The sequence below is a fragment of the Pseudomonas sp. NFACC45 genome (genome assembly GCF_900113505.1).
Taxonomy (GTDB): domain Bacteria; phylum Pseudomonadota; class Gammaproteobacteria; order Pseudomonadales; family Pseudomonadaceae; genus Aquipseudomonas; species Aquipseudomonas tehranensis.
Genome location: NZ_FOPO01000010.1, coordinates 191413 through 304684, shown reverse-complemented (window position 1 = coordinate 304684; position 113272 = coordinate 191413). Strand labels below are relative to the sequence as shown.

At 59.9% G+C, this 113272-nt stretch carries 113 protein-coding genes (1 of these 113 cut by a window edge); 65 read left to right on the top strand and 48 right to left on the bottom strand.

The window, feature by feature from the left end; translation table 11 throughout:
• Positions 1–404, top strand: the final stretch of a protein-coding gene (locus tag BM132_RS19945; RefSeq protein ID WP_092458121.1) for a DUF7844 domain-containing protein. The gene continues 1558 nt to the left of window position 1, outside the view; the window shows 404 of its 1962 coding nt (coding positions 1559–1962); its start codon lies off the left edge, out of view; its stop codon occupies positions 402–404.
• Between the two features lie 65 nt (positions 405–469).
• On the opposite strand, the gene trpA is transcribed toward BM132_RS19945, so the two are convergent.
• Both trpA and trpB read right to left on the bottom strand, forming a co-directional pair.
• A complete protein-coding gene (gene trpA / locus BM132_RS19940) occupies positions 470–1282 on the bottom strand; it encodes a tryptophan synthase subunit alpha (protein ID WP_092458117.1) in 813 nt (270 codons plus the stop codon).
• Complete coding sequence (trpB, locus tag BM132_RS19935; RefSeq protein ID WP_092458114.1) at positions 1282–2514, bottom strand: tryptophan synthase subunit beta; 1233 nt, start codon at positions 2512–2514, stop codon at positions 1282–1284. Before trpB ends, trpA begins: the two co-directional genes overlap by 1 nt.
• 112 nt (positions 2515–2626) lie before the next feature.
• Here trpB and BM132_RS19930 point away from each other — a divergent pair, with 112 nt between their 5' ends.
• Positions 2627–3544, top strand: coding sequence for a LysR family transcriptional regulator (locus BM132_RS19930; protein ID WP_092458111.1), 918 nt, complete (start codon positions 2627–2629; stop codon positions 3542–3544).
• On the opposite strand, the gene BM132_RS19925 is transcribed toward BM132_RS19930, so the two are convergent.
• Positions 3517–3843: an ElaB/YgaM/YqjD family protein gene (locus BM132_RS19925; RefSeq protein WP_003196426.1), complete on the bottom strand. Its 327-nt coding sequence runs from the start codon at positions 3841–3843 to the stop codon at positions 3517–3519. The genes BM132_RS19930 and BM132_RS19925 overlap by 28 nt on opposite strands.
• Positions 3844–3999: 156 nt before the next feature.
• Here BM132_RS19925 and BM132_RS19920 point away from each other — a divergent pair, with 156 nt between their 5' ends.
• Complete coding sequence (locus BM132_RS19920) at positions 4000–4215, top strand: dodecin (RefSeq protein WP_003177209.1); 216 nt, start codon at positions 4000–4002, stop codon at positions 4213–4215.
• Between the two features lie 116 nt (positions 4216–4331).
• Positions 4332–4556, top strand: coding sequence for a DUF1161 domain-containing protein (locus BM132_RS19915; protein ID WP_092458108.1), 225 nt, complete (start codon positions 4332–4334; stop codon positions 4554–4556).
• A 52-nt stretch (positions 4557–4608) separates the two neighbouring features.
• Here BM132_RS19915 and BM132_RS19910 read toward each other — a convergent pair whose 3' ends face one another.
• Entirely contained in the window at positions 4609–5610 is a 1002-nt protein-coding gene (locus BM132_RS19910) for an LLM class flavin-dependent oxidoreductase (RefSeq protein ID WP_092458105.1), read from the bottom strand.
• 238 nt (positions 5611–5848) lie between these two features.
• Here BM132_RS19910 and BM132_RS19905 point away from each other — a divergent pair, with 238 nt between their 5' ends.
• Complete coding sequence (locus BM132_RS19905) at positions 5849–6280, top strand: OsmC family protein (protein ID WP_092399799.1); 432 nt, start codon at positions 5849–5851, stop codon at positions 6278–6280.
• 129 nt (positions 6281–6409) lie between these two features.
• Entirely contained in the window at positions 6410–6643 is a 234-nt protein-coding gene (locus BM132_RS19900) for a DUF1161 domain-containing protein (protein WP_092399797.1), read from the top strand.
• Between the two features lie 6 nt (positions 6644–6649).
• Here BM132_RS19900 and BM132_RS19895 read toward each other — a convergent pair whose 3' ends face one another.
• Positions 6650–7075: a PA0061/PA0062 family lipoprotein gene (locus BM132_RS19895; RefSeq protein ID WP_092399795.1), complete on the bottom strand. Its 426-nt coding sequence runs from the start codon at positions 7073–7075 to the stop codon at positions 6650–6652.
• 38 nt (positions 7076–7113) lie between these two features.
• On the bottom strand, positions 7114–7527 hold the full coding sequence (locus BM132_RS19890) for a PA0061/PA0062 family lipoprotein (protein WP_092399793.1): 414 nt from the start codon (positions 7525–7527) through the stop codon (positions 7114–7116).
• A 59-nt stretch (positions 7528–7586) separates the two neighbouring features.
• Here BM132_RS19890 and BM132_RS19885 point away from each other — a divergent pair, with 59 nt between their 5' ends.
• Positions 7587–8678, top strand: coding sequence for an aminopeptidase (locus BM132_RS19885; RefSeq protein ID WP_092458102.1), 1092 nt, complete (start codon positions 7587–7589; stop codon positions 8676–8678).
• 89 nt (positions 8679–8767) lie between these two features.
• On the opposite strand, the gene BM132_RS19880 is transcribed toward BM132_RS19885, so the two are convergent.
• The 3 genes from BM132_RS19880 to BM132_RS19870 all read right to left on the bottom strand — a co-directional run bounded on the left by BM132_RS19880 (position 8768) and on the right by BM132_RS19870 (position 10473).
• A complete protein-coding gene (locus BM132_RS19880) occupies positions 8768–9094 on the bottom strand; it encodes a hypothetical protein (RefSeq protein ID WP_092458099.1) in 327 nt (108 codons plus the stop codon).
• Positions 9095–9248: 154 nt separating this feature from the next.
• Complete coding sequence (locus BM132_RS19875) at positions 9249–9899, bottom strand: HAD family hydrolase (protein WP_092458096.1); 651 nt, start codon at positions 9897–9899, stop codon at positions 9249–9251.
• Between the two features lie 28 nt (positions 9900–9927).
• Positions 9928–10473, bottom strand: coding sequence for a gamma carbonic anhydrase family protein (locus BM132_RS19870; protein WP_092399785.1), 546 nt, complete (start codon positions 10471–10473; stop codon positions 9928–9930).
• Positions 10474–10545: 72 nt separating this feature from the next.
• On the opposite strand from BM132_RS19870, the gene prlC reads away from it, so the two are divergent.
• From prlC to BM132_RS19855, 3 genes are all read left to right on the top strand, one after another.
• Positions 10546–12624, top strand: coding sequence for an oligopeptidase A (prlC, locus tag BM132_RS19865; RefSeq protein WP_177193362.1), 2079 nt, complete (start codon positions 10546–10548; stop codon positions 12622–12624).
• On the top strand, positions 12621–12899 hold the full coding sequence (locus BM132_RS19860) for a YheV family putative zinc ribbon protein (protein ID WP_047230061.1): 279 nt from the start codon (positions 12621–12623) through the stop codon (positions 12897–12899). Before prlC ends, BM132_RS19860 begins: the two co-directional genes overlap by 4 nt.
• 113 nt (positions 12900–13012) lie before the next feature.
• On the top strand, positions 13013–15025 hold the full coding sequence (locus BM132_RS19855; RefSeq protein ID WP_092458093.1) for a M3 family metallopeptidase: 2013 nt from the start codon (positions 13013–13015) through the stop codon (positions 15023–15025).
• Here the strand turns inward: BM132_RS19855 and BM132_RS19850 are convergent.
• Positions 15012–15686: a phosphatase domain-containing protein gene (locus BM132_RS19850; protein WP_092458091.1), complete on the bottom strand. Its 675-nt coding sequence runs from the start codon at positions 15684–15686 to the stop codon at positions 15012–15014. The genes BM132_RS19855 and BM132_RS19850 overlap by 14 nt on opposite strands.
• 180 nt (positions 15687–15866) lie before the next feature.
• On the opposite strand from BM132_RS19850, the gene BM132_RS19845 reads away from it, so the two are divergent.
• The 3 genes from BM132_RS19845 (at position 15867) to BM132_RS19835 (ending at position 19474) form a co-directional block, all read left to right on the top strand.
• On the top strand, positions 15867–16925 hold the full coding sequence (locus BM132_RS19845) for a PA0069 family radical SAM protein (RefSeq protein WP_092458088.1): 1059 nt from the start codon (positions 15867–15869) through the stop codon (positions 16923–16925).
• Between the two features lie 195 nt (positions 16926–17120).
• Positions 17121–17852: a carbonic anhydrase gene (locus BM132_RS19840; protein ID WP_092458085.1), complete on the top strand. Its 732-nt coding sequence runs from the start codon at positions 17121–17123 to the stop codon at positions 17850–17852.
• Positions 17853–17944: 92 nt separating this feature from the next.
• Positions 17945–19474, top strand: a complete 1530-nt coding sequence (locus BM132_RS19835; RefSeq protein WP_092458083.1) for a SulP family inorganic anion transporter — start codon at positions 17945–17947, stop codon at positions 19472–19474.
• 158 nt (positions 19475–19632) lie between these two features.
• Here the strand turns inward: BM132_RS19835 and BM132_RS19830 are convergent, their stop codons facing one another.
• Positions 19633–20283 carry a hypothetical protein gene (locus BM132_RS19830; protein ID WP_092458080.1) on the bottom strand — a complete coding sequence of 217 codons (651 nt, stop codon included), beginning with the start codon at positions 20281–20283 and terminating at the stop codon, positions 19633–19635.
• Positions 20284–20656: 373 nt separating this feature from the next.
• Here BM132_RS19830 and coxB point away from each other — a divergent pair, with 373 nt between their 5' ends.
• The 4 genes from coxB to BM132_RS19810 all read left to right on the top strand — a co-directional run bounded on the left by coxB (position 20657) and on the right by BM132_RS19810 (position 25034).
• Positions 20657–21784, top strand: coding sequence for a cytochrome c oxidase subunit II (gene coxB / locus BM132_RS19825; RefSeq protein WP_092458077.1), 1128 nt, complete (start codon positions 20657–20659; stop codon positions 21782–21784).
• An 82-nt stretch (positions 21785–21866) separates the two neighbouring features.
• Positions 21867–23453: a cytochrome c oxidase subunit I gene (gene ctaD / locus BM132_RS19820; protein WP_092399773.1), complete on the top strand. Its 1587-nt coding sequence runs from the start codon at positions 21867–21869 to the stop codon at positions 23451–23453.
• Positions 23454–23570: 117 nt separating this feature from the next.
• Positions 23571–24122 (top strand): cytochrome c oxidase assembly protein, encoded by a 552-nt coding sequence (locus tag BM132_RS19815; RefSeq protein WP_092399771.1) that lies wholly within the window; start codon positions 23571–23573, stop codon positions 24120–24122.
• A 24-nt stretch (positions 24123–24146) separates the two neighbouring features.
• On the top strand, positions 24147–25034 hold the full coding sequence (locus BM132_RS19810; protein WP_092399769.1) for a cytochrome c oxidase subunit 3: 888 nt from the start codon (positions 24147–24149) through the stop codon (positions 25032–25034).
• Positions 25035–25038: 4 nt separating this feature from the next.
• On the opposite strand, the gene BM132_RS19805 is transcribed toward BM132_RS19810, so the two are convergent.
• Positions 25039–25242 carry a twin transmembrane helix small protein gene (locus BM132_RS19805; protein ID WP_092458074.1) on the bottom strand — a complete coding sequence of 68 codons (204 nt, stop codon included), beginning with the start codon at positions 25240–25242 and terminating at the stop codon, positions 25039–25041.
• A 70-nt stretch (positions 25243–25312) separates the two neighbouring features.
• On the opposite strand from BM132_RS19805, the gene BM132_RS19800 reads away from it, so the two are divergent.
• The 6 genes from BM132_RS19800 (at position 25313) to BM132_RS19775 (ending at position 30382) form a co-directional block, all read left to right on the top strand.
• Positions 25313–26050, top strand: a complete 738-nt coding sequence (locus tag BM132_RS19800) for an SURF1 family protein (protein WP_092399765.1) — start codon at positions 25313–25315, stop codon at positions 26048–26050.
• Positions 26016–26609, top strand: a complete 594-nt coding sequence (locus BM132_RS19795; protein ID WP_092458071.1) for a hypothetical protein — start codon at positions 26016–26018, stop codon at positions 26607–26609. Before BM132_RS19800 ends, BM132_RS19795 begins: the two co-directional genes overlap by 35 nt.
• Positions 26610–26619: 10 nt before the next feature.
• Positions 26620–27699 carry a COX15/CtaA family protein gene (locus BM132_RS19790; RefSeq protein WP_092458068.1) on the top strand — a complete coding sequence of 360 codons (1080 nt, stop codon included), beginning with the start codon at positions 26620–26622 and terminating at the stop codon, positions 27697–27699.
• A complete protein-coding gene (gene cyoE, locus BM132_RS19785; protein ID WP_092458066.1) occupies positions 27687–28586 on the top strand; it encodes a heme o synthase in 900 nt (299 codons plus the stop codon). The genes BM132_RS19790 and cyoE overlap by 13 nt, the downstream gene beginning before the upstream one ends.
• A complete protein-coding gene (locus tag BM132_RS19780; RefSeq protein ID WP_092399757.1) occupies positions 28583–29218 on the top strand; it encodes an SCO family protein in 636 nt (211 codons plus the stop codon). Before cyoE ends, BM132_RS19780 begins: the two co-directional genes overlap by 4 nt.
• An 804-nt stretch (positions 29219–30022) precedes the next feature.
• Positions 30023–30382 carry a DUF6124 family protein gene (locus BM132_RS19775; RefSeq protein WP_092458063.1) on the top strand — a complete coding sequence of 120 codons (360 nt, stop codon included), beginning with the start codon at positions 30023–30025 and terminating at the stop codon, positions 30380–30382.
• Positions 30383–30442: 60 nt separating this feature from the next.
• Here the strand turns inward: BM132_RS19775 and BM132_RS19770 are convergent, their stop codons facing one another.
• Entirely contained in the window at positions 30443–31606 is a 1164-nt protein-coding gene (locus BM132_RS19770) for an ATP-binding protein (protein WP_092458060.1), read from the bottom strand.
• 381 nt (positions 31607–31987) lie between these two features.
• Complete coding sequence (locus tag BM132_RS19765) at positions 31988–32872, bottom strand: alpha/beta fold hydrolase (protein ID WP_092458057.1); 885 nt, start codon at positions 32870–32872, stop codon at positions 31988–31990.
• 88 nt (positions 32873–32960) lie between these two features.
• Here BM132_RS19765 and BM132_RS19760 point away from each other — a divergent pair, with 88 nt between their 5' ends.
• The 3 genes from BM132_RS19760 to BM132_RS19750 all read left to right on the top strand — a co-directional run bounded on the left by BM132_RS19760 (position 32961) and on the right by BM132_RS19750 (position 35521).
• The gene (locus tag BM132_RS19760) at positions 32961–33734 is read left to right on the top strand and encodes a helix-turn-helix domain-containing protein (RefSeq protein WP_092458054.1); all 774 of its coding nucleotides are present in this window, start codon (positions 32961–32963) and stop codon (positions 33732–33734) included.
• A gap of 688 nt (positions 33735–34422) precedes the next feature.
• Complete coding sequence (locus BM132_RS19755; RefSeq protein ID WP_092458051.1) at positions 34423–34785, top strand: DUF6124 family protein; 363 nt, start codon at positions 34423–34425, stop codon at positions 34783–34785.
• Between the two features lie 187 nt (positions 34786–34972).
• Positions 34973–35521, top strand: coding sequence for a GNAT family N-acetyltransferase (locus BM132_RS19750; RefSeq protein WP_256244287.1), 549 nt, complete (start codon positions 34973–34975; stop codon positions 35519–35521).
• Positions 35522–35661: 140 nt separating this feature from the next.
• On the opposite strand, the gene BM132_RS19745 is transcribed toward BM132_RS19750, so the two are convergent.
• The gene (locus tag BM132_RS19745) at positions 35662–36312 is read right to left on the bottom strand and encodes a DUF2459 domain-containing protein (protein ID WP_092458048.1); all 651 of its coding nucleotides are present in this window, start codon (positions 36310–36312) and stop codon (positions 35662–35664) included.
• A gap of 537 nt (positions 36313–36849) precedes the next feature.
• On the opposite strand from BM132_RS19745, the gene BM132_RS19740 reads away from it, so the two are divergent.
• Both BM132_RS19740 and BM132_RS19735 read left to right on the top strand, forming a co-directional pair.
• Positions 36850–37998 carry a helix-turn-helix domain-containing protein gene (locus BM132_RS19740; protein ID WP_092458045.1) on the top strand — a complete coding sequence of 383 codons (1149 nt, stop codon included), beginning with the start codon at positions 36850–36852 and terminating at the stop codon, positions 37996–37998.
• Positions 37985–38464, top strand: coding sequence for a DUF4411 family protein (locus tag BM132_RS19735; protein WP_092458042.1), 480 nt, complete (start codon positions 37985–37987; stop codon positions 38462–38464). The genes BM132_RS19740 and BM132_RS19735 overlap by 14 nt, the downstream gene beginning before the upstream one ends.
• 75 nt (positions 38465–38539) lie before the next feature.
• On the opposite strand, the gene BM132_RS19730 is transcribed toward BM132_RS19735, so the two are convergent.
• Entirely contained in the window at positions 38540–38773 is a 234-nt protein-coding gene (locus BM132_RS19730; protein WP_092458039.1) for a hypothetical protein, read from the bottom strand.
• Positions 38774–38785: 12 nt separating this feature from the next.
• Positions 38786–39265: a hypothetical protein gene (locus BM132_RS19725; protein WP_092458036.1), complete on the bottom strand. Its 480-nt coding sequence runs from the start codon at positions 39263–39265 to the stop codon at positions 38786–38788.
• Positions 39266–39763: 498 nt separating this feature from the next.
• Between BM132_RS19725 and BM132_RS19720 the strand changes: the two genes are divergently transcribed.
• From BM132_RS19720 to BM132_RS19705, 4 genes are read left to right on the top strand one after another with little or no spacing between them, the layout of a single operon-like run.
• Positions 39764–40885 carry an AAA family ATPase gene (locus tag BM132_RS19720; protein ID WP_092458033.1) on the top strand — a complete coding sequence of 374 codons (1122 nt, stop codon included), beginning with the start codon at positions 39764–39766 and terminating at the stop codon, positions 40883–40885.
• On the top strand, positions 40882–41328 hold the full coding sequence (locus BM132_RS19715) for a bpX5 domain-containing protein (protein WP_092458029.1): 447 nt from the start codon (positions 40882–40884) through the stop codon (positions 41326–41328). The genes BM132_RS19720 and BM132_RS19715 overlap by 4 nt, the downstream gene beginning before the upstream one ends.
• Positions 41328–43163, top strand: coding sequence for a hypothetical protein (locus BM132_RS19710; RefSeq protein WP_092458025.1), 1836 nt, complete (start codon positions 41328–41330; stop codon positions 43161–43163). The genes BM132_RS19715 and BM132_RS19710 overlap by 1 nt, the downstream gene beginning before the upstream one ends.
• On the top strand, positions 43150–46098 hold the full coding sequence (locus BM132_RS19705) for a bpX6 domain-containing protein (RefSeq protein WP_092458022.1): 2949 nt from the start codon (positions 43150–43152) through the stop codon (positions 46096–46098). The genes BM132_RS19710 and BM132_RS19705 overlap by 14 nt, the downstream gene beginning before the upstream one ends.
• Positions 46099–46329: 231 nt before the next feature.
• Here BM132_RS19705 and BM132_RS19700 read toward each other — a convergent pair whose 3' ends face one another.
• Positions 46330–46956, bottom strand: a complete 627-nt coding sequence (locus tag BM132_RS19700) for a hydrolase (protein ID WP_092458019.1) — start codon at positions 46954–46956, stop codon at positions 46330–46332.
• A gap of 225 nt (positions 46957–47181) precedes the next feature.
• Here BM132_RS19700 and BM132_RS19695 point away from each other — a divergent pair, with 225 nt between their 5' ends.
• Entirely contained in the window at positions 47182–48081 is a 900-nt protein-coding gene (locus tag BM132_RS19695; RefSeq protein ID WP_092458016.1) for a LysR family transcriptional regulator, read from the top strand.
• A 121-nt stretch (positions 48082–48202) separates the two neighbouring features.
• Here BM132_RS19695 and BM132_RS19690 read toward each other — a convergent pair whose 3' ends face one another.
• The 7 genes from BM132_RS19690 to def all read right to left on the bottom strand — a co-directional run bounded on the left by BM132_RS19690 (position 48203) and on the right by def (position 54137).
• Positions 48203–48817: an alpha/beta fold hydrolase gene (locus BM132_RS19690; protein WP_092458014.1), complete on the bottom strand. Its 615-nt coding sequence runs from the start codon at positions 48815–48817 to the stop codon at positions 48203–48205.
• A 146-nt stretch (positions 48818–48963) separates the two neighbouring features.
• On the bottom strand, positions 48964–49227 hold the full coding sequence (locus BM132_RS19685) for a hypothetical protein (RefSeq protein ID WP_256244286.1): 264 nt from the start codon (positions 49225–49227) through the stop codon (positions 48964–48966).
• A 187-nt stretch (positions 49228–49414) separates the two neighbouring features.
• Positions 49415–49726, bottom strand: coding sequence for a tetratricopeptide repeat protein (locus tag BM132_RS19680; RefSeq protein ID WP_092399745.1), 312 nt, complete (start codon positions 49724–49726; stop codon positions 49415–49417).
• 168 nt (positions 49727–49894) lie between these two features.
• The gene (gene trkA / locus BM132_RS19675) at positions 49895–51268 is read right to left on the bottom strand and encodes a Trk system potassium transporter TrkA (RefSeq protein ID WP_092399743.1); all 1374 of its coding nucleotides are present in this window, start codon (positions 51266–51268) and stop codon (positions 49895–49897) included.
• Between the two features lie 24 nt (positions 51269–51292).
• The gene (rsmB, locus tag BM132_RS19670) at positions 51293–52603 is read right to left on the bottom strand and encodes a 16S rRNA (cytosine(967)-C(5))-methyltransferase RsmB (protein ID WP_092458011.1); all 1311 of its coding nucleotides are present in this window, start codon (positions 52601–52603) and stop codon (positions 51293–51295) included.
• The gene (fmt, locus tag BM132_RS19665; protein ID WP_092458008.1) at positions 52600–53559 is read right to left on the bottom strand and encodes a methionyl-tRNA formyltransferase; all 960 of its coding nucleotides are present in this window, start codon (positions 53557–53559) and stop codon (positions 52600–52602) included. Before fmt ends, rsmB begins: the two co-directional genes overlap by 4 nt.
• 71 nt (positions 53560–53630) lie before the next feature.
• The gene (gene def, locus BM132_RS19660) at positions 53631–54137 is read right to left on the bottom strand and encodes a peptide deformylase (RefSeq protein WP_092458005.1); all 507 of its coding nucleotides are present in this window, start codon (positions 54135–54137) and stop codon (positions 53631–53633) included.
• A gap of 158 nt (positions 54138–54295) precedes the next feature.
• On the opposite strand from def, the gene BM132_RS19655 reads away from it, so the two are divergent.
• The 3 genes from BM132_RS19655 to BM132_RS19645 all read left to right on the top strand — a co-directional run bounded on the left by BM132_RS19655 (position 54296) and on the right by BM132_RS19645 (position 57113).
• Positions 54296–55321: a LysM peptidoglycan-binding domain-containing protein gene (locus BM132_RS19655; protein WP_092458003.1), complete on the top strand. Its 1026-nt coding sequence runs from the start codon at positions 54296–54298 to the stop codon at positions 55319–55321.
• Positions 55322–55400: 79 nt separating this feature from the next.
• Entirely contained in the window at positions 55401–56495 is a 1095-nt protein-coding gene (gene dprA / locus BM132_RS19650; protein ID WP_092458000.1) for a DNA-processing protein DprA, read from the top strand.
• Between the two features lie 60 nt (positions 56496–56555).
• The gene (locus tag BM132_RS19645; protein WP_092399731.1) at positions 56556–57113 is read left to right on the top strand and encodes an L-threonylcarbamoyladenylate synthase type 1 TsaC; all 558 of its coding nucleotides are present in this window, start codon (positions 56556–56558) and stop codon (positions 57111–57113) included.
• 155 nt (positions 57114–57268) lie between these two features.
• Here BM132_RS19645 and BM132_RS19640 read toward each other — a convergent pair whose 3' ends face one another.
• Positions 57269–58246, bottom strand: a complete 978-nt coding sequence (locus BM132_RS19640; RefSeq protein ID WP_092457997.1) for an NADPH:quinone reductase — start codon at positions 58244–58246, stop codon at positions 57269–57271.
• Positions 58247–58409: 163 nt separating this feature from the next.
• Between BM132_RS19640 and hemF the strand changes: the two genes are divergently transcribed.
• Both hemF and aroE read left to right on the top strand, forming a co-directional pair.
• Complete coding sequence (gene hemF, locus BM132_RS19635; protein ID WP_092457994.1) at positions 58410–59324, top strand: oxygen-dependent coproporphyrinogen oxidase; 915 nt, start codon at positions 58410–58412, stop codon at positions 59322–59324.
• A gap of 12 nt (positions 59325–59336) precedes the next feature.
• Positions 59337–60158 (top strand): shikimate dehydrogenase, encoded by an 822-nt coding sequence (gene aroE, locus BM132_RS19630; RefSeq protein WP_092457991.1) that lies wholly within the window; start codon positions 59337–59339, stop codon positions 60156–60158.
• A gap of 127 nt (positions 60159–60285) precedes the next feature.
• Here the strand turns inward: aroE and BM132_RS19625 are convergent, their stop codons facing one another.
• From BM132_RS19625 to betC, 3 genes are all read right to left on the bottom strand, one after another.
• Positions 60286–61854: a SulP family inorganic anion transporter gene (locus BM132_RS19625; RefSeq protein WP_092457988.1), complete on the bottom strand. Its 1569-nt coding sequence runs from the start codon at positions 61852–61854 to the stop codon at positions 60286–60288.
• Positions 61855–62058: 204 nt separating this feature from the next.
• Entirely contained in the window at positions 62059–62976 is a 918-nt protein-coding gene (gene choX, locus BM132_RS19620) for a choline ABC transporter substrate-binding protein (RefSeq protein WP_092457982.1), read from the bottom strand.
• Between the two features lie 15 nt (positions 62977–62991).
• Entirely contained in the window at positions 62992–64506 is a 1515-nt protein-coding gene (gene betC, locus BM132_RS19615; protein WP_092457979.1) for a choline-sulfatase, read from the bottom strand.
• A 114-nt stretch (positions 64507–64620) separates the two neighbouring features.
• Here betC and BM132_RS19610 point away from each other — a divergent pair, with 114 nt between their 5' ends.
• Positions 64621–65571 (top strand): choline sulfate utilization transcriptional regulator, encoded by a 951-nt coding sequence (locus BM132_RS19610; protein WP_092457976.1) that lies wholly within the window; start codon positions 64621–64623, stop codon positions 65569–65571.
• 24 nt (positions 65572–65595) lie between these two features.
• Here BM132_RS19610 and BM132_RS19605 read toward each other — a convergent pair whose 3' ends face one another.
• Positions 65596–66255, bottom strand: coding sequence for an NAD(P)-dependent oxidoreductase (locus tag BM132_RS19605; protein ID WP_092457973.1), 660 nt, complete (start codon positions 66253–66255; stop codon positions 65596–65598).
• 86 nt (positions 66256–66341) lie between these two features.
• On the opposite strand from BM132_RS19605, the gene BM132_RS19600 reads away from it, so the two are divergent.
• Complete coding sequence (locus tag BM132_RS19600; protein ID WP_092457971.1) at positions 66342–66674, top strand: DOPA 4,5-dioxygenase family protein; 333 nt, start codon at positions 66342–66344, stop codon at positions 66672–66674.
• 31 nt (positions 66675–66705) lie between these two features.
• Here BM132_RS19600 and BM132_RS19595 read toward each other — a convergent pair whose 3' ends face one another.
• Together BM132_RS19595 and BM132_RS19590 are read right to left on the bottom strand one after the other, a co-directional pair.
• Positions 66706–67212: a hypothetical protein gene (locus BM132_RS19595; protein WP_092457968.1), complete on the bottom strand. Its 507-nt coding sequence runs from the start codon at positions 67210–67212 to the stop codon at positions 66706–66708.
• Positions 67209–68222 carry an AAA family ATPase gene (locus BM132_RS19590; RefSeq protein ID WP_092457965.1) on the bottom strand — a complete coding sequence of 338 codons (1014 nt, stop codon included), beginning with the start codon at positions 68220–68222 and terminating at the stop codon, positions 67209–67211. The genes BM132_RS19595 and BM132_RS19590 overlap by 4 nt, the downstream gene beginning before the upstream one ends.
• 411 nt (positions 68223–68633) lie before the next feature.
• On the opposite strand from BM132_RS19590, the gene BM132_RS19585 reads away from it, so the two are divergent.
• From BM132_RS19585 to BM132_RS19540, 9 genes are all read left to right on the top strand, one after another.
• Positions 68634–69941: a CitMHS family transporter gene (locus BM132_RS19585; protein ID WP_092399713.1), complete on the top strand. Its 1308-nt coding sequence runs from the start codon at positions 68634–68636 to the stop codon at positions 69939–69941.
• A 76-nt stretch (positions 69942–70017) separates the two neighbouring features.
• A complete protein-coding gene (locus BM132_RS19580) occupies positions 70018–70785 on the top strand; it encodes a TerC family protein (RefSeq protein WP_092399711.1) in 768 nt (255 codons plus the stop codon).
• A 337-nt stretch (positions 70786–71122) separates the two neighbouring features.
• Complete coding sequence (locus BM132_RS19570) at positions 71123–72781, top strand: Na/Pi cotransporter family protein (RefSeq protein ID WP_092399709.1); 1659 nt, start codon at positions 71123–71125, stop codon at positions 72779–72781.
• 172 nt (positions 72782–72953) lie between these two features.
• Positions 72954–74336 carry a M16 family metallopeptidase gene (locus tag BM132_RS19565; RefSeq protein ID WP_092457960.1) on the top strand — a complete coding sequence of 461 codons (1383 nt, stop codon included), beginning with the start codon at positions 72954–72956 and terminating at the stop codon, positions 74334–74336.
• Positions 74337–74545: 209 nt separating this feature from the next.
• On the top strand, positions 74546–75574 hold the full coding sequence (locus BM132_RS19560) for a DUF5924 family protein (protein WP_092457957.1): 1029 nt from the start codon (positions 74546–74548) through the stop codon (positions 75572–75574).
• A gap of 52 nt (positions 75575–75626) precedes the next feature.
• Complete coding sequence (locus BM132_RS19555; RefSeq protein ID WP_092457954.1) at positions 75627–76775, top strand: ABC transporter permease; 1149 nt, start codon at positions 75627–75629, stop codon at positions 76773–76775.
• Positions 76769–77575 (top strand): ABC transporter ATP-binding protein, encoded by an 807-nt coding sequence (locus BM132_RS19550; protein WP_177193361.1) that lies wholly within the window; start codon positions 76769–76771, stop codon positions 77573–77575. Before BM132_RS19555 ends, BM132_RS19550 begins: the two co-directional genes overlap by 7 nt.
• 1 nt (position 77576) lies before the next feature.
• Positions 77577–78515, top strand: coding sequence for an MlaD family protein (locus tag BM132_RS19545; RefSeq protein ID WP_092399701.1), 939 nt, complete (start codon positions 77577–77579; stop codon positions 78513–78515).
• Entirely contained in the window at positions 78512–79147 is a 636-nt protein-coding gene (locus tag BM132_RS19540; RefSeq protein WP_092399699.1) for an ABC-type transport auxiliary lipoprotein family protein, read from the top strand. Before BM132_RS19545 ends, BM132_RS19540 begins: the two co-directional genes overlap by 4 nt.
• A gap of 43 nt (positions 79148–79190) precedes the next feature.
• On the opposite strand, the gene BM132_RS19535 is transcribed toward BM132_RS19540, so the two are convergent.
• The 5 genes from BM132_RS19535 to BM132_RS19515 all read right to left on the bottom strand — a co-directional run bounded on the left by BM132_RS19535 (position 79191) and on the right by BM132_RS19515 (position 83570).
• A complete protein-coding gene (locus tag BM132_RS19535; protein WP_092457951.1) occupies positions 79191–80420 on the bottom strand; it encodes a nucleoside recognition domain-containing protein in 1230 nt (409 codons plus the stop codon).
• Between the two features lie 115 nt (positions 80421–80535).
• Positions 80536–81867, bottom strand: a complete 1332-nt coding sequence (gene gltP / locus BM132_RS19530; RefSeq protein WP_092457948.1) for a glutamate/aspartate:proton symporter GltP — start codon at positions 81865–81867, stop codon at positions 80536–80538.
• A gap of 706 nt (positions 81868–82573) precedes the next feature.
• Complete coding sequence (locus BM132_RS19525) at positions 82574–83035, bottom strand: inhibitor of vertebrate lysozyme family protein (protein WP_092399693.1); 462 nt, start codon at positions 83033–83035, stop codon at positions 82574–82576.
• Positions 83036–83037: 2 nt separating this feature from the next.
• Positions 83038–83202: a DUF1328 domain-containing protein gene (locus BM132_RS19520; RefSeq protein WP_003177151.1), complete on the bottom strand. Its 165-nt coding sequence runs from the start codon at positions 83200–83202 to the stop codon at positions 83038–83040.
• 80 nt (positions 83203–83282) lie between these two features.
• Positions 83283–83570: a hypothetical protein gene (locus tag BM132_RS19515; RefSeq protein WP_092399691.1), complete on the bottom strand. Its 288-nt coding sequence runs from the start codon at positions 83568–83570 to the stop codon at positions 83283–83285.
• Between the two features lie 437 nt (positions 83571–84007).
• On the opposite strand from BM132_RS19515, the gene algB reads away from it, so the two are divergent.
• Both algB and BM132_RS19505 read left to right on the top strand, forming a co-directional pair.
• On the top strand, positions 84008–85354 hold the full coding sequence (gene algB / locus BM132_RS19510) for a sigma-54-dependent response regulator transcription factor AlgB (RefSeq protein ID WP_047229793.1): 1347 nt from the start codon (positions 84008–84010) through the stop codon (positions 85352–85354).
• A 10-nt stretch (positions 85355–85364) separates the two neighbouring features.
• On the top strand, positions 85365–87155 hold the full coding sequence (locus BM132_RS19505; RefSeq protein WP_092457946.1) for an ATP-binding protein: 1791 nt from the start codon (positions 85365–85367) through the stop codon (positions 87153–87155).
• 6 nt (positions 87156–87161) lie between these two features.
• Here BM132_RS19505 and BM132_RS19500 read toward each other — a convergent pair whose 3' ends face one another.
• From BM132_RS19500 to BM132_RS19470, 7 genes are all read right to left on the bottom strand, one after another.
• Complete coding sequence (locus BM132_RS19500) at positions 87162–88775, bottom strand: EAL domain-containing protein (RefSeq protein WP_092399843.1); 1614 nt, start codon at positions 88773–88775, stop codon at positions 87162–87164.
• 75 nt (positions 88776–88850) lie between these two features.
• Positions 88851–89630, bottom strand: coding sequence for an N-acetylmuramoyl-L-alanine amidase (locus BM132_RS19495; RefSeq protein WP_092457943.1), 780 nt, complete (start codon positions 89628–89630; stop codon positions 88851–88853).
• Positions 89631–89729: 99 nt separating this feature from the next.
• Positions 89730–91805, bottom strand: coding sequence for a GGDEF domain-containing protein (locus BM132_RS19490; RefSeq protein WP_092457940.1), 2076 nt, complete (start codon positions 91803–91805; stop codon positions 89730–89732).
• A complete protein-coding gene (locus tag BM132_RS19485; RefSeq protein ID WP_092457937.1) occupies positions 91802–92680 on the bottom strand; it encodes an endonuclease/exonuclease/phosphatase family protein in 879 nt (292 codons plus the stop codon). The genes BM132_RS19490 and BM132_RS19485 overlap by 4 nt, the downstream gene beginning before the upstream one ends.
• Positions 92681–92694: 14 nt before the next feature.
• Positions 92695–93339 carry a thiol:disulfide interchange protein DsbA/DsbL gene (locus BM132_RS19480; RefSeq protein ID WP_092399681.1) on the bottom strand — a complete coding sequence of 215 codons (645 nt, stop codon included), beginning with the start codon at positions 93337–93339 and terminating at the stop codon, positions 92695–92697.
• Between the two features lie 197 nt (positions 93340–93536).
• On the bottom strand, positions 93537–94145 hold the full coding sequence (locus tag BM132_RS19475; RefSeq protein ID WP_092399679.1) for a c-type cytochrome: 609 nt from the start codon (positions 94143–94145) through the stop codon (positions 93537–93539).
• Between the two features lie 46 nt (positions 94146–94191).
• Entirely contained in the window at positions 94192–94482 is a 291-nt protein-coding gene (locus BM132_RS19470) for a c-type cytochrome (RefSeq protein WP_003196231.1), read from the bottom strand.
• A 190-nt stretch (positions 94483–94672) separates the two neighbouring features.
• Here BM132_RS19470 and yihA point away from each other — a divergent pair, with 190 nt between their 5' ends.
• Entirely contained in the window at positions 94673–95314 is a 642-nt protein-coding gene (gene yihA, locus BM132_RS19465) for a ribosome biogenesis GTP-binding protein YihA/YsxC (protein ID WP_092399677.1), read from the top strand.
• A 311-nt stretch (positions 95315–95625) separates the two neighbouring features.
• Here yihA and polA read toward each other — a convergent pair whose 3' ends face one another.
• Entirely contained in the window at positions 95626–98394 is a 2769-nt protein-coding gene (polA, locus tag BM132_RS19460) for a DNA polymerase I (protein WP_092399675.1), read from the bottom strand.
• Between the two features lie 74 nt (positions 98395–98468).
• Between polA and BM132_RS19455 the strand changes: the two genes are divergently transcribed.
• Entirely contained in the window at positions 98469–98756 is a 288-nt protein-coding gene (locus tag BM132_RS19455) for a DUF2782 domain-containing protein (RefSeq protein ID WP_047229784.1), read from the top strand.
• A gap of 60 nt (positions 98757–98816) precedes the next feature.
• Positions 98817–99767 carry a homoserine kinase gene (locus BM132_RS19450; protein ID WP_092457934.1) on the top strand — a complete coding sequence of 317 codons (951 nt, stop codon included), beginning with the start codon at positions 98817–98819 and terminating at the stop codon, positions 99765–99767.
• 157 nt (positions 99768–99924) lie between these two features.
• On the opposite strand, the gene BM132_RS19445 is transcribed toward BM132_RS19450, so the two are convergent.
• Positions 99925–100854, bottom strand: coding sequence for a zinc ABC transporter substrate-binding protein ZnuA (locus BM132_RS19445; protein WP_092458152.1), 930 nt, complete (start codon positions 100852–100854; stop codon positions 99925–99927).
• 66 nt (positions 100855–100920) lie between these two features.
• On the opposite strand from BM132_RS19445, the gene zur reads away from it, so the two are divergent.
• The 4 genes from zur to BM132_RS19425 are packed head-to-tail and all read left to right on the top strand — an operon-like array spanning position 100921 to position 103717.
• Entirely contained in the window at positions 100921–101403 is a 483-nt protein-coding gene (gene zur, locus BM132_RS19440; RefSeq protein WP_047229782.1) for a zinc uptake transcriptional repressor Zur, read from the top strand.
• Entirely contained in the window at positions 101403–102185 is a 783-nt protein-coding gene (gene znuC, locus BM132_RS19435; RefSeq protein ID WP_092399671.1) for a zinc ABC transporter ATP-binding protein ZnuC, read from the top strand. The genes zur and znuC overlap by 1 nt, the downstream gene beginning before the upstream one ends.
• Positions 102178–102966 carry a zinc ABC transporter permease subunit ZnuB gene (znuB, locus tag BM132_RS19430; protein ID WP_047229780.1) on the top strand — a complete coding sequence of 263 codons (789 nt, stop codon included), beginning with the start codon at positions 102178–102180 and terminating at the stop codon, positions 102964–102966. Before znuC ends, znuB begins: the two co-directional genes overlap by 8 nt.
• A gap of 37 nt (positions 102967–103003) precedes the next feature.
• The gene (locus BM132_RS19425; protein WP_092457931.1) at positions 103004–103717 is read left to right on the top strand and encodes a PA5502 family lipoprotein; all 714 of its coding nucleotides are present in this window, start codon (positions 103004–103006) and stop codon (positions 103715–103717) included.
• 117 nt (positions 103718–103834) lie between these two features.
• On the opposite strand, the gene katE is transcribed toward BM132_RS19425, so the two are convergent.
• Complete coding sequence (gene katE / locus BM132_RS19420; RefSeq protein WP_092457928.1) at positions 103835–105973, bottom strand: catalase HPII; 2139 nt, start codon at positions 105971–105973, stop codon at positions 103835–103837.
• 262 nt (positions 105974–106235) lie between these two features.
• On the opposite strand from katE, the gene BM132_RS19415 reads away from it, so the two are divergent.
• The 4 genes from BM132_RS19415 (at position 106236) to BM132_RS19400 (ending at position 109294) form a co-directional block, all read left to right on the top strand.
• Positions 106236–107243 carry a methionine ABC transporter ATP-binding protein gene (locus tag BM132_RS19415; protein WP_092399665.1) on the top strand — a complete coding sequence of 336 codons (1008 nt, stop codon included), beginning with the start codon at positions 106236–106238 and terminating at the stop codon, positions 107241–107243.
• Positions 107243–107917 carry a methionine ABC transporter permease gene (locus BM132_RS19410; RefSeq protein ID WP_092399663.1) on the top strand — a complete coding sequence of 225 codons (675 nt, stop codon included), beginning with the start codon at positions 107243–107245 and terminating at the stop codon, positions 107915–107917. The genes BM132_RS19415 and BM132_RS19410 overlap by 1 nt, the downstream gene beginning before the upstream one ends.
• A 79-nt stretch (positions 107918–107996) precedes the next feature.
• Positions 107997–108770, top strand: coding sequence for a MetQ/NlpA family ABC transporter substrate-binding protein (locus BM132_RS19405; protein WP_092457925.1), 774 nt, complete (start codon positions 107997–107999; stop codon positions 108768–108770).
• A 149-nt stretch (positions 108771–108919) separates the two neighbouring features.
• Positions 108920–109294: a lysozyme inhibitor LprI family protein gene (locus BM132_RS19400; protein WP_092399657.1), complete on the top strand. Its 375-nt coding sequence runs from the start codon at positions 108920–108922 to the stop codon at positions 109292–109294.
• Between the two features lie 223 nt (positions 109295–109517).
• Here the strand turns inward: BM132_RS19400 and BM132_RS19395 are convergent, their stop codons facing one another.
• Positions 109518–110219 carry a glutathione S-transferase gene (locus BM132_RS19395; protein WP_092457922.1) on the bottom strand — a complete coding sequence of 234 codons (702 nt, stop codon included), beginning with the start codon at positions 110217–110219 and terminating at the stop codon, positions 109518–109520.
• Positions 110220–110370: 151 nt separating this feature from the next.
• Between BM132_RS19395 and BM132_RS19390 the strand changes: the two genes are divergently transcribed.
• From BM132_RS19390 to BM132_RS19380, 3 genes are all read left to right on the top strand, one after another.
• Complete coding sequence (locus tag BM132_RS19390) at positions 110371–110934, top strand: TetR/AcrR family transcriptional regulator (RefSeq protein ID WP_092457919.1); 564 nt, start codon at positions 110371–110373, stop codon at positions 110932–110934.
• A gap of 185 nt (positions 110935–111119) precedes the next feature.
• Entirely contained in the window at positions 111120–112244 is a 1125-nt protein-coding gene (locus tag BM132_RS19385; RefSeq protein ID WP_092457916.1) for a GGDEF domain-containing protein, read from the top strand.
• A 396-nt stretch (positions 112245–112640) separates the two neighbouring features.
• Positions 112641–113060 carry an organic hydroperoxide resistance protein gene (locus BM132_RS19380; protein WP_092457913.1) on the top strand — a complete coding sequence of 140 codons (420 nt, stop codon included), beginning with the start codon at positions 112641–112643 and terminating at the stop codon, positions 113058–113060.
• Positions 113061–113272 lie beyond the last annotated feature (212 nt).

The window sequence follows — 113272 nt, the reverse complement described above, 5'->3', positions numbered from 1 at the left end:
TGTTGGAACAGGCCAGTTATCGCCGGCAGTTGCTTCTGGCCCAGGATGAGGTCAAACAGCGTTACCTCGGTGCCCGGGAGTTGCAGAACGGCGGCATGGAAAGGGCCAACGCGACACTGCAGCAGATCCTCGCCAACAGCGGTTTCCTGAGCCGCCCCGCCGAGTTGCTGGGCAGCAGCGGTTACGGGTTGCCACAGCCCAGCGAATGGCAGCGACTGGAATCCGAAAGCAGCTTGCGTCAGAAACAGCTTCAAACACTGACAGGGGATTTGGATAAGGAAGTCAGGGCCTTGCTTGAGCCAAGCCGCGCGGCAGAAATCAGTGCCAATGAGGCTAACGTCAAAGAGATAGGCGAGCATTTGCGTAAGCTGCACAAGGCGGGTGGCGGGTTGGAGTTGCCGTGAACCAAAAAGGGGTTCAGAACCGAGTTCTGAACCCCTTTTTATTACTGATAGGCTCAATCAGGCAATCAGCTAATCCGCGCCTTACGCACCCCATCAGCCAATGCAGCACAAAGGCTCAACACCCCATCGATCGCCTGCTCCGGCGTCTGCGCGCTGGCGATATGGTCGATGAGGGCCGAGCCGACCACCACCCCGTCGGCTAACCGTGCGATGGCCGCGGCTTGCTCCGGCGTGCGAATGCCAAAGCCAATGCTGATCGGCAAATCGGTGTGACGACGCAGGCGCGTCACAGCTTCTTCCACATGTTCCAGCGTCGCGGCGCCGGCACCGGTCACGCCGGCCACCGAGACGTAATACACAAAGCCAGAACTGCCGTTGAGCACGGTCGGCAAACGCACGTCATCGGTGGTCGGCGTGGTCAGGCGAATAAAGTCCAGACCGGCGGCCTGGGCCGGCTCGCACAGCTCACTGTTGTGCTCGGGCGGCATGTCCACCACAATCAGGCCATCCACGCCAGAGTCCAGCGCTTCGCCAATGAAACGCTGCACGCCGTAGCGATGGATCGGATTGAAGTAGCCCATCAGCACCAGCGGCGTATCGCTATTGGCTTCACGAAACTCGCGAACCATCTGCAGGGTTTTCGCCAGATTCTGCTGTGCGCCCAAGGCGCGGATGTTCGCCAACTGGATCGCCGGGCCGTCGGCCATCGGGTCGGTGAACGGCATGCCCAGCTCAATCACGTCAGCACCAGCCGCCGGCAGGCCCTTGAGGATCGCCAGCGAAGTGTCGTAGTCCGGGTCGCCAGCGGTCACGAAAGTCACCAGGGCGGCGCGGTTCTGTTCCTTGAGTTCGGCAAAACGGGTTTGCAGGCGGCTCATCAGTGTTTCTCCTGCTGGGACTGTTCCATGTGGTGCATGACGGTTTGCATGTCTTTGTCGCCACGGCCGGACAGGTTGACCACCATCAGGTGATCCTTGGGCAGGTTCGGGGCACGCTTGAACACTTCAGCCAGGGCGTGGGCGCTTTCCAGGGCAGGAATGATTCCCTCCAGGCGACAGCACTTGTGAAAGGCTTCCAGGGCTTCGGCGTCAGTGACCGAGGTGTACTGGACACGGCCAATGTCATGCAACCAGGCGTGTTCCGGGCCAATCCCCGGGTAGTCGAGGCCGGCGGAAATCGAATGGGCATCGATGATCTGGCCGTCGTCGTCCTGCAACAGGAAAGTGCGGTTGCCGTGCAGTACACCCGGGACGCCGCCGTTCAGGCTGGCAGCATGCTTGCCGGTCTCGATACCGTAACCGGCGGCTTCGACGCCGATGATGTCCACGCTCTTGTCGTCCAGGAATGGGTGGAACAGCCCCATGGCATTGGAACCCCCGCCGATACAAGCGACCAGGCTGTCGGGCAAACGACCTTCCTGGGCTTGCAACTGATCGCGGGTTTCCTTGCCAATCACTGCCTGGAAGTCGCGGACCATGGCCGGGTACGGGTGCGGGCCGGCCACGGTGCCGATCAGGTAGAAGGTGCTGTCAACGTTGGTCACCCAGTCGCGCAGCGCCTCGTTCATCGCATCCTTGAGGGTACCGGTGCCGGCGACCACCGGGATGACTTGGGCACCGAGCAGCTTCATGCGGAACACGTTGGCCTGCTGGCGCTCGATGTCGGTGGTACCCATGTAGATCACGCAATCCAGACCGAAACGTGCGGCCACGGTGGCCGTGGCTACGCCGTGCATGCCGGCGCCGGTCTCGGCAATGATGCGTTTTTTGCCCATGCGCCGTGCCAGCAGGATCTGGCCGATGCAATTGTTGATCTTGTGCGCGCCAGTGTGGTTCAGCTCTTCGCGCTTGAGGTAGATCTTGGCGCCGCCGCAGTATTCGGTCAGGCGCTCAGCGAAATACAGCGGACTTGGACGTCCGACGTAGTCACGCTGGAAGTAGGCCAGTTCCTCAATGAACGAAGGATCTTCCTTCGCCGCTTCGTATTCGCGGGCCAGATCAAGGATCAGCGGCATGAGGGTTTCGGCCACATAACGACCGCCGAATGCACCGAACAGGCCGTTGGCGTCCGGGCCACTGCGCAGGTTGAAAGGGGTTGTAGGCTGGGTCATCGGGCGCTCCAGGCGAATGCGTAGAAAGACAATGAGGTCCACTCTACCCCTGACATCCCGCGCTGAAAACCGATAAGATCGCCACAACCTGTCAGGAAAACTCACAGATAAAATGAGCCATGATCTTCCTCCACTGAACGCCTTGCGCGCCTTCGAAGCCACTGCCCGCCTGAATAGCGTCAGCCAGGCGGCCGAACAGCTACACGTCACCCATGGTGCCGTTAGCCGACAGTTGAAGGTGCTGGAGGAACACCTGGGCGTCAGCCTGTTCAGCAAGGACGGCCGCGGCCTGAAACTCACAGATGCGGGCATGCGCCTGCGCGATGTCAGTGCGGATGCTTTCGAACGGCTCCGCAGCGTTTGCGCAGAGCTGACCCAAAGCACGGCGGATGCTCCGTTCGTCTTGGGCTGCTCGGGAAGTCTGCTGGCGCGGTGGTTTATTCCCCGCTTGGGGCGGCTCAATGCCGACCTGCCGGATCTACGCCTGCACCTGTCCGCCGGTGAAGGCGACCTGGACCCCAGGCGACCGGGGCTTGACGCGTTGCTGGTGTTCGCAGAACCGCCGTGGCCGGTAGACATGCAGGTCTATGAACTGGCCAGCGAGCGGATCGGCCCGGTCATGAGCCCTCATTACGCCGGTTTCGCCCGCCTGCAAAACGCCCCGCCGAGCGCAATTCTCGACGAGGCGCTGCTGCATACCACCTCTCGTCCCCAGGCGTGGCCCACTTGGGCACGGCAAAACGCCCTTGAACCCAATAAGCTGAAATTCGGGCAGGGTTTCGAGCATTTGTATTACTTGCTGGAGGCCGCTGTTGCGGGGCTAGGCGTGGCCATCGCCCCCCAACCGCTGGTCGCCGAGGATGTGCGCGCCGGTCGCCTGGTCGCGCCGTGGGGCTTCGACGAAACCCCGGCGCGACTGGCGTTGTGGCTACCCAAGCGGGCCGCGGACGGGCGCGCTCGGCAATTGGCGCAATGGCTCAGGCATGAGCTGAACCCGGCGACTCAGTCGCCGCGCTTGCACAGCAAATAAGCCGCCAACAAACCCAGCGCCCCGACCGCAACGCCAGCGGTGGTCCAGGGATGCTCCTGAGCGTAATCACGGGTGGCGATTCCGGTTTCACGGGTTTTCACCTTGACCTCTTCATACGCATCGCTCAGCAGATGCCGGGAATGCTTCAGCGCGTTTTCGGCGTTTGCCTTCAGCGACTTGAGGGTCTTACGCGACTCGTCCGAAGCGTCGTCCTTCAGGCTTTCCAACGACTTGAGCAGACTCTCGATCTCCGCTTCCATGCTTTGCAACGAGGCTTTACGTAACGAATTGCTGGCCATGGTGGCTCTCTCCTGCAGTGGTTGAGTGGCGTGTGTGAATTGGGACTCCAGCCGTTTCTGAAAGTGCAGTAAATCTGAACTTTCACCCGGTAAAAGGCGACACACGTAAGGCGAAAATTCGCTGCTAGGCTGTTAAAGACAACCAAGGAGAACGTCATGAGTGATCATCACACGTATAAAAAGGTCGAGCTGGTCGGCTCCTCCCCTACCAGCATCGAAGACGCCATCAACAATGCTCTGGCCGAAGCCAGCAAAAGCCTCAAGCACTTGGAGTGGTTCGAAGTCACGGAAACCCGTGGACACATCGAAAATGGCCGGGCCGCGCACTTTCAGGTGACCATTAAAGTCGGCTTCCGCATTGCCAATAGCTGAGGGGCTGTGAACTTGCACGCTGGCGGAGTGCCATAGGGAATGGCGATGCGCTATCTGGCAAGCGCGTCATGTCTGTTCGATCCCTGCCCTATTGATCCGACCAAGGAGTGCGAGCGATGAAAAATTTGATGTTGGCCCTGGGTTTGCTGAGCCTTGCGGGTACTGCGTTTGCCGACGGCAAGCCATGCGAGGAGCTGAAAAGCGAGATCGCAGCGAAAATCGATGCCAACGGCGCATCGGGTTACACGCTGGAAATTGTCGACAAAGGTACGGCTACTGACGCAGACGTTGTCGGCTCCTGCGAAGGTGGCACGAAGGAAATCGTCTACAAGAAGGGCTGATACTTCAGGAACGTCAAAGCCGACGCATGCGTCGGCTTTTTTATGCGCATGATCAGCCTTTCATGACCTGCGCCAGCAACTCATACGAGTGCAGGCGATCAGCATGCTCATACAGGTCGCTGGTGAAGATCAGCTCATCGGCCTGGGTTTGCTCGATCAGCACTTCAAGCTTGGCCCTGATTTTCTGCGGACCGCCGACCATGGCCAAGCCCAGGAAATCGCCGACCGCCTCTTTCTCATGGGGCAACCAGAGACCGTTCATGGTTTCCACCGGCGGACGCTGGACCAGGCTCTGGCCACGCATCAGCGCCAGGATTCGCTGATACACCGAGGTCGCCAGGTAATCGGCCTGCTCATCCGTGTCGGCTGCTACCAAGGGCACGCCGAGCATCACGTAAGGCTTGTCGAGTACCGCCGACGGCTTGAAGTGATTGCGATAAATACGGATTGCCTCGTGCATGTAGCGCGGTGCGAAATGGGAAGCGAAGGCGTAGGGCAAACCGCGCTCGCCGGCCAGTTGCGCACTGAACAGGCTCGAGCCCAGCAGCCAGACCGGCACATTGGTCCCAGTGCCGGGCATGGCGATGATGCGTTGATCCGGGGTACGTGGACCGAGGTAGCGCATCAGTTCGGCCACGTCTTCAGGGAAATCGTCCGCACTGCCGGAACGTTCACGACGCAGCGCCCGGGCGGTCATCTGATCGGAACCGGGTGCGCGCCCGAGGCCTAGATCGATTCGACCGGGGTAAAGACTTTCCAAGGTGCCGAACTGTTCGGCGATGATCAACGGCGCATGGTTGGGCAGCATCACCCCGCCGGAGCCGACCCGAATGGTCGAAGTGCCCCCCGCCAGATAGCCCAGCAGTACCGCGGTCGCGGAGCTGGCGATGCCATCCATGTTGTGGTGCTCGGCTACCCAGAAGCGGGTGTAGCCGTATTGTTCCACGTGTTGCGCCAGGTTCAGCGAGTTGCGCAAAGACTGGGCAGCGTTGCCATCAGCGCGCACAGGCACGAGGTCGAGGGTTGAGAACTTCACTTCGGACAGCTGTTTCATGGGCCGGCATCTCCAACGGCATGAGAGGCTTTTCCTACGGGCAAAAGCCTGCCGTTTCTATAGGTGTGTTCCATGCAATGTGGGCATATACCCGAGTTTCAATAGCTACCACGAAATTTCCTACTAAATCGGTCGGCTAATCGACAGGATGAACTTTATCGGACGGTCTATCCTCACAACCCTGACAACGAAAAACACCCAGGCGCGAACCCTCGCGCCGGATATTGAGGAGGCAGACATGGCTATCATCAAGAAAGCATCGGCTCATTGGGAAGGTGACCTGAAAACCGGCATCGGCTCGATCTCCACGGAAACCGGCGTGCTGCGCGAAGCCCCCTATGGTTTCAAGGCACGTTTTGAAGGCGGCAAAGGCACCAACCCGGAAGAATTGATCGGCGCGGCCCATGCGGGCTGCTTCTCCATGGCGTTTTCGATGATCCTTGGCGATGCGGGGCTCAAGGCTGACAGTATCGATACCAACGCCGATGTGACCCTGGACCAGGTCGAGGGCGGTTTTGCGATTACGGCAGTGAAGCTGACGCTTAAAGCGAAGATCCCTGGCGCCAGCCAGGAGCAATTCGAAGAGCTGAGCAACAAGGCCAAGGAAGGTTGCCCGGTTTCCAAAGTGCTGAACGCCAAGATTACCCTGGACGCCACGCTGGTGAGCTGATGCGATACCCATCACAGCCTTCAACTGCGGCTGAAGGCTGTGATCTGTTTACCCTGCAGCAATTGTGGTCGAATGCACATCTGCAGTTTCAGCGCACAGGCAGTGCGCGCTGTCATGAGGAATTCGAGCATGAAACGATTCGCCCTGGCGGTCATCAGTTGCGCATTGGCCACGTCGGCCCTCGCGGCCCCCAAATCCTGTGAAGAACTGAAAGCGGAAATCGAAGCGAAGATCCAGGCGAACAACGTGCCTTCCTACACCTTGGAAATCGTGACCAATGACGAAGTGCATGATGAAAATATGGTCGTGGGCAGTTGCGAAAACGGCACCAAAAAGATCATCTACCAGAAGAACGACAGCTAAGCAGTCCTACGGAACGCAATTGACCTGCCGTTCTTCGGCCACGATTTCGCGCTTGGCGTTATAGAGTCGGGCGCTGGGAGTAAACGCCAGATTGCGAGCTTCCAGGCGGTAACGCTGGCCCGCCTCGAAATGGTCGTAACGCACGAGCATGTAGCACAGCCGCTCCTGCGGCTCGGCCTGCATAGACAGCCCACCACCGCCAGGCACCTCGAAGTCGAAACGCACTTTCAGTTCATGGCTGCCCGGAGAAACCTGGAAGAAACGTCCGTCCTGCAGTCGTTGGCCATCCAGGCTTTCCGCCATCAGCATCTTGCCGCCCGGCATGGGCGTGGCGAAGTCGATCCAGGCCATGTTCGGATCAACCTTGGGCGGTGGGCTGGTTGCACATCCGCTCATGGAGACAAAGGCCAATAGCAGCATAGGTAGGCGCATGATGATTTCCTGAAGTCAGATAATGAGCATAGCGCCGATCAGCTTTGCTGACAGCCTGCTGGCGTGCCTTGGCCCACGACTTTTCGCTGCTGGTCGTAGAGCTTGGCCCATGGCCGGAAACCGATGTTGCCAGCCTGCAACTGGTAACGCTGGCCTGCGTTGAAATCCTTGAACTTCACATTCAACCGGCAATCGCGCCACAGTGGCTCGGCATTCGGGCCGATGTTGCCGGGCTCGACGGCAAATTGATAACGCACCGTCAACTCATGGCTGCCGGGCTGCACTTCGAAATAGCGTCGGTCGACGGAGGTCTTGTCATCAACTTCCAGCGCTTGCAGCGCCGTGTCCTGATGGCTTCCCAGGTCGATCCATGCCTGCGACGGATCGGGATCAGGCAAACCGGCGCAACCGGTCAGCAGCAACAAGCCACTCGTCAGCATCAACACGCGCATAGCGAAGCTCCAGGCAGGCGAGATAGTCTTGTGGGCAGACTTTCCCAAGGTGATACCAATTGATCAGGCCGCATCCAAGCCATCGGTTACTCGACCGTGTTTTCCGGATTTTGTTTCCAAGCCTCCTGCTTTTGTTGCTCAACGGTTGTGCAAACGTCGGTTACTACAGCCAGCTCGTCGGCGGACAGCTGCGGCTATTGCAGGCTCGCGAGCCTATCGACCAGGTCATTGCCGACCCGGCGCGCGATCCGCAACTGCGGGCGCATCTGGCCCAGGCACGGCAAGCACGAACGTTCGCCAGCTCCCACTTGCACCTGCCAGATAACAACAGCTATCGCCTGTACGCGGACATTGGCCGGTCGTTCGTGGTCTGGAATGTCTTCGCCACGCCGGAGTTTTCCCTGGCACCGCAAAACCACTGCTTCCCGATTGCCGGTTGCGTGGCGTATCGCGGCTACTACACCCAGGGCGCTGCCCGTGGCGAAGCCGCGCTACAGCGCTTGAAGGGTATGGACGTGGCGATTGGCGGCGTAGAGGCCTATTCGACACTGGGCTGGTTCAACGACCCGATCCTGAGTTCGATGATGCATTGGGGCGACGAACGTCTGGCGACGCTGATCTTTCATGAACTGGCGCACCAGCGCTTCTACGTAAAGGACGACACGGAATTCAACGAGTCCTTTGCCACCTTTGTTGAACAGGAAGGCACCCGCCAATGGCGCGCCAGCCGCGGGCTGGCGCCGGATACCGGCAAACGGATGCGCCAGCGCGAGCAATTCATCCAGTTGATCCTGGACACGCGTCAGCGGCTGGAACAGCTCTACACCCAACCCTTTTCGGCCGAACAGATGCGCCAGCGCAAGGCCCAGGAGTTCGAGCAATTGCGCGCTGATTATCAGCGACTACGCGACACCCAGTGGGCAGGCGACAAACGCTACGACGCGTGGATCTACGCGCCGCTGAACAATGCACGACTGTTGCCGTTCGGGCTGTATAGCCAGTGGGTGCCGGCGTTTGCGGCGTTGTTCCAGCAGGTGAATGGGGATTGGGTGGCGTTTTATGCGGCGGTGGAAAAGCTCGGCAAGCTGCCGACCGATGAGCGCAAAGCAGCCTTGAAGGCCCTGGCAGAGTCGAAGACTTCCGGTGCTTGAACAGGCCTTCGCGAGTAAGCCGCTCCAGTACACCGCAGCCGTGATTCAGGACCGCGCCGCCTCGCGTAGACACCTGTCACTTTCCTGGGTCAATGAACCATCACGCAAACGGGGTAATTGCATTCATTGCCCTGCCCATTGATCCTTATATATTTGATGCGGCTGTTTTCCGGAATCTCGACCACTATTGTGTTTTGGGGAAAGTGCTTACTTATAAAGCTTTCTTTTGGCGCGATCGTTGCTGGTGCACCGCCCTCTCCGATAACAATGGGAAGCGTAATGTTATTCTGGACCTCTGCCGTGGAACCCGACGGTGTCGTGTCTGCGGCAGGGGCTGTCGTCATGTCGGCAGTAGCCAGCTGCAGATTGAATGCAAAAAGCGAGACTACGAGGCAGAACAATCTTTTGATGTTCATTTCCAACGTCCTCTTGATAGCGCGCACAGTAGCGCCCTTCCAGACACTGATTGAACAATCTAAATGGCAGGGCGTCACCTGTAAGAACTAACAGGGCGGGCTTAGGACCGACGATGGAAGCGCTCTCGACATGCTGGAACGAAGCTACAACCTGTCACCCGCGCATGAATGCCTGGTGCAACGCCTCCAGGGTCTGGAAGTGGAACTTCGGCTTTTCCGCACTCAACTCTTCAAAACTGCCAAACCCATACCCCACCGCGGCCGCATCCAGGCCATTGCTGCGGGCACCAATCAAATCGTGCTTCCGATCCCCAATCATCAAGGTATTGGCCGGGTCTAGCCCCTCTTCTGCCATCAAGTGAGCAATCAACTCGACCTTGTTGGTGCGCGTGCCGTCCAGCTCACTCCCATAGATCACCTTGAAATGCCGGGCAAAGTCGAAGTGGCGGGCGATTTCCCGGGCGAAGACCCAGGGTTTGGAGGTGGCGATGTACAGCTGCCGGCCTTGAACGCCCAAGGTTTCCAGCATCGGCATCACGCCATCGAATACCCGGTTTTCGTACAAGCCGGTGACTTTGAAGCGTTCGCGATAGAAGTTCACCGCTTCCCAGGCCTTGGCTTCGTCGAAGGCGTAGAACTGCATGAAGGCCTGCAACAGCGGTGGGCCGATGAAGTGTTCGAGGCGGGTGAGGTCGGGTTCGTCGATGCCCAGTTGGCTCAGGGCGAACTGGATCGAACGGGTAATGCCCTCGCGGGGGTCGGTGAGGGTGCCGTCGAGGTCGAAGAGTACGGTCTGGTAATGCATGCAAATTCCTGGGTAAGGGCGGTACGGTTCAGAGCAGGTCGTAGCCTTCGGCCAGATGCAGGTCCTTGAGCTTCACGTAGTTCGCCGCGCTGTAGGTGAAAAAGGCGCGTTCCTTGTCGGTCAGAGGCCGGGCCTGTTTTACCGGGCTGCCTACATACAGGAAGCCGCTCTCCAGGCGTTTGCCCGGTGGTACGAGGCTGCCGGCGCCGATGATCACCTCGTCTTCAACTATCGCACCGTCCATGACGATGCTACCCATGCCGATCAGGATCCGACTGCCTACGGTGCAGCCATGGAGCATGACCTTGTGGGCGATGGTCACGTCATCGCCGATCAGCAGCGGGAAACCATCGGGATTGAAGGGGCCGGCGTGGGTAATGTGCAGCACGCAGCCATCCTGGACGCTGGTACGGGCGCCAATGCGGATGCGGTGCATGTCGCCGCGAATGACTGTCAACGGCCAGACGGAGCTGTCTTCGCCGATTTCTACGTCGCCGATCACCACCGCGGTGCTGTCGACAAAAGCGCCGCGGGCAAGCCGTGGGCGGTGATTCTGGTACGTGCGAAGGGTCACGATAGGCTCTCTCTTATCCGGTGATAGGCGCTGCTAGCTGCGGTGAACGTCGATTGTAATTAAGATGGGTCCATGTTTCTTCCAGCCAAGGTGTCAACCGTGAGCGTGAACAACCCTCTTTTGCAACCCTACGACCTGCCGCCGTTCTCGGCGATCCGTGCCGAGCACGTGCAACCGGCCATCGAGCAGATCCTGGCTGACAACCGTGCCGCCATTGCCGAGATCCTCAAGACCCAGGGCACGCAACCTACCTGGGCCGGCCTGGTGCTGGCGATGGATGAGCTCAATGATCGCCTGGGCGCTGCCTGGAGCCCAGTGAGCCACCTGAACGCCGTGCGTAACAGCCCCGAACTGCGCGAAGCCTACGAGGCCTGCCTGCCGGCGCTGAGTGCTTACTCCACCGAGCTGGGCCAGAACCGCGAGCTGTTCCAGGCGTTCGAAGCCCTGGCGAGCAGCCCCGAAGCCGCCGGTTTCGATGTGGCGCAAAAAACCATCCTCGAACATTCCTTGCGTGATTTCCGCCTGTCGGGTATCGACCTGCCGCCCGAGCAGCAGCAGCGCTACGCCGAAGTGCAGAGCAAACTGTCCGAGCTGGGCAGCCGCTTCTCCAATCAATTGCTCGACGCGACCCAGGCCTGGACCAAGCACGTTACCGACGAGGCCACCCTCGCCGGCCTGACCGACTCGGCCAAGGCGCAAATGGCCGCAGCCGCCCAAGCCAAGGAACTGGACGGCTGGCTGATCAACCTGGAATTCCCCAGCTACTTCGCAGTGATGACCTACGCCGAAGACCGCGCCCTGCGTGAAGAAGTCTACGCCGCGTACTGCACCCGCGCGTCGGACCAAGGCCCAAATGCCGGCCAGAACGATAACACCCCGGTGATGGAGCAGATCCTCGACCTACGTCAGGAACTGGCTCAATTGCTGGGTTTCGCCAACTTCGCCGAGTTGAGCCTGGCGACCAAGATGGCCGAGTCCAGCGATCAGGTCCTCAGTTTCCTGCGAGACCTGGCCAAGCGCAGCAAGCCGTTCGCGGCCCTGGACCTGGAACAGCTCAAGGCGTTCGCCGCCGAACAGGGCTGCCCCGACCTGCAAAGCTGGGACAGCGGTTTCTACGGTGAGAAGCTGCGCCAGCAGCGATACAGCGTGGCCCAGGAAGCCTTGCGCGCGTATTTCCCAATCGACAAAGTGCTGAGCGGCCTGTTCGCCATCGTGCAACGCCTCTACGGCATCGAGATTGCCGAACTGAAAGGCTTCGACACCTGGCATCCGGACGTGCGCCTGTTCGAAATCAAGGAGAACGGTCAGCACGTCGGCCGTTTCTTCTTCGACCTCTATGCCCGCGCCAACAAGCGCGGCGGCGCCTGGATGGACGGCGCCCGCGACCGTCGGCGCACCTTCGATGGCGTGCTGCAAAGCCCTGTCGCCAACCTGGTGTGCAACTTCACCCCGGCCGACAGCGGCAAACCCGCGCTGCTGACCCACGACGAAGTCACCACCCTGTTCCACGAGTTCGGCCATGGCCTGCACCACCTGCTGACCCGCGTCGAACATGCCGGCGTGTCCGGCATCAACGGCGTGGCCTGGGATGCCGTGGAACTGCCGAGCCAGTTCATGGAAAACTGGTGCTGGGAGCCCGAAGGCCTGGCACTGATTTCCGGTCACTATGAAACCGGCGAACCGCTGCCCCAGGACCTGCTGGAAAAAATGCTCGCGGCGAAAAACTTCCAGTCCGGCCTGATGATGGTGCGCCAGTTGGAGTTCTCGCTGTTCGACTTCGAGCTGCACGCCACCCATGGCGATGGCCGTAGCGTGCTGCAAGTGCTCGAAGGCGTGCGTGACGAGGTCTCGGTGATGCGCCCACCGGCCTACAACCGCTTCCCCAACAGCTTTGCCCACATCTTCGCCGGCGGTTATGCGGCGGGCTACTACAGCTATAAGTGGGCGGAAGTGTTGTCGGCCGATGCGTTCTCCAAGTTTGAAGAGGACGGCGTGCTCAACGCCGACACCGGTCGCGCTTTCCGTGAAGCGATCCTGGCCCGTGGCGGCTCCCAGGAGCCGATGGTGCTGTTCGTCGACTTCCGTGGCCGTGAGCCATCGATTGACGCACTCTTGCGCCACAGCGGCCTGACCGAGGACGCAGCAGCATGAGCGAGGGGCCTGTGATTACCAAAAGGCGCTTTATCGCCGGGGCGGTCTGCCCGGCGTGCAGCGAACCGGACAAGTTGATGATGTGGAACGAAGACGGTGTGCCGCACCGTGAGTGTGTGGCCTGCGGTTATTCCGACACGCTCAACGAACAAGGCCTGTCGGTGCCCAAGGAGTTGGGCACCCGGGTCAACACATCGGCACTCAAAGTCCCGGACGCCAAGGTCCAGGCGGTGCAGTTTTTCCCCAATCCCAAGCTGAAGAAAAAAACCGACTGAAATCTTCGGCATCACCTTCCGGGCCGCCGGGCCCGGAGGCGATACATATATACCGCAACGCGTCACGCCTTCCTCTCCAGACTTGTTCACCCAGTCCAGACAGGAAGGCTGCCATGCCCGACGATGACAATCCGCTGTTGCAGGCCTATGACCTGCCCCCCTTTGCGCAGATCCAAGCCACACATTTTTCACCGGCCCTCGACCGGATCCTTGCCGAGAGCCGTGCTCAAGTGGCCGACATCATCAAGACTCAGACACCCTTCCCAACCTGGGACGATCTGGTGTTGGCCATGGACGAGATTCACGCCCGCTTGAAGGGTTTCGATGACCTGCTGGATCTGCTGGCGTCCACCAGGCCAGGAGACGACTGGGCGCAGGCTTCGCTCGACTGCAGCGAACGGGTGCGCGATTTCCAGAGCGCGCTGAGACACAATCGCCCATTGTTTCAACTCTATCAGCGCTTGGCCAACAGCGAGATTGCCAGGCACTTCGAGCCGCCTCGTAAAAGAGTTCTGGAGAAGGCCCTGCGCCAGTTTCGCCAGCACGGGTTGGCCCATACCGCACCGTCAGATTTGAAAGTCCTGCAGCTACGCATTCAACAGGGCCGGGAATTGTTCCTCGATCACTTGCACAAGGCCAACAAGGCCTGGAGCAAAGCGTTCGACGATGAAGCTCAATTGAGCGGCCTGGCGCCGCAATTCAAACAACAGCTGGCCAAACAGGCCCGTGAGGCCGGGCGCACGGGATGGCTGCTGACCCTCAGTGATGCATCGTTTGGCATCGTCACGAGCTACGCGGACAATCGTCTTTTGCGCAAAGAGGTGTACCTGGCCTACAGCACACGCGCCTCGGATCAGGGCCCCGACGCTGGCCGGTTTGATAACAGCGAGGTGCTCAGACGGTTGCTGGGGGATCGTCGTCGGTATGCGGCGTTACTGGGTTATTCGAATTTCGCTCAAATGGTGATCGAGCCTGAGCAAGCCGAGTCTCCCGAACAGGTGATGACGTTCTTGCGCGATCAGCTTGAACAGCAACAAGACCTCTTTGCCCGCGACGCCGAACAGCTCAAGGCATTTGCCCGAAGGCAAGGTTTCACCGAGCTTCAACCTTGGGATTACCCGTATCTGGTAGAAAAACTTCGTCAGCACACGGCCGGCATCTCGAAGCTGACCCTCAGCGCCTGGTTCGAACTGGAGTCCACCTTTTCACAGCTATTGCTGATCGCCAAGGATCTGTTTGGGGTGGACATTCTCGAACGCGCTGACGCGGCCACATGGCATCCGGACGTGCGTCTTTTCGAAGTCCGCGAGTGGGACCAGACCATCGGACACATCTATTTCGATCCGTTCGAGGATGCGAACAGAGACGGTTACCCGAACACCACCACCCTGCGAAACCGTCGCATCACGGCCGAGGGCCGGCCTCGACATCCCATCGCCGTGTTGCATGGCTGGCTGGCGCGCAGCTCAGATGCATCGCCGGTCTTGCTCGACCATCTGCAATTGCGAATTCTCTTTCATGAGTTCGGCCATTGCTTGCACCATGTGTTGACCCGTGCCGAGTATCGCGACGTGTCGGGCATCACCGAGCTCTCCCGGGACACCTCGGAGTTTGCTGGGATGCTATTGGAACAATGGTGCTTTACCCGGCAATGCCTGGTCCGTTTGTCAAAGCACCACCAGACCGGCGCAGCCATGCCCGATGACATCGCCGATCAGTTGCTGACCTTCGCCAACACCCAGGCCAGCTGGGAAACCGCCGCGCTGCTGCGCAACGCGCTGTTTGACATGGAACTGCACCTGACCCACGGCGATGGGCGCACGGCTCAGCAGGTATTCGATCAAGTCAGCGCCCAAGTCGGGCATCTGCCCGTATGGGGGAGCGACCGCTGGCCCAATGGCCTGGATTACATGGTGACCGGCTATGCGGCCCGGATTTACGCCTATGCCTGGTCGAAAGCGTTGGCAATCACCGTATTCCAAAGGTTTGAGCAGGAGGGGTTGTTCAACGGGGCAACAGGCCGGGCACTGCGTGAAACAATATTCGGCCCCGGCGATTCACGGCCTCTGGCCGAGTCCGTGGCAGCCTTTACAGGGAGGCCACCCGTCAGGGTCAAGGGCGAATGACCTGTGGGTCGGGCTGACGATTCGTGATGGCTGAACCGACCCAGCTTTTCAGCGAGCAAAGAGCAAAAACGCTGGTACTGCAGTCTCCGTTGACCAGTGCCACCCGGAGCTTCTCAACATCGGCCCGCATCATGTAACGAACCCCGTCCTTGAAGTGCGGGTTGTTGCCGAAGCCGCCTTCAGTCATTTCGCTCAACGCCTCCTCTTTGCTCCAGCCCTGTACGACCACCCTGTACATGGCCGCCACCAACCCGGTGCGATCCGAACCATGCTTGCAGTGCATCAGCACCCCGCCGTCGGCTTCGGCAACCTGAATGGCGCGCAAGGCAGCGAGGATGTCGCTGTCGTCCACATGATTGGTGCGATAAGGCAACTGCACTTGCTTGACGCCGGGGGTGGATAACCAACTCGCGTCCGAATCCGGCAGAAATGTGATGACCGTGCCGATGTCGAGTCGCCTCAGCAGAGGCAAGGCATCAGCGTCCGGCAAGGCGCTGCGGTAAAGCGCCGGCGACAGTTGATAAAGGTTGTAGCGCTTTTCCACCGGCCGGGCCCATTCGGAAGACCTCGCCTCGCCCAAATCGGCCGCTACGGCTTGGGACTCGGCAAAGATCAGGAACAAGGACAGAAAGAGCAGCGAGCGGGAATAGAGTTTGAACATGCGTGGACGACCGAAACGAAGAAAAACGAGACCGTCAGTTTCGCCACGAGCCGGTTAAAGGCCTGTGAGCAAGACGTCAACACAACGTGAACACGATCCATCGCGGTGGGCTGCTGAACGGCGCTGGCCTAATTGAACGCCAGCGAATACTGTATGCACATACAGCAACGGAGCCTTCCAATGTCCATCTCTCTTCCGCCCCGTGGCCGTGGCACCGCCACCAACCCGCACAACCGCTTCGCCCCGAGTCGCTCGGTAGTCGAGGATGATGGCTGGTATCAGGAAGTACCGCCGACCCAAGGCACCGAAGTGCGGATCGAAACGGCCAAGACCATCATCACCCGCAACACCTCGCCGGATCTGCCTTTCGACCGCTCCATCAATCCCTACCGGGGTTGTGAACATGGCTGTATCTATTGCTATGCGCGGCCCAGCCACGCGTATTGGGACATGTCGCCCGGGCTGGATTTCGAAACCAAGCTGATCGCCAAGACCAACGCCGCCGACGTGCTGGAGGAACAGTTGTCCAGGCGCGGCTATCAGTGTGCGCCGATCAACCTGGGTTCCAATACTGACCCTTATCAGCCGATCGAACGGGAACATCGCATTACTCGCCGGATTCTCGAAGTGCTGCTGCGCTACCGTCATCCGGTGACCATCGTCACCAAAGGCTCGCTGATTCTGCGCGACCTGGACCTGCTGACCGAGCTGGCGCAACAACGCCTGGTCAAGGTCATGATCAGCCTCACCACCCTGGACGATGAACTCAAGCGGATCCTCGAGCCGCGCGCGGCTGCGCCCAAGGCGCGATTACGGGCGATCAAGGTCATGCGCGAGGCGGGCATTCCCGTGGGGGTGCTGTGTTCGCCGATGATCCCGATGATCAACGACAGCGAGATCGAAAGCCTGCTGACCGAAGCCCACGCCGCCGGCGCGCAGAGTGCCGCCTACATGATGCTGCGCTTGCCGTTGGAAGTGGCACCGCTATTCGAAGAGTGGTTGCAGGCGCACTACCCGCAACGCGCGGCTCATGTGCTGAGCCTGGTTCGCCAGAGCCGTGGCGGCGAACTGTATGACAGCCGCTTCGGTTCTCGGATGCGTGGTGAAGGCCCCTTCGCCGACCTGCTGGCCCAGCGTTTCGCCAAGGCGCTCAAGCGTCTGGGGCTGGAGCGCCGGGAAGGTTACAATCTCGATTGCGACGCCTTTTGTCCGCCGGGCCGACAGATGTCCTTGATTTGATTAAAGTTGAACGTGGGGCATGGGCATGCATGAGCGGCGCTTGCGTCCCGGCCACACCTGTAATCGTTGTTCTAGAGCCTTTGATTCAGTTTGAGTTAAGTTTCGGTCGCTACCTTGTTCATCGAGTGACTGACAGGTCGAACACCTCGACCTGGATGTTTTTTAACCAGCCACTGGCGCTATAGAGGATGAATCATGAGTGACAAGGATAAACAGCCGTTGGCTGCGTCGGCTTCAGCCCAACCCCAGGCGGAAACCGCCGATGCAGCGCTGCAGCATATTGTTGACGGCTTTTTGCATTTCCATCACGAAATCTTTCCCCAGCAGGAAGAGCTCTTCAAGAAACTCGCCACGGCGCAAGCGCCCAGGGCGATGTTCATCACCTGCGCCGATTCGCGCATCGTGCCCGAGCTGATTACCCATAGCTCCCCCGGCGACCTGTTCGTGACCCGCAACGTCGGCAACGTCGTTCCGCCGTACGGGCAGATGAACGGCGGCGTCTCCACCGCCATCGAATACGCCGTGCTGGCCCTCGGTGTGCAGCACATCATCGTCTGCGGTCACTCCGACTGCGGCGCCATGCGTGCCGTGTTGAATCCCGACACCCTGGAAAAAATGCCCACGGTCAAAGCCTGGTTGCGCCACGCCGAAGTGGCCAAGACCATGGTCCATGACAACTGCCCGTGCGGCGACGAAAAACAGATCATGCCCATCCTCACCGAAGAGAACGTGATCGCGCAGCTGCAACATTTGCGAACGCATCCCTCGGTCGCCTCTCGCATGGCCAACGGCCAATTGTTCATCCATGGCTGGGTGTACAACATCGAGACCAGCGAGATCAAAGCCTACGACGCGGACCAGGGTTGTTTCCTGCCACTCGATGGCAGCCATCCGATACCGGTGGCGACGCCTAAAGCGCGCTTCTAACCACTCCTAATCATCCTTGCATGGTTCAAGCCTTACCGCTGTTTACGCGGTAGGGCCTCGCCATGCCTGAAGAAAACTTCGGGAGAGTCGCCATGCGTGCTGCTCAATTAAAAGCTGTTCTGCCACGGGAGCTGTTGGCTTCCGTGGTGGTGTTTCTGGTGGCGCTGCCCTTGTGCATGGGCATTGCCATCGCCTCGGGCCTGCCACCAGCCAAAGGGTTGATCACCGGCATCATCGGTGGTCTGGTCGTGGGTTTTCTGGCCGGCTCCAAGTTGCAAGTCAGCGGCCCGGCCGCCGGGTTGGCGGTATTGGTCTTCGAACTGGTGCGCCAGCACGGCGTCGCGATGCTCGGGCCGATCCTGCTGCTGGCCGGTCTACTGCAGTTGCTGGCCGGGCGCTTTCGCCTGGGCTGCTGGTTCCGGGTAACCGCTCCCGCGGTGGTCTACGGCATGCTGGCGGGCATCGGTGTGCTGATCGTGTTGTCCCAGGTCCATGTGATGCTCGACGCAGTGCCTAAGCCATCGGGGCTGGATAATCTGGCGGCGTTCCCTGCGGCAGTGGCTCAGGCGTTGCCGTCGTTCGGCTGGCAGGCGGGGCTGCTCGGTTTGTCGACGATTGCGGTGATGTGGCTGTGGGAAAAGTTTCGCCCTCACAGGTTGCGCTTTGTTCCCGGTGCCCTGCTCGGCGTGGGCCTGGCGACCATTGCCAGCCTGCTGTTGGCCTTGCAGGTCAAGCGCGTGGAAGTCCCGGAGAACCTCGCCGAAGCCATTGATTGGCTGCGCCCGGCGGACCTGCTGAACCTGGCCGACCCCACCTTGCTGATCGCCGCGTTCGCGGTCGCTTTCATCGCCAGTGCCGAAACGCTGCTCTCGGCCGCCGCCGTGGACCGCATGCACAGCGGCGAACGCGCGGATTTCGACCGGGAACTGTCCGCCCAGGGCATCGGTAATATGCTCTGCGGTCTGCTCGGCGCCCTGCCGATGACCGGTGTGATCGTGCGCAGTTCGGCCAACGTCCAGGCCGGGGCGACCACGCGGATGTCGACGATTTTCCATGGCCTGTGGCTGTTGCTCTTCGTGCTTCTGCTGTCCAGCGTGCTACAGAGCATTCCGGTGGCGAGCCTGGCGGGTGTGTTGGTGTACACCGGCTTCAAACTGGTGGATCTCAAGGCGTTTCGCGGGCTGGGACGTTATGGCCGGATGCCGATGTTCACCTATGCCGCGACGGCGCTGGCGATCATCTTCACCGACCTGCTGACCGGCGTATTGATCGGTTTCGGCCTGACCCTGGCGAAACTGGCCTGGAAAGCCTCCCGACTGAAAATCAGCCTGATCGATCTGCCCCAGGAGGGTGAGATGGAATTGCGCCTGGTGGGGGCGGCAACCTTCCTGAAGGTTCCGGCGCTGACCCAGGTGCTGGGCACCATTCCCACAGGCGCGACGGTGCATGTGCCGCTCAATAACCTGAGCTACATCGACCATTCGTGCCTGGAGCTTTTGGAAGAATGGGGCCGGGCGAATGCCAGCAAGGGCTCGAAGCTGTTGATCGAATCCCGCGGGCTCAAGCGCAGGTTGGAAGGGCGCTTGCGCACCACGGTGGGGGTTGGTGCGGCGGCGGGATAGCCTCTCCCTCTGTGGAACCCATTATTCACGAACAACACAGATCCAATGTGGGAGCGGGCTTGCTCGCGAAGGCGTAGTGTCAGGCAACTCATTCGTTAGCTGATACACCGCTTTCGCGAGCAAGCCCGCTCCCACAGTGGGTTGTGTGTTCTGCCGGATCAAGCCGCCGGCTGATCCAGTTCCAGACCCACGCCCAAGCGACGGGACATGCATGGCCAGCGCTTCCAGGCCGCGCCGGTTTGCGGACTGCTGAGCGTCTCGCGGTAGGTTTCTACCGACTCCAACGCAAACGTCTCGTCATTGAGCATCTCATCGAACGTGTGGTGCACCACCTCATCGAGTTGATTGGCAAATTCCTCCCCGATCAACTGGTGAGCAATCAGATTGGCGACCGTCATGTCCAAGGGGATCAGCGGCTGGCCGAAATGCTTGATGTACAGGTCATTGACCTCCTCGACAAACCGGTGTGCCAGATAGGCTTCGTCCAGCAGGCTGTCGAGCCCGACATGGCCGGCCATGATCGTCGGCGGCTGGAGGAAGTACTGTTCGGCAATCTTGAGTACCGGTTTGATCTGCGACTCGATACCCGCCTCCCTGGCGACTTCATTGGCCGCATCCAAAAGGTCAGGCACTTCATCGATATAGGCGGCGACAAAACGTGCCAAGACATCGTTGGCGTCGGTGTCCGGCAACTGGATGGCACGGTGCAGGTTCGGCAGCTGGGCCTCCAGCTGACGCGTCAGTTGGCCGGTCTCGGCCTCATGTTGTTGGGCTTTTTGGATCTGCTCGCGCAATGCGGCGGTGTTCATGACAACTCCAGGGGACAAGGCAATGAAATAAGGAAGACATAACTTAGCTGGCGAAAAGACACTCCTCAGACCTATTTTTCATAACCGGTTCGTCCTTGATACGTCGCTGTTATATCGGTTTGCCATCACTCACGTTCGCATCCTTCTCCATTCGTGGGCTCTAGCGCAAGCCCTGCCTGTTTCAAACGATTTACGCCATCGCGTTGCGAGGTTGCAGGTGCTGTCTATACTCGGTTTGGAATGGAGTTAGCTGATGACACCCGATTGCATGTGCAGCAAGGCGCGGCGAGTCAAGTTGGTAGTCTGAGGTAGCCGATCCCTTGCCGCTGGCGTTACGCCGACGGGATAACAAGAACGATAAGGGGAACCCGCAATGACGCGACATCCACACGTATGGATGGGCCTCCTGTTGTGGTCGATTTTCAGCCAGGCGCAAGCGGCCTGGACTGTGAATATGGCGCCTGGAGCGACACAGATCAGCAATGCAGTGTTCGACCTGCACATGACCATCTTCTGGATCTGTGTAGTGATCGGCATCATCGTCTTCGGCGCCATGTTCTGGTCGATGATGATGCACCGCCGCTCAACCGGCCAGCACGCGGCCAATTTCCACGAAAACACCCGCGTCGAAATTCTCTGGACCATCGTGCCTTTCCTGATCCTGGTGGCGATGGCGGTTCCCGCCACCGCGACCCTGATCAAGATGTACGACTCCAGCGAGTCGGACATTGATATCCAGGTCACCGGCTATCAATGGAAGTGGCACTACAAATACCTGGGCCAGGACGTCGAGTTCTTCAGCAACCTGTCCACTCCCGCCGAACAAATCAATAACCAGAGCACCAAGGGCGAACATTACCTGCTGGAAGTCGACAAGCCGCTGGTGCTGCCGGTCGATGCCAAGGTGCGCTTTCTGGTGACCTCCGCCGACGTGATCCACTCCTGGTGGGTACCCGCGTTCGCGGTCAAACGCGATGCGATTCCCGGGTTCGTCAACGAAGCCTGGACCCGCGTCGACAAGCCCGGCCTGTATCGCGGCCAATGCGCCGAACTGTGCGGCAAGGACCACGGGTTCATGCCGATCGTGGTCGAGGTCAAGAGCAAACCCGACTACGAAGCATGGCTGGCCGAACGCAAGGCCGAAGCGGCGCAGCTCAAAGAGCTGACCAGCAAGGAATGGACGCAGCAAGAGCTCATCGAGCGTGGCGACAAGGTCTACCACACCGCATGCGTGGCCTGTCACCAGGCCGAAGGCCAGGGCTTGCCGCCGATGTTCCCGGCGCTCAAGGGCTCGAAAATCGCCACTGGACCAATCAAGGATCACCTGAACATTGTCTTCCACGGCAAACCCGGCACGTCCATGGCGGCGTTCGGCAAGCAGCTGTCGGAAGTCGATATCGCGGCGGTCGTGACCTATGAACGTAACGCCTGGGGCAACAACAAGGGCGACATGGTGACGCCTAAAGAAGTGCTGGAACTCAAACAGGCGGAAAGCCAATGAGCCGGCCTGACGTTTGCTCCCGCAACCGGTCGCAGCTCACAGCCGCGCGCCGCCCAGCCCACTCGTTCGAAGGAGACAGGACATGAGTGCTGTGATCGATGACCACGGTCATGCCGACCACGCCCACGGCCCCGCCAAAGGGCTGATGCGCTGGGTACTGACCACCAACCACAAGGATATCGGCACGCTGTACCTGTGGTTCGCCTTCTCCATGTTCCTGCTGGGCGGCTCGTTCGCCATGGTGATCCGCGCCGAGCTGTTCCAGCCCGGCCTGCAGATCGTGCAGCCGGAGTTCTTCAACCAGATGACCACCATGCATGGCCTGGTGATGGTCTTCGGCGCGGTGATGCCGGCCTTCGTCGGCCTGGCCAACTGGATGATCCCGCTGATGATCGGGGCGCCGGACATGGCCCTGCCGCGCATGAACAACTTCAGTTTCTGGTTGTTGCCGGCGGCGTTCCTGATGTTGGTGTCCACGCTCTTCACGGAAGGCGGCGGGCCGAACTTCGGCTGGACCTTCTACGCGCCGCTGTCCACCACCTATGCGCCGGAAAGCGTGACGTTCTTTATCTTTGCCATCCACCTGATGGGCATCAGTTCGATCATGGGCGCGATCAACGTGGTCGCCACCATCCTCAACCTGCGCGCCCCCGGCATGACCCTGATGAAAATGCCGCTGTTCGTCTGGACCTGGCTGATCACCGCGTTCCTGCTGATCGCGGTGATGCCGGTGCTGGCCGGCTGCGTGACGATGATGCTGATGGACATCCACTTCGGCACCAGCTTCTTCAGCGCTGCCGGCGGCGGTGACCCGGTGCTGTTCCAGCACGTGTTCTGGTTCTTCGGGCATCCCGAGGTGTACATCATGATCCTGCCGGCCTTCGGTGCCGTCAGCTCGATCATCCCCGCGTTCTCCCGCAAGCCGCTGTTCGGCTACACCTCGATGGTCTACGCCACGGCGGCCATTGCGTTCCTGTCGTTCATCGTTTGGGCGCACCACATGTTCGTGGTGGGCATTCCGCTGGTGGGCGAGCTGTTCTTCATGTACGCCACCCTGCTGATCGCCGTGCCCACCGGGGTGAAGGTATTCAACTGGGCCAGCACCATGTGGCAAGGCTCACTGACCTTCGAGACGCCGATGCTGTTTGCCGTGGCGTTCGTGATCCTGTTTTCCATCGGCGGTTTCTCCGGGCTGATGCTGGCCATCGCCCCGGCGGACTTCCAGTATCAGGACACCTACTTCGTGGTCGCGCACTTCCACTATGTGCTGGTGCCCGGCGCGATCTTCGGGATCTTCGCCTCGGCCTACTACTGGTTGCCGAAATGGACCGGCCACATGTACGACGAAACCCTCGGCAAGCTGCACTTCTGGCTGTCGTTCGTCGGCATGAACCTGGCGTTCTTCCCGATGCACTTCGTCGGCCTGGCGGGCATGCCCCGGCGGATCCCGGACTACAACCTGCAGTTCGCCGACTTCAACATGGTCTCGTCCATCGGCGCGTTCATGTTCGGCACCACGCAAATCTTCTTCCTGTTCATCGTGATCAAGACCATTCGCGGCGGCGAGCCGGCGCCGGCCAAGCCGTGGGATGGCGCCGAAGGATTGGAGTGGAGCGTGCCGTCTCCGGCGCCGTATCACACCTTTACTACGCCGCCGGAAGTGAAATGAACACCGCCGCTTTTGTGGGAGCGAGCCTGCTCGCGATAGACGCGACTCGGGGTGCCAGGCACACCGCTATCGCGAGCAGGCTCGCTCCCACAGGGTTCGGTGCAAGAGGCTGTAACCATGGCTGACTCAATTTCACTGAAGAAACTGGTCACTCGCCTGCTTGTGGTGGTGGTGGCCATGTTTGCCTTCGGGTTTGCCTTGGTGCCGATCTATGACGTGATGTGCCGGGTGTTCGGCATCAACGGTAAGACCGCGGGGCAGTACGAAGGTGAACAAATCGTTGATGAGTCGCGCCAAGTGCGTGTGCAGTTCCTGTCGACCAACTCGGTGGACATGGTTTGGGACTTCTATCCCAAGGCTGACCAGTTGGTGGTCCAGCCAGGGGCGGTGAACGAGATGGTCTTCGTCGCCCACAACCCTACCGATCGGCCGATGAGCGCCCAGGCCGTTCCGAGCATCGCGCCAAGCAACGCGGCGGCCTATTTCCACAAGACCGAATGCTTTTGTTTTACCCAGCAAGTGCTGCAACCCGGCGAACGTATCGAAATGCCCATGCGCTTCATCGTTGACCGGGACATGCCCAAGGAAGTGAAGCACCTGACGCTGTCCTACACGCTGTTCGATATCACCGCTCGTCATCCACCGGTGGCTGTAAACACTGACCGATAGCGTGCCCGATAAGGAGAACAATAAATGGCAACTCACGAGCACTATTACGTTCCGGCCCAGAGCAAATGGCCGATCATCGCCACCGTCGGGATGTTCGTCACGGTGTATGGCCTGGCGACCTGGTTCAACGACCTGAAAGCCGACCGGCCCGACTCCCACGGCCCGCTGATCTTTTTCGTCGGTGGCCTGTTGCTGGCCTACATGCTGTTCGGCTGGTTCGGCGCGGTGATCAAGGAAAGCCGCGCCGGGCTCTACAGCGCGCAGCTTGACCGCTCATTCCGCTGGGGCATGAGCTGGTTCATCTTCTCTGAAGTGATGTTCTTCATCGCCTTCTTCGGCGCGCTGTTTTATGTGCGCATGATCTCGGCGCCAGGCTTGGCCGGTGAAGGAGAGAAGGGCCTGTCGCACATGCTCTGGCCGAACTTCGAGTTCGTCTGGCCGTTGCTGAACAACCCCGATCCGAAACTCTTTCCCGCGCCCAAGGATGTGATCAGCCCCTGGGGCCTGCCGCTGCTCAACACCATCCTGCTGGTCAGCTCCAGCGTCACGGTGACCATCGCCCACCATGCCTTGAAAAAAGGCCATCGCGGCGCGTTGAAGATCTGGCTGGCGATCACCGTGCTGCTGGGTTGCGCGTTCCTCGGCTTCCAGGCCGAGGAATACATCCACGCCTACCAGGAACTGGGCCTGACCCTGGGCTCCGGCGTCTACGGCGCGACGTTCTTCATGCTCACTGGGTTCCACGGCGCCCACGTCACCATCGGCACGATCATCCTGTTTGTGATGCTGATGCGGATCATGCGCGGGCACTTCGACAACGAGCATCAGTTCGGCTTCGAGGCGGCGAGCTGGTATTGGCACTTCGTCGATGTGGTGTGGATTGGCTTGTTCATCTTCGTCTACGTGCTCTGAGGATTTACCAAGGCACGTGGGACACCAACTGGCCGCTGAAAAAGCCCCAGGCGATCAAGCCGACGGTGATGGCGGCCAGGCTCACCCGAATCGCCAGGGCGATGACCAGGCGATTGGAATTGCCTTCGTCCTTGACCAGAAAAAACAGACCACTGAACAGACTGGCAATCGTGGCAATCAGCATCAGGACGATGGCTGCTTTGAGCATTAGGGACACTCCGGGGGGACGCGATGCACGTGAGTATAGCTACCTCGTTCGACAGCTTTGGAACGGCGCCATGAAAGGCTTTCGGCCGGGCATTGTGCCGTCTCTGGTAGTGGCGATCCTGCTGCCGGTGATGGTGTGCCTGGGTTTCTGGCAACTGAGCCGGGGCGAGCAGAAGCGCGAGCTCATGCACAGTTATGCCGAGCGCCGCGTGGCGCCGCCGATGGACAGCGGCGAACTGCAACAGACGGCGGATCCGGCCTTTCGACCGGTCAGCCTGCGAGGCCAGTTCGACGCCGAGCACAGCATCCTGCTGGATAACCGCCAGCACGACGGCAAGGTCGGCGTGGAGTTGCTGCAACCCTTTCTCGACCATGCCACCGGCCTGTGGCTGCTGGTCAACCGCGGCTGGTTGCCCTGGCCTGACCGCCGCACCCCGCCGGCCTTCAGCACCCCGGAACAACCGGTGAGCCTTCAAGCCTGGGTCTATGTGGCTCCGGGCGCCACGTTCCAGCTCCACGCCGACCCGGCCGACGCGCCGTGGCCGCGCCTGGTGACCACCATCGAACCGGACAAACTCTGGGCCGAACTGGGCCGCAACGGCTTCGCCTACCAATTACGCCAACAAAGCGGGCCCGGTGCCTACCGGACCGATTGGCCGGTGGTGGCCATGGGCCCGGAAAAACACCTCGGCTATGCCGTGCAGTGGTTCGCCATGGCGGCGGCGCTGTTTGGCCTGTTTCTTTATCTCGGATGGCACAACGCAGGGAGACACCATGGGAAACACCATGAATCCAACCAACACGTCTGAGGCGCCCACGGCGCACAACCGCCGACGCGGCCGCGTGCAACTGCTGCTGATCGTGCTCGGGGTGATCGGCCCGATGATTCTGGCCACCGGCATGTACAAATTCCAGTTCTGGGTCCCGGAAAGCCGCAGCTATCACGGCGAACTGATCGGCAACGGCCAGACCCGCGCCGAGATTGGCGTGCAGGCTGACGAGAAACGCTGGCAGATCCTGGTCACGGCGCCGCAGGCGTGCTCCGAGGATTGCCGGCAACTGGTGTACCTGGCCCGTCAGGTGCAGATCGGCCTGGGCCGCGACGCTTCCCGCGCCAGCCACGCCCTGGCCATCGCGCAACCGCTGGACGCCGAATACGACGCCCAGTTGCAGCGCGAATACCCGCAACTGCAACGCTATCCGCTGGACCTGCCGGCCTATCAGAAAGGCGCCCAGGGCAGCGAGGAAGCGCAGCTGTGGATCATCGACCCCCATAGCAACCTGGTGCTGCGTTATGACGCCCGGATCAAGGGTAAGGCGCTGCTCAACGACCTGCGACATCTGTTGAAACTGTCGAACATCGGATGAGGGCAACGACATGGCCAAACCTGGATTTCGCCTCGCGCTGTTTGCCACGTTGCTGGCATTGGTCGTCGTCCTGCTGGGCGCCTACACCCGGCTCACCCACGCCGGCCTCGGCTGCCCGGACTGGCCCGGCTGCTACGGTTTCATCAGCGTACCCAAGAGCGAAGCCCAACTGGCCCATGCCGAACTGCATTTTCCCGACGCCCCGGTGGAAGCCCACAAGGGCTGGAACGAGATGGTCCATCGCTACTTCGCCGGCTTTCTGGGGCTGATGATTGCCGCTCTGGCCGCCCGAGCCTGGGTGAACCGCCGTCACCCCGGCCTGCCATTGAAACTGCCGCTGTTTCTGCTGGCGGTGGTGGTTGCCCAGGCGGCGTTCGGCATGTGGACCGTCACCCTCAAGCTGTGGCCGCAAGTGGTGACCGGGCATCTGCTGGGCGGCTTCGCGACCCTGAGCCTGCTGTTTCTGCTCACGTTGAGATTATCCGGCGTATTGCCGGCGCTGACCGTGCCCAAGCGACTGCAACACTGGGCCACCGCCGGGCTGCTGCTGGTGATCGGCCAGATCGCCCTCGGCGGCTGGGTCAGCTCCAATTACGCCGCCGTAGCCTGCGTCGATTTCCCGACCTGCCACGGCCAGTGGCTGCCACCGGCGGATTTTGCCAACGGCTTTCATCTGACCCAGCACATCGGCCCGAACTACCTGGGCGGGCAGCTCGACAGCGACGCCCGCACCGCCATCCACCTGACTCATCGCATTGGCGCACTGCTGGTGACGTTGGTGCTGCTGGGGCTGGCCTGGCAATTGAAGACAGTCGGCATGACCCGCTTGGCGGGGTTGGTGTTGGTGGCCCTGGCGGCCCAGATCACCCTGGGCATCAGCAACGTGCTCTTTCATCTGCCGCTGCCGGTGGCCGTCGCTCACAACGCCGGGGGCGCCGCGCTGCTGCTGACCCTGGTGCTGGTCAATTATCACGCCCGCACCAGCCTGGTTCGGGTCAAGCATCAAGTCCCGCTGCGCTGGCGGTTCAACCCGCATAAACACGGCGTCAGCCCCATAACTATAAAAGGAGAGATGCCATGGCAACCCTGACCGGTGAACGCCACAGCCAGGCGATCTGGCGCGATTATCTGGAGCTGACCAAGCCCAAAGTGGTGGTGTTGATGCTAATCACCTCGCTGGTGGGCATGTTCCTCGCCACCCGCGCCGGTGTGCCGTGGACGGTGCTGGTGTTCGGCAACCTGGGCATTGCCCTGTGTGCCGGCGGCGCGGCGGCGGTCAACCATGTGGTGGACCGCCGCATCGATGCGGTGATGGCCCGGACTCACAAACGCCCCCTGGCCGAAGGCCGGGTCTCACCGGCCGCCGCACTGACCTTCGCCCTGGCCCTGGCGGTGGCCGGCCAAGCGCTGTTGCTCACGTTCACCAACCCGCTGACCGCCTGGTTGACCCTGGCCTCCTTGCTCGGCTATGCGGTGATCTACACCGGCTTTCTCAAGCGGGCGACGCCGCAGAACATCGTCATCGGCGGTCTGGCCGGCGCGGCGCCACCGCTGCTGGGCTGGGTGGCCGCCACCGGGCATGTCAGCGCCGAACCGTTGCTGCTGGTGCTGATCATCTTCGCCTGGACCCCACCGCACTTCTGGGCCCTGGCGATTCATCGCAAAGAGGAATACGCCAAGGCAGACATCCCGATGCTGCCGGTGACCCACGGCGAGCGCTACACCAAGATCCATATCCTGCTGTACACCCTGGTGCTGCTGGCGGTGAGCCTGATGCCCTTTGTGATCCAGATGAGCGGCCTGCTGTACCTGGTTTGCGCGCTGGTGCTAGGCGCCCGGTTTCTGCAATGGGCCGTGGTGTTGTACCGTGGCAGTCGGCCGCACGCGGCGATCAACACGTTCAAGTACTCTATCTGGTACTTGTTCCTGCTGTTCATCGCCCTGCTTGTAGATCACTACTTACTGTTGAGCCTATGACTCGAACCCAGAAAACCGTCTTCATCCTCGTGGCCGTGATCGCGCTGATCATGGGCCTGACCATCAACAAAGTGCTGTCCGGTAAAGGCGAGGGCGCCCAGACAGCACTCATCGACGCCGGCATCATCCTGCTGCCCCAGAGCCGCAACCTGCCGGACGTGAAAATGACCGACCAGGACGGTCAGGCCGTGGTGATGGACGAACTGAAAGACAAATGGAGCCTGCTGTTCTTCGGCTACACCTTCTGCCCGGACATCTGCCCGACCACCCTCGCCCAACTGCGCCAGATTAAAAGCGAGTTGCCGAAGGAAGCTGTGGATAAGTTGCAGATCGTGTTGGTGAGCGTCGACCCGAACCGCGACACGCCCAAGCAACTCAAGCAGTACCTGGGCTACTTCGACCCGCAGTTCATCGGCCTGACCCCGTCATCCATCGAAGACCTGCAGAAGCTGGCCAACGCGGTGAGCATTCCGTTCATCCCGGCGGATACCAGCAAGCCCAACTACACGGTTGATCATAGTGGCAACCTCGCCGTCATCGGCCCGGACGGTACCCAGCGTGGGTTCATTCGGGCGCCGTTGAATAACCAGAAGCTGGTGACGCAGTTGCCGGAGATGCTGAAGCGTAAATAACGGCGCAACCTTTATAGCGCGGGGACTCGCCCCACCTGTAGGAGCTGACGAGTGAAACGAGGCTGCGATCTTGCCCCAGGCAATTGAGTCATGAGTGAAAGATCAAAATCAAAAGATCGCAGCCTCGTTCCACTCGGCAGCTCCTACCAGCTCCTACCGATCCAGTTTTTTCAGAAACACCGTCATTTCCGCTAGATAGCTATCGCGATCAAGCCCGCTCTCAGTGGTGAACACAACATCTGCAACAGCCCACCCCCGTGGCGAGGGAGCTTGCTCCCGCTGGGCTGCGCAGCAGCCGCAAAACCGGACGATGCGGTTTGCCTGAAGAAATGCAGGGCCTGCTGCGCAGGCCAGCGGGAGCAAGCTCCCTCGCCACAGGGGGGCGGGTGTCAGGAAATGGAAGCGTGCTCGCGATGAAATCGACGCGGATCCAAAGGAGAACGCCCGCCCGCATCGCCAGCAAACCCCACTCCTACAGAACCCGGCTACACACTTTCACCAACCCACGCATCCTTGCGCCTTTGCCTACAACTACGCCAGAATCCGCCCGCTTGTGCGCCTTGTCCCGGGGTTCTATTGTCTTCCTGCCACTGCCCATCAGTGGTCGGGTTTAGTAGCCCGAGGTAATCGAAGTTGTACAAGCGCTTCTCAAACAGGGCCCGACCCTGTTCTTGATGGTGGCTGTACGCAGGGCGCTTAGGCGCGCCGGCTTCTTCGGTTCCCCGGTCTACTAACCTGCGTACAGCTGCCACCCCCTTGTTTAGTAGCTTCGGGGTGTCGGCACCACATCAGGAACCGAAGCTTATGTTCAAAATTACCCCGAATCCGCCAGAAGCAGATTCCACCTCTACATCCGCACAATCCAAAGCCAAGCAGCAAGACGAAACCACCAAACGCGTGCTCGATCACTACTTACTGCCGAAATCTGAAAAATCTAAAGATGAACCAAAACCGGGCCAGCTATTCACCGTCGTGAAAGGCCTTGATAACGAATGCTTGCTCGCCAACCTCAGCGAGACATTGGCCTCGGCTGATGCCATGGTGAGTGATCTGGCGTTTGATCTGGATGGATCGCGGCGTCATGTGGCGCTGGGGATTCAGCAGTTGATTGAGCTGGGTTCGTTGCTGGCGAATCGGGTGTTGGATAACGTCGAACCACGTTAACCGCAACACCATCAAGCTGTGTGGCGAGGAGTATTCCCCCTCGCCACACATTGCAGGCCCTCATTCCTGGCGACGCATGAATTCTGCGAAAAGGGGAACTGTAAAATTCAGATATCCGTGATCTGTGCTGTAGATCATTCCCTTGGAAATGATGTTGGCCCGAGTCGGACCAAGCGATGATTGAGGACGCCCCATCACCTTCGCAACATCAGCGATGGCATAGGGGCCATCGCCAAGGGTGGACATGGCTTTTACAAACTGAACCTCCGAAGGTGTAAGCCGATCGATACGGACCCTGAAGAAGCCCGCATCGAGAGAGGCCAATGTCTCCGAATAAGAATGCTCGACATCGTCAACAGTAATTTCGGGCCCCTCGGCGTTGTTCCATGCCGTAGATGCCCACTCTTGAAGAAAGAACGGATAGCCCTGCGTCCGATCAACAATGCTGTCCAGAGCGGCGGTGTCGATAGAGGCTTGCTCCTCTAGGATCGGCTTTTGAACGGCTTGAGTCGCAGACGGTTGATCAAGCGCCCCCACCTCCGGGTAAAGGAAAAGCCGCTCGGCATATGACTTCGCCTCACCCGCCAGCCGAGCAACTTGCGGAAGACCTGCACCGACCAGCAGCACCGGAAGCCCTTCTTGCGACATGCGATGGATGGAGACAATCAATGCCGATAGATCTGCTTCGGTGAGGTATTGGACTTCATCAATGAGAAGAATCCAGCCTTTACCGGCGGCCTGTGCGGCTTCACCTATTACAGTAAAAAGATCTGGAAGGTCGTATTGAAGATTTCCGCTATCCGCGAGTCCAGGCTCAGGCTCAACACCAATCTCAATACCGCCAATATCAATCTTGAAGATTGATGCAAAGCTGCGAAGTCCTTTTAGCCCACGATTAGCAATTTGCTTGGCGACCTCAACGCTGGACAGCGCGCGCATGACCTTTCGCATTTCAGGATAAAGAAGACGTGCAAGGCTTTCACGTTCTGGTGCCTCCACTTTGGAGACGAAAAGACCTTCCTCCTTTGCAATTTTTCCTATCTCATTCAACAGGACGGTCTTACCCGTGCCTCTTAAGCCAAGGAGCATGATGGAACGAGCACTTCGCCCATTGACGGCTCGTCCACAGGCAATTCTTGCCGCCTCAAGAATCAGGTCGCGCCCCGCCAGTTCAGGGGGCCTGCTGCCCGCCCCGGGCGCAAACGGATTACGGTAGGGATCCATGTCGACCTCACGAAATAGCGAAATCTATATAAAGATAGCTAAAGCTAGCTTAACTGCCTATCTTTGGCTATACATCGATAGTATTCAATAGAAACGCATTTATTTCTGATGTTTTCTATGAGTGCTGCGCGCTCAAGCGGGAGCAAGCTCCCTCGCCACGGTAGATCGAGTCGCCGGGGGGTATCAGGGGTGGCAGTCCAGTTTCTGAGAAACACAGTCATTTCCTTTTCCGCCTGCGGAAACGAGAAAAGGGGACCGAGAAAAGGACCCAGAAAAGGGGACGACCAGAAAAGGGGACAGATTTATTTCCCTCAAGACCGCTCTGGGTGTGCTTAAGCCAAAGTCGGCGAACCAGGAGCCCAGCTCCGATATCACTCCACCCTACTCCTGCTTTGCCAGCAGAAAGGCCTTGAGGTGTTGAATCACCTGCTCTGGTTGGTCTTCATGAACATACAACTTGGCCTTGTCAATGCTGATAAAGCCGGCAAGGTTGGCAAAGCTTCGGCTCATCTCAATGGCATACGGCTCAGGGAAGGTATCGTCCTGCCGCCCCCAGATCAGCAAGGTCTGTGCCTCGATCTGGCCATGAAGACGGCTCAAGGCATCGAGCTGCGGCCAATCGAGCACTGCGATAAAGGCGCACCGGGCTTGCTCCATGCTCTGCGCGGACTGGATCAGCGGCGCGATAAAGCGCCGATGAAAGCTGCCGAGCAAGTGCTGGTGATCGTAGAGCGTTCCGCCAAACCCCCGCTTCGAACACAGATAGGCAGCACTTCTTAGCTGGATGCGAGCAAGCGCACCGTATCCCGGTAACCAACGTGCCAGTTGTTTGTACAGACGCTGGTTGGGTGCGCGATGCCCAGGTATTTCGCTATTGAGCAGAATCAACTTGGCCACGCGGCTGGCGTCCCAAAGTGCAAGGTAGCGGGCGGCGATACCGCCGCTGTCATTACCCAACAGGCTATAGCCCTGCGCAATGCCCAAGGCCGCAAGTAAACCCTGGAGCAGACGCGCCTGGCCGGCGGGGCTCAGATCATGTTCTGTTGACCAGGCTGTCATGCCTGCGCCTGGGAGATCCGGCACAATGCAACGAAAGCCTGAGGCAAGCGCATCGACCAACGGCGCAAAGGTATCGCCATTAAGTGGCCAGCCGTGCAGCATCAGCAGTACCGGACCTGTTCCATAGTCGCGATAACCAAAACGCAGCCCTTCGATACTGATGAATTGATGCGGTGCGGCAAGAAAGCCGCTGGCGTATGCATTCATTGTGCTGCCTCAAGTGCTGTGGAGTTTCGGCCAATGTAGTGGCAGCCAGGGCGAGCGACTTGTAAGAACCAACTGACTTGAGGACACCGTGCAGAATTTTTTGATCCTGGGCAATCAGCTCACCCTGTATGTCGGGCCGCTACCCGACATCAGCCTCCATCGACATAGCGCCAGCGCTCTATGCCTGGGATTACAGGCGCCGATTCAGGCACGAGGTACCGACGCAAGCCCATGGCAGCGTTACGATCAGTTATTCGTGCCAGCAGGTGTCGAGCATGCTTTGGCGTTTGCCGGGCAACCTGTGGCGGTGTTGTTTTTTGAGAAACAGAGCCGCCTCTACCAGCAGTTGCTGCTGCGTTACAACCTATCTACCGAGCACTTGAGCGATCCCGGGCCGAGCGCCGGCAACTGGCTGACGGAACTCAAAGGGTTGACGGGCCGCGATGTGCAGGAAGGCGAAGCCCTTCTCGGGCAAATCGCCATGCGCTTGCTGCCCGATACGGGCGAGTCGAACCACGCAGACCCACGGGTACTCAAGGTGCTGGATGCGATGCAGGCGCAGCCCCAACGCAATTTCACCACCCAGGAACTGTCGGCCCTCGTTTGTCTGTCGCCAAGCCGCCTTTCTGCACTGTTCAACCAGGCCATGGGGCTGCCGCTGAGGCGCTACCGGGTGTGGCTGCGTCTGCGCGCGCTGGTCAGTTTTGTCAGCCAGGGGCTATCGCTAACCGAAGCCGCACAGATGGCGGGGTTCAGCGACTCAGCCCATTTCAGCAACAGTTGCCGCAAGCTACTGGGGGTCAAGCCGACTGACGTGCTTGCTGGCGATGATCTACGCATCCTCTTTTCCAACCGCCTGTGAACAGCCTTTATGATCCTCGCTACACATTGCGTCGATCTCAAAAGCAGAAAAGCGAGAAAAGCGAGAAAAGGACAGAAAAGGGGACAGATTTATTTCCAGTAAATAAATCTGTACCCTTTTTTTGGCAACAGCCCCCCCGTGGCGAGGGAGCTTGCTCCCGCTCGGCTGCGCAGCAGTCGCAAAACCGGACGATGCGGTTTGCCTGAAGAAATGCAGGGCCTGCTGCGCAGGCCAGCGGGAGCAAGCTCCCTCGCCACAGGGGATCGGGTGTCAGGAAATGGAAGCTTGCTCGCGATGAAATCGACGCGGTTCCAGACCAAAACAAGTCACCCGCATCGCCAGCAAACCCCGCTCCTACAGAACCCGGCTACACACTTTCACCAACCCACGCATCCTTGCGCCTTTGCCTACAACTACGCCAGAATCCGCCCGCTTGTGCGCCTTGTCCCGGGGTTCTATTGTTTTCCTGCCACTGCCCATCAGTGGTCGGGTTTAGTAGCCCGGACGACATCCCGGTTGCACGAGTCTCATCAGTTAGGCATTTGCCTGCACTTGATGGTGGCTGTGCGCTTGGCGCCTTCGGGCGCGCCGGTTTGGGTGTGTCACCGGTCTACTAACCTGCGCACAGCCGCCACCCCTTTGTTTAGTAGCGAGATGGTTGCGGCCCTACTAGAGGGAAGACATACCCATGTTCAAACCTACACCGAATCCGCCAGAGGCAAATTCCTCCGCACAGTCCGCAAAATCCAAAGCCAAACAGCAAGACGAAACCACCAAACGCGTGCTTGATCACTACTTGCTGCCGAAATCTGAAAAATCTCAAGACAAACCAAAACCGGGCCAGCTATTCACCGTCGTGAAAGGCCTCGATAACGAATGCTTGCTCGCTAATCTCAGTGAAACCTTAGCTTCAGCCGATGCCATGGCTGCTGATCTGGCGTTCGACCTGAAAGGCTCGCGGCGTCATTTGGCGCTGGGGATTCAGCAGTTGATTGAGCTGAGCTCGTTGTTGGCGAATCAGGTATTGGATAATGTGGAGCCGGGGCGGTAGGTAGGCTGTTCCCAACGGAAAAACCCGGCGTTCTGCGTCGGGTTTTGGTGCGTTCATCCATAGACGTGGACGAGCTCTCTCTAAACAAGAACTCTTCCAACAACAACCGCTCCTCACCTCCCACACAGCCCTTTTAGCGAAAGGCTGAGAACGGCCAGAAGGCATCCTTCGCAAGTGTCTATGGAACTTGGGGCAGTTTATTTCTGATTTTGCAGCGGGTATGACAGACACCGATTTTTTTGGACACCTTTCGAGAAACAATGTGGCGATTCGACGGTTCAGAATCGGAGATGAGATTGCGTTGTTCCACGTCTTTTACTCTGCCATTCACGATATTGCGTCAAGAGATTACACCCACGATCAAATCGAAGCCTGGGCTCCTGCTGATCTTGATCCGAAGCTCTGGGCGAATCATCTTCGAGATCTCCGTCCGTTCGTGGCTGAGATCGACGGCGAAATAGTAGGCTACGCCGACATTCAACCGAACGGTTACATCGACCATTTTTTTGTGTCGGGTAATCATCCCCGGCGGGGAATAGGTTCTTTATTAATGAATCGCATTCATGAAGAAGCCAAGTTGCTTGGAATCAGCGAGCTTACTTCTCATGTCAGCAAAACGGCTGAACCATTCTTTGTATTGCATGGTTTTTATGTCGTAGAGCGAGGATTTCCGATCCGTCGGGGTGTAACGCTTCAGAATGCGTTGATGCAGAAAAACCTGAAATGCGGCATATGAATATTCGGTAGAGGGGCAAGTGGCCACTTTATTTCTGATACACGTGGGATGCAATTTCGCAAACAGGATTTTGGGTAGGCCACATTCCTGGAAACTGGATGTCAGCATCATTGGAATACACACCCGCCGTCAGGCACAGGCTAGCGGGTAGCCAGACAGGATGCACCGACCGCTGTCGCCCGGCGTAACTGCGACATGACGTTCCCCGCCGTAATCACCGCCGTAGGCGATACTGGGCAACTGCTCGCGGCCAGCGCCTCTGCGACCCAGGTATTGCAGGTATAAAACAGCGAATAGCTACCCTCGGCCTGGTAGAACCGGCTCTCTCCATACAGGCCAGGCCCGAGCACCACCAAGGTGCCCGTCGCTGAGCGGGTGAAGGATCCGGCCACGAACGCGAGCAGTCGTTGGTAGCCGTCCTCCGTCACCCGCACTTCGATGACCTCGCTTGCGCCGAAACTCCGCCTGGGGTCTCCGTCAATCTTGACCGCATGCAGTACGGTTGCCGTCGACCCGAACAAGGCTCGCAGGGCGAGGCTCAAGGTGGCCTGTGGGGCTCGGTAAAAATCCTCGTCACCCCAACCGAACTCAACGAAGTCACCGTCGCTGAACGCTTCGGCCAGTGCGGGAAGCACCTGAAGTAGATCGGGGCGCGCAATGATCAACCCGGTATGCAGGCCATGATTCACTACATAGAAGGACCGCCAATCGCCACCCTCGCCCCTCGGCGGGTCCGACGCGGTAGCGCAGCCGAACAGCGTGAGGACCAGGGACAGCACTACAATGCGCATACACAAGGGCTTGGAGGCTCGCTAACGAAACGTGGGAAAACCCCAGCGGGGTTGGCGCTGGATCTCGGCCAGAAGCAACTATGGCGCTTAGATGCTCAAAGCAGCGATACACCACAAGGTATCTCAGAGACCAAGCCTAGCATTCAGGAAACCCGGAGGCCGCGCGGAAGCGCGGGCAGGGCGAGGGCCCTTCCAGCCCCCCTGAGGGGAGCCTGCTCGGGGTGTCCCCCTTCAATAACATTCGCGTGGATGCTTGCTCCTGCTTCTCCACCTTCTGAGAGTCAAGCCAGGGCCTGACCACCGCACCTCCAAGCTACATATCCTTGCGCCTTTGCCTACAACCGCACCAGAATCCGCCGGCTTTTCAGCCTTGCCCTCGGGCTCTATCGTTTCCTTAACATTGGCCGAGCCGGCATCGATGACACTCAGGCATGCTAGCTCCCCTCGGGAAAGTCATAGGCCCGGCCGCATCAAACTTTCGGCAGCTAGCTTTGGTGGCTCATGTTCACCGGTACACACCGTCTATATACTCAAATCATGGAACGTATCCAATCAATCAATCTCGCGCGGATAGACTGGTGTTGTACCGATCACGGTATGACGCGGGACGAGCTCGCCCGTGAGATCGGTATAGCACCTGCCAGCTTTGAAAAAGTGATGGCCGGCGAGACAGGGCTGACCTTCAACCAGCTGCGTAAGCTGGCGGCCGTTTTCGGGCGAGGTACCTTGTTTTTCATGGAGCCAGGGCCGGTCAACGAGGCAAAGGTGCACTCGCCGCAGTTCCGCACCTTGAGCAATCAGAAACCGGAACTTTCGCACCGCCTGAAGCTGCTGGTTGAGCGAGTGGAGCGTCAGCGCGCAGTGTTCCTTGCACTGCGTGAGGAGCTTGAACCGACGGAGATCGTGCGCTTCTCGCCGCCCGACCTAGCAGGCCTGAGCATCCCCGATGCGGCCAGCCGTGTGCGTAAATGGCTGGGGCTGGCGAACCGTAACAATTTCGACAGTTATCGTAAGGCCATCGAAGCGCGCGGCCTGTTGGTCTTCCGCAGCAATGGCTACAACGGTAAATGGCAGATTGCGAAGGAAAGCCCGATCCTCGGTTTTTCACTCTACGACCCTGAATGCCCGGTAATCGTCATCAAGAAGCAGGATGCAGATACCCGCCAAAGCTTCACGTTGATGCATGAGTTAGGGCACCTACTTATTCATCGGGCAAGCTCAATTGACGATGAAGAGGATTTGTATTCGGCGGACGATGAAGAGCAAGAGGCGAATGCCTTTGCCGGCCATCTGTTGGTCCCCGATCGGTTTCTATTAAGCATTCATGACAATGAGCGCCCTGTTGAGGCGGCCGAATTTGATGGCTGGCTGGAACCACAACGCAGGGCGTGGGGTGTGAGCGGCGAGATGATCCTACGGCGTCTGATGGATGACGGACGTTTGCCAAGCGAAGCCTATGCCGCATACCGACGGTGGAACAAGCAACGAGTGATGCCTGAAAAAGAGGGTGGCAGCCGAGAGCACCGCAATCGCGAACCCCGGCACATTTTTGGCGATGGTTACGTGCGCACAGTGCTGGATGCCATGAACGCTCGTCGTATCACTCTCGCCAAGGCAAGCAGCTATCTCGACAACCTTAAGATCTCGGACCTGCACAAGCTGGAACGCTTCTATGCAGGTGTTTGATGCCTCATCCATGCTCTACGCGTGGGATAACTACCCTATCGCGCAGTTTCCGGGGCTTTGGGCATGGATGACGGATCGAGTGATGCAAGGGGTGATTCGGATGTCCGAGGTTGCCGCCGAAGAAGTTGGACACAAAGCACCGGAGTGCGTGACCTGGCTGAAGGAGGCAGGTCTGCAAAAGGTGCCCGTGACCGAGGCGATCCTATTGGAAGCCTTTCGTATCAAAGGATTGCTTGAGATCGAAGAAGACAAATACGGTGCTGGGGTTGATGAAAACGATCTATATATCATTGCCACCGCGAAGCTACATGGCTGCGAGTTGGTCACGGATGAGGCGTTTCAGCCTTCTGCGAACAAGCACAAACGCAATTGGAAGATTCCTGCTGTTTGCAATATGGAAAGTGTGCAGACCCCCTGGATCAACTTCCTCGACTACATCAAGCGATCCCAAGCGGTTTTCGGGTGATGACTTCAGTCATTTGAGTACAAAATCGGACTGATCTTCTGATATTTAGCTTACCCCTTCTTATCCTCAGTCAACCTACTCAAACCGCCGCCGCTTCATGAACAATCCCATCCCTATCGCCACGGCAAAAACCGACAGCAACCCCAGATCAAACCCCAACACGCGGGTCTGACCTGCCACAACACAGCCAACCGCACCCGCCGCCACCAACGCCACGCCGAGCCACTTGCGCAGCAGATGCGGCTTGAGAAACTGATCGAATAGAAAGTACATCACCATGGCAACAACCATCTGGGTAATGTCGGACATGTATGTCTCCAGTCAGATCTTGATGATCAATGTCGAGAGGGTGCGTTGCGGGCCGATACCGCCGTTGACCTGCGCCTCGATACTCACCAACACGTCGCCCGCATGGTAGGTGGGAAGGATTTCATTGGCATACATGCGCACGCCGACCCCAACAGGAACACCCACATAAGTGGAGGCCACGGCACTGGTGGCAGTAGTGAAAGCAGAGGCAGCAAGATTGGCAATCGTGGTGCGTTGGGCATTGAGGGCATCGCCCTGTTGCCTAGTCAGCGGTTTGGAGATGCCGATCATCATCACGCACGGCAGACTCTTGGCCAGCATCTTGTCGTACACCTCGACGACCTTGCTGTTGACTTCATAGTGGGCGCTTTTCGCCTCGCCAAAATGCAGCTCGCGCAGGCGTCCGCGTTCGCTGTCGGTGAGGGTAATCTGCGAGACGTTGAAGACCATCCCGTGATTGCCCATGTATTGGAAATTCCCTTCGAACTTCATCGCCCGCATCCTTTTGGGGTAAAGGTGGCGATTTTCTACAACGAGCGGATTGGATTCAAATCATTTCAGCTTGGTGGGTTGGGGAGCGGGGAATGCCGGTCAGTTCAGCCACAACCCTGTATGGACAAAGCTTGCCCGCGTTTGGGGCAGGTCAGTCGACAACGGGTTTGGCTGGTCTACCGCTATCGCAAGCAAGCTTTGCTCCCACAGATTTTGCGCCGTCTGAGCTTTTAGCGGATCAACAGTGAATTGGGGGGTGGACTTTTTTATGAGTGCTTCGCACCCAAGCGGGAGCAAGCTCCCTCGCCACGGGGGAACGAATCTGCCCGTTTTCCCGTGCGCCAACCTCCTTAACCCGCCGCCACTTCATAACCCCCCAGTTCCCCAGCAAAGGGCAACACAACGGGCTCAAGCTTGCGCATTGCATGCCGATGAACTTGCCAGTTCGTCCTTTCCTTCAGGCAAGATGTGCCCCTCCAGATTCAAGGAAGATGCCCCATGTCCGCTTCGCTCGATCTCGCCGCCAGTCAGATCCGTCACGCCGTTCGCGCAGCCACCGAGGGCCTGGTCGGCCGCGAGCAGTTGGCCGAGTTGATCGTGCTGGCGGCTGTCGCCCAGGAACACATTCTGGTGGTGGGGCCGCCCGGCACGGCGAAAAGCGCCGTGGTGCGTCGGGTGGCGCAGTCTATGGGCGGTCGCTACTTCGAGTATCTGCTGGGGCGCTTCACCGAGCCTTCGGAACTGTTTGGCACGGTCGATCTGAAGAAACTGCGCGAAGGCACGGTTGAAACCGATATCAGCGGCATGCTGCCTGAAGCCGACATTGTGTTCCTGGATGAAGTGTTCCTGGGCTCGACGGCAATCCTCAATACCCTGCTTGGCGTGCTCAACGAACGACGTTTTCGCCGTGGCCATACCCAGGTCCAGTGCCCCTTGCGCGTCTGTGTCGCAGCGGCGAACGGCCTGCCCGACGACGAATCGCTGGCGGCCTTCGGCGATCGCTTTTTGCTGCACCTGTTCGTGGACGCGGTACCCGACAACCAGCTCGAAGCGATGCTGGCCGGCGGCTGGCAGTCGGAGCAGCGCCCGGTTCCACAACTGCTGGGGCTGACTCAGCTCGACACACTGGGCCACGCGCTCAAGGACGTCGATTTATCACTGGTGCGGCCAGCGCTGGCCCAGGCCATCCGCCGGTTGCGGGAAGCCGGTATACAGCTCTCCGACCGACGTATCGTCAAATCCCAGCGTCTGATCGCAGCGGCGGCTTTGCTGCGCGGGCATCTGGAAGCCAGCGAAGCCGACCTCTGGCCGCTGCTTTACGTGCTGCCGACCCGGGAAATCCAGCAACACGGTCGCGAGGTGCTGCAGGATCTTTTTGCCCAGTGCAGCAACAGCCATCTGTTCAGTGCCGTCGAGGAAGCGACGCTGCAGCCGATGGCTCGCCTGCATCGTCTGCTTGAAACGGCAGAGGATTACCTGGCGCGCAGCGAACCACCTGCCAGCCCGTTGCTGGAAGCGCTGCTGCGCGAAATCGATGCCAACTTCAACAGCCAGACCATCCCCCAGCGCCTGCATGAGGCGCGCGGGCAAGTGGCCCATATGCTGACAACCCAGGCATGACGAATAGGGTCACCGCCACTGCCCTCGACTGGGCCTGGCGAGTGCGGCGCGAGCCCGGTCAACCGCAGGCCGCCGTGGCCTGGGGCGAAGTGGCGGCGCGCCTGCACACGCGGCTGCTGCGCATGCCCGAAGACCAGACCGCGCAGTTGCAAGCCACTGCCAACCGTGACGTGCTGATCGTCACGGGCAATGCAGATGACCTGCCGTGGGTCGAGGGCGTCGATTACGCCTGCGCCGAGCCCACCGCACCCGGCCTCTGGCTGCCCACCAGTTGGGAACCCGACGCACCGCTCGACCTGATGGGGCAAGCGCTGCTCGACAGATTCGCGCGCGCGCCTCTGCTGCTGTGGCATGCCCCCAGGGCAGTGGTGCCGCTCGACCGATGCCTGCCCGTCACGGCCCGGCACCTGCAACGCATTCAGAATGGGTGGGCAGGTCGCTGATGCAATTACCGCAATCCCTGCAACCCTGGCGAGATTGGCTGCAATGGTTTCCCCCCGAGCAACTGCCATTGCTGGCGGTTCTGTTCGCACGCCTCAATCCGCTGCTAGGCCCATTGCGCGGCATGCAACAGGGCGGCGTGCCTGAGCCCGACGGCCTTGGCGATCTGCAACGCCGTGGCCCGTATGAACGACTGCTCGCCAGCGAGTGGTTGCTGGCCGATGAGCTACCCGACGAATTTCTGCGCAGGGCCGTAGTTGGTGAACACCTGTTCCTGGCGCCGCAATATCGCACTCATCAGGCCAACCGCATGATCGTTGTGCTATTCGACGCCGGCCCGCTGCAACTGGGCGGCCCGCGACTGGTGCATCTGGCGCTGCTGATCCTACTCGCTCGCCGTGCCAGCGAAGCCGGGGCCGAACTGCGTTGGGGCACTCTGCAAAACGCGCCACAGTTGCATGAGTTCAAGGACGCAGCGCATTTGAAGCAACTGCTCGGCGCCCGCACGTATCAGACCGTCAACGATGAGCATTGGCATACCTGGCGCGCCTGGCTGTCGGAGCAGGATCACGACAGCGGCGAACGCTGGCTCGTCGGCCAACGACTGCCCGCCACCGACGCCCGCTCCTGCACTCATCGGGTCCAGATACAGCGCAGCCTCGATGGCCGCAGCCTCATGTTCGCGCTGCAAGACGTGGGCACCCGACAAGTTGCCCTGCCCAACCCCGACGAGCGCCTTGCCTTGCAATTGATCAAGGGGGAGTTCGACACCGCGCGACAGATGGCTCGCACCACGGTCAAGACCCTCATTCCACGGGTTGCGCTGACGCTGGCCCCGATCATTGCCAGCAGCGGCTTCCATGTCGCCCTGAAACTGCTCGACGAACCTGGGCTTGTGGTGATCAAGCTTCCGGCTCCCCGGCAGAAAAAATCGCTCGATGTTCGCCGGACGCTCTGGAACAACCGCAGCACGCCGCTGGCGATCACGTTCCCGGGCCGCATGCCCGGCGCGATCCTGAGCCTCGACGAGCACCTGGTCTTTTGGAACATGCCTGGCCTCAAACCCGCCCCCCGACCTGAGCGTGAACAACTGCAGATGCCCGTGGGCACCGCCACGCTGCTGCCCGTGGTGTGGATGCACAACGGCACCTACGGCCGGGTTTTCCTGCTCGACAACAAAGGTCATCTGGCCTTCTGGGTGGTCGACAACGGCAAGCTGCCCACCCCGCACCAGCCCGGTGTCACCCACTCGATGGCCGATCACGTGGTGGGCATGGCGCAGGTTGATCGCAACATGCTGGCCTATCTGCGCCACGATGCCGGTCGATTGTACGTCCACCGGCTCAATCCCTGGATCAGCCAATCCACGGGCCATGTGGTCGGCACGGCGAAGGATTTCGACGTCGAACAGGTATTGTTCCCGGCAAGTTCATGCTGGGACCGCGCCTTCCACGGTTGCGCGTGGATGCGCCTGGTCGACGGGCAGCAACAGTGGCAGATGGTGGCCCCCGACCTTCAGACTGGACAGATCGATCTGGCACCCGGCTGGAGAGGCTTGGGATTGCTGATCGGGGAGGATGAGGTGCTTTCCATGGTCCTGCTCGGCCCCAACCAGCAGACTGTCGCCTTGTACTGCAGGGGGGAGCAACATGTGCTGTTCACCACCACCGAGGCCATTGCCAGAATCAGCTTTTGCCCGATGAGCGGGCTGGTCGCCGCCCTGACCAAGGCTCGGGAACTGGTGGTGTATTCGGTCCGGGACGAGCGCAGGGTGTTGCAGGTCATGTGCAATCAAGCACAAACGCAGTCGGAGGACGCCCCCCATGGCCGGACCTGATGCGGTCATTATTCGCCGTCCGACACTGAGCGGTTATCAACCGATCGAGGCGCTGTGGTTTTCCGTTGAGCGCCTCAGCGAGCAGGAACGGGCGCGGCTGATACTCACCCACTGGCAAACCGACGCCAGGGCCTATCGCTTTGCCGACGGCGACCTGCTGCGCTTTCCCAAGGCACGCGCCATGCTGTGTGAAGGTCTCGCTGGCTGGCCACTGATCCGCCAGGGTCGAACGCTTTGCTCAGCACAGCTGAGTGCTGAAGAAGTGCAGCGCCTAGCCCACGCCGATGTCTGGCTGGTACGCGGCACGCAGGTCAATGCCCTGCACCTGCGCGACGCCACTACGCTGGCCCCCGGTCAATGGATCGACGTCAGCCAGTACGCGCTGCTCGACACTTACGACTGCCAGGACGTATTACCGGAACCACAAGTCGAACCACAGGCAGTACAGACCGACATACGGGAAATCCTGGGTGATTCGCTTGCGCCGGTCAGCCCCGAGCGAGAGGCGGTGATGCAAGCCCTGCTGGAGCGCCAACGTCAGGCCGCCCCCCCTGACGTAGCTGCGGCGCGTCACACGCCTGGCCCCGCGAACAACCAGCAGCGTACCGGTGGCCTGGGACGTTTCATTGTGGTGATGGCGGTTATTGGCCTTTATCGAATTATTCCCCTCGACGGTCCGCAATTGCCGACCGCTCCCCCTGCGGTTGAGAAAGCCAAGCCGCCACGCTCTGTGGATCCCTCCACATTCGATCTGGGCAGTGTCGTGGTCTGGACGGTAATCGGCGCGGTACTTTTCACGCTGATACTGATGGCCGTGCGTGCCTGGATGCGGCGCAATGGCACACACTCGGCAGCAATGAACACGCGCCCTGCCGCTACCGCCAATGCCGCCCGACCATCGAAGCCGGCCGTGCCGCCACGGGCGTCGGGGCAGCCAGGTGGCCCGGCCAGATGGCGACGCTGGCTGACGCGCCTGACCCAGCATTCACGCCTGTCAGCGCTTTACGGAAAGCGCCAGGCCGCTTACATGCAACGCATGCTCGATATGTTCGAAAACGGCGATCTGGAAGAAGCACTGCGCCATGCCATTCCGCTGGGCGGTGGCCAGGGCAATGCAGGTCAAGCCTTCGGCACACCTAGCAGGCGCCAGGACCTGACGCTCACTCAACATTCAGGGCCTCGCACCAGCATGCTGTTTGAGGCAGATCTTGAAACCCACCTCAAGCAGGTCTACCGGCAGTCCTTTGAGCGACTGGATCACGAGGGGCGTATCGAGGAAGCCGTGTTTATCCTGGCCGAGCTATTGAGGGCACGCCAGGAAGCGCTCGACTATCTGGAAAAGCACCAACGCTATCAACAGGCAGCTGACCTTGCACTGGCCTGGGACATGCCCACCTCGACCATCGTGCGTCTGCTGTGCCTGGCAGGGGATTGGCAGCGAGCGCTGCAAGTCGCGCGGCGCGACAACGCGTTCGCCGATGCCGTCATCTTGCTCGAAAAAAATTGGCCGGACGCCGCCGCGCGCCTGCGCCTGGAATGGGCGCTGGCCCTGACCGAAAAAGGATTGTGGTTGCAGGCGGTGGACGTGATCTGGAGTCTGCCGGCAGAGCACGAACGCGCCACGCAATGGCTACTGGCCGCCGAAGCCGCAGGTGGTAGCCTAGCCATCGGCGCGCTGGTTAAACGGGCAATCCTGCTTCCCGACACCCTCTCGATATACGAAACCTGGGTCGAAAAACTGCGCAACGACCCCGAGCGGGTCGTGGAGCGCGCCGCACTGGCCCAGGCGCTGCTAGCGCACAAGGCCCACAGTCCCGCGCTGGCCTGGCTGGCTGCCGCGACCGTGCGGGCGATGATCTGTGATCAGGCCGGGCCACACGCTCATCTCACCCAGAATCAGCTTCAAGCGCTGGTAAAAATGAGCAAGGACAAGTTGCTACAAGCGGACCTGCCCGGCAGCGCCCTGCCCAAGAACAAACGTCTCAATCAGAGCCTTGAGCGGGTAAGCACCCCCTTGTCGTTCACGGCACCAGAAAGGGGCAATCGGACTCTCTGCGATGCCGTGCCCTTGACTGACGGGCGCTACCTTCTGGCACTGGGCGAAGCTGGCGCAACGGTGATCGACGCTAGTGGCAAGACGGCCTTTCACTTTCCGGTACCCACCCAGACCATCGTGCTGGGCCACAGTCGACAGGTCGCGCTGGCGCTGGCACGTCGCGGCGACGTCTGGCGCATCTGCAAACTGGATCTGGTTAATCGCAGCGCCACCGATCTGGGCGTGCTGATGCTGGACGCCTACGCCAAGAATTTCGACGGCACGACCTGGACTGTCGGCAGAGGCTCGCAATTGCGCGTCGTGGACGTGGATCGCCGGTTCGAAACGCTCTGGCACGTCGGCGATCTACCCGGGCCGGTTGCCTTCCTTCGGGATGACGAGCGCAACGAATCCGTATTGCTGAACACCCCACACGCTTTCCAGCTCTGGCATTACCGCCTGCCCGACCGCCGATTGCTCAGCCGCGAACCGATGCCCGCGAGGCGTCAGGAGCACAACTGGCAGTTGTTCAATGCGGCAGGCCGGATCACCGAGTTATTGATCAAGGAGGCCGCTGACAGCGATCCCGTGCTGATGGTGTACGAGAGCGGCACGAGCAAGGGCTATCGCTTGCCCGGTCTGGTTCAAGAATTTACCGATCCGTTGAACATCTACTCGTTCGAGCAGTGGCTGGTAGTCTGCTACGCAACTGGCGACGATGATGCACGCTGGCACTTCATCCACCGCCACAGTGACCGGTTATGCGCCGTCCTGCACTGGCCGCTGCATCATGCGCAACTGCGTTGCGTGGGCAATGAATGGGTGCTTTTCGACCATCAGGGCCGGCTGTGGCATATCGACACAACCACCTCCATGACCCGAACTCTGTCGGTGCAGTGACGCACCGCCGGGGTGGGCTTTTTTATGAGCGCTTCGCACTCAAGCGGGAGCAAGCTCCCTCGCCACGGGGTTAGAGTTGTTAGGTGTAAAAAGGGACCTTTTCAGTAAGCCCATCTTGGATTCATCTGCCTAGGGCAATCCTGCACATCCGATCAAGAATTAGAAATGAGACCTGTGTCCACAGGTCTCACCGTCGTCACCTCATCGGCCACAGACGTTCTTGGTTAACGCCTACAAGGCCTTTTCGGCGTTGAAACCGTCAGCGTTTTCAAACACGCCCATAAAGCCTGGGACGGTCGATTCGCGCGCCCAATCGCGCTGGAGTTCGCAATACATCTGCACGCGACTGATCAGTTTCGCCCCCGCTTGCTCGATTCGCCGTAACGCGGCTTCGTGCGCGGCAACGGATGTACCGCCGACAGCATCAACCGGCACGTAGACTTCATAACCTTCCTGTATGGCATCGAGTACCGGAAAGGTCAGGCACGCTTCAGTCCAGAGCGCGGTCATGATGAGTTTGCGGCGGCCCGTGGCTTTGACCGCCTGTTTGAACTCGACGTCTTCCCAACTGTTGATCGATGTCCGATCGTAAGTGGGCAAATGCCCCAGTACGTTCTGCAGCTGCTGGATGGGCGGCTTGTTGCGACCGGTAGCGACATTGACCGTCGAATGGATAATCGGAAGGTTGTAGTTGATGGCCGCCTTGGCCACGCTCGTGATGTTGAACACCAATTCGTCACGCGGCATCGAACGGATCGAGGACACTTGGATGGGCTGGTAATCGATGATGATCAGCGCCGAGTTTTCAGGCGACAAGAGGTGGTCGGTCAGAGGGTTGCGGATTGCCTCGCTTGTCATTTGCTGCTCCTGCTTCTAGTTGTCATTTGCGTGTGGACGGTTCAAGCGCTCGCTTGATGGATGGGCGAGCGGTTGAGGTCTGCACTGCGTTGAAGGTGATTCACTTTCCGGACGACCTGTCATGGAGAGACAGCGTCACCAGGAAGCAGGATTGTGCTGTTGCGTCACTTGACCCAGTAGTAGCATCTCGGGGCTTTCTGTGTTGCAGAATGAGGAACGCTGATTTTGGATATCGAAGCGCTGCAAACCTTTGTAGAAGTCGCTGATGCCGGCGGTATTTCGCCTGCGGCCCTCCGGCTAGGCGTAGCCAAATCGATCGTCAGCCGCAGGCTGGTGCGGCTGGAGGCGGAACTGGGTGTCCAGTTGCTGGCGCGGACCACTCGCGGGGCCGCCCTCACTGAGGCTGGAACCACTTTTCGCGAGCATGCGGCCAGGGTCTGCGCCGAGATCGACATAGCAAAGGAAACGATGCTGCCCTCCGGTCCCCTTCGCGGTCGGTTGCGCATTGCCGCCCCGCTTTCTTTTGGGCCGACTCACTTTGCGCCGATGCTGGCGCAAATGGCCCGCCGTCATCCCTTGCTTCATATTCAGACCAGCTACAGTGATCGCTTCGTCGATCTGATCGCCGAAGGTTTTGACTGTGCGATACGCGTTGGCTACCTGCCGGACTCAAACCTTATTGCAAGGGGTATCGGCCCGATTTATACGAAGCTCGTCGCCAGCCCCGGTTATATCAGCGCCCATGGCGCACCTGAATCGCCCGAGGAGCTGTCCGCACACGAGGCGCTCATGCAGGGCACCGAATCCTGGCAGTTCATGGATGGCGACAAGGTGGTTACGGTTCGTCCGCAGGGGCGCTTCAAGGCTGATAACGGCATCGCTCTGGTCGCCGCCGCCGTCGCAGGGTTGGGGGTTGCCTATCTGCCGGATTGCCTGACCTATGAAAGCGTGAGGTCGCAGGCGCTGGTGCCCATCATGACCCGGTACCCACCGCCTCCGGCAGGTGCCTATGTTGTCCGCCCACCGGGGCTCCATCCGGCTCGCAAGATCCACGTACTCACAGAACTGTTGATCGAGTCGTTCGGGCAGTCTCCGCACTTTGCAAAGCCGGCAAGCGGTGCCTGAGGACTTCCCACTGTGGGATGGCGGCGGTGTCCCGGAGAACCTTGAGCAGGCAATCCTAGGAATAGGGGGACAGATTTACTTCCAGAAAATAAGTCCCCTTTTTTACTCAACGATACTTCGCTCACCCACAGCCCAGATGCCTCTCAATCAACCTCGCCACCTCATCTGCGTGAGTAAAGCCCAGGTCATGATCGGCCCCAGAGAAAACGTGTAGATCCGCATGGGGTAACAACTCAGCAAGGCGCTGGCCGACGCGAACGGGGCTGATAGGATCAGCGTCTCCCCAGAGGAGGAGCACCGGCATGCGCAACTCGGCCAACCGGAGCGTGAGGTCGGTGCGGTCGTCGAGAAACCACCTCGGCAGCGTCGGGTTGGCGGCAGCAAAATCCGCGCGCCAGTCCTGCGCGTCCAGATCAGACATATCCACTCCGCCAGAGGTGACGGTCAGTATCAGGTGCGTGATCAGTTCGGGGCGCTCAAGCGCTGCAAGCACGGCGACGATACCGCCCATGGACTGCGCCACCAGCGCTGTGGGCCGGTCGATCTCGGCCAGCACGCGGGTCGCTAGGTCTTCCATACCGGTTATGCCGGGCACGGGCGGAGTGTCTCCAAAGCCGGGCCAGCCGATATGGACCTGCCGCGCTGGAAGGGTCAGGCGTTCGGCAACCGGATGCCAGAACCGGGTGTTACCTGAGGCTCCGGGCAGGAAGAGGAGTTGGGCGGGGGATACGCTCACGAGTTCGGTCCTTGACGGTGGGATTGATCAAATCATTTCAGCTTGTTGGATCGGGGGGCGGCGAATGTCGTTCGGTTAAGCAGGCGGACAGATCGAGTTGGCTGTTTGGGAGACTGCTGCGCATTACGTCGCCACAATTGCAGAGCTCATTCTTGGCGGCGCATATATTCCGCGAAAAGTGGCACTGTAAAATTCAGATATCCGTGATCTGTGCTGTAGATCATTCCCTTGGCGATGATGTTGGCGCGAGTCGGTCCAAGCGATGATTGAGGACGCTCCATCGCCTTCGCAATATCAGCAATGGTATAAGGCCCGTCGCCGAGCTCGGACATCACCTTTACAAACTGAACCTCTGAAGGGGTAAGCCGGTCGATGCGGCCCCTGAAGAAGCCCGCATCGAGAGAGGCCAATGTCTCGGCGTAAGAATGGTTGATGTCGATAGATAGGCAAATCTAGCTGCACTGGCTAGCTTTAGCTAGCTTTAGCTATCTATTGCTAGATATCGGTATGTTTACCGCTTTTTCATGAGCGCTTCGCACTGGAATACCAGCCCGGTCAAGCGGGAGCAAGCTCCCTCGCCACAGGGCTGGAGCGGTATCAGGCGTGACGATCCAGTTTTTTGAGGAACACGGTCATTTCCTTTTCCGCCTGTTTGTCGCCATGGGCGCGGGCGGCTTCCAGACCTTGTTCCCAGGCCTGGCGGGCTGCCGGTAGATCGCCTTGGCCTTGGTGGGCCTTGCCCAACAGTTTCCAGGCGGCTGAGTATTTGGGGTCGAATTCGACGCAGCGCTGGAAGTGCTCGGCTGCTCGGGCGAATTCGCCGAGGTCCAGATAGCCCTTGCCCAGGCCGAAGCGCAGCAGGGCGTTGTCCACGCCCTTGGCGAGCATTTTTTCCAGGGAGTCGAGCATGGCGGCGTCCTTATCTGTTGTGTCAGTAGTTGATCTGTTGAGAGCTAGATAGCTATCGCGAGCAGGCTCGCTCCCACAGGGGATTGGGGTTGTTCACAACATTTGTGAACACTCTGTGGGAGCGAGCCTGCTCGCGATGAGGCCCTTCCTGTCACTGCACATCCCGGATCAGAAGAAACTCAACCCCACATGGAACAGCTTCTCGACGTCGCGAATGTGTTTTTTGTCCACCAGGAACAGGATCACATGGTCGCCGGTCTGGATCATGGTGTCGTCGTGGGCGATCAGCACTTCTTCGTCGCGGATGATCGCGCCGATGGTGGTGCCGGGCGGCAGGCCGAGGTCGCGGATGGCCTTGCCGATCACTTTGCTCGACTTGGCGTCGCCGTGGGCAATCGCCTCGATGGCTTCGGCCGCGCCACGGCGCAGGGAGTGCACGCTGACGATGTCGCCACGGCGCACGTGGGCCAGCAAGGTGCCGATGGTTGCCAGTTGCGGGCTGATGGCGATGTCGATCTCGCCGCCCTGGATCAGGTCGACGTAGGCCGGGTTGTTGATGATGGTCATCACCTTCTTCGCCCCCAGGCGCTTGGCCAGCAACGACGACATGATATTGGCTTCGTCGTCGTTGGTCAGGGCCAGGAAGATGTCGGCGTCGGCGATGTTTTCTTCCAGCAGCAGGTCACGGTCCGAAGCGCTGCCCTGCAGTACCACGGTGCTGTTCAGGTTGTCCGAGAGGTAGCGGCAACGCGCCGGGCTCATCTCGATGATCTTGACCTGATAACGGCTTTCGATGGCTTCGGCCAGACGTTCGCCAATCTGCCCGCCACCGGCAATCACGATGCGCTTGTTTCTTTCGTCGAGACGGCGCATTTCGCTCATCACCGCGCGAATGTTGGCCTTGGCGGCGATGAAAAATACCTCGTCGTCCGCTTCGATCACCGTGTCGCCCTGGGGCAGGATCGGCCGGTCACGCCGGAAAATCGCCGCGACCCGCGTTTCCACATTGGGCATGTGTTCGCGTAGCTGGCGCAGTTGCTGACCCACCAGTGGCCCGCCGTAGTAAGCCTTGACCGCCACCAGTTGCGCCTTGCCTTCGGCAAAGTCGATCACTTGCAAGGCGCCGGGGTGTTCGATCAGGCGCTTGATGTAGTTGGTCACCACTTGCTCGGGGCTGATCAGCACATCCACCGGAATCGCTTCGTTGTCGAACAACTCGGCGCGGGTCAGGTAGGCCCCCTCGCGCACCCGGGCGATCTTGGTCGGGGTGTGGAACAGCGTGTGAGCGACCTGACAGGCCACCATGTTGGTTTCATCGCTGTTGGTCACGGCCACCAGCATGTCGGCATCGTCCGCACCGGCCTGACGCAGCACGGTCGGCAAGGAACCACGGCCTTGTACCGTGCGGATGTCAAGACGGTCGCCCAAATCCCGCAGGCGCTCACCGTCGGTGTCGACCACGGTGATGTCGTTGGCTTCACTGGCCAGATGTTCAGCCAGCGAACCGCCGACCTGCCCTGCGCCGAGGATGATGATTTTCATCCGGTCACTCCTATCGAATCGGTTTTAACCGCGTGCGGCGGCGATCTTGATCAGTTTGGCGTAGTAGAAACCGTCATGTCCGCCCTCCTGGGCCAGCAACTGGCGTCCATGGGGCTGCTTGAGGCCGGCATTGCTGGCGATGTCCAGCTCCCGTGCGCCCGGCGTACGAGCGAGGAACGCTTCGATCACTTCGGTGTTCTCGGTCGGCAAGGTCGAACAGGTGGCGTACAGCAGCATGCCGCCGACTTCCAGGGTTGGCCATAGCGCGTCGAGCAGTTCGCCCTGCAACGCGGCCAAGGCGGCAATGTCGTCCGGCTGACGGGTGAGTTTAATGTCGGGGTGACGACGAATCACACCGGTGGCCGAGCACGGCGCGTCCAGCAGGATGCGCTGGAACGACTTGCCGTCCCACCAGGTGGCGGTGTCGCGGCCGTCGGCGGCGATCAGCTCGGCGTCCAGGCCAAGACGTTCGAGGTTTTCCTTCACGCGCACCAGGCGCTTGGCTTCCAGGTCCACCGCCACCACGCCGGCCAGCTTCGGCTCGGCTTCGAGGATGTGACAAGTCTTACCGCCCGGCGCGCAGCAAGCGTCCAGCACTCGTTGGCCGGGTGCCAGTTCCAGCAGGTCGGCAGCCAACTGCGCGGCTTCGTCCTGGACGCTGATCCAACCGTCGGCAAAGCCCGGCAGCGCGCGTACATCGCCAGGAGTTTCCAGCACGATACCGTCGCGGCTGTACTGGCACGGGATGGCCGGGATGCCGGCCTCGCCCAGCAAGGCCAGATACGCATCGCGGGTATGGTGACGCCGGTTGACCCGCAGGATCATCGGCGGGTGGGCGTTGTTGGCCGCGCAAATGGCTTCCCATTGCTCGGGCCAGAAGGCTTTCAACGATTTTTGCAACCAGCGCGGGTGGGCGGTGCGCACCACTGGGTCGTGTTCCAGCTCGGCCAGCAGGGTTTCGCTTTCCCGTTGGGCGCGGCGCAGCACGGCATTGATCAGGGCCTTGGCCCAGGGCTTTTTCAGTTTGTCGGCGCAGCCCACGGTTTCGCCGATGGCGGCGTGGGCCGGGACGCGGGTGTAGAGCAGTTGATAAAGCCCCACCAGCAGCAGCGCTTCGACGTCGGCATCGGCGGCTTTAAACGGCTTCTGCAACAGCTTGGCCGCCAGGGCCGACAACCGTGGCTGCCAGCGGGCGGTGCCGAACGCCAGGTCCTGGGTGAAGCCGCGATCACGGTCGTCAACCTTGTCCAGTTGGGTCGGCAGGGAACTGTTGAGGGAGGCCTTGCCGCTGAGAACGGCGGCAAGTGCCTTGGCGGCGGCCAGACGCGGATTCATGAAGCGTCCGCCGCTTGGCCCAAATGAGTGCCGACGGCAAATTTCTCACGACGGCTGTTGTACAAATCGCTGAAGTTCAGCGCCTTGCCGCCGGGCAATTGCAGACGTGTCAGGCACAACGCTTGCTCACCGCAGGCGACGACGAGACCGTCCTTGCTGGCACCGAGGATTTCACCCGGAGCGCCCTGCCCTTCGGCATGACTGGCGGCCAGCACCTTCAGGGCTTCACCATTCAGCGTGCTGTGGCAGATCGGCCACGGGTTGAAGGCGCGCACCAGGCGTTCCAGCTCAATGGCCGGGCGGCTCCAGTCGATGCGGGCTTCGTCTTTGTTGAGTTTGTGGGCATAGGTGGCAAGGCTGTCATCCTGCACTTCGCCTTCCAGCGTACCGGCGGCCAGGCCGGTAATGGCCTGGACCACGGCGGGCGGTCCGATGAGCGCGAGGCGGTCGTGCAAAGTGCCGCCGGTGTCTTCGGCGCTGATCGGCGTGCTGACCTTGAGCAGCATCGGCCCGGTGTCCAGGCCGGCTTCCATGCGCATCACCGTTACGCCGCTCTCGGCGTCGCCGGCTTCCACGGCGCGCTGGATCGGCGCCGCACCGCGCCAGCGTGGCAGCAGCGAGGCGTGGCTGTTGATGCACCCCAGACGCGGAATATCCAGCACCACTTGGGGCAGGATCAGGCCGTAGGCGACCACCACCATCAAGTCGGGCTTGAGGGCGGCCAATTCGGCCTGGGCCTGAGCGTCCCGCAGGGTCGGCGGCTGCAATACCTGGATGTGATTTTCCAGGGCCAGTTGCTTGACCGGGCTGGGCATCAGTTTTTGCCCGCGGCCGGCCGGCCGATCCGGCTGGGTGTAGACCGCGATGATTTCGTGGGGGCTGGCCAGCAGGGCCTTGAGGTGTTCGGCGGCAAACTCGGGAGTGCCGGCAAAGACGATGCGCAGTGGCTCAGTCATGGGAAGCTCTCAGTTACAAAGCAGTCGCAAAAAGAAAAAGGCTTGCCGCGGCAAGCCTTTGAAGGGGGGCATCAAGCATTCTGGCGATGAAGCTTTTCCAGTTTCTTCTTGATCCGGTCACGCTTGAGGGTAGACAGGTAATCCACGAACAGCTTGCCGTTGAGGTGGTCGCATTCGTGCTGGATGCACACCGCCAGCAAACCTTCGGCAACCAGTTCATAAGGCTGGCCGTCGCGGTCCAGGGCTTTGATCCTGACCTTTTGCGGACGGTCGACGTTTTCATAGAAGCCCGGCACCGAAAGACAGCCTTCCTGGTATTGGTCCATCTCGTCGGTCAGGGTTTCGAACTCGGGGTTGATGAACACCCGGGGCTCGCTGCGGTCTTCGGAAAGGTCCATTACGACGATACGCTTGTGCACGTTGACCTGGGTCGCGGCGAGGCCGATGCCTGGCGCCTCATACATTGTTTCAAACATGTCATCGACCAACTGACGCACTTCGTCGTCCACTACGGCCACCGGTTTGGCGATCGTGCGCAGGCGCGGGTCCGGAAATTCGAGAATGTTCAAAATGGCCATAAGCTTGATAAATGCACGTGTGAGGTAAAGTCGGGTGGCTGGCCTGGCGTGTCTTGGGATGCAGGCTACCGTTGTAAAACGTTGCTCCTCAAATCACGGAGCGAGCCACGGGGGCTCTGGCGTTTTACGCGAACGCACATAATAAAGGGATTCACCGCATGAGGAAATCACTACTCGCCCTGCTGCTTCTGGCCTCGGCCGGTATCGCGCACGGGCAAGTGCAACTTCGGGAAGGTTTTCCCCAGCAATACACGGTGGTGACAGGGGACACGCTGTGGGACATTTCCGGCAAATACTTGCGTGAACCGTGGAAATGGCCCGAACTCTGGCAAGCCAACCCACAGATCGAGAACCCCAACCTGATTTATCCCGGCGACACCTTGTCGCTGGTCTACGTCAATGGCCAACCACGGCTGACCCTCAATCGCGGCGCTTCTCGGGGCACCATCAAGCTGTCACCGCGCATTCGCAGCTCGCCGGTGGCCGACGCGATCCCGAGCATCCCGCTGCAGGCCATCAACAGTTTTTTGCTGAGCAACCGCATCGTCGACGCGGCCGAAGATTTCGACAAGGCGCCCTATATCGTCGCCGGCGATGCCGAACGGGTGCTCAGCGGCACGGGCGACCGGATCTTTGCCCGCGGCTCATTCGACGCGAGCCAGTCGGCGTATGGCATCTTCCGGCAGGGCAAGGTCTACACCGATCCCGAAACCAAGGAGTTCCTGGGCATTAACGCTGATGACATCGGCAGCGGTGAAGTCGTTGCCACCGAGGGTGATGTCACCACGCTTGCCTTGCAACGCACCACCCAGGAGGTGCGCCTGGGCGATCGCCTGTTCAGTGGCGAAGAACGCTCGATCAACTCGACGTTCATGCCCAGCGCACCGAAATCGGAGATCAACGGGCTTATCCTCGATGTACCCCGCGGCGTCACCCAGATCGGCGCCCTGGATGTGGTCACCCTGAACAAGGGTCGGCGCGACGGGCTGGCCGAGGGCAATGTGCTGGCGGTGATGAAGACCGGCGAGACCGTGCGCGATCGCATCACCGGCGAGCAGGTGAAAATTCCCGATGAACGTGCTGGCCTGCTGATGGTTTTTCGCACCTACGACAAGCTCAGCTATGGCTTGGTGTTATACGCCTCGCGCTCGTTGGCGATCCTCGACAAGGTGCGCAACCCATAACGGCTCTCACAAGTTACCAACAGAGTTATCCACAGCTTGTTCCCGTTTCGACGGGGCTTATAACGATCAAGGATGATCCATGTCATTGCCTGAATCTGCTTCGGTTTCCCCTGCGGAACTGGAGGCCCGTCTGCGCCTGCACCGCTTGCCGGAACTGGGACCCAAACGTTTCATGACCCTGATGGAGGCCTTTGGCTCGGCCTCCAAAGCCATCAGCGCACCGGCCAGCGCCTGGCGAGCGCTGAGGTTGCCGGCGGCGTGTGCCGAGGCCCGGCGCAACCCGGATGTGCGGGACGGCGCCGCCCACGCATTGGCCTGGCTTGAGGCTCCGGCCCAGCATTTACTGATGTGGGACCAGCCCGACTACCCCGCGCTGCTGGCGCAGATCAGCGATGCGCCACCGCTGTTGTTCGTCGCCGGCAACGCGACCATTCTGGAAAAACCACAGTTGGCGATGGTCGGCAGCCGCCGGGCATCGCGGCCGGGCATGGACACCGCCGCGGCGTTTTCCCGAAGCCTGGCCGGGGCCGGTTTTGTCATCACCAGCGGCCTGGCCCTGGGCATCGACGCGGCGGCCCATCAGGCGGCGCTGGATGTGGGTGGGCAAACAATTGGCGTGCTGGGCACCGGGCTGGAAAATTTTTATCCACAGCGCAATCGTCGGCTGGCGGACGCGATGATCGCCCAAGGCAGCACGGTGCTGTCGGAGTTCCCGCTGGACGCGCCGCCCCACGCCAGCAACTTTCCGCGCCGCAACCGAATCATCAGCGGTCTGTCCCTCGGCGTGCTGGTGGTGGAGGCCAGTGTCGCCAGCGGTTCGCTGATCACCGCACGCTTGGCGGCCGAACAGGGCCGCGAGGTGTACGCCATTCCGGGGTCGATCCATCACCCCGGCGCCCGTGGCTGTCATCAGTTGATCCGCGACGGTGCGGCGCTGGTGGAAACCGTCGAGCACATTCTCGAAGCATTGCGGGGTTGGCAGCAGTTGCCGTTGTCCATGGCACCGGCGCCCGTCACCCATCCGTTGTTGCGTTTGCTCCATGCCGCTCCGCTTGGCAGCGAAGCGCTGGCCGCTGCCAGCGGCTGGAGCTTGCCCAAAGTACTGGCGGCGCTGACTGAGCTGGAAATGGAGGGACGGGCGGTCTGTGACAATGGGCGCTGGTTTGCGCGCTAGGTTTTATGAGGAAGATCGGTAAACTGCGCACAGCCTTATTTGCGTTGTGGAGAGTCTTTCATGGTCAACAGTTGGCGTGTGCAACAAGCCGCGCGAGAAATTCGCGCCGGGGCGGTGATTGCCTATCCAACCGAAGCGGTCTGGGGCCTGGGCTGCGACCCGTGGAACGAAGACGCGGTGGAACGCTTGCTGGCGATCAAATCGCGGCTGCCCGACAAGGGTTTGATCCTGGTCGCTGACAATATCCACCAGTTCGACTTTCTGTTCGAAGATTTCCCGGAAACCTGGATGGATCGCATGGCCAGCACTTGGCCGGGCCCCAACACCTGGCTGGTGCCGCACCAGAATCTGCTGCCGGAATGGATTACCGGTGTGCACGATACGGTTGCCCTGCGGGTCAGCGATCACCCCACCGTGCGGGACCTGTGCTCACTGGTGGGGCCGCTGGTGTCCACCTCGGCCAACCCCCAGGGCCGCCCGGCGGCGCGCACGCGGATTCGCGTCGAACAGTATTTCCGCGGGCAGATCGACCTGGTGCTGGGTGGCAACCTGGGTGGGCGCAAGAACCCCAGTGTGATTCGCGACCTGGCGACCGGCAAAGTCGTGCGGCCGGACTGAACCCGAACACAAACTCTGCTTCTTGCACAAAACCACTGTGGGAGCGAGCCTGCTCGCGATAAGGGTGTATCAGTCAGCTCAATTCCAGCTGAGCCGCCGCTATCGCGAGCAGGCTCGCTCCCACAGGTTTTGCAACAGGCCTTCGTCCTTGTATCTCAGGGCAAAAGAATGGTCGACCCCGTCGTGCGCCGTGCCGACAACTCGGCCTGGGCCTTGGCCGCTTCCGCCAGTGAATAACGCTGGTTGATATCCACTTTGATCTTGCCGCTGCTGATCATGCCGAACAACTCATCGGCCATGCGCTGCAGGTTCTCGGCGTTATTGGCGTAGGTCGCCAGGGTCGGGCGGGTGACGTACAGCGAGCCCTTGGCCGCGAGTATCCCCAGGTTCACGCCCTCCACCGCACCGGAGGCATTGCCGAAACTCACCAGCAGGCCACGGGGCGCTACGCAGTCCAGGGAGGTCAACCAAGTGTCCTTGCCAACACCGTCATAGACCACCGGGACTTTCTTGCCGTCGGTCAACTCCAACACACGCTGTGCGACGTTTTCCTTGCTGTAGTCGATGGTTTCCCAAGCGCCGTGGGATTTGGCGATGGCGGCTTTTTCCGGCGAGCTGACGGTACCAATCAGCTTCACGCCCAAGGCCCTGGCCCATTGGCAGGCCAAGGAGCCCACGCCACCGGCGGCAGCATGGAACAGAATGGTTTCGCCACCCTTGAGTTCATAGGTCTGACGCAACAGGTATTGCACGGTCAGGCCCTTGAGCATCACGCCGGCCGCCTGTTCGAAACTGATGGCTTCGGGCAAATGCACCAGGTTGGCCTCGGGCAACACATGCAGATCACTGTAGGCCCCCAGCGGACCGCTGCCATAGGCCACCCGGTCACCGACCTTGAACCGCGTGACGTCTGAGCCGACAGCCTCGACTACACCCGCACCCTCGGCCCCCAGGCCCGACGGCAGTGCCGGTGGCGGATAAAGGCCGCTGCGGTAATAGGTATCGATGAAGTTCAGGCCGATCGCCTTGTTGCTGACCCGCACCTGCTGCGGGCCCGGCTCGGCAGGCTGGTAGCCCACGTACTCGAGCACTTCGGGGCCGCCGTGGGAACTGAACTGGATACGTTTGGCCATCTTCACTTTCTCCTTGCCGTGGACTTTTTACCAAGCCTGCTATCGGACTCCTAAGCTTGACCTTCGTCAACTGTGGCGTAGGCAAGTGCGGTGGTATCCTGTGCGCCCATTTGCCACCGGCCCGCTGCAAGCCGCGAAGCGTAGCCCTGATCAAGGTGATGTCATGACCACTCGCACCGAGGCCGTGAAAGCCTACCTGCTCGACCTGCAAGACCGCATCTGTGCGGCCCTGGAAACCGAAGACGGCGGCACTCGTTTCGTCGAAGATGCCTGGACTCGACCCGCCGGTGGTGGCGGTCGCACGCGAGTGATTGAAAACGGCACAGTGATTGAAAAGGGCGGCGTCAACTTTTCCCACGTCTTCGGCAGCAGTCTCCCACCCTCGGCCAGCGCCCATCGGCCGGAACTGGCCGGGCGCGGCTTCGAAGCCCTGGGCGTGTCGCTGGTGATCCACCCGCACAATCCCCACGTACCTACCTCCCACGCCAACGTGCGGTTTTTCATCGCGGAAAAGGAAGGCGAAGAACCGGTCTGGTGGTTCGGCGGCGGCTTCGACCTGACACCGTACTACGGCGTGGCAGAAGACTGCGTGCATTGGCACCGCGTTGCCGAGCAGGCCTGTGCCCCATTCGGCCCTGACGTGTATTCGCGCTACAAGGCCTGGTGCGACAGCTATTTCCATATCAAGCATCGCAACGAGCCCCGGGGGATCGGCGGCCTGTTTTTCGATGACCTGAACGAGTGGGATTTCGACACCAGCTTCGCCTTCATGCGCGCCATCGGCGACGCCTACATCGAGGCTTACCTGCCTATCGTGCGCCGGCGCAAGCACGACCCGTTCACGGCCAAACAAAGGGAATTCCAGGAGTTTCGCCGCGGACGCTACGTGGAGTTCAACCTGGTCTACGACCGCGGCACCCTGTTCGGGCTGCAATCGGGCGGGCGTACCGAGTCGATCCTGATGTCCCTGCCGCCGCAAGTGCGCTGGGGCTATGACTGGAAGGCCGAACCGGGCAGCGAAGAAGCGCGGCTGACCGAGTATTTCCTGCAGGATCGCGATTGGCTGGCGACAGCCTGAACGGAGAACGCCATGGATCGCTACGTTGTAATGGGCAACCCGATCGGCCACAGCAAATCGCCGCTGATCCACCGTCTCTTCGCCGAGCAGACCGGGCAAGCGCTGGACTACAGCACGCTGCTGGCGCCCTTGGACGATTTCGCCGGCTGCGCGCGGGAATTCTTCCGCGAGGGTCGTGGGGCGAATGTCACCGTGCCGTTCAAGGAAGACGCCTTTCGCTTGGCCGACAGCCTGACCGAGCGAGCCCAGCGGGCCGGGGCGGTGAACACGCTGAGCAAGCTGGCCGACGGCCGCCTGTTGGGTGACAACACCGACGGTGCCGGGCTGGTACGGGACCTGACCGTCAACGCCGGTTTGAACCTCAAAGGCAAACGCATCCTCTTGCTGGGCGCCGGCGGTGCCGTGCGCGGCGCCTTGGAACCACTGCTGGCCGAAGCGCCGGCCTCGGTGATCATCGCCAACCGCACGGTGGAAAAAGCTGAATTGCTGGCCGAGTTGTTCGCGGACCTGGGCCCGGTATCGGCCAGCGGTTTCGACTGGCTGCAAGTGCCGGTGGACCTGATTATCAACGCCACATCGGCAAGCCTGTCCGGGGATGTGCCGCCGATCGCCGCGAGCTTGATCGAACCCGGCATGACGTTCTGCTACGACATGATGTACGGCAAGGAACCGACGTCATTCTGCCGTTGGGCCAGCGAACAGGGTGCGGCGGTGGCGATGGATGGCTTGGGCATGCTGGCCGAGCAGGCGGGCGAAGCGTTCTACCTGTGGCGCGGGGTACGCCCGGACACCGCGCCGGTACTGGCCGAGCTGCGCCGCCAGCTGGCACTGTAGGAGCTGTCGAGTGCAACGAGGCTGCGATCTTGTCCCAGACAATTGAGTCGCAAGTGAAAGATCAAAATCAAAAGATCGTCCGAACGCGGCCCGAGCCTTCGGCAGCTCCTACAGGGGTTGAATCCATTCAGTCCTCAAAGAGAATCGGGCAGTGCTCCGGCCCCTCCAGCTTCTTCAACTCCTCCACAACATGCGGCCTGGCCTTGCGCAACGTCAGGCTACGCCCCTGGCCCCGCAGGCGCCGGGCTTCCTGGTGGAGCATTTCCACCCCGGAATAATCAATGAAGTTGATCTGCTGCGCATCGATCACCACCCGTTGTGCCTGCAACCGTTGCAGGCGCACTTGCAGGTAGTGGCTGGCACCGAAAAAGATCGAGCCGCCCACCCGCAGGATGTCGGCTTCGCCCTCGTGGGAATGTTGCACCCTCGGCTGCGAGGTGCGCTTGAGGTAGAAAAACAGCGACGCCAGCACACCGGCGTAGATTGCGGTTTGCAGCTCCAGCAGCAGCGTGGCCAGGCAGGTCAGGCTCATCACCACGAATTCGGCGCGGCTCACGCGGTACAGCGACCGGACACCGCGATAGTCCACCAGACCCCAGGCAATCAGCAGAATGCTGCCGGCCATGGCCGGTATCGGAATGTGGGAAATCAGCTTCGCACCGGTTACCGCAAACAAGGCCACCCAGAGCGCCGAGAACACCCCAGCCAGGGGCGAACAGGCGCCCGCCTCATAACTGAGGCCGGAACGGGTAAAGGAACCCGCTGACAAGGACCCGGAAAAGAACCCTCCCACGATATTGGAAAGCCCCTGCGCCCTGACCTCCTGGTTCGCATCCAGCAGTTGCCCGGAGCGTACCGATAACGAACGGGCGATGGACAGGCTGGTCACCAACCCGAGCATGCCCACCGCCACGGCGCCGGGCAGCAGGCGCAGAATCAGATCCAGGTCCAGCGGCAGCGCAGAGAATGGCGGCAGGCGCCCGGCAAAGGCGCTGACCAACGCGACATGCCCGAACATCCCTGGCCAGAGCCAGACCACCAGGCTGCTGATGATTAAAGTTATCAACAGGCTCGGCCAGCGCGGCAGCAGCCGTTTGAGCAGCACTCCCAGCACCAGCGTTCCCAGACCCAGGAATAACGAAGGTTTATCCACAGCCTCGATGTGGCTGATCAACATCAACAGCCCCTTCAACGCCGTGGCTTCGTTGGGCAGATCAAGACCGAGCAGATTGGGCAATTGCCCCAGGGCGATCACCACCGCCGCCCCCAGGGTGAAACCCAATACCACCGAGTGCGAGACGAAATTCACCAGCGCGCCGAAACGCAACAGCCCCAGCAGCCACTGGAAAACACCCGCCAGCACCGTCAGCAACAGGATCAAGGTGACGTAGTCCTGGCTGGCCGGCATGGCCAGGGGACTGACGCTGGCATACAGGACAATGGAAATCGCCGCAGTAGGGCCGCAGATCAGGTGCCACGACGATCCCCACAGGCAGGCGATCAGCACCGGCACAATCGCCGCATACAAGCCGTACTCTGGCGGTAATCCGGCAATCAGGGCGTAGGCAATGGACTGTGGCAACGCGAGGATCGCACCGCTCAGACCGACGATCAGGTCACGGCCGAGACTGGCGCGGGTCTGCCGCGGCAGCCAGCTCAGGAATGGAAAAAGTGAATGGCGGGTGGGAAATGCCATGGGGCCTCAAAGACTGGGTTTGGCGCAAGAGTATCAGGGCTAGGCACCGTTCTCCCTATGGTGAGGGGATTTATGTGGGAGCAAAGCTTGCTCGCGAAATAGGCACCTCGGTCTCTGAAGGACCGAGTCGTCTTCATCGCGGGCAAGCCTTGCTCCCACATGGATTTCCTCGCGACAGTGCTCCCACGCAAGGCAGCGGGGCTGTCAGAGCTTGGCCTTCACCGCCGCCAACGCATCCTTGCCATCCAGGGTCTTCACGCCCTCCAGCCATTTATCCAGCACCGCCGGGTTGGCTTTGATCCAGGCCTTGGCCGCGTCGGCGTTGCTGACTTTGTTGTTCACCACCTCGGCCATGATGCTGTTTTCCATTTCCTGGGTGAAGCTCAGGTTGGTCAACAACTTGCCCACGTTCGGGCAGGCCTGTGCATAACCCTTGCGCGTCAGGGTATAGACGCTGCCGGTATCACCGAAATACTTCTCGCCGCCCTTGAGGTAGTGCATTTTCAGCTGCACGTTCATAGGGTGTGGCGTCCAGCCAAGGAAGGTGACGAACTTCTGTTTTTTCACCGCCCGGGCAACTTCCGCGAGCATGGCCTGCTCGCTCGACTCCACCAGCTTCCACTCGCCCATGCCGAAATCATTGGTCTTGATGATTTCCTTCAGGGACAGGTTGGCCGGGGCGCCGGAACCGATGCCGTAGATCTTCTTGTCGAACTTGTCGGCGAATTTGTTCAGGTCGGCAAAGTTATGCACACCCGCGTCCCAGACATAGTCCGGGACCGCCAGGGTGAATTCGGTGCCGTCCAGGTTCTTGGCCAGTTGGGTGACATCGCCATTGGCCACGAACTTGTCGTAGAACCCTTGCTGCGCCGGCATCCAGTTACCCAGAAACACATCAACCTGACCATCCTTGAGGCCACCGAAGGTGATCGGCACCGCGAGGGTGTCGACCTTGGCCTTGTAGCCCATGCCCTCCAGAAGGAAGCCGGTGATGGCATTGGTCGCAGCGATGTCACTCCAGCCCGGGTCGGCCATTTTCACCGTCTCGCAGCTTTGCTCGGCCCACGCCGAACTGCTAAGCGCCAACAGCCCAGCGGTCAGTACTGTGGATAACTTTTGCATGTGCTTCCCCTTACGTTATTGGTTTTGGCAGGGTTGTGGATAACGGGCCTTGCGTTCCAGATCGTCGAGGTCAATGTGGTTACGCATGTACTGCTGGCTGGCGTCCACCAGCGGCTGGTGATCCCAGCTCTTGAGTTTGCCCAAGGTCAACGCGTGGGCGACAAAACGCCGACGGCGTTGACTGGCGAGGACCTGTTGATGAATGGCCGGGATATCCCATTTGGCTCGCGCCTCCGCGAGAAAGTCGGCGTACAGGGACTGATGCTCAGCCGATTGACTGAGGTCCTCCAGTTCTTTGGGGTCATTGCGCACATCGAACAGCAGGCACGGATCGTCTTCGCTGTAGATGAATTTCCATGGTCCACGACGGATCATCATCAACGGACTGATGGTGCCTTCGGCCATGTATTCACCAAAAACCTCGTCATGACCGCCCTGCCCCTGCAAATGGGGCACCAGCGAGCGGCCATCCAGTGGCAGTCCGGGCTCCAACGTGCCACCGGCCAACTCCACCAGGGTCGGCAGCAAGTCAGCAGTGGACACCGCCGCCCCGACCCGACCGCTGGCGAATTGGCCCGGCGCGCTGATCAACAGGGGCACACGCGCGGCCATCTCGAACCAGTGCATTTTGTACCAGAGCCCTTTTTCACCGAGCATGTCTCCATGATCGCCGGAGAACACGATGATCGTGTCGTCCATCAATCCGGTGTCTTCCAGGGTTTGCAGTAACTTGCCGACGTTGCTGTCAATGTAGCTGCACGCACCGAAGTACGCGCGGCGGGCATCACGGATCTTATCCACAGGCAGCGGCTTGTCCCACAGGTCATACACTTTCAACAGGCGCTGGGAATGCGGGTCCAGTTCCGTTTGCCCCGGTGTTTGCGGCAACGGGATGTCCTTGTCGTCATACATATCCCAAAAGGTTTTGGGAATGGTGTACGGGTCGTGTGGGTGGGTCATGGACACTGTCAGGCAAAACGGTTGGTCGCCATCCTCACGGATGTGATCGAACAGATACTGCTGGGCCTTGAATACCACTTCTTCATCAAAATCCAACTGGTTGGTGCGCACGCACGGCCCGGCTTGCAACACCGAAGACATGTTGTGATACCAGCTTGGCCGCACGTCGGGCTCGTCCCAGTTCACAGCCCAGCCGTAATCGGCCGGGTAAATGTCACTGGTCAGGCGTTCTTCATAGCCATGCAACTGGTCCGGCCCGCAAAAGTGCATCTTGCCGGACAGCGCCGTGCGATAACCCAGGCGCCGCAGATAGTGGGCGTAGGTCGGCACGTCCGCAGGAAAATCCGCCGCGTTATCGTAGGCGCCGATCTTGCTGGGCAACTGGCCGCTCACCAGGGTAAAGCGCGACGGTGCGCAGAGCGGGCTGTTGCAATACGCGGCGTCGAACACCACGCCCTGCTCGGCCAGGCGCGACAGGTTCGGCAGCTTGATCGGCGAAGGACCGTAGATCGGCAACATTGGCGCGGCCATTTGATCGGCCATGATGAAAAGAATGTTCTTGCGCTTCATGTATTCGCGGCATTCCATAGTAAGCAGTTATGCGAAATTGCTGCGTTTGAGCATGTAACTCCCGTCTTTATGGGTAAAGCCCATATAAGGCAATGACTAGGATAAGCACAGCTTATGTATGAAGCCTTGGGCAACCTGTCCCTGGACCTGTTCCGCGCCTTTGAAGCCGCAGCCCGCCACCGCAGTTTCACGGCGGCGGCGATCGAGCTGGGCACTACGCAACCGGCCATCAGCCAACAGATCAAGCGCCTGGAAGAACAACTGGGTACGCGGTTGTTCGATCGCATCTACCGCGGCATCGAACTGACCGAGGCCGGGACAATCCTGTTCGAGCAGGTGCAGGCGGGTTTGCAGAATATCGACGCAGGATTGAGCGCAATCACCGCCCAAGACCAGCATGAAGTCCTGCAAGTCGCCACGGACTTCGCCTTTGCCGCCTATTGGTTGATGCCCCGCTTGCATCGGTTTCACGCGGCCAACCCGCAGGTGGACGTCAGCCTGGTGACCAGCGAACGCAACCACAACATGCTGCGCACGGATATCGACGTTGCGGTGCTGTTTGGCGACGGTCGCTTCAAACAAGGCGAAAGTCGCTGGCTTTTCAGCGAAGAAGTCTTTCCGGTGTGTAGCCCGCTGTTGCTCAAAGAACGCGCCCTGCCCTTGTCGGCTCAAGCCTTGTCGGAATTCCCGCTGCTGCATTTGCGCGGGGAAAACAGTAGCCACTGGTTCGACTGGAGTGGCGTTTTCCGTGAACTGGGCATTACCTCGCCCCCGGCGCCCGGACAATTGCGCTTCGACAACTACACCTTACTGATCCAGGCGGCGATTGGCGGTCAGGGCGTTGCCATCGGCTGGCGATACCTTGTGGATAACTTATTGGCCCAAGGCCTGCTGTGCCGTCCGGTCGCTGAAACGGTCCTGTCACGATCAGGGTATTACGTGGTCTTGCCCCAGCGTAAACGGCGCGGGGTGTTGATCAGGCAGTTTGTGGACTGGTTGATGGAGGAGCAGGCCAACAGCGCCGAATCGCTAACGGGTCTGGCATTACCTTCCATTGCGGTTTGAACAGATCGCAGCCCTCGGCAGCGCCTATAGGGCGGCGACGAAACTGACATGCTGGCCCACATGCAGATTCAAGCGCAGCTCATCGGCAATGCCTACGGCAACACGACCAAGCCGCTCCAGTGATTCGGCCATGCCGGGTTCCAGGCTCGTGCTGACCTGGCTGAAGTGCTCGATGCTCAAGCCGGGCGTTGCGTAGGGTGAGTCAATCAGGGTCCATTGCAACGTGCTGTTGTTCAGGGCGTCGAGGACTTCTTCGGCGGCATGGCGCTGCAATACATCGTCCGGCTGCTCCTCGTCGAGGACGGCGAAATCCCCCACCAGAAACAGCCGGGGAACGCTCGCCGCCTCCATCCCGGCGATCAACGCATCCACGGCCAACACCTGCTCCACGGGACCAGGAATAAGAGTGCGCTCCAAGTGCTCGCTGTTCATCGGCAACCCTGGAGCGTTCAACAGACACACCACGGCATTGGCGCCGGCCACGCTTTGCTTGACCCGCTGGGGATCGTAGAGGTCACCGGTCTTGGTCCGCAGGCCGGGGCGCGGCGCCAAGGCCGTAAGGTCGTCGAGAACAGCGATGACTTCGTGCTGGCGCCGCAGCATTTCAGCCATCAACGCACTGCCGAGGCTACTCATGGCACCATAGAGCACCACTTTGGTGACCGGGGTTTCGGCATTTTTCATGGCTGGTTGTCCTTTTTTGTCTCGCGTGTAAAGGCTCTGACCCGCGGGAGACGACCTCGGTTCGGCCAGTTCTCGAGGAGCGGCACATGCATCGGATCAAGGGCTACCACGCCCATGTCTATTTCGACGCCCACACCATCAATCAGGCGCGAGCACTGTGCGAGGAAGCATCGCGACTGTTTGGGCTGAAAATGGGCCGTATCCACCAACGCCCGGTCGGACCGCACCCGGACTGGAGCTGCCAACTGGCGTTCGATCCACAGCACATCGGCGTGGTCTTGCCGTGGCTGGCGCTTAATCGCAAAGGCCTGGTGATATTTCTTCACCCGGACACCGGCGACGACCTGACGGACCACACCGACCATGCGATCTGGATGGGCGCGGTGCGACCGTTGGATCTTTCGGTATTTTTGAGTTAATCGAGCAGCAATGAATCCTGGTAGGAACTGCTCAGAGAATCAGTTTCAGTTCACGCGCTTTGTCATCGTTGATGACGCTGATGGAGCCCGGCTTGAAGCCCATGGTTTTAACCAGTGAGTTCATCTCTTTAACCAAGGCACTTTGCAATGGAGGTAGCCAATCTTTGCGGAAACCCTTGATGATCAGTATGCATTTGAACGTACAGGCACCGAGATCCAAGTCCAGAAAACGGGAGGGTAATATATCGACCGCTTGCGGATGGCGTTTCAAGCAAGAGGCAACGGTCAGTTGAACAGAGTTCGTCAGTTTTTGCCGTATTTCTTCGATGTAGTTTCCAAAAGCCCGTGGGGCACTTGACTTGGCTTCGATCACCCAGACTTCCTCTGCCCCGCTCGGAGCCGAACGTAAGAGTACGAACTCTGCGATCATCAAGCCTTGCCCTAGACTTTTATAAAGCGGACTCTGCTCGATCGGGAAGATTTCGTCTATGGCATACGGCCCAAAACGCATCCCTGACTCAACGAAAGAAATACTCATCCCAGAGTCAACTCCACTTCCTTTTCATAAAGCCGGATCGACTCGTCGATGATCGGGTTGGCGGGCATTCCCGATAGCAAATCATCGGCCTCCCAATCTTTTTGGACGAAGGACAGGACCGGCACGGACATCTGTTGCTTTTGTGCCGCGATGTACAACGCTTTCACTACAAAATACGAATGGCTGGCTATAAAAAACTGAATACCGCTGGAGGCAAGGGACACGATGATGTCGATCAGACGAGAGATAGCGACGGGATGAAGCGCAGACTCCGGCTCATCAATGAAGACGACTGAGTCCTTTGACAAATAACGATTGCCCAGCAACGTGTCGAGAATGGCGATTTTTTTCACGCCTTCGGCGGTGGCGCCAATAGGAAACTTTTGGTTGCCCTTCTTGAACTGCCAGCGGTTGCTCTTGCTATCGAATTCGACCTTGCCGTCGAACATGTCCTCCAGGTTCTCCCTGGCCTTTGCGAAGTGCGCGTGATTTTTACCCCTCGTAGGAGCCATGCGCAGCGCTTTTGCCAAGTCGTAATAAGTATCGTCAAAGCCGAACTCTTTATCGACATCACGGCTTTTCAAAATGATATTTTGAAGTGACAGCACTTCCTTGGGTGGCAGAAAGACAGAGTTACTTTCACGCGGAGACACGTGATTTTCCAAGGAAGCTATGTGTTTAGCGGTATCCCTGCCGAAACTGTAACGAAACTCTCGCGCATCAACGTTGATCTTGCAGGCCAGCGGTCTATCGGCATTTTTTGTAACCAGGTCCCCAATCTTATCGGCCTGGAAGGTCCAGTAGAGCTTATCAGCCAATATCTCGGCTGCCGATCGTTGATCATTTCCGCGCTGATACTCCTCAAGTGTCCGCATGCTGCAATACAAGGCTTTGAGCAGAAACGTCTTGCCGCTGCTGTTGGCGCCAATGATCAAATTGATGTTCGAAAGCTTGCCCCAGCGGATCTGCTGTAGCGGGCCGAAATTATCTAATTCAACACTGTTTAGCATTGGCTGAAGCCCCGTCTAAAACTCGCAATTGGCGGCAAGCCTACCACTCTGATTACCGTGGATACAGCGAAGAGCAGGGCTCATAGGAGATTCAGAATTCGCCTATAGGACCGGCCCTTTAAGCTGCCATTGCGACTGAGAAAATCCCGTGGACCTTCGTCAGACCTTTCTCTGCGAAAGGTAGTTGAAAGCTTGCGCGATTAGGATCGCCCCACTACCGGCAACAGACCGGTCGGCCAGAAGCGAGTTTCGAATGCTCGCCAGGCCCTTTTAACAACAACAATGGTGATTCTGATGTCCGCTGCTACCCGTCCCGTCGCGTCAACTCCCTCCGTCCGTCCCGTGCTCTGCATCCTGCGCTGACCTGTCCGGTTCGCCTTTGCCCGTCGCGCCACGCCTGGAGTATTTCCTATGCTGACTTTCCTTGGCTTTGCCATGGTCATCACGTTCATGTTCCTGATCATGACCAAGCGCCTGTCCGCGCTGATTGCCCTGATCATCATCCCGATCCTGTTCGCCCTGTTCGGTGGTTTTGCTCCCAAGATCGGTCCGATGATGCTCGAAGGCATCACCAAGCTTGCCCCGACCGGGGTGATGCTGATGTTCGCGATTCTTTATTTTGCCCTGATGATCGACTCCGGCCTGTTCGACCCGGCCGTGCGCAAGATCCTCAAGCTGGTCAAGGGCGACCCGTTGAAAGTTTCGGTCGGCACCGCCGTTCTGGCGCTCGTCGTTTCCCTTGATGGTGACGGCGCGACCACTTATATGATCTGCGTGGCCGCCATGCTGCCGCTCTACAGCCGCATCGGCATGAGCCCACGGATCATGGCCGGCTTGATCATTCTTGCCGGTGGCGTGATGAACATGACGCCCTGGGGCGGCCCGACTGCCCGTGCGGCCAGTGCGCTGCATGTCGATCCATCCGACATCTTCGTGCCGATGATTCCTGCGATGCTGGCCGGCGTTGCGGCGATCCTGGCGATTTCCTACATGTACGGTCAACGCGAGCGCGCCCGTCTGGGTGAATTGCACTTGGTCGGTGATGACATCGACCACAGCGAAATCAGCGTTTCCCAATTCCCGGACGCCCGTCGTCCGAAGCTGATCTGGTTCAACGGTGCGTTGACCCTGGCGCTGATGTGCACCCTGATCGCTGGCCTGTTGCCGCTGCCGGTGCTGTTCATGGTGGCGTTCAGTATCGCGATGATCGTCAACTACCCTTGCCTGCAGCAGCAGAAAGACCGTGTTGCAGCGCATGCCGGTAGCGTACTGGCGGTGGTCGGTTTGATTTTCGCGGCGGGTATCTTCACCGGTATCCTGTCCGGCACCGGCATGGTCGACGCCATGTCCAAGAGCCTGCTGGCGGTGATCCCTGACTTCCTCGGCCCTTACCTGGCGGTGATCACCGCGTTGGTGAGCATGCCGTTCACCTTCTTCATGTCGAACGATGCATTTTATTATGGGGTGTTACCGGTCATGGCCGAAGCGGCCAGTCATTACGGCATCACGGCCGTTGAAATGGCCCGCGCCTCGATCGTTGGTCAGCCCGTCCACCTGCTCAGTCCGCTGGTTCCGTCGACGTACCTGCTGGTAGCCCTGGCCGGAATCGAGTTTGGTGACCATCAACGTTTCACCTTGAAGTGGGCAGTATTGGTTTGCCTGTGCATAATGTTTGCCGCCTTGCTGATGGGGATTTTTCCGCTGTTCAGCACTCTATAAAAGCAATGCCCGCTGCGTCGCCCCCTTTCGATCATCGAAGGCGCGGCGCGGCCCAACACTCGCTAAAGGAACTCACATGGAATGGCTGACCAACCCGGAAATCTGGGTTGCCTTCTTTACCCTGACCGCCCTGGAAATTGTCCTGGGCATCGATAACATCATCATGATCTCGATCCTGGTCAGCCGCATGCCCAAGCATATGCAGGCACGCACCCGGATCTTCGGTCTGGCCCTGGCCATGATCACGCGGATTCTGTTGCTGCTGTCCATTACCTGGGTCATGCGCCTGACCGCCGACCTGTTCGAAGTGTTCGGCCAGGGCATTTCCGGGCGGGACCTGATCCTGTTCTTCGGTGGCTTGTTCCTGCTGTGGAAAAGCTCCCAGGAGATGTACCACGCGCTGGAAGGCGAAGACGAAACCGGCGAGACGCCTACGGGCAAGGGCGGCAACTTCATCTACACCATCGTCCAGATCGCGATCATCGACATCGTGTTCTCCCTGGACTCGGTCATCACCGCCGTGGGCATGGTCTCCCATGTACCCGTGATGGTCGCGGCAATCGTCGTGGCGGTGCTGGTGATGATGCTGGCAGCGGGCACCATCAGTGAGTTCATCGACAAGCACCCATCGCTGAAGATGCTGGCGTTGTCGTTCCTGCTGGTGGTGGGCACCGTGCTGATCGCCGAATCGTTCGACGTGCACGTACCAAAAGGCTACGTCTACTTCGCCATGGCCTTCTCCCTCGCGGTCGAAGCGTTCAACATCAAGATGCGCACCGCCATGGCGCGCAAGCGCAAACAGCAAGATCCGGTGAAACTACGCAAGGATATGCCGGGTCAGTAATGGCGTGGGGCATTTGAACGAAGGGGCTTTCGAGCCCCTTTTTCATGCCTGCCGGAAAGCAACCGGATGCAAAACCTGTGGGAGCGAGCCTGCTCGCGATGAGGCCGCAACATTCAACATCTTCATTGGCTAACAGACCGCTATCGCGAGCAGGCTCGCTCCCACAGGATTTCGTGGTGTCTTTGGTGAATGGTTTTTTATGACACTTTTGTTTCAATCGATTCTTTAGCTATGCAATGCTGGCGCTCGAACCGTTGGCCAACTACAGCTTAAGTACAACGAAAAAAAATGTGGCACCGTCAATTGGTCCCTTTGGGACGCTAACAGGGGGCTTCTCATGCTGACCCTGCTGAACTTGCTCTCCGCCGTGGCCCTGCTGATCTGGGGCACACACATCGTCCGTACCGGCATTCTGCGGGTCTATGGCACCAACCTGCGCCATGTCATTGGCCAGAACATGTCCAGGCGCTGGCTGGCGTTCGTCGCAGGCATCATGGTCACCGCCATGGTCCAGAGCAGCAATGCCACGGCCATGCTCGTCACTTCGTTCGTCGGCCAAGGCCTGATGGCGCTGACCCCTGCCCTGGCGACCATGCTCGGCGCCGATGTCGGCACGGCCCTGATGGCGCGGGTACTGACTCTGGACCTGTCGTGGTTATCGCCGCTGCTGATTTTCCTCGGGGTGATCTTTTTCCTGTCGCGCAAACAGACCCGCCTGGGGCAAATGGGCCGGGTCGGCATCGGCTTGGGCTTGATCATCCTGGCGCTGCAATTGATTGTCGAAGCCGCCGCGCCCATCACCCAGGCCCAGGGTGTGAAAGTTATCTTTGCCTCGCTGACCGGCGACATCCTGCTCGATGCGCTGGTGGGTGCGCTGTTCGCGATGATCTCCTATTCCAGCCTCGCCGCCGTGCTGCTGACCGCGACACTGGCCGGCGCCGCGGTGATCAGTCTGCCGGTGGCCATCGGCCTGGTGATCGGCGCCAACATCGGCAGCGGCGTGCTGGCCTTTCTCAGCACCAGCATGCAGAACGCCGCGGGCCGCCAGGTGGCGCTGGGCAGCCTGCTGTACAAGCTGATCGGCCTGTTGTTGATCATTCCAGTGCTCGATCCGCTGGTGGGCTGGCTGGACGGCCTGGATTTCAGCCACCAGGAAACGGTGATCGGATTTCACCTGCTCTACAACACCGTGCGCTGCCTGGTGCTGCTGCCCAGCGTCGGGCCGATGGCCAGGCTGTGTGCGTGGCTGCTGCCGGAGCGTCCTGACACCAACGGCACGGCCAAGCCCCGCCACCTGGACCTCACCGCCCTCGCCACGCCGAGCCTGGCCCTGGCGAACGCCGCCCGGGAAACCCTGCGCATCGGCGACCTGATCGAAACCATGCTCGAAGCCATGCTCGACGTACTGCGCGGTGGGCAGACCGCAGTCACCCAACAAGTACGGAGCATGAGCGATGACGTCGAGGCGCTGTGCAGCGCCATCAAGCTGTATATGGCCCAAATGCCCCGTGAGGACCTCAGTGAACAGGACAGCCGCCGATGGGCGGAAATCATTGAACTGGCGATCAACCTGAAGCTGGCCAGCGACCTCATCGAACGCATGTTGCGCAAGGTCCAGCAACAGAAAACCGCGCAACGTCGGTCCTTTTCCGAGGTTGGCCTGGAAGAGTTGGCGACGCTGCACAGCCAGTTGATCGCCAATCTGCGGCTGGGATTGTCGGTGTTCCTCAGTGCCGACCCGGAGAGCGCCCGTCAGCTATTGCGTGAGAAACGTCGCTTTCGAGCGCAGGAAAGACGACTGGCCCACGCACACGTCAGCCGTTTACAGCGAAAAATCGTACAAAGCATCGAGACCAGTTCCCTGCACCTTGAACTGATCGCCGACATGAAACGCCTCAACTCGCTGTTCTGCGGCAGCGCCTACGTGGTGCTGGGGACTTCCGAGACCGGTGCGCTCGCGGCTGATGAAATTTCCGACGTCACCCATTCGCCTTGAACGACTGGCGCATTGCTCAGTCAGTAAGATTGGCCTGGGCTTAAACCATTCGCACGCAAGCCGGCCCCACGTCGCCATGGAAATCCATTGGGTTCGAGGTGGGGCGCGAAGTTGCCTGCAATGACGGCCTGCCCGGCACATGGACCTCCAATCAGCCGCCAGGAAGCTCGCTATGCGTTGTCTGTTGCTCGCCGTTCTTTTGCTCGGTTCACTGCCGGTGGTCGCGCTGGATCGATTCCAGGTCGAGGGGTATGTGCTGCCCAACGGTATGCAACTGCTGCTCAAGCCGGGCAGCGAGCGCGGGCATGTGGCGATCCGCCTGGTGGTGGGCGTGGGGCTGGACGACTTCAGCTGCGCCGACAAGGAACTGCCCCACCTGCTTGAGCATTTGCTGTTCAGCGGTGTCGATGACAGCGGCGAAGGCGGGCTGGAAGAGCGCATGCAGGCGCTGGGCGGCGAGTGGAATGCCTTCACGAGCAACGCCGACACGACGTTCGTCATCGAGGCGCCGGCGCGCAATCAACGCAAGGTCCTGGACCTGTTGATGGCACTGCTGACCCGCACCCGCATCGACGACAACGCCCTGCAGGCGGCCAAACGTGTGGTGGAACGCGAGGATGGCGGCCACTACACCCATCTGCAGCGCTGGCTCGATCATCAGGACCTGGGCCACAAGGCAGGCAATCAACTGGCAGTGGAATTGGGACTGCGCTGTGCGGAGCGCGCCGAGGTCGGGCACCTCACCCTTGCCAGGATCGAACAGGCACGCAAGGCGTGGTATGCACCGAACAACATGACGCTGATCGTGGTCGGCGACCTGGACCGGTTGCTACCGGCCTATCTGGAACGGACCTTCGGCGAACTGGAGCCGGTCGAGCCCAGCGCTCACGCAGCGTTACCGCAGATCCGCTACAGCGCGGTCACCAAGCGCAACCTGACGCGCGGGCTAGTGGGCAATGGCGCCAAGCTTCATTGGCTGTTTCCGGAGCCGGTGCTCGAACAACAGCACGACGAAACCTTCGACCTGCTCAAGGACTATCTGGACTGGGCGCTCTATCGCCAGCTGCGCCTGGCCCGCAGCCTGTCCTACGGGCCGTGGGTGGAGCGCGAGGTGTTTGGCGGCGTTGGCTTCTTCAGCCTGAACGCGGACCTGGCCCGCGATGACCTGCCCCAGGCCGAGCAGGCGCTGGAGCAAATGCGCACCGCGTTGCTCAAGGATGGCCTGGACCCGGAGAGTTTCGTGCGCATCAAACGCGCCGCCATCGCCCATCAGTCCTGGGCGGTTCAAGGCAACAGCGCCCTGGCCGATTACTATTGGGGTGCCCTTGGCGATTACGACGACGGCCGCTTCACCAATCCAGCCGTGCGCCTTCAGGCGGTGAGCCTGGAGCAGGCCAACCAGGCTCTGCGCGAACTGCTCAAGGACCCGGGATACCTGCGTATCGAGAAACCATTGCTCGGCGACGATGAGCTGGTTTGGGGGGTGAGCGGTCTGCTGGGGTTGTTGCTGCTCGGCTTGGTGACATGGCAAATACGCCGACGACGTAGGAACTGAGTAGAAGCTGAGTAGGAGCTGACGAGTGCAACGAGGCTGCGATCTTTCCCCTGGCAATTGAATCGCAAGCGAAAGATCAAAGATCAAAAGATCAAAAGATCGCAGCCTTCGGCAGCTCCTACAGGCCTCACCACACGAGCGCTCGTCACATCGATGTCCTGGCGATACTCTGTCAGGGATATTTCCTACGACTCACTGTGAACTGCCGAATGCCGAACCTGACTCATTACATCCAGCGCCTTCTCGAATTGATGAAGCGCTATCCAGGGGTCATCGCACTTGGTGGTTTCATCTCTGGAGTCGGCAGTTTCATGCTGGTGGACCGCCAGCAGGGTCTTGCGACCTGGATCACCATCATCATGCTGGTGAGCTGGCTCTGGCTGATGCTGGAGAACAGCCTGACCCGGCTTTTTACCCGCATCTTCAAACGGGAAATCCCGCAGCCGCTGTTGCGTTACGCCACGCAGATGATTCATCAGGAAAGCCTGTTTTTCGTGCTGCCGTTCTTTTTCATCACCACCACCTGGAACAGCAGCCAAGTGATTTTCACCGGTCTGCTGGCGGCCTCGGCACTGATCTCGATCATTGATCCGCTGTATTACAAATGGCTGGCGCCCCGGCGCTGGGCGTTCCTGGCGCTGCACACCCTGACGTTGTTTGCCGCCCTGCTCACCGCGCTGCCCATCATCCTGCACCTGACCACCGACCAGAGCTTCAAGCTGGCGCTGGGCATTGCCATGCTGTTGTCGTTCCCCAGCCTGGCTTCGATCTTTCCGATCCGCACCGTGCGCAACGCCCTGGCGATTCTGTGCATTACGGTGGGGATCGGCGCCGCCGGGTGGGTGCTGCGCTCCTGGGTGCCGCCGGCAACCTTGTGGATGACCGAGGTGGCAATCAGCACCCAGCTGGAAGACCGCACGCCGGGCGCCAGCCTGAAGGAAGTCAGCGCTGACCAGATCCGCGGCAACGGTCTGTATGCCTACACCGCTATCAACGCGCCCCGGGGCCTTGATGAGCGGATTTATCACGTCTGGCAATTCAACGGAAAAGAAGTGGACCGCATCGCCCTGGACATTCATGGTGGGCGCAAGGAAGGCTATCGCGCCTGGACCCACAAGCAGAACTTCCCGGAAGACCCCACGGGTAAATGGCAGGTGCGGGTGCTGACGGAAAATGGCCAGGTGATTGGTGTCTTGCGCTTCAAGGTCAGCGGTGCAATCGAGCCTGGGGCAAAATAATGCCGGTCGTGCTATTAGCTAGTATTTTTCGAGCCGAACGAGCATGGCGCTTATGACCCCTGACACGCTTGTTGGCAGTGCCCGACTGGATCGCTCTCACTCCCCGGCGCAGCTATGGATCAGCGGGGACTGGACACTGGCTCACTACACGCAGCTCAAGCGTTTGAGCGACTCGCTGCGCGGCCAGTACGACGACAACACCCTGATCGACCTCAATGGCTTGGGTGCCCTCGACACCGCCGGCGCCTCGTTGCTGGTGGAACTGCTGGGCGCCGAGCGGCTGGGCAAGACCGCCGAGCACCGCGACTGCACTTTGTCACCCGCCGATCGGGCACTGTTGCAGACGGTCTATTGCTCGCTGACCGACTTCTGCGTGCCGGTCAAAGAGCCGACGGTGAGTGTCGTGACCCAGTTGTTGACACGCATCGGTCGAGCCGTGGACAAGGTCTGGCAAGATACCCTGCAATTGCTCGGCTTTGTCGGCTTGATCCTTGAAACGCTGGCCCGGGGCCTGTTTCGCCCGAAACGCTGGCGCATTACCCCGATGGTGGTTCATATCGAACAGACGGGGCTGGACGCGGCCCCTATCGTCGCCCTGCTGACTTTTCTGGTGGGCGCGGTGGTGGCGTTTCTCGGGGCGACGGTGCTGGCCGATTTCGGCGCCAGTATTTTCACCGTGGACCTGGTGGCGTTCTCGTTTCTGCGCGAATTCGGGGTGTTGTTGACTGCGATTCTCATGGCAGGTCGCACCGCCAGCGCCTTCACCGCGCAGATTGGCTCGATGAAGGCCAACGAAGAGATCGACGCGATTCGTACCCTGGGCCTCGATCCCATCGAGTTGCTGGTGGTGCCGCGAGTGCTGGCCCTGTTGGTGGCGCTGCCGATGCTGACCTTTGTGGCCATGCTCTCGGGCATTGTCGGCGGCGGTGTGGTGTGTGCCCTGTCGCTGGATATTTCTCCGGCGATGTTCCTGACGCTGTTGCAGTCGGACATCGGCGTCCAGCATTTCGTGGTGGGAATGGTCAAGGCGCCGATCTTTGCCTTCCTGATTGCTGCGGTGGGATGCCTGGAAGGCTTCAAAGTCAGCGGCAGCGCCGAGTCTGTCGGGGCTCACACCACCTCAAGCGTGGTGCAGTCGATTTTTGTGGTGATCGTGCTCGACGCGGTGGCCGCGCTGTTTTTCATGGAGATGCAATGGTGAGTCGACCTTCCAGGCCGCCCACCGAGGCGGTGATACAGGTACGTGGCTTGTGTAATCGCTTTGGCCGGCAGAGCGTGCACGAAAACCTCGACCTGGACGTCTACAAGGGCGAGATCCTCGCCGTGGTCGGCGGTTCCGGTAGTGGCAAATCGGTGCTATTGCGCAGCATTGTCGGCTTGAACCGGCCCAGTGAAGGCACCGTGCGAGTGTTCGGCCAGGACCTGCCGAGCCTGCCCCAGGCCCAGCGTTCGCGAGTGGAACGTCGCTTTGGGGTGCTGTTTCAAAAAGGCGCGCTGTTTTCTTCGCTGACCGTGACAGAGAATGTCGCCCTGCCCCTGATCGAACACGCCGGGCTCAGCCGCGCCGATGCCGAGCATCTGGCGGCGGTGAAACTGGCATTGGCCGGGCTGCCGCTATCGGCAGCGGACAAATACCCCGCCTCGCTGTCCGGCGGCATGATCAAGCGTGCAGCCTTGGCCAGGGCGCTGGCCCTGGACCCGGACATTCTGTTTCTCGACGAACCCACCGCCGGCCTCGACCCCATCGGCGCGGCAGCGTTCGACCAATTGATCCTGACGCTTCGCGACGCCTTGGGCTTGAGCGTATTTTTGGTCACCCATGACCTGGACACGCTCTACACCATCACCGACCGGGTGGCGGTGCTGGCCCAGAAAAAAGTGCTGGTGGCCGACGTCATCGACAAAGTGTCGGAAACCGACGATGCGTGGATTCATGAATACTTCCACGGCCCTCGCGGCCGCGCGGCCTTGACGGCCGCGACACAATTGAACGAGGTCTGACATGGAAACCCGAGCCCATCATGTATTGATCGGCCTGTTCACCGTGATCGTGGTGGTCGGGGCCCTGCTGTTTGGGTTGTGGCTGGCCAAGTCCAGTGTGGACAGCGAGTTCAAGGATTACGAAGTGGTGTTCAACGAAGCGGTCAGTGGCTTGTCCAGAGGCAGCGCGGTGGAGTACAGCGGCATCAAGGTCGGGGACGTGGTCAATCTGCGCCTGGACCCCAACGACCCGCGCCGGGTACTGGCGCGGGTCCGGTTGAGTGCTGAAACACCGGTCAAGCAGGACACCCAGGCCAAACTGGCACTGACCGGCATCACCGGCACCTCGATTATCCAGCTCAGTGGCGGCACCCCCAACAGCCCGCCACTGACCGGGCCCGAGGGCGAGCCGCCAGTGATTATCGCAGCGCCCTCGCCCATCGCCCGCCTGCTGAACAACAGCGATGACCTGATGACCAGTATCAACCTGCTGCTGCATAACGCCAACGAGGTGTTTTCCTCGGACAATGTCCAGCGGCTGGGCAAGACCCTTGAACACTTGGAGCAAACCACCGGGGTCATCGCCGATCAACGCGGCGATATTCGCCAGGCCATGCAGCAACTGGCAGCCGTCGGCAAACAGGCCAGCGCCACACTGGAGCAGACGACGGCATTGATGCGCAGCGCCAACGGCCTGCTCAACGATCAGGGCAAGGGGGTCATGAGCAGCGCAGACCAGGCCATGCAATCGCTGGCCCGCAGCACCGCGACCCTCGATAAACTGCTGAACGACAATCGCGACGCGCTCAATAACGGCATGCAGGGGCTCAATGCCCTGTCGCCGGCCGTGCGGGAACTGCGCGACACCCTGAGCGCACTGCGGGGTATTTCCCGGCGCCTGGATGCCAACCCCAGCGGCTATTTGCTGGGCAGTGACAAGAACAAGGAATTCACGCCATGAAGCCGTTTGACCGGTTCGTCCGCCCTATCCTCTTGCTGGCAGGATGTGTCCTGGTTGGCGGTTGCTCGATTCTGCCCCAGGCCGAGCCTTCGGACATCTATCGCTTACCCGCCACTCAGGCCCCGATAACCCCGGGCACCCCTGTGAAATGGTCATTGCGCCTGGCCAGCCCGCAGGCCAGCGAAGTGCTCAACAGCCCTAAAATAGCGGTCATTCCCCACGGCAATCTGTTGAGCAGCTACGCCGCCTCCCGCTGGAGCGACCCGGCACCGGTGTTGCTGCGCAATCGCTTGCTCGATGGTTTCGCCCAGGATGGACGTGTCGGGCTATTGAGTGTCGCCGACAGCAACCTGCAAACGGATCTGGAGTTGGGTGGCCAATTGCAGGCCTTCCAGACCGAATATCAAGGTGCAGAGGCCAGCGTGGTGATTCGCTTGGACGCATTGCTGGTGCGGGGGTTTGACCAACGCATCCTTGCCAGTCGTCGTTTTGAAGTCCGCCAACCGTTGAGCGACGTGCAAGTGCCAGCCGTGGTGCAAGGTTTCGGCCAGGCCAGCGATCGACTGACGGCCGAGGTTGTGAACTGGACGGTGGAACAAGGCCAGCGCCTGGCGCTGCCGGCACACCCCTAAAGGCCCGGCATGGCCATCCGAGCCTGTGGCAAGGGGATGGGGTTCAACCAAAGAACCAGTAGCAAACGCCGATCGCCGCCACGACTCCGCTGAACTCGGCCAGCAGCGCGCAGCCCACCGCATGTCGCGCCCGCTGGATACCCACGGCGCCGAAGTACACCGCCAGCACATAGAAGGTGGTTTCGGTGCTGCCCTGAATGGTCGCGGCCACCAGCGCGGGGAAGCTGTCCACGCCGGACGTCTGCATGGTTTCGATCAGCATCGCCCGGGCGGCGCTGCCGGAGAATGGCTTGACCATGGCAGTCGGCAAGGCGTCGACGAAACGGGTGTCCCAGCCGGCCCACTGCACCAGGTGCCGGATCCCGTCCAGGCCGAAGTCCAGCGCGCCCGAGGCCCGCAGCACGCCAACGGCGCATAACATGGCCACCAAGTACGGCAGCAAGGTCTTGGCGACATCAAAGCCCTCCTTGGCGCCCTCGACGAAGGCTTCATAAACCTTGACCTTGCGCAGCGCGCCCACCACCAGAAACAGCATGATCAAGCCGAACAGCGTCAGGTTGCCGAGGATCGAAGACAGCCCGGCCAGCGCCGTAGCTGAGAGCGTCGCCAGCAGCGCCATGAAACCGCCCAGTACCAACGCACCCGGAACCAGATAAGCCAGCACGACCGGGTCCCACAGGCGCAGGCGCTGCATGAAGGCCACCGACAGCAGCCCCACCAGGGTGGAGGCGCTGGTGGCGAGCAGGATCGGCAGGAACACCAAGGTCGGGTCCGGCGCCCCTTGCTGGGCGCGATACATGAAAATAGTCACCGGCAACAGCGTCAGCGATGAGGCGTTGAGCACCAGGAACAGGATTTGTGCATTGCTGGCGATGGTCGGGCTGGGGTTCAAGTCCTGCAGGGCCCGCATGGCCTTCAGGCCGATCGGGGTCGCCGCGTTATCCAGCCCCAGGCCGTTGGCCGCGAAGTTGAGGGTAATCAGGCCAATCGCCGGATGGCCCGCCGGCACCTCCGGCATCAGCCGCAAAAACAAAGGCCCGAGCGCCTTGGCCAGCCAGTCGACAATACCGGCCTTTTCGGCGATCCGCAGAAACCCCAGCCACAGGGTCAAGGTGCCGAACAGCAGGACCATCACCTCCACCGACAGCTTGGCCATGGCAAAAATGCTTTCCACCATGGCGGCGAAGATCCCGGCGTTACCGCCGATCAGCCACTGCGCCAGCGCCGACACGGCTGCCACGATAAAGAAGCCAAGCCACAGGCCATTGAGCATCGGTTAAGTCCCCCGGAAGATGCCGCGAATGATAGCGGGGCTGGCAGAAACGACAAACCCCGGATTTCTCCGGGGTTTGTTTGTTGCTTCAGGGGATCACAAAGATCCTTGTGTGTCAGCGGCTGGAAACTTCTCCCATCGGCAACGGCTCTTTGCTGCGCCAGTGGGGCAGGGAATTCCAGTAGCGCTGGCCCTTGGCATCGTCGTACATGCCTTCCCAGCGGGAAATGACCAGCACGGCCAGGGCATTGCCGATCACGTTCAGCGCGGTGCGGGCCATGTCCATGATGCGGTCGACACCGGCAATGAATGCCAGACCTTCCAGCGGAATACCGACACTGCCGAGGGTCGCCAACAGCACCACGAACGAAACACCCGGTACGCCGGCGATACCTTTGGAAGTCACCATCAAGGTCAGCACCAACAGCAATTGCTGGCTGATGGACAGATCGATGCCGTACAACTGAGCGATGAAAATCGCCGCGATGCTCTGGTAGAGGGTCGAACCGTCGAGGTTGAACGAATAACCGGTCGGCACCACGAAACTGCAAATCGCCTTCGGCGCGCCGTAGGCTTCCATCTTCTCGATCACCCGTGGCAACACGGTTTCGGAGCTGGCGGTGGAGTAGGCCAGCACCAGCTCATCCTTGAAGATGCGCATCAGTTTGATCACGGAAAAACCGAACAGACGTGCAATCAGACCCAGCACCATAAAGGCGAAGAAGGCGATAGCGACGTAAACCAGGATCACCAGCTTCGCCAATGGCAAGAGCGAAGCGAAGCCGAAGTTGGCAACCGTCACCGCGATCAGGGCGAACACGCCGATCGGGGCGTATTGCATGATCATGTGGGTGACTTTGAACATGCTTTCCGACACGCCCTGGAACATCTTCACCAGGGGGTCACGCAGCTCCGATTGCAGGCTGGACAGACCCAGGCCGAACAATACGGAGAAGAAAATGATCGGTAGCATCTCGCCGCGAGCAACCGCCGCGAAGATGTTCGACGGGATCAGATTGAGGATGGTCTGGATGAGCGCATGTTCATGCTGCACCTCGGCGGCCGTGGCCTGGTACTTGGAAATATCCACCGTACCCAAAGTGCTCATGTCGATGCCGCTGCCCGGCTGGAAGAAATTGGCCAACAGCAAGCCGACGACAATGGCGATAGTGGTGACGATTTCGAAGTAGAGGATGGTCTTGAGGCCGATACGTCCGAGTTTCTTGGCGTCACCGACCCCGGCAATACCGACGATCAGCGAGGAAATCACAATCGGGATGACGATCATCTTGATCAGACGAATAAAGATATCGCCTGCCGGTTGCAGCACGTTGCTGATCCACCAGGCCTTCTCGGCATTGAAATGGTTGAGCAACGCGCCAATTGCAATCCCGAGCACCAGACCGATGAGGATCTGCCAGGCGAGGCTTAGTCTTGCCTTCTTCATATCTTTACCCTTACTTCAGTTGGACTCGGGCAACTGCCACAAACTGAACCACCCGATGGCGATACGAATGCGTGCCGCTGCCCCCAGATAAGGTCACCCCGAGTACGCACCACAGGCGCACTGGCAGGCGAAAAAAGGCGCAACTATTGCGATGCGAAGGTGGGGCGTCTAATGCCGTAAACGCCTACCCTATGCCGAATCGGCATGAAGCTTATGAAGTGAAACGTGGGTTTCCCTCAGTTCGAATACGCCATTTCGGCAGGCAAAAGCGCCGTGAACCGGCCATTTCAGCGCCAGGGGCTTTTTGTCCCGCGTCGCCAAAAGCGCTCAAAGGATAAAGGAATGAAACAGGGTCGAAAAAGCAGACCGGCCGGATAAATCTCCGATGTACGGTCAGGCGCAGAGGAGTGGAGCGGCTTTGAAAAAACGCGAGCGATACGGGGAGGGTGACGCAGACACCAAGCTAGGCAACCGCTCTGGCATGAACTTTACAAGGCACGAAGCTCCACGCAAGTTCGCCAGTCCTCATGACTGTGCGAACCTGCGTGGACGCTTTTTCCTGACCCGGCCCTTGCGCAGGCACCCCTTGTGCCCGTAGGTCACTGCGCCCTTAGACGGGCAGAGCGTCCCGGCCCCCTGGTCATGCATCGGCCCTCTTCGGACTGTGCAGAGGAGAAAAGCACCGTGCTTTTCTCGCTTTTCAGAATCAGTACCAGTTTGGATCTTTCTTGAGTTGCTCCATTAACAGTTCTTGCATACCTTCATCGGGATTGCCGAGGAAACGGTAATCGGCATGGCGGGTTGGCGACTTGTCGGCCGGAAGTCCGGCAGGGACTTCAACCAGCAATGCATAAGCCTCGTCCTTGTCGAAACTGAAAGCGACGAACAAGCGCTTGCTGCGGCACGTCGCCTCGGTTTCGCACAACGGACCGACCAGGTATTTGTCGCCATCTTCCTCGACAGCATTCATCTGCTGCGAATCGCCTGACAGGTTCATCACCCATTCCGGTAGACGTTCTTCCTTTTTGACCACTTGCTGCCAAGTCTCGAGATATTGCGGGTCGGCCTTGAGCACCTGATTGACCCGCATCTGTCCGTCATTGGCAGCCATGGCCATGGTACCGCCGCCCAGCAACAGGGCGGCGACCAGTCCTTTCAATGCGTTCATGGTCAGCCTCGACCGCGGCGGCCAAAGAAGAACGAAGCGATGAACATCACCAGGAACACGACAAAGAGAATCTTGGCGATGCCCGTGGCGGTGCCTGCGATACCACCGAAGCCCAGTACCGCGGCGATGATGGCAATGATCAGGAATGTAATTGCCCAGCTCAACATGGTGATTCTCCTTACGCTTTTCTATTTAGTGAGGGTCTTGCGGTGATGGTTCCGGTGCAGTGGACGACCGGTCCATCGAGTTAAAACACCCAGCGCTCCTGGCGAGGCATGTCGTTGGCAGGTTGAACCTGATCGACTTCCATCATTCGCATCGAGGCGGAAACATCCGAGAGGCTACCAACAGCGCTGAAATGGGTTTGCGGGGCGCGCTGAATCGACAGCAGAGGCGCCTCAGGCTGTTGGCTCTGGTGCCAAAGCATCAACTGCTGGCCTGCTGCAAGTGTGATCAGCAGGGCCACTACAGCCCACAAACCCTGCTGAACATGCAAGGCAGAGATTCGAAACTGAGCAGCACGTTGACGATTCATCCTGAAATTCCTCCCACCCCGAGTGGTGATCTGGTTGAGGCGCCTTAACGCCACGTTGACCTGACCATTGCAGTCGGCATGCCAGAACGTTTATCGATATAAATATCTTTAAAATCAATTAGTTATAAACGCACCAAACAACAACCGAAGCGCATCCTGCACGATGGCCGCGTCAAGCGTCGTGCGTAATGCACGAACGGTGGGGACAGGCGCGATAGAATCTTTTTGAATTGCCCGTCGGAATTAGATGTCGGAAGGAGCAAGCCGTACCGTACGAGGCGGGTGCAGGAGCAAAAAAAGGATCTAAATCAATCTTTTAGGAGTGAGATACCCACATGTACGCTGACGGTGGGTAAGATCCCCTCAGAAACGACCATGCAACTTGCCCGATTTTTCTGACACTAACCAACATCATTCATTAAAGGAGCGTAGGAAAAATGGAATCCGCCACTGAGCATCAAGGCCGCATTCTGCTGGTAGACGACGAGTCCGCCATCCTGCGTACATTCCGTTATTGCCTGGAAGACGAAGGCTACAGCGTCGCCACCGCCAACAGCGCCGCCCAGGCCGACACCCTGCTGCAGCGGCAGGTGTTTGATCTGTGCTTTCTGGACTTGCGCCTGGGAGAAGACAACGGTCTTGATGTCCTGGCGCAAATGCGCATCCAGGCACCCTGGATGCGGGTAGTGATCGTCACCGCCCACTCGGCGGTCGACACCGCCGTTGATGCGATCCAGGCCGGCGCCGCCGATTATCTGGTCAAGCCGTGCAGCCCTGATCAATTGCGCTTGGCGACCGCCAAACAGTTAGAGGTGCGCCAGTTGTCGGCGCGACTGGAAGCCCTGGAAGGGGAAGTGCGCAAACCCAATGACGGTCTGGATTCCCACAGCCCGGCGATGAAAGTCGTGCTAGAAACCGCTCGTCAGGTTGCCAGCACTGACGCCAACATTCTGATCCTTGGCGAGTCCGGCACCGGTAAGGGCGAACTGGCCCGAGCCATCCATGGCTGGAGCAAACGCGCGAAGAAGTCCTGCGTCACGATCAACTGCCCATCGTTGACCGCTGAATTGATGGAAAGCGAACTGTTCGGCCACAGCCGCGGTGCATTTACCGGCGCCAGTGAAAGCACGCTGGGCCGGGTCAACCAGGCCGACGGCGGTACGCTTTTTCTCGACGAAATCGGCGATTTTCCCCTGACATTGCAGCCCAAGTTGCTGCGTTTCATTCAGGACAAAGAATACGAGCGGGTCGGCGACCCAGTGACCCGGCGGGCCGATGTGCGGATCCTCGCGGCGACTAACCTGAACCTTGAGGACATGGTGCGCGACGGGCGCTTTCGCGAAGACCTGCTGTACCGCCTGAATGTCATTACCCTGCATCTGCCACCGTTGCGTGAACGGGCCGAAGACATTCTGACGTTGGCTGATCGCTTCCTGGCCCGCTTCGTCAAGGAGTACGCCCGCCCGGCACGTGGCTTCAGCGACGAGGCTCGCGAAGCGCTACTAGGCTATCGCTGGCCTGGCAATATCAGGGAGCTGCGCAACGTGGTCGAGCGCGCCAGCATCATCTGCGCGCAGGAAAAAGTCGAAATCAGCCACTTGGGCATGGCTGAACAACCGGTCAACAATGCCCCGCGAATCGGCGCTGCGCTCAGCCTCGACGAACTGGAAAAAGCGCATATTGGCGCGGTGCTGGCCACGGCCGACACCCTTGATCAGGCCGCCAAGACCCTGGGTATCGACGCTTCCACGCTGTATCGCAAACGCAAGCAATACAACCTGTGAGCGTCATCTTATGAAACTGGCGATGAAGCTGCGCACACGGCTGTTTCTGAGTATCTCGGCGCTGATTACCGTGGCATTGCTGGGGCTGATGCTTGGCTTGGTCAGCGTGGTACAGATGTCCAATACCCAGGAACAATCGGTGCGCGACAACTTCATCCTGCTCGACTTGGGTCTCAAACTGCGGCAGAACCTCGGCGATCAGTTGATGATCATGCTGGATGACAAGCCCGATCTGGCAGCTCTGGAGGAATCCAAACGGCAATATTTCCAGTTGCTCGACGAGGGCATCGCCCACGAACAGGTACTGGACGATTCGCCAGACAGTTTCCGCCAGGCCAAGGCCGACTACATCGGCTTCCTCGAGGCTTTTACAGCGTCCCGCCAGCTACCGACCCAACTCACCGGTATCCAGAATCTCACCGAAAAATTCAACGTACTGCGCACCGGCTTGATTGACGGGTATCGGCGGGCCTTGAACAACATTAGCGATACCCAGAACAAAGCTCGCGAGCGCGCCTTTCTGATTTCCGGACTGTTGGGGCTGGTAGGGCTGGCGGTGCTGATCATCGGCTTCATCACGGCCCACGGCATTGCCCGGCGTTTCGGTGCGCCGATTGAGGCGTTGGCAGCGGCGGCGGATGATATCGGCCAGGGCAATTTCGAGGTGACGCTGCCGATCTCCTCGGCCGCCGAGTTGAACTTACTGACCCGTCGTTTCGGCATCATGGCCCAGGCGCTGCGCGAGCATCAGGCCACCAACGTCGATGAGCTGCTCGCCGGCCAGCAACGCTTGCAAGCGGTACTCGACAGCATCGACGACGGCTTGCTGATGATCGACCGCCAAGGCCGCCTGGAGCACCTCAACCCGGTGGCCCAGCGTCAATTGGGTTGGGACGAGGAGCGCCTGGGCCAGGGATTGGGCGAGGCGCTGGAACGCCCGGAGCTGGATGAGGAACTGCAACTGGTTCTGCGCGGTGGAACGCTGGAGCGGGCGCCGGAGGATTTGAGCATCGAAGTGGATGGCGAGTCGCGCTTGCTGACCTATAGCCTCACCCCCGTGAGCCATACCCAGGGTCACATCCTCGGGGCGGTGATGGTGTTGCACGACGTCACCGAACAACGCGCTTTCGAAAGGGTGCGCAGTGAGTTCGTGTTGCGCGCGTCCCACGAGCTGCGTACGCCAGTGACTGGCATGCACATGGCGTTCGGCCTGTTGCAGGAGCGCGTGCATTTTCCTGAAGAATCGCGCGAAGCTGATCTGCTCAACACCGTCAACGAAGAAATGCAGCGCCTGATGCAGCTCATCAATGACCTGCTGAACTTCTCCCGCTACCAGAACGGCCTGCAAAAGCTGACGCTGGCACCTTGTTCCATCGACGAACTGCTGGAGGCGGCCCGGCTGCGGTTTGCCGCACAAGCCCAGGCCAAGGGCATCCAATTGCTCGTGACCATCCAGGGCCCCTTACCGCGCCTGCATGCCGACGCTGCGCAACTGGACCGGGTGCTGGATAACCTGATCGACAATGCCATGCGTCACACCGGCGACCACGGTCAGATCCGCCTGCAGGCCCGTCGCCACGGCGAGCGGGTGATCATCAGCGTCGAGGACAATGGTGAGGGCATTCCCTACGGCCAGCAGGGACGGATCTTCGAACCTTTCGTCCAGGTCGGTCGCAAGAAAGGCGGCGCAGGGCTGGGGCTGGCGCTGTGCAAGGAAATCGTCCAGCTCCACGGTGGGCGCATGGGCGTTTATTCACGACCGGGGCAGGGCACACAGTTCTATATGGCGCTGGCGGTCTGAGTCGGTTCAGGCCTCGTCGTCCATGCGTCGCCCCAGCAGGCGCCGGCCGCGGGTAATCAGCTCGATCAACTGCACGGCACTGAGCGCATGGGCAAACAGCCAACCCTGCCCGAAAGTCACGCCTTCGCTGCTCAGGTAAGACGCTTGGGCTTCATGCTCGATGCCCTCGGCAATCACCTTGAGCTCTAACGCGTGGGCCATGCGGATAATATGCGGGGCCACACCGCTGCTGGCGGCATCGTGCCCCAAGGCGTCGATGAAAGCTTTGTCGATTTTCAAACAGTCCACCGGCAAGGTCTGCAGGTAGGCGAGGCTGCAATAACCCGTGCCGAAATCATCGATCAACACTTGGTGCCCGACATCGCGCAGCGATTGCAGATTATCCCGGGCGACCAGGACATCGACCAATCCGCGTTCGGTCACTTCAAAGGCAATCTGGTGCGCCGACACCCGATGCAACGCCAGCAGGCGGGCGATCACTTCGCCGATACGTGGCACCATGACGTCGCACGCCGCCAGGTTCACCGAGATGTACAGCTGCGGATTGGCCCGCAGCAGCTGGCCCAACTGGTCGAACAGGCGTTGCAGCACGAAGTCTGTGATCTGACGGATCTGCCCGGTGTTCTCCGCCATCGGAATGAACAGATCCGGGCTGGTGAGGGTGCCGTCCGGGCGCCGCCAGCGCAACAGGGCTTCAGCACCGACGCAATTGCGACTGCGCAGATCGAAGATCGGCTGGTACAGCACCTGCAATTCTCCGCGCCGGATGGCCCCGTGCAGTTCGGCGTCCATCGATTGGCGCTGACGCGCCAGCAGGAATACCTGAAAACCAATCCCCAGGCCCAGCATCAGGCTGATGGGCAGCAACCACCAGGCGTTGGAGGGAATATTTAAACCATTGCGTTGAGCAATCAGCACCAGTTGATATTCCGGGCTGTCGGTCTGCATCCGATAGATCAGGCGGTTCTGCGTCACTTGCAATGCATTGCGGCTTTTCGAGGGCCAAGGCTCCGTGGGCGGCCAGTATTGATCGGTACCCAGCACCGGTATCGCCCGCTGGCCCTGATCGAGCACCACCAACAGACTGCTGCCGGGCGGCAAATCAACGACATCGGTCAGATGCCCGCGGGAAGTGGCAACGCGAAAATTGCCGCGACCCAGCATCAATGCCGCACGGTTTTCATCGGGCTCGGTGGTGGTATTGAGCCAGTAGCTGTAGGTCGGGCCCCGGATGTCAGGCGGTCGGATCACCGATAACCCGCTGCGGCGTGGGCGATTGGAACAAACCCCACTGCTATCGATATATGCCGCTTCGTAAACAAAACGGTAGTTGAAGCTGACCTGCTGCAACGTCGCGATCATATCGTCGTCGCATCTGCGCAACGGCTGGTTTTGCAGATCGTCGAGGCTTTCGCGCAATTGTCCGAAAAGTTGCTCGAGTCGCTGCAGAAAGCGCTCGCCCTGAGCATTCATCTGGTCGCTTTCACGCTGCTGGATTTGCTGTATCACGACAAACAGACTGGCCCCCAGCAACAGCACGGTACTCAGGACAGCCGCCATCATCGCCAAGAGAAACGGGCGATGGAGCCAGCTTTGCAGGGTTTCGCGGGCAGGCGTCATCATTGGTAATCCGAAAGTTACCAATGAGTTATAGCTTCTGATTTGGATTTAGCCCTGACCGTCGGACGGGCGTCATTATTTTGTCTGGTTGAGCACCTGCAGGATAGCCGCACTTTGCGCATCCGGCATGCCGTCGAACCGGGTCGGCCGGAAGCGCATCTGGAAGGCGGCAAGCACATGATGAGTGGCCACATCCCATTCGCCGGTGCGAGGCGTCGGGTAGCCGAACCGGGCCAACTCGGCCTGGAACCAACTGGCGTTCGGCACCTGCGCCGCGAAAACCGCCTGCTGGCGCATTACGGCCTGCTCGTCTGGCCAAATCCCCAGCCCCGCTTGCGCCAGGCGCTTCCAGGGAAACAGCGGCCCAGGATCAAGCTTGCGCATCGGGGCAATATCGCTATGCCCAATGATGTTGCGCGGGTTGATCCCATTACGCTGGGAGATGTCTTTGAGCAATGCGATCAAGGCCTGGACCTGAGCTTCGCTGTAGGGATACCAGAGGCGCCCGGTGGGCGTATCGACAAAACCGGGATTGACGATCTCAATGCCGATGGAGCTGGAATTGAGCCAGGTCCGGCCATCCCATTCACTGTCTCCGGCGTGCCAGGCGCGCCGGCCTTCATCCACCAGCTTGTAGACGGTCGCGCTTTTATCATCGCCGACCAGGTAATGCGCACTGACTTCGCCGTGTGTCAACAAAGCCAGGGACCGCTCCAGGGAAGCGGAAGTGTAATGCAGCACCACGAACTGGATACGGTTGTCATGATTGACGGAAGGGTGGCTGGTATCGAGCCTGGGGCCGCTGGCGCAACCGGCCAGAACCAGTAAGAAGGCAATGAGCGAAAAAAATTTCATGGCAGGTGCATTACGCGCTGGGGGTAATGCAACAGTGTAACGTATCGCGTTGCGATGATCTGGCTCGTATAACGGGATTCACAAAATGGAACAATTGCCTCAGCTCCATTCCACTCGATTGCGCCCGGCATTTTTGGCTCTATAGAGCGCCTGATCGGCTCTTTTAAGCACCGAATCGCTGTGCTCCCCGGTTTTGAACGCGGTCATGCCCACGGACACGGTGATCGTGACCGGCTCACCCTTGAAGTGAAACGGGCAGGCCTCGATGGCTGCGCGCAGGGACTCGGCCAGTCTTGCCCCGGCAGCCAGTGGCGTGTCGGGCACCAGCAGGACAAATTCCTCACCGCCAAAGCGGGCGATGAAATCGCTGCCACGTAAACGTCTGCGCAGCACCGAAGCGATGATCTTCAGCACCCGATCACCTGCCAGGTGGCCGTAGTTATCGTTGATGCGCTTGAAGTGATCCAGATCGAGCATGGCCAGCAGCAGACTGTTGCCGTGCCGCTGCCATTGGGCAACCTCCTGTTCGAGACGCTCGGACCAAGCGGCGCGGTTAGGCAGCCCAGTGAGCGGATCGATAAGGGCTTTTTGCCGTTGCTCTTCAAGGTTATCCCGGACAACCTGGGCATCCTGCTCCATCAGCGCGACGCGCTCGGCCAGGCTTTTGAGGCGAGCCGAAACTTCCTGCTCGCGCTGATCGCGCTGCTTCTGGTGCTGGTCCATCGTGCCAAGCAGGCCTTCAAGGTGGTTCTCCAGCACTTGCTTGAGACCTTCCAGGTCATCAGCTTCCTGCACGCTGCTTTGCAAGCCATCCACCTGTTCGCGAATCTGCGTGTCCATCTCCCGGGAGGCCGATTGGTTATCGGCATGGTCTTCACTGGCAGCCCGTAAACTGCTCTGGAAGGACTCCAGCCGATCATTGAGGCGCTGCAAGTACGCTTCGAATTCATGTTGGCCGGTGTCGGTAATTGCCAGCATGAGCACGGCCAGATCGTCGAGAATTGGCAGTAATTCGTACCAGTTCAAGCCATTTTGCAGCCGTTCGCGCATCGCCTCGGCCTGGGGACGATGACGCTCGGGCAGGGTCAGGTCGCCCAGCAGGCCCAACAGGGTGTCTTCGATATGCCTGGCCACCGAACTGTAGGAAGGCTCCGGTGAGTCGGGCAGTTCATAATGGTCGCCCTCCAGATCAGACGCTGCCGGCTCGACGGCCGCCGAGGGTTCGACGGGCTCTTCCGGGAGGGGCAGCGCGTCGTCCGCTTGCGACGGCTCCTCGGGCATCAGCTCATCAGGGTTTTCAAGGGCGGGTACCTGCACTGCATTTTCCACAGGAATCCGCGCCGGCTCGGTAGCTGTGTCCTGCTCGGGAGCTTCAACTTGTTCCAGAGTCGGCTCGCCAGCTTCGGATACCGGCGACGAAGAGGGTTCTGGATCAGGATCGAACATCGATGGAATGAACGCGACCGGTTCAGACGCCTCATCGACCGTTGCCGCGTGTCCTGCTAACACTGCTGGGGCTGGAGTTGGAGCTGGAGTTATGACGGGCGCAGTGTCAGTCACTAGCTGTGCCGGTGTCGGCGGTGCCGTTTCCAATACCGGCACCGCGCTGCGCTGGGCAGGTTCGTGCGGCTGGGGCACGGCTTCTTCCTGGCCGTGGCCACCAAACAACCGTTGCAGCAGGCCCGGACGATTCGGTTCAGTGGGCGCCTCCAACGCACTCAGCGCCTGGCCCTGCAAGCTGCTCAATTCACTGAGCAGCAAAGGCATCTCCCGAGCCTGGTCCACTCGGTCCTCCAACTGCTTGGAAAACCTTTTCAAAGGGCGGCTGACTTCCTTGGGCAGCGGCAAGGTTTGCAACTGAGCGACCAGGGAAGTCAATGCGGCGCTCACCTGTTCGACCCGAGTCTCGCGACGCTGCTCGGAATCGAGTACGGCTTTCTCCAGGCGGGGCAAAAGAGCGGCGAGGGCGGCATCCATGTCATCGGTGCGCACCACTTCGCGCATTTCTTTCATGCACTGATCAACCGCCCGGTCAGTGCCTTCGGCGGCCAGCGTACTGCGCACCAGGCCGCGGCGCAGCAAGTCGAGCCGGGCTGTCCAGCGGCGCTCGAGCTTTTCCTGCTGTTCGATGCTCTTGAAGTACTTCTCTCTCCAGCGTTCAGCTTCGTCGCTCATTCATGGGATCCGCGAGGGGGCAGACTCACCGCAGGGAATGCATCCGCCGTGAGCGAACCCGGCAGACGAATTTCCACCGCGACAGGCAGGTGGTCGGAAATGGGGTGAGCCAGCACCTCGAACCGTTCGAGGGTCAAGGTGGGGCTCAGCAGAATATGGTCCAGGCAGCGCTGGGGGCGCCAGCTCGGAAACGTGGCTTCGACTTGTGGGGCGAGCAGACCAAGATCGCGCAGAGGCGAATTTTGCAGCAAGTCATTGGCATGGGTATTCATGTCCCCCATCAATACCTGGTGCTTGTAGTCACCAATCAGCTCGCGGATGTAGGCCAATTGCATCGTTCGGGTACGAGCCCCAAGGGCCAGGTGCATCATGACCACGATCAACGCCTCCGGACCTTCGCCAAAGCGCGCCAGGATTGCACCGCGTCCCTTGGGACCGGGTAACGGGTGGTCTTCTATCGCCCAGGGCCGCAGGCGGCTCAACACACCATTGCTGTGCTGGCCCAGGCGTCCGAGGTTACGATTGAGTTGTTGGTACCAGTAGGGGAAAGCACCCAGTTGAGCCAGATGCTCCACCTGATTGACGTAGCCTGACCTCAGGCTTCCACCGTCGGCCTCTTGCAAGGCCACCAGGTCGAAGTCTTTCAGCAGGTCGCCGATCTTCTGCAGGTTAACGGCACGTCCGGTGTGCGGTAGCAGATGTTGCCAACCACGGGTCAGATAATGCCGGTAACGCTCGGTGCTGATGCCCACCTGAATATTGAAACTGAGCAGGCGCAGGCAGTTGTCGGCCGGCAGGCCCGTGGAGGCGATATGGTGCTCATTGACCCGCGGTTCATGCAGGCCAACGACGCGTTCGGTGCTCCAGCGGGCCATGGTCAGCGCCGCGCTTAGTTGGCGGCGGCCTTGGTTGCCGCTCGCTCTTTGGCAATCAGCTGGTCGGCCAGCTCAAGCGCCTGGTTCGCACCACCGGCCGAACCGATATCAAAGCGGTATTTGCCATTGACGACCATGGTGGGTACGCCGGTGATCTCGTATTTCTTGGCAAGTTCTTTGGCTTTGTTGATCTGGCCCTTGATGGCGAAGGAGTTGAAGGTATCCAGGAATTTTTCCTTGTCTACACCTTGGGTCGCCAGGAAGTTCGCCATGTCTTCTTTGTCGGTCAGCTTTTTGTGCTCGTTCTGGATCGCGTTGAAAATGGCAGCGTGAACCTTGTGCTCGACGCCCATGGCTTCGAGAGTCAGGAACATCTGGCCGTGGGCGTCCCATGGGCCGCCGAACATGGCGGGGATGCGTACGAAGTTCACATCCGAAGGCAGTTTTTCAGCCCATGGGTTGATAACCGGTTCAAAAGCGTAGCAATGCGGGCAGCCGTACCAGAACAGCTCCACCACTTCGATCTTGCCAGGCACGGCCACTGGAACGGGATTGCTCAATTCGACGTAGGGGGCCTTCGATTCGTCGGCGTTGGCTTGGGCGGCCATGCCGAACAGGCTGACAGCGGCGAGCGCGGCGCTGATGATCAGATTACGCATGCTTTACTCCTGGACAATGAGGGGACCCCGCAAGGCCTTTTTTAAGACAGGCCGTGGCAGGTTCAAGTTCGCTAGTGTAACGGCAGCGGCCACAAAAAAGGGCGGCCAAAGCCACCCTTTTGATGTTCGCATCGACGGATTAATCGAGCGTTAACGTTGCAAGAGATGTAAACCCTCACAACGCCCTGCCAACGGTCTTAGTGCAGGCCCTGAATGTAGCTGGCCACCGCCGCGATCTCTTCGTCGCTCAGCTTGCGGGCAATGGTGCGCATCATCGCTTCGCCATCATTGGTACGACCGTCTGCTTCCTTGCGGAAATCAGTCAACTGCTTGGCAACGTATTGAGCGTGCTGGCCCCCAAGGTGAGGGAAGCCGGCCGCCGCGTTACCTTTGCCGTCAGGCGAGTGGCAACCGGTGCAGGCTGGAAGCCCCTTTTCCAGGTTGCCTCCGCGAAACAGCGCTTCACCACGTGCGACCAGATTAGGATCGGCGGCGCCAACGCTGCCCTTCTGGCTGGCGAAATAAGCCGCCATGTCCGCCAGGTCCTGATCGTTCAGGTTGGTCAGCAAGCCGTTCATTTCCAGCACGACACGCTTGCCGTCCTTGATGTCCTTCAACTGCTTGGTCAGGTAACGCTCGCCCTGGCCCGCCAGTTTCGGAAAGTTTGGTGCCATGCTGTTGCCATCCGGACCATGGCAGGCCCCACATACGGCGGCTTTCGCCTGGCCGGCGGCGGCATCGCCAGCGGCATGGGCTACGCCGGATATCCCCAATGTCAACAGCAGACTCACGATCAGTTTGTTCATCAGCTAATCCAACTACGGCTAAGGGTTAAAGAGTTATGGACCGGGTTTACTCGCTCATCCACTGGATGATGGCTCGGTAATCCTCGGCACTGCAGTCCATGCACAAACCACGCGGCGGCATCGCCTTGAAACCCTGGGTCACGTGTTGCACCAGCGTCTCCATACCTTTCGCCAACCTCGGCGTCCAAGCTTCCTGATCACCCTTGCGGGGTGCCATGGGGAGTTGGCCGGAATGACAGGCACCACAAACACGGTTGTACACAGCTTCCGGATCCTGTGTAGCCTGAGCGCTGTAAAGCGGCATCAAGACACCGGCAGCTAGCAGCCATTTCGTCATAAAACGACCTTTTCAGGGTTGAGAGCGAGCTGCGTTCTAGTGCGCAATTTCAGTCGGTCGCTCCCGTGCGCTTCATCCTACGCTGGGACAAAGCGCACACAAAATCTGCGGCATTATATACTGGCGTCACTGAAACGGAAACGAACAGCTTGCCGCGTCCATTCCTGACGCCACCCACATCGGAAATCCCATGCAACTGAAGAACCCCATCCTCGGCCTGTGCCAACAGTCCACCTTCATGCTCAGCGCAGCCAAAGTCGATCAATGCCCCGACGATGAAGGCTTTGAAGTGGCTTTCGCCGGGCGTTCCAACGCTGGTAAATCCAGCGCACTGAACACCCTGACCCATGCAAGCCTGGCGCGCACCTCGAAAACCCCGGGTCGCACGCAGCTCTTGAACTTCTTCAAGCTAGACGATGAACGTCGTTTGGTCGACCTGCCCGGCTACGGCTATGCCAAGGTGCCGATTCCGCTGAAGCAGCATTGGCAGCGCCATTTGGAAGCCTATCTGGGCAGCCGCGAGAGCCTCAAGGGTCTGATTTTGATGATGGACATCCGTCATCCAATGACCGACTTCGACCTGCTGATGCTGGATTGGGCCGTGGCCAGCGGCATGCCGATGCACATTCTGCTGACCAAGGCAGACAAGCTGACCTACGGCGCGGCCAAGAATACGTTGCTCAAAGTGCAGTCGGAAATCCGCAAGGGGTGGGGTGAGGCGATCACCATCCAGCTGTTCTCGGCGCCCAAGCGCATGGGCCTGGAAGAGGCCTACACTGTATTGGCCGACTGGATGGAATTGGCAGACAAGGGCAGCGAAGAGGCGGAATAAGCCAACTCGCAGGCAAAAAAAACCCCGGACTTCTTATGGGGAGGGGGAAGTTCGGGGTCCAAGTTCCGGACCGCTAGGGCGGGGTCCAGATATCTGCCAACACTTAACACAACATAGGAGCATTGAAGGGCTTCACCAGCCTTTCAGAAACTCTGAGTAGCAATTCACGGTTTTAGTTCAGATTATTTTTGGAAATAACCTTAGGAATTTTCCGAACTAAAGACATCGCTCGCGGGTTTTCAGTGAGCCAATGTGGCGAGGGAGCTTGCTTCCTCGCCACGGGACTTACGCCTGCTTCAGAGCACTACGACTCAGTGCGCCTCGTCCCAGTTGTTTCCCACGCCCACTTCCACCAGGAGCGGCACATCCAGCGTGGCCGCGGCGCTCATGTGCTGGCGAATTTCCTCGCGCACCTGATCGACCAGGTCTTCACGCACCTCCAGCACCAATTCGTCGTGGACCTGCAGAATGACCTTGGCATCCAGTCCCGACGCAGTCAGCCAGCGATCCACCGCCACCATGGCTTTCTTGATGATATCTGCCGCGGTGCCTTGCATCGGCGCGTTGATGGCCGTGCGTTCTGCCCCTTTGCGCAACGCCGGGTTTTTCGCATTGATATCCGGCAGGTACAACCGGCGACCAAAAATGGTTTCGACATAACCCTGCTCGGCGGCCTGGGTGCGAGTGCGCTCCATGTAGGCCAGTACACCTGGGTAGCGGGCAAAGTAGCGGTCGATGTAAGCCTGGGACTGCTTGCGATCCACACCGATCTGCTTGGCCAGACCGAAAGCACTCATGCCGTAGATCAAACCGAAGTTGATCGCCTTGGCGCTGCGGCGCTGATCATGGGTGACAGCTTCCAACTCGACGCCGAACACCTCGGCGGCAGTAGCCCGGTGCACATCCAGGTCATTGCGAAACGCGTGGAGCAGGCCTTCATCCTTGGCCAGGTGCGCCATGATCCGCAGTTCGATCTGCGAGTAGTCCGCCGCCAGCAGCTTGTAGCCTTTCGGCGCAACGAATGCCTGACGAATCCTGCGGCCTTCGGCGGTGCGAATCGGAATGTTCTGCAGGTTGGGGTCGATCGAGGACAGTCGCCCGGTAGCGGCGACAGCTTGCTGATAATTAGTATGGACGCGGCCCGTGCGGCTGTTGATCTGCTCCGGCAGACGGTCGGTGTAGGTGCTCTTTAGCTTGCTCAGCGAGCGATACTGCATCAACACCTTGGGCAGCGGATAATCCTGCTCGGCCAGCTCGGCCAGCACCGCTTCGGCGGTAGACGCCTGGCCCTTGGCGGTTTTACTGAGCACCGGCAAGCCGAGTTTTTCGTAGAGGATCACCCCCAGTTGCTTGGGTGAGCCCAGGTTGAACTCCTCCCCGGCGATGGCAAATGCCTCACGCTCCAAGGCCACCAGCTTCTCGCCCAACTCGACACTCTGCACCCCCAGCAGGTTGGCATCGACCAGCGCACCCTGGCGCTCAATCCGCGCCAGGACCGGCATCAGCGGCATTTCGATTTCGTTGAGCACCTTGCCCAGACTGGGCGTGGCGGCCAGTCTTTCCTGCAGCGCCTGATGCAGACGGAACGTCACGTCCGCGTCTTCGGCGGCGTAAGGGCCGGCCAGTTCGAGGGAGATCTGGTCGAAAGTAAGCTGTTTGACGCCTTTCCCAGCGATGTCCTGGAAATCGGTCTTGCTTTGGCCCAGGTACTTGAGCGCCAGGCTGTCCATGTCGTGGCGGGTCGCCGTGGAGTCCAGCACATAGGACTCAAGCATGGTGTCAAAGGCGACGCCTTGAACCAGGATGCCGTTGTCCTGGTCACCACCGATGGCGCAGTTGGCCAGGATGTTGGTTTCAAACTTGGCATGCTGGCCGACCTTGAGCTTGTTCGGGTTTTCCAGCAGCGGCTTGAGAGCCCTGAGCACTGTGTCGCGGTCCAGTTGCTCCGGCACGCCCATGTAGGAGTGGGTCAGTGGGATGTAGGCTGCTTCAAACGGGGCGACGGCAAACGACAATCCCACCAGTTGCGAATGCTGGGCATCGCCGCCGTTGGTTTCGGTGACGAAGGCAAACAGCGGCGCTTTGTCCAGTTTGGCCAGCCACGCCTCGAAGCGCGCCTGATCGAGGATGACCTCATACCGGGCCTCGGCAGCGCCGGGCTGTTCTTCGGTGACTTCGACGATCTCCTGACCGGCACGCTTGGCATCGCGCTGGTTTTCTTCAAACCAGCTCTTGAACTCCAGCAGCGTGTACAGCTCGGCGAGTTTCTCGTGATCCGGCTGGCCCATTTTCAGGTCGTCGAGACCGACATCCAACGGCACGTCGGTCTTGATGGTCGCCAGCTCGTAGGAGAGGAGGGCCATTTCCTTGTGTTCTTCGAGTTTGGCGGCCAGGGTCTTGGCGCCACGAATCGGCAAGGTGGCGACGATGTCCAGTTGCGCATACAGCTCCGTCAGGCCGCCATTGACGCCCACTAGCAGGCCGGAGGCGGTCTTCGGCCCGATGCCCGGAACACCGGGGATGTTGTCGGAAGAATCGCCCATCAGCGCCAGATAATCGATGATCTGCTCCGGAGCGACGCCAAACTTCTCCTTCACGCCAGCCACGTCCAGCGCGCTACCGGTCATGGTGTTGACCAAGGTAATGTGCCCGTCGACCAATTGCGCCATGTCTTTGTCGCCAGTGGAGATCACCACCGGACGGTCGGCTGCGGCGCTGCTGCGGGCCAGGGTGCCGATCACGTCATCGGCTTCGACGTTGTCCACGCACAGCAGCGGGAAGCCCAAGGCCTTGACGCTGGCATGCAGCGGCTCGATCTGCACGCGCATGTCGTCGGGCATGCTGGGGCGGTTGGCCTTGTATTCGGCGTACAGCTCATCGCGAAAGGTCCCACCCTTGGCATCGAACACCACGGCGAAAGGGCTGTCCGGATACTGCTTGCGCAGGCTCTTGAGCATGTTCAGCACGCCCTTGACCGCGCCCGTCGGCAGGCCTTTGGAGGTGGTCAGCGGTGGTAGCGCGTGAAAGGCGCGATAAAGATAAGAAGAACCGTCCACCAGGACGAGGGGGGCTTGGCTCATGAGCAGGATCAACCTTTTCGGCGGGTCCGGGGCTAGAATAGCGGGACCGTTGACGACAAAGGGACAAGGTTATCATGCGTACACTAAATCGCCTGTTACTGGCTGGCTTGTTTGCAATCACCCCGCTGGCCGTCATGGCGGCGGACGACGCACCCTCGGCGGACCCGGATGTCACCATCCGCACCGAAGGCGATAGAACCATTCAGGAGTACCGGCAAAACGGCTTTCTGTACGCGATCAAGGTCACGCCCAAAAACGGCAAGCCTTATTTCCTGGTACGTGCCGATGGCAGCGACGGGAATTTCATCCGCTCGGATCAGCCGGATATGCTGATTCCATCGTGGAAAATCTTCGAGTGGTAATACCGCTCTCGACTTCAACCGGCGCTCGCTGATGGGCGCCCGTACTGGCAGTTTTTAACCATGTCTGTGTTCACTCCCCTGGCTCGGCCCGAGCTGGAAACCTTTCTCGCCCCTTATGGGCTCGGCCGCCTGCTTGATTTCCAGGGGATCGCCGCCGGCAGCGAAAACACCAATTTTTTTATCAGCCTGGAGCAGGGTGAATTTGTCCTGACCCTCGTGGAGCGCGGCCCGGTGCAGGAAATGCCGTTCTTCATCGAGCTGCTGGATGTACTGCATGACGCCGACCTGCCGGTGCCTTACGCCTTGCGTACCACCGACGGCGTTGCACTGCGAGAACTGGCCGGCAAGCCGGCGCTGCTGCAACCGCGCCTGGCCGGCAAGCACATCAAGCAGGCCAACGCACAGCATTGCGCCCAGGTGGGGGAGTTGCTGGCCCATCTGCACCTGGCGACCAAGGACAACATGATCAAGCGCAAGACCGATCGCGGCCTGGACTGGATGCAGGAGGAGGGTGCGAAGCTGTTGACGCACCTCGATACCGAACCCCGTCGGTTGCTGGAAGCTGCGCTGGATGAAATCGCGCAACAAAAGGTAAAAATCCTGGCACTGCCCCGGGCCAACATCCACGCGGACCTGTTCCGCGACAATGCGATGTTCGAGGGTACGCACCTGACCGGGTTGATCGACTTCTACAACGCCTGCTCCGGACCAATGCTGTATGACGTTGCCATCGCCCTGAACGACTGGTGTTCGGATGACAACGGTGTGCTCGACGGCCCACGGACGCGGGCCTTGTTGGGGGCTTATGCGGCGCTGCGTCCATTCACGGCAGCCGAAGCCGAGTCATGGCCGACGATGCTGCGCGTGGCCTGCGTGCGGTTTTGGCTGTCGCGGCTGATCGCCGCCGAATCGTTTGCCGGACAGGACGTGTTGATTCACGACCCGATGGAGTTTCAGCAGCGCTTGGCGCAGCGGCAGACGGTCAGCGCGATGTTGCCGTTCGCCCTCTGACAGCAAGCAGATCTGAATGCCTTTGTGGCGAGGGGATTTATCCCCGCTGGGCTGCGCAGCAGCCCTTTGCTTTCGGTCTGACGGACTGCGGTGGCAGATATTTCTTGGGGCCGCTTCGCGCCCCAACGGGGATAAATCCCCTCGCCACAGGTTTGCGTTATAGCGACTCCAGGCACCCCGCCAGATCATTCCCCAGCTTCTCCAGCAACTGCTCATACCCTTGCGCCGTCGCCGGGGTGTAGCCGCCCAGCGCATCCAGTTCCGCCAGTTTCACCGGCAACCCGGCCACCAGGGTTTCGGCAAGGCGCGGGCGCAGGGGCGGTTCGCTGAAGACGCATGTCTTGCCCACGGTCTGCAAGCGATTGCGCATTGCCGCCACATGCTGGGCACCCGGCTGGACTTCGGCGGCCACGGCAAACACCCCGGCGTGCTTGAGGCCGTAGTGGTCTTCGAAATAGTCGAACGCCTCGTGGAACACAAAATACGGCTTGCCCGCGACCCCGGCCAGACGGGTCTTCAAACGCCCATCCAGCGCATCAAGACGCTGGTTAAAGCCCTTGAGGTTGCTTTGATAGCGGCTGGCATTGGCCGGATCGGCCGCGCTCAGGTCGGCAGCCATTCTGGCGGCAATCACCCGCGCATTGATGGGCGAGAGCCACAAGTGAGCATCAATGGTGCCGGGTCGATGGTCGTGATCATGCTCATCGGCGCCATGCTCATCCTCGGCGTGGGAATGACTGTCCTGGGCGAAGTGACGCAACGTGAGCCCCGGTACGTCCTGCACCGCGACGGACGGCAACGTACGACCGTTCAGCACACGCGGCAGGAAGCTTTCCATGTCGGGGCCAATCCAGTAGAGCAAATCCACCGACTGCACCTTCCGTACGTCGGATGGCCGCAAGGCGTAATGGTGAGGCGAGGCACCAGGCGGCAACAGCACCTCTGGAACGGCCACGCCGTCCTGCACGGCGGCGGCAATCAGTTGCAGGGGCTTGATGCTGGTAAGCACTTTGACTTCGGCCTGGGCCGGGCCGATCAGTAGAAAACTGGCGACAAAAGCGACAAAGATCGAAAAATTTCGGGACACGATGACCACTCGAAGAGGCGAGAACGGGTAACATAATAACGTCTCTCACTAAAATCGTCGCTGCCCATGCCTATTACGCCCCTTGCCAGTCGTCCCCATGATCACTCTCACTGCGTGCACACTGCGCTGTCCGAGGCCGACGCCATCTGCGCACGCCAAGGGTTGCGCCTGACCGCTTTGCGTCGACGCGTGCTGGAGCTGGTCTGGCAAAGCCACAAGCCGCTGGGCGCCTACGACATACTCGCAGTGCTCAGTGAGCAGGACGGCCGCCGCGCCGCGCCGCCCACGGTTTATCGGGCGCTGGATTTCCTGCTGGAAAATGGCCTGGTGCATCGCATCTCGTCGTTGAACGCTTTCGTCGGCTGCAATCACCCGGAGCACGCCCACCAGGGTCAGTTCCTGATCTGTCGCGAATGCCACGCAGCCATCGAACTGGAGCAGAAGTCCATCAGCGATGCCATCGTTGCCAGCGCCAAAGAAGTGGGTTTCGTGGTGGATACCCAGACCGTCGAAGTGGTCGGGCTCTGCTCCGGTTGCCAGGGGGCCTGATGAGCAATGCGTTGATCCGTCTCGAGCACGTAGCCGTGACGTTCGCCGGCCAGAGCGTGCTGGATAACATCCACCTGAGCGTCGAGCCGGGGCAGATCGTCACCCTGATCGGCCCCAACGGCGCCGGCAAGACAACCCTGGTGCGTGCCGTGCTGGGGTTGCTCAAGCCCGACAGCGGCACCGTCTGGCGCAAGCCGAAGCTGCGGGTCGGTTATATGCCGCAAAAGCTTCATGTCGACCCGACGCTGCCCCTGTCGGTACTGCGCTTCTTGCGCCTGGTGCCTGGCGTGGATCGTGAACGGGCCCTGGCGGCGCTCAACGAAGTCGGTGCCGAGCAGGTAATCGATAGCCCGGTACAAAGTGTTTCCGGCGGTGAAATGCAGCGCGTTTTGCTGGCTCGCGCGCTGCTGCGCGAGCCTGAGCTGCTGGTGCTCGACGAGCCCGTGCAAGGGGTCGACGTGGCCGGTCAGGCCGAGCTGTACAGCCTGATCACCCGCCTGCGCGACCGTCATGGCTGCGGCGTGCTGATGGTTTCTCACGACCTTCACCTGGTCATGAGCACCACTGACCAGGTGGTCTGCCTCAATCGCCACGTCTGCTGTTCCGGGCATCCCGAGCAGGTTAGCGGCGATCCGGCATTCGTCGAACTGTTCGGAAAGAACGCACAAAGCCTGGCGATTTATCACCACCATCACGACCATGCCCATGACCTGCATGGTTCGGTGGTCAGCGACTCATCTGTTTCTACCCATGTTCATGGAGATGGCTGCAAGCATGGCTGATTTTCTGTTGTACGCCCTGCTCGCAGGCCTGGCCCTCGCGATGGTGGCCGGCCCCCTGGGCTCGTTCGTGGTCTGGCGGCGCATGGCCTATTTCGGTGACACCTTGTCCCATGCGGCCTTGCTGGGCGTGGCCCTGGGCTTTTTGCTGGATGTCAGCCCTGCCGTGGCGGTGACCGTCGGCTGCCTGTTGCTGGCGGTGCTGCTGGTGACGCTGCAACAGCGTCAACCGCTGGCGTCCGACACGCTGCTGGGCATTCTGGCGCCCAGCACCCTGTCTCTCGGGCTGGTGGTACTAAGCTTCATGCATGACGTGCGAATTGATCTGATGGCCTACCTGTTTGGCGATCTGCTTGCCATCAGCCCCATGGATCTTTCGTGGATTCTGGGTGGCAGCGCGGCCGTCCTTCTGCTGCTGGTAGCGCTCTGGCGCCCGTTGCTGGCGGTTACTGTGCATGAAGAACTGGCGCGGGTCGAAGGCTTGCCCGTGGTGGGTTTGCGGCTGGCGTTGATGCTGTTGATTGCGGTGGTCATTGCCGTGGCGATGAAAATCGTCGGTGTGTTGCTGATTACTTCTTTGCTGATTATCCCGGCGGCCGCAGCACAGCGGCACGCCCGCTCCCCGGAGCAGATGGCCCTGGGTGCAAGCCTGCTGGGCATGCTCGCAGTGTGCGGTGGGCTGGCGCTGTCGTGGTTCAAGGACACCCCGGCCGGGCCGTCGATTGTGGTCAGCGCCGCCGCGCTATTTCTGCTGAGTTTTGTCCTGCCCCGTCGAGGGGTGTAGACTTGCTCGCTTTTTGCGCAAATAGAGAGTCGCAGGAATGAAGCCGTTCGCCTCCCGTTATCTGCTCCTTGTCGCATTTTCCCTGCTGCTGGGCGCCTGCCAGAGTTCGCCACCGGTCGCCGAAGCCCCCGATACCCGAGGCCCGGCCATCGCGCAGTTTGAACAGAGCCTGGCCGGCAATGAGCTGGCCACCGCTGAAGATCAACTGGCCGCACTGCAAGCCCAGACGCCCGAGGATCCGACGCTGGAACCCTATCAGCGGCGCCTGGCCGAGGCGTATTTGCGCCGCAGCCAGATCGATCTGCAAAAAGGCGACGTCAATGCCGCCGCCACCGCACTGAGCCGTGCCCGCGCCTTGATGCCCAAAGCGCCAGCGCTCACCGGTGAGGTCAACAGCGAAATTGCCGAAGCCCGCAAGGCCGAGCTGGAAAAAGCCGAGGCCGCCCTCAAGGCCGCCGAAGCCAAACCGGTTGCCAAAGTGATCGACCCGAGTGCTGAGAGCACGACAGTTGCGCTGAATATCGGCGATATCCAGAAAATGCGTCGACAACTGGATGCCATTGCCGCCGACGTGGTGAATTTTCAATGTGACGTCAGCATCCAGGCGCCGCGCACTGACGATTATCCTTGGCTGACTACGCTGCTGACCAAGCGGGTCAAGAAGCTTGATCCGGGGTTTGATCTGAAAGTGCAAAAGCAGATTTTGCGCAGCGTTCCGGCGCAGATGGTTCTGACTCCGCGCAGGCCTTGAAAGCATCGCGAGCAGGCTCGCTCCCACATGAGTTTTTATGATCGACACAAAACCACTGTGGGAGCGAGCCCGCTCGCGATAGCGTCCTACCAGCGACAAAGCGCTTTCAGACTACCCTCAAGCCGGAATCGCCTTGGCCTTAGGCTCCCGCGCCCACACCCGATGCTGGGCAATCGCGTCGAAGAACGTCTGGAACTTGCCAGCATCCGCGTCAGGAATCAGCCCCGCATCCGCCTCCAGCTTCAACAACACCAGCAGTTGCCGCGCTTCACCATTGAGGGCGATGGCCTTCAGGTGCTTGTAGGCCTCCAACACGTAATGCAACGCCACACCGTCGGTACTCAAGGCCTTGATCGACTCCGCACCACCCGGTACGAACACTGCGTCAAAGGCAATGGATGGCAACCCTTCCATGGACGCATCCACCGGCAGCGCCTGCCCATCGGCGGTAGTGACCGGGGCAGAGGTTGGCCCCAGCACTTTGGCGTGAGCACCCTCGGCTTCCAGGGCCTGCTTGAACGCATCGATAATCGTCCCATCGACGCCGTCGGCCACCAGAATAGCCACCTTGCGCGTCTTGATGTCCCCGGACAGCAGGTTCGCCTGACTCAAGGCGGGGGATTGCTCCAGCGAAGGTTTCGGTACATCCACGGTGCAGGTGGTTGGCGCTGGCAGCCCAAGGTTTTTCGCCACCCGCGCGGCCAGTTCCAGATCGATGTTGGCCAATATCTCGTTGACCTGCCGCGCCCGAATAAACTCCCGATCCACCTTGCCCAATTCGAAGCTATAGGCGGCGATGATGTGTTCCTGTTCGTGGCGGCTCATGCTCTTGTAGAACAGCCGGGCCTGGGAAAAGTGATCGCCAAACGACTCGCTGCGTTGACGGATCTTGTGGGCATCGATGCGCTCTGGATAACTTTCGAAGCCGCCGTCCGCAGGACCTGGCGGGGTTTCCTTCGGCCAGCCGCCATCGATAGAGTTCGGCTCGTAGGAAGCGCGTCCCTTGTCGATGGTGGTGCGGTGCATGGCGTCACGCTGGCCGTTGTGCACCGGGGTAATCGCCCGGTTGATCGGCAACTCATGAAAATTCGGCCCACCGAGTCGGCTGATTTGCGTATCGGTGTAGGAAAAAAGCCGGCCTTGCAGCAGTGGATCGTTGGTGAAATCGATGCCCGGCACAATATGCCCAGGGCAGAAGGCGACTTGCTCGACCTCGGCGAAAAAATTGTCCGGATTACGGTTGAGCACCATCTTGCCCAGCGGCGTGATGGGCACGAGTTCTTCCGGGATGATCTTGGTGGGGTCGAGGAGGTCGAAGTCGAATTTATGCTCGTCTTCTTCGGCGACAATTTGTACGCCGAATTCCCATTCCGGATAGTCCCCCATCTCGATCGATTCCCAAAGATCGCGACGATGGTAGTCAGTATCTTTACCGGCGAGCTTCTGCGCTTCGTCCCACACCAGCGAACAGGTGCCAACGGTGGGGCGCCAGTGGAATTTGACGAAGCTGCTCCGTCCCTCAGCGTTGATCATGCGGAAGGTGTGTACGCCAAAACCCTGCATGGACCGCAGGCTCTTGGGAATGGCCCTGTCAGACATGGCCCAGATCACCATATGGGCTGACTCCGGCACCAGCGAGACAAAATCCCAAAAGGTATCGTGGGCCGAGCCGCCCGTAGGAATTTCATTGTGGGGTTCGGGTTTCACCGCATGGACGAAGTCTGGAAACTTCACCGCATCCTGAATAAAAAACACCGGCATGTTGTTACCCACCAGGTCGAAGTTGCCTTCGTCGGTAAAGAACTTCACCGCAAAGCCACGCACATCTCGCACGGTGTCGCCGGATCCCCGCGGGCCCTGCACCGTGGAAAAACGCACGAACACCGGGGTTTTCTTACTCGGATCCTGTAGGAAACCAGCCTTGGTCAGCGCGGAATGCGCTTCATAGCATTGGAAGTAACCATGGGCACCAGTGCCGCGGGCGTGGACGATGCGCTCAGGGATGCGCTCATGGTCAAAGTGCGTGATCTTCTCACGCATGATGAAGTCTTCCAGCAGCGAGGGGCCACGGGCCCCGACCCGCAGGGTGTTCTGGTTATCGGCGATTTTCACCCCCTGATTGGTGCGCAAAGCCTGTTCGGTGGCGTCGGAGCGAAATTGCTCCAGGCTCTCGAGCTTGGCGTTGGTGTTGCCGCGATCCAGGGTGTCGGTCCCGGCCAGTTGGCTCTTGTTGACCGTGGGCTTTTTGGTACTCATCAGGCATAACTCCTCTTTGCGATCCCGGAGGCCAGGACTCTTGAGTGCGATACCGCAGGTTCCATACCCGGGCATTTTCGAGTGGCTTAATGAGTGACCGATGCCGTTTGGCCGTGTTCCTTTTTTATGGCCTTTGATCGCCTTATTGCCAAATGGCTGATTCAATCGCAAATAAATGCTAAGAACCTCTATACGGACAGGCTAAAATGCGCGCCCGGCTAACCGCTGATCCTTTTCCAACGCGCCCCACAAGGTTCGCTACGTGATCGAGTTTCAAAACGTTTTTAAAACCTACCGGGTTGCCGGTAGGGATATCCCCGCCCTGCACCCGACCAGTCTGACGATTGAGAACGGTCAGGTCTTCGGCCTGATTGGCCATTCCGGTGCGGGAAAAAGTACCCTGCTGCGCCTGATCAATCGCCTGGAAGACACCAGCGGCGGCAAGATCATCGTCGACGGCGAGGAAGTCACCGCCCTGGACGCCAGCGGCCTGCGGCGTTTCCGTCAGCAGGTAGGGATGATTTTCCAGCACTTCAATTTGCTGGCGTCCAAGACCGTGGCCGACAACGTGGCACTGCCACTGACGCTGGCAGGCGAATTGTCCCGCAGCGAAATCGACCAACGCGTCGCCGAATTGCTGGCGCGGGTGGGCTTGTCCGACCACGCCAAGAAGTACCCGGCACAGTTGTCCGGTGGTCAGAAGCAGCGCGTCGGCATCGCCCGCGCCCTGGCGACCAAGCCCAAGATCCTGCTGTGCGACGAAGCCACCAGCGCACTGGACCCGCAAACCACCGCATCGGTGTTGCAACTGCTGGCGGAAATCAACCGCGAGCTGAAGCTGACCATCGTGCTGATCACCCATGAAATGGACGTGATCCGTCGCGTCTGCGATGAAGTGGCGGTGATGGACGCCGGCGTGATCGTCGAGCAGGGGCCCGTGGCCGAGGTGTTCTTGCATCCCAAACACCCGACCACCAAGCGTTTCGTCCAGGAAGACGAACAGATCGACGAAAGCGAACAGCGCGACGACTTCGCCCACGTACCGGGGCGCATCGTGCGTCTGACGTTCCAGGGCGAAGCGACCTACGCGCCATTGCTCGGCACCGTCGCCCGGGAAACCGGCGTGGACTACAGCATTCTGGCGGGTCGTATCGACCGCATCAAAGACACCCCCTACGGACAACTGACCCTCGCCGTCACCGGCGGTGACATGGAGGCCGCGTTCGCCCGCTTCACCGCGGCTGACGTCCACATGGAGGTGCTGCGCTGATGGAACTGTTGAATTCATTCTTCGCCAACATCGATTGGCTGGAAATCTGGTTGGCGACTGGCGACACCTTCCTGATGCTCTTCGGTTCGCTGTTGTTTACCGTGCTGCTCGGCCTGCCGCTGGGGGTGCTGCTGTTCCTCTGCAGCCCGCGCCAGCTGCTCGAAGCCCGGGGCGTTTATGCGCTGCTGTCGCTGATCGTCAACATCCTGCGTTCGCTGCCATTCATCATCCTGTTGATCGTGATGATTCCGTTCACGGTATTGATCACCGGCACCTCCCTGGGCGTGGCCGGCGCGATTCCGCCATTGGTGGTCGGCGCGACACCATTCTTCGCCCGCCTGGTGGAAACCGCCTTGCGCGAAGTCGATCGCGGCATCATCGAAGCGACCCAGGCCATGGGCGCGACGACCCGGCAGATCATCGTCAACGCCTTGCTGCCGGAAGCCCGCCCGGGCATTTTTGCCGCGATTACGGTGACAGCGATTACGCTAGTGTCCTACACGGCCATGGCCGGTGTGGTCGGTGCCGGTGGTTTGGGTGACCTGGCAATCCGTTTCGGTTACCAGCGTTTCCAGACCGATGTGATGGTGGTCACGGTGGTCTTGCTGCTGGTGCTGGTCCAGGTCCTGCAAACCGTGGGCGACAAACTGGTTGTGCATTTCTCTAGAAAATAAGGCCTCGCGGCCAATAAACCATGAGCCGGCCATTCGCTGGCAGGCGCCGAGAGCGGGCGCCTAAAAAGGAGTTAGCTGAATGAAAAAATTACTGGTTGCCTTCGCTGCCGCCGCAGCATTTTCCGCCCACGCCGCCGACACCCTGACCGTCGCGGCAACGCCGGTGCCACACGCGGAAATCCTCGAATTCGTCAAACCGGCCCTGGCCAAAGAAGGCGTGGACCTCAAGGTCAAAGTCTTCACCGACTACATCCAGCCGAACGTACAAGTCGCCGAAAAGCGCCTGGACGCCAACTTCTTCCAGCACCAGCCGTACCTGGATGAGTTCAACAAGGCCAAGGGCACCCACCTGGTGAGCGTGACCGGCGTGCACCTGGAACCTTTGGGCGCGTACTCCAGCAAGTTCAAGACACTGGCAGAAGTGCCAGGCGGTGCCAACGTGGTCATCCCCAACGACGCCACCAACGGCGGCCGTGCGCTGTTGCTGCTGGCAAAGCACGGGGTGATCACGCTGAAGGATTCCAACAACATCCTGTCGACTACTAAAGATATTGTTGAGAATCCGAAGGATCTGAAATTCCGTGAGCTGGAAGCTGCGACCATTCCGCGGGTGCTGACCCAAGTGGATCTGGCGTTGATCAATACCAACTATGCGTTGGAGGCCAAGCTTGATCCGTCCAAGGATGCGTTGGTGATTGAAGGTAGCGACTCGCCGTATGTGAATATTCTGGTGGCGCGTGAGGATGACAAGGACAGCGAAGCCATGAAGAAACTGGCGGCGGCGCTGCATACGCCGGAAGTGAAGGCTTTTATTCTTGAGAAGTACAAAGGCGCGGTGTTGCCGGCGTTTTGATCTGATCGGGTGGTGAAAAAACGGGGCTGCGTGGGAATGCAGGTCCGTTTTTTTTGCTCGTAAGGATCCGCTTCATTGTTCTACAACCCTCATGATAAATTCCCCGCCGCGACCTCTAATGAATAGAGGGCATTCAGGGAGTGAAGTGAGTGATCAAGTCTTTGTTGGTTGGGACATTGCTGGCAATGGCATCAGCATCGGCATCTGCGATGAGTTGCGATAACCCTAGAAACGCCTATGACAGGACCTATTGCGCGTCGCTGAAAATGGTTCAGTCGGATCAGGAAATCAACGAGCAATACAAGAAGACGATGAGTGCCCTGACCCCGGATCAAAAGAAAAAGGTGAAAGCCGCTCAAATCCAGTGGATCAAAATTCGTGACAACGCCTGTTCCAACGATGGCCTGCTCTACCTGGACTGTGCCAATGAGAAGACCGAGGCGCGTATCGTCATACTCAAAGCTGTAGAGCGCGAGTGCCGTGCAGCCGGTTGCGACGACGCCAAGCTGTCGCAAGTCGAGTAACCCGTAAACAATAGGCACCTCGGGCTTGCCCTAATGCCAGTCAGTTAAGCCCCAAACCTGTGGGAGCAAAGCTTGCTCGCGATTGGGGTGAGCCAGTCCACAGCGCGTTGACGGGGCTGCCGCCATCGCGAGCAAGCTTTGCTCCCACAGGTTTGTATCGTTTGATCCTTAACTGGCTGGCATTAGCCCTTGCCCCTTTTTCATGCTGGCGCTGGAGTCACTATCAGTGCTGCGCAGCGTCACGTTCGACCATGGCACGCCATGTCTCGACGCTAGGGCGCTCTTGCATTCTGGCGTGCCAGGCTCGCAATACAGCACACTCATCAGGAACGGGGAGCTTCACCAGCGAGGCGAAGATCATCCCCCCCAGTACCGCAATGTCGGCCATCGAAAACTTGTCGCCCGCCACAAAGGGCTGGTCTTTGAGAAGGTTGTCGAAATAGCGCATGCCTCTGATCGCCTTATCGCCCATCCTGACGCCCCACTCAGCATTCTGGTACAGCTCGACATCTGGGCCGAGGCCAGGCGTGGCATGGTGGAAATACACGCTGACGGCATCGAGAAACTCGATCTCGGCACGCTTGGTCATCATATGGATGATGCCTTTTTCAACAGGCGTTTCGCCCGTCAGCGTCGGATGACCGTCGAGGCTATCCAGATATTGGGTAATCGCCGTGCACTCCGCGATCCGCGTCCCATCGTTCAGCTCCAGTACGGGCAGGGTCCCGGAGTAATTGATGGCCAAGAACTCAGGTTTCTTGTGTTCACCGGTCCAGAGATTCACCGATACAAATTCGATGTTCGGTAACAAGCCTTTTTCCGCCAGGGCAATGCGCACTCGGGCGGGGTAAGGGCCGTTGAACCAATCGTAGATTTTCATCGTGGGATGAGTGGGAACATCAACGCGCTGCTGTGAAGAAGTCATGATTTCGTGCACCTGCCTGTCAATTGGTAGGTAAAGACTGAGGCGAGGTCTTGGCACTGTCAAGCCCCTACCTGACAATTGGCAGGTAAGCTCATCAGAGAGTAGAATCCGGGCGCATGAATGAGTGGAACACTCGAAGCGAGGTGGCAACATGAACGAAAATGCTCGAGAAGCCATCCTGGCGGCGGCCAGATCCGCTGCGCAGCTGCACGGTTACAGTGGAATCAATTTCCGTAGCATTGCCGACCAGGTGGGTATCAAGAACGCCAGCATCTACTACCACTTTCCGAGCAAGGCAGGCCTGGCTGCGGCGGTTGCTGAACGCTACTGGCAGGACGCGCTGCGCATGCTTGAAGAGATACGCGTCGCCAATTCCGATCCAAAGGAGTGCGTGCAGCTGTACCCCTCCATTTTTCGAAAGTCGCTTGAAGACGGCAACAAGCTTTGTCTGTCCAGCTTCATGGCAGCGGAATACGAAGACCTTCCCGAGGAGGTGTCACGGGAGATAAGGACTTTTGCGGACGTTAACGTGACATGGCTCGCCCAGCTGTTGGCAGAGGCTGGAGCAGGCAGGGCAGAAGAGTGCGAACGCCGCGCCCGCGCCATTTACACCGCTGTTGCGGGTGCTCAGTTAATCGCGCGAACTCGGGCGGATGTCGGTCTGTTCGATGATCTGATTTTGAGCTACCGAGAAGCAGGATTGATTCCCGCCTGATCTTGTAAAGAAGATGATACGAGTTGTCTGTAGGAATGGTTAGGGCTGCGCAGCCCAGCGCGAGCAAGCTCCCTCGCCACGGGGTTTTGGCTCAATCGGGGCCGTGGGTGTAATTCAGTTGTTTGCGTTGGTGGCAGGGTGCCACAATCGTTCTTTTTCAGTTGCGTCACGATCAGGTGGATCACATGCATGGCCCAAGATCTCGGAATGACCAGGCGCTTTTCATAGCCGAGCAGGTGCGAACTGACCGGTTGCAGCAACTGTTTCGCCAATCCGTGTCTGCGGTTTTTGGTAGCTACCTCGCTGCCATCATGCTGAGTTGGCTGTGCTGGGATCGTTTTGAACACAACGTCATCTTTTGGTGGCTGGCCATATTGACCGGATCGACGTTGTTGCGCATCTCGCTGTTTATTGCCTATGTCCGCAGCGACGAAAGTGAGCGTACGCCTGAACGCTGGGAGCGCAAATACTGGATCACACTCGTGTTGTCCGCCAGCATTTGGGGAGGCGGCGCATTCGTTGTCATGCCGGCAGACGATCTCTTGTCGCAGGCACTGGTCATGCTCTTTACCGTCGGAATGTCCGTCAGCGCGGTGTCTTGCTACTCCGCTTACCGCGACATGACCCTGGTCTCCATTGGCCTGGTCCTATTGCCGTGCACCGCCTGGCTGCTGTTTCAACCGTCGCCGATTCAAGTGGGCATCGCCCTGTCGATCTTGGTGTTCGCAGCATTTGCGGCCCGCGCTACACACAAAATGTCCCAGGCACTGGAAACCGCTTTTCGACTCACCCGTGAAATGGAACAGGCGAACAGCATTTCAACCCGTGCCGCCCAAACCGATGAACTGACGGGTCTGAAGAGTCGGCGGGCCTTTTTCGAGCATGCCCAGCAGCTTTATGACGAATGTAAGACCAACCGGTTGGGGTTGTGCGCGGTCATGTTGGACATGGATCACTTCAAGCACATCAACGACACCTACGGCCATCAGGTCGGGGATCAGGTTTTGCGCAAGATGGGGGCGGTCATCAGTTCGTCGTTTCGGGCGACGGACATTCACGGCCGGCTGGGTGGGGAAGAGTTCGCCATTCTGCTTCCGGACACTTCCATCGAAGTCGCTACCCAGATTGCAGAACAGCTCATTGATACGATTGCAGGATTGATGATCGAACCTGTTCACAGCATATCAGCGAGCCTCGGCGTCGCGTCTACGGAGGCCTGTAATAAGGATCTTCACAGCTTGATGAACGATGCGGATAAGGCCCTGTATCGGGCGAAGGCGCTGGGGCGCAACCGAGTGGCTGTTGCTTAGTCGGATTGGCTTTGCCTCATCAGTCGGAATGATCGTGTCCACGCACTGCGTCACCTTCCATAAGCGGAACGCGGAGCGCCCCTGGCGGCATTCCCACGCGGGAGCGTGGGAATGATCGAGAAACCCCGAACTCCCTCTCTTCGAAGGCCTGCAATTGCGCGGGCACTGACTCCCTGACACCTACCTTCCCCTTGGCTCACCCCGCCGCGGGTGATGCTGCGCTGTCCGAAAATAAATTCTTTTGCAGATCAATTGCTTAATTCAATTTTGATAATTTTTTGAAAATTTATATTGCGCGCAAAGTATTTGAGCGTTAAGTTTATTTCAACTGGTTAGCGCACAAACATTTAGCGCAAACAAAAGTCGATCAAACCTAACAGCAAGAGAGGAAACACCATGAACGTTCTCTATACCGCAGTCGCAACCTCCACCGGTGGCCGTGATGGCCGTGCTGTTTCCAGCGACAAGATTCTCGACGTGAAACTGGCCACACCAAAAGCCCTGGGCGGCGCCGGTGGTGAAGCCACCAACCCTGAGCAGTTGTTCGCCGCCGGCTACTCGGCTTGCTTCATCGGCGCACTGAAGTTTGTCGCCAGCCAGAGCAAACGCAGCATTCCTGCCGACGCCTCGATCACGGCACACGTCGGCATCGGCCAGATCCCTGGCGGTTTCGGTCTGGACATCGACCTGCACATCAGCCTGCCAGGTCTGGATCAAGCCGATGCTCAAGCGCTGGTCCATGCGGCTCACCAGGTGTGCCCGTACTCCAACGCCACACGCGGCAACGTCGACGTCCGTTTGCACGTCACCGTCTAACTCACTTCATCTACGAATAAAAAGGATCAAGACATGAACACTTTCAGCAAAACGCTCGTTGGCTCGCTTCTCGCACTGGCGCTCGGCAATGCATTCGCAACTTCTTTTGTTCAACCTACGGTCGCGGAGGGTGGTTCGGATCGCCTGATCGAAAAACGCGTCGCTGAAGGCGGTTCGGATCGGTTGATCGAAAAACGTGTAGCCGAAGGCGG

Coding starts and splice junctions, on each gene's coding strand:
- trpA (WP_092458117.1), bottom strand. CDS start 1,282: ATGAGCCGCCTGCAAACCCGTTTTGCCGAACTCAAGGAACAGAACCGC.
- trpB (WP_092458114.1), bottom strand. CDS start 2,514: ATGACCCAGCCTACAACCCCTTTCAACCTGCGCAGTGGCCCGGACGCC.
- BM132_RS19930 (WP_092458111.1), top strand. CDS start 2,627: ATGAGCCATGATCTTCCTCCACTGAACGCCTTGCGCGCCTTCGAAGCC.
- BM132_RS19925 (WP_003196426.1), bottom strand. CDS start 3,843: ATGGCCAGCAATTCGTTACGTAAAGCCTCGTTGCAAAGCATGGAAGCG.
- BM132_RS19920 (WP_003177209.1), top strand. CDS start 4,000: ATGAGTGATCATCACACGTATAAAAAGGTCGAGCTGGTCGGCTCCTCC.
- BM132_RS19915 (WP_092458108.1), top strand. CDS start 4,332: ATGAAAAATTTGATGTTGGCCCTGGGTTTGCTGAGCCTTGCGGGTACT.
- BM132_RS19910 (WP_092458105.1), bottom strand. CDS start 5,610: ATGAAACAGCTGTCCGAAGTGAAGTTCTCAACCCTCGACCTCGTGCCT.
- BM132_RS19905 (WP_092399799.1), top strand. CDS start 5,849: ATGGCTATCATCAAGAAAGCATCGGCTCATTGGGAAGGTGACCTGAAA.
- BM132_RS19900 (WP_092399797.1), top strand. CDS start 6,410: ATGAAACGATTCGCCCTGGCGGTCATCAGTTGCGCATTGGCCACGTCG.
- BM132_RS19895 (WP_092399795.1), bottom strand. CDS start 7,075: ATGCGCCTACCTATGCTGCTATTGGCCTTTGTCTCCATGAGCGGATGT.
- BM132_RS19890 (WP_092399793.1), bottom strand. CDS start 7,527: ATGCGCGTGTTGATGCTGACGAGTGGCTTGTTGCTGCTGACCGGTTGC.
- BM132_RS19880 (WP_092458099.1), bottom strand. CDS start 9,094: ATGAACATCAAAAGATTGTTCTGCCTCGTAGTCTCGCTTTTTGCATTC.
- BM132_RS19875 (WP_092458096.1), bottom strand. CDS start 9,899: ATGCATTACCAGACCGTACTCTTCGACCTCGACGGCACCCTCACCGAC.
- prlC (WP_177193362.1), top strand. CDS start 10,546: ATGTTTCTTCCAGCCAAGGTGTCAACCGTGAGCGTGAACAACCCTCTT.
- BM132_RS19860 (WP_047230061.1), top strand. CDS start 12,621: ATGAGCGAGGGGCCTGTGATTACCAAAAGGCGCTTTATCGCCGGGGCG.
- BM132_RS19855 (WP_092458093.1), top strand. CDS start 13,013: ATGCCCGACGATGACAATCCGCTGTTGCAGGCCTATGACCTGCCCCCC.
- BM132_RS19850 (WP_092458091.1), bottom strand. CDS start 15,686: ATGTTCAAACTCTATTCCCGCTCGCTGCTCTTTCTGTCCTTGTTCCTG.
- BM132_RS19845 (WP_092458088.1), top strand. CDS start 15,867: ATGTCCATCTCTCTTCCGCCCCGTGGCCGTGGCACCGCCACCAACCCG.
- BM132_RS19840 (WP_092458085.1), top strand. CDS start 17,121: ATGAGTGACAAGGATAAACAGCCGTTGGCTGCGTCGGCTTCAGCCCAA.
- BM132_RS19835 (WP_092458083.1), top strand. CDS start 17,945: ATGCGTGCTGCTCAATTAAAAGCTGTTCTGCCACGGGAGCTGTTGGCT.
- BM132_RS19830 (WP_092458080.1), bottom strand. CDS start 20,283: ATGAACACCGCCGCATTGCGCGAGCAGATCCAAAAAGCCCAACAACAT.
- coxB (WP_092458077.1), top strand. CDS start 20,657: ATGACGCGACATCCACACGTATGGATGGGCCTCCTGTTGTGGTCGATT.
- ctaD (WP_092399773.1), top strand. CDS start 21,867: ATGAGTGCTGTGATCGATGACCACGGTCATGCCGACCACGCCCACGGC.
- BM132_RS19815 (WP_092399771.1), top strand. CDS start 23,571: ATGGCTGACTCAATTTCACTGAAGAAACTGGTCACTCGCCTGCTTGTG.
- BM132_RS19810 (WP_092399769.1), top strand. CDS start 24,147: ATGGCAACTCACGAGCACTATTACGTTCCGGCCCAGAGCAAATGGCCG.
- BM132_RS19805 (WP_092458074.1), bottom strand. CDS start 25,242: ATGCTCAAAGCAGCCATCGTCCTGATGCTGATTGCCACGATTGCCAGT.
- BM132_RS19800 (WP_092399765.1), top strand. CDS start 25,313: ATGAAAGGCTTTCGGCCGGGCATTGTGCCGTCTCTGGTAGTGGCGATC.
- BM132_RS19795 (WP_092458071.1), top strand. CDS start 26,016: ATGGGAAACACCATGAATCCAACCAACACGTCTGAGGCGCCCACGGCG.
- BM132_RS19790 (WP_092458068.1), top strand. CDS start 26,620: ATGGCCAAACCTGGATTTCGCCTCGCGCTGTTTGCCACGTTGCTGGCA.
- cyoE (WP_092458066.1), top strand. CDS start 27,687: ATGGCAACCCTGACCGGTGAACGCCACAGCCAGGCGATCTGGCGCGAT.
- BM132_RS19780 (WP_092399757.1), top strand. CDS start 28,583: ATGACTCGAACCCAGAAAACCGTCTTCATCCTCGTGGCCGTGATCGCG.
- BM132_RS19775 (WP_092458063.1), top strand. CDS start 30,023: ATGTTCAAAATTACCCCGAATCCGCCAGAAGCAGATTCCACCTCTACA.
- BM132_RS19770 (WP_092458060.1), bottom strand. CDS start 31,606: ATGGATCCCTACCGTAATCCGTTTGCGCCCGGGGCGGGCAGCAGGCCC.
- BM132_RS19765 (WP_092458057.1), bottom strand. CDS start 32,872: ATGAATGCATACGCCAGCGGCTTTCTTGCCGCACCGCATCAATTCATC.
- BM132_RS19755 (WP_092458051.1), top strand. CDS start 34,423: ATGTTCAAACCTACACCGAATCCGCCAGAGGCAAATTCCTCCGCACAG.
- BM132_RS19745 (WP_092458048.1), bottom strand. CDS start 36,312: ATGCGCATTGTAGTGCTGTCCCTGGTCCTCACGCTGTTCGGCTGCGCT.
- BM132_RS19740 (WP_092458045.1), top strand. CDS start 36,850: ATGGAACGTATCCAATCAATCAATCTCGCGCGGATAGACTGGTGTTGT.
- BM132_RS19735 (WP_092458042.1), top strand. CDS start 37,985: ATGCAGGTGTTTGATGCCTCATCCATGCTCTACGCGTGGGATAACTAC.
- BM132_RS19730 (WP_092458039.1), bottom strand. CDS start 38,773: ATGTCCGACATTACCCAGATGGTTGTTGCCATGGTGATGTACTTTCTA.
- BM132_RS19725 (WP_092458036.1), bottom strand. CDS start 39,265: ATGAAGTTCGAAGGGAATTTCCAATACATGGGCAATCACGGGATGGTC.
- BM132_RS19720 (WP_092458033.1), top strand. CDS start 39,764: ATGTCCGCTTCGCTCGATCTCGCCGCCAGTCAGATCCGTCACGCCGTT.
- BM132_RS19715 (WP_092458029.1), top strand. CDS start 40,882: ATGACGAATAGGGTCACCGCCACTGCCCTCGACTGGGCCTGGCGAGTG.
- BM132_RS19710 (WP_092458025.1), top strand. CDS start 41,328: ATGCAATTACCGCAATCCCTGCAACCCTGGCGAGATTGGCTGCAATGG.
- BM132_RS19705 (WP_092458022.1), top strand. CDS start 43,150: ATGGCCGGACCTGATGCGGTCATTATTCGCCGTCCGACACTGAGCGGT.
- BM132_RS19700 (WP_092458019.1), bottom strand. CDS start 46,956: ATGACAAGCGAGGCAATCCGCAACCCTCTGACCGACCACCTCTTGTCG.
- BM132_RS19680 (WP_092399745.1), bottom strand. CDS start 49,726: ATGCTCGACTCCCTGGAAAAAATGCTCGCCAAGGGCGTGGACAACGCC.
- trkA (WP_092399743.1), bottom strand. CDS start 51,268: ATGAAAATCATCATCCTCGGCGCAGGGCAGGTCGGCGGTTCGCTGGCT.
- rsmB (WP_092458011.1), bottom strand. CDS start 52,603: ATGAATCCGCGTCTGGCCGCCGCCAAGGCACTTGCCGCCGTTCTCAGC.
- fmt (WP_092458008.1), bottom strand. CDS start 53,559: ATGACTGAGCCACTGCGCATCGTCTTTGCCGGCACTCCCGAGTTTGCC.
- def (WP_092458005.1), bottom strand. CDS start 54,137: ATGGCCATTTTGAACATTCTCGAATTTCCGGACCCGCGCCTGCGCACG.
- BM132_RS19655 (WP_092458003.1), top strand. CDS start 54,296: ATGAGGAAATCACTACTCGCCCTGCTGCTTCTGGCCTCGGCCGGTATC.
- dprA (WP_092458000.1), top strand. CDS start 55,401: ATGTCATTGCCTGAATCTGCTTCGGTTTCCCCTGCGGAACTGGAGGCC.
- BM132_RS19645 (WP_092399731.1), top strand. CDS start 56,556: ATGGTCAACAGTTGGCGTGTGCAACAAGCCGCGCGAGAAATTCGCGCC.
- BM132_RS19640 (WP_092457997.1), bottom strand. CDS start 58,246: ATGGCCAAACGTATCCAGTTCAGTTCCCACGGCGGCCCCGAAGTGCTC.
- hemF (WP_092457994.1), top strand. CDS start 58,410: ATGACCACTCGCACCGAGGCCGTGAAAGCCTACCTGCTCGACCTGCAA.
- aroE (WP_092457991.1), top strand. CDS start 59,337: ATGGATCGCTACGTTGTAATGGGCAACCCGATCGGCCACAGCAAATCG.
- BM132_RS19625 (WP_092457988.1), bottom strand. CDS start 61,854: ATGGCATTTCCCACCCGCCATTCACTTTTTCCATTCCTGAGCTGGCTG.
- choX (WP_092457982.1), bottom strand. CDS start 62,976: ATGCAAAAGTTATCCACAGTACTGACCGCTGGGCTGTTGGCGCTTAGC.
- betC (WP_092457979.1), bottom strand. CDS start 64,506: ATGAAGCGCAAGAACATTCTTTTCATCATGGCCGATCAAATGGCCGCG.
- BM132_RS19610 (WP_092457976.1), top strand. CDS start 64,621: ATGTATGAAGCCTTGGGCAACCTGTCCCTGGACCTGTTCCGCGCCTTT.
- BM132_RS19605 (WP_092457973.1), bottom strand. CDS start 66,255: ATGAAAAATGCCGAAACCCCGGTCACCAAAGTGGTGCTCTATGGTGCC.
- BM132_RS19600 (WP_092457971.1), top strand. CDS start 66,342: ATGCATCGGATCAAGGGCTACCACGCCCATGTCTATTTCGACGCCCAC.
- BM132_RS19595 (WP_092457968.1), bottom strand. CDS start 67,212: ATGAGTATTTCTTTCGTTGAGTCAGGGATGCGTTTTGGGCCGTATGCC.
- BM132_RS19590 (WP_092457965.1), bottom strand. CDS start 68,222: ATGCTAAACAGTGTTGAATTAGATAATTTCGGCCCGCTACAGCAGATC.
- BM132_RS19585 (WP_092399713.1), top strand. CDS start 68,634: ATGCTGACTTTCCTTGGCTTTGCCATGGTCATCACGTTCATGTTCCTG.
- BM132_RS19580 (WP_092399711.1), top strand. CDS start 70,018: ATGGAATGGCTGACCAACCCGGAAATCTGGGTTGCCTTCTTTACCCTG.
- BM132_RS19570 (WP_092399709.1), top strand. CDS start 71,123: ATGCTGACCCTGCTGAACTTGCTCTCCGCCGTGGCCCTGCTGATCTGG.
- BM132_RS19565 (WP_092457960.1), top strand. CDS start 72,954: ATGCGTTGTCTGTTGCTCGCCGTTCTTTTGCTCGGTTCACTGCCGGTG.
- BM132_RS19560 (WP_092457957.1), top strand. CDS start 74,546: ATGCCGAACCTGACTCATTACATCCAGCGCCTTCTCGAATTGATGAAG.
- BM132_RS19555 (WP_092457954.1), top strand. CDS start 75,627: ATGACCCCTGACACGCTTGTTGGCAGTGCCCGACTGGATCGCTCTCAC.
- BM132_RS19550 (WP_177193361.1), top strand. CDS start 76,769: ATGGTGAGTCGACCTTCCAGGCCGCCCACCGAGGCGGTGATACAGGTA.
- BM132_RS19545 (WP_092399701.1), top strand. CDS start 77,577: ATGGAAACCCGAGCCCATCATGTATTGATCGGCCTGTTCACCGTGATC.
- BM132_RS19540 (WP_092399699.1), top strand. CDS start 78,512: ATGAAGCCGTTTGACCGGTTCGTCCGCCCTATCCTCTTGCTGGCAGGA.
- BM132_RS19535 (WP_092457951.1), bottom strand. CDS start 80,420: ATGCTCAATGGCCTGTGGCTTGGCTTCTTTATCGTGGCAGCCGTGTCG.
- gltP (WP_092457948.1), bottom strand. CDS start 81,867: ATGAAGAAGGCAAGACTAAGCCTCGCCTGGCAGATCCTCATCGGTCTG.
- BM132_RS19525 (WP_092399693.1), bottom strand. CDS start 83,035: ATGAACGCATTGAAAGGACTGGTCGCCGCCCTGTTGCTGGGCGGCGGT.
- BM132_RS19520 (WP_003177151.1), bottom strand. CDS start 83,202: ATGTTGAGCTGGGCAATTACATTCCTGATCATTGCCATCATCGCCGCG.
- BM132_RS19515 (WP_092399691.1), bottom strand. CDS start 83,570: ATGAATCGTCAACGTGCTGCTCAGTTTCGAATCTCTGCCTTGCATGTT.
- algB (WP_047229793.1), top strand. CDS start 84,008: ATGGAATCCGCCACTGAGCATCAAGGCCGCATTCTGCTGGTAGACGAC.
- BM132_RS19505 (WP_092457946.1), top strand. CDS start 85,365: ATGAAACTGGCGATGAAGCTGCGCACACGGCTGTTTCTGAGTATCTCG.
- BM132_RS19500 (WP_092399843.1), bottom strand. CDS start 88,775: ATGACGCCTGCCCGCGAAACCCTGCAAAGCTGGCTCCATCGCCCGTTT.
- BM132_RS19495 (WP_092457943.1), bottom strand. CDS start 89,630: ATGAAATTTTTTTCGCTCATTGCCTTCTTACTGGTTCTGGCCGGTTGC.
- BM132_RS19490 (WP_092457940.1), bottom strand. CDS start 91,805: ATGAGCGACGAAGCTGAACGCTGGAGAGAGAAGTACTTCAAGAGCATC.
- BM132_RS19485 (WP_092457937.1), bottom strand. CDS start 92,680: ATGGCCCGCTGGAGCACCGAACGCGTCGTTGGCCTGCATGAACCGCGG.
- BM132_RS19480 (WP_092399681.1), bottom strand. CDS start 93,339: ATGCGTAATCTGATCATCAGCGCCGCGCTCGCCGCTGTCAGCCTGTTC.
- BM132_RS19475 (WP_092399679.1), bottom strand. CDS start 94,145: ATGAACAAACTGATCGTGAGTCTGCTGTTGACATTGGGGATATCCGGC.
- BM132_RS19470 (WP_003196231.1), bottom strand. CDS start 94,482: ATGACGAAATGGCTGCTAGCTGCCGGTGTCTTGATGCCGCTTTACAGC.
- yihA (WP_092399677.1), top strand. CDS start 94,673: ATGCAACTGAAGAACCCCATCCTCGGCCTGTGCCAACAGTCCACCTTC.
- polA (WP_092399675.1), bottom strand. CDS start 98,394: ATGAGCCAAGCCCCCCTCGTCCTGGTGGACGGTTCTTCTTATCTTTAT.
- BM132_RS19455 (WP_047229784.1), top strand. CDS start 98,469: ATGCGTACACTAAATCGCCTGTTACTGGCTGGCTTGTTTGCAATCACC.
- BM132_RS19450 (WP_092457934.1), top strand. CDS start 98,817: ATGTCTGTGTTCACTCCCCTGGCTCGGCCCGAGCTGGAAACCTTTCTC.
- zur (WP_047229782.1), top strand. CDS start 100,921: ATGCCTATTACGCCCCTTGCCAGTCGTCCCCATGATCACTCTCACTGC.
- znuC (WP_092399671.1), top strand. CDS start 101,403: ATGAGCAATGCGTTGATCCGTCTCGAGCACGTAGCCGTGACGTTCGCC.
- znuB (WP_047229780.1), top strand. CDS start 102,178: ATGGCTGATTTTCTGTTGTACGCCCTGCTCGCAGGCCTGGCCCTCGCG.
- BM132_RS19425 (WP_092457931.1), top strand. CDS start 103,004: ATGAAGCCGTTCGCCTCCCGTTATCTGCTCCTTGTCGCATTTTCCCTG.
- katE (WP_092457928.1), bottom strand. CDS start 105,973: ATGAGTACCAAAAAGCCCACGGTCAACAAGAGCCAACTGGCCGGGACC.
- BM132_RS19410 (WP_092399663.1), top strand. CDS start 107,243: ATGGAACTGTTGAATTCATTCTTCGCCAACATCGATTGGCTGGAAATC.
- BM132_RS19405 (WP_092457925.1), top strand. CDS start 107,997: ATGAAAAAATTACTGGTTGCCTTCGCTGCCGCCGCAGCATTTTCCGCC.
- BM132_RS19395 (WP_092457922.1), bottom strand. CDS start 110,219: ATGACTTCTTCACAGCAGCGCGTTGATGTTCCCACTCATCCCACGATG.
- BM132_RS19390 (WP_092457919.1), top strand. CDS start 110,371: ATGAACGAAAATGCTCGAGAAGCCATCCTGGCGGCGGCCAGATCCGCT.
- BM132_RS19385 (WP_092457916.1), top strand. CDS start 111,120: ATGCATGGCCCAAGATCTCGGAATGACCAGGCGCTTTTCATAGCCGAG.
- BM132_RS19380 (WP_092457913.1), top strand. CDS start 112,641: ATGAACGTTCTCTATACCGCAGTCGCAACCTCCACCGGTGGCCGTGAT.